We start from the raw sequence: 110,005 nt of genomic DNA on the forward strand, positions 1-110,005 counted from the left end.
ACGACATCCGGCCTGCCACTCGGCTTCCAGGACGTAGTCGAATCCTTCGCCGACCGGGGCGTCGCCGAGGTGGTCGGTGAAGACCCGCACCCCGTACCACTCGGAGGTCGTCACACCGGCGTCCCCGAGGATCGTCTCGACTGCGGCGAGAGTGTCGGCCCTGCTGCTCACCCCGAGGTTGCCCTCAACGGAACCGGCCCCCATCACCGCGGCCGCATCCGCCCACCGGCCTTCCAATCCGGGGCGCATCGCCAATGCGTCCGCGTTCTTGGTCAGCAGCGATAGCAGGCCGCCCGGCCGCACCGCCGACGCGAGGTCGGTCAGAAAGGTGTGGGGGTCCTCGGCGTACATCAGCACGCCGTGGCAACAGACGAGGTCGAAGCCGTTCTCGGCCAGGTCTCTGGCCTGATCGGCGGTGCCTTCGACCAGCATGACCCGAGTACGGACCTGATCGCTTTCCGCCGTCAGCCGGTCGGTAGCCCGCTTGTGCATGCCAGGATCGGGGTCTAGCAGTGTCACTCGATGTCCGGCCCGTGCGAGCAGGACGGCCTGGTGGCCATCGCCGCCGCCGACGTCCAGGACCTGCTGAGGGTCGGCGGGCAGATGGATGCGCAGGGCGCGGGCGACCAGCGCGTGGCGGAGTGCGCCTCGCAACGTCCCGGCGTGACGGGCGTAACCGGCCGACAGGTCGGCTCCGGACGCCGATGTCCAGCTGTTGCTCACGGGTGTGTCTCCTTCGGCGAGAGCAGCGAATCGAACAGGTCCTGGTGCTGAAGCACCAGGCGGATCGACAGGTAGCGGGTCCGCAGCAGCTCGCGGAGCACGCGGACGCCCGGCGTGTCGGGGAGGGTGCCCTCGCGCGCGGCGCGGCGCAGCGCGATCAGCTGGGGTATGCGCGCTTCGACCTGCTGCAGGTCGATCGGGAGGTCGCGGTCCAGCCACGAGCGGAGCCTCTCGACGGTCATGACCTCCCACACCACGGCATCGCCCCAGACTCCGTCCGGGCCTGCGGCGGTGACCAGGTGCGGGATGCGGCACAGCCGTGATTTGGGCAGTGGCGGCGGTACCGGGCTGGTCACACATGCGGCCTCCCCACTGCGACGGCCCCGGATCTGGCTCAGGTGCCTGGAGAAGGCCAGCGCCAGACCGGTCTGTGCCAAAGCGATTCCGGTCGGGGCGATGGCCACGGCTTCGACCCACGAGCGCTGGGCCGAGGTCAGCGCGAGGCGTACGGCGGCGAGGGGATCGTGTTCCTCGTGCCAGACCCGCCGTCGTGCCCCGCAGGTGACGACCCCCGGACTGAGCAGGAGGCCGGCGTCTTGGGCGGTAAAGAGCCGCTCACCCTGGGCGGTGATCACCGGGTCGCCTCCGGGCCGAACCGCGCGTAGTAGCGCTCAAGCAACCCGCAGGACTCCAGGACCCGGTTGGAGGCTTCCACGTTGTGCCCCGCGATGAAGCCGTGATCTGGCGCCGCGAGGGTGGACGCGGCCACCAGGAGGCTGGCGAGGATCAGGTCGGAGTACATGTTCGGCAGGGACTCGGCGTGGTGGAAATTGATGGGGAAGCCGTCGCCCACGAGCGTCACCTGTACACCCGATGGAAGATGCAGCCGCGTTCCCAGCACACCTTCGTCGGTGACCAGCCGCGCCTCTTCTTCCAGCTCCGCGACCGCGAACTCCCGGTTACGAGAGGTCGTGGAGACCAGGTAGCAGTTCCGGCCGATCGCGGCGGCATGTTCGCCGCGTAACCCGGTCCGGCCGGTGCAGCCGATGACCAGCAGCGGCCGGTGGTCGCGCAGGAGGGTGCTGAGGCACCGGTTGGTGAGGTATCCGCGTTCGTGCGCTGCGATCAGGCGAACCAGCTGCCGGTCATGGACGGCCACGCGCATGCGGCGTGATCTCAGGACGTCGGCGATGTGTTCGCCGATCCGCCCGAACCCGACCACGAGGGCAGGCCGGCCTTCGAGTTTCTCCTCCGGGAGAAGGCGCAACAGGTTGCGGACCGCGGCGTCGGCGATGCCGTAGCACTCTACCGTCGCCTTCAGCCGCGACTCGGCGACCGAGAAGATCGGCAGTGGAAGCCGCCCTTCCCAGGGTTCCAGCCGGGTGATGCCCGAGATCGTCTGCTCGACGAGGCCGATGAAGTGCGGAAGCAAGTCGGGGCGCTGCGCCAGCAGGACTGGAAGTGTGTAGCCACCGTCGTCGATCAGCAGTCCTCGCAGGCCGAGGGCGGCGGCACGCCGGGTGTGATCGTCCAAGGCGTCCGTCGCGTTCGTCCACGGCCATACCGCGATGCCTTGCCTGGTCAAGTGGGCGTCTACCCGGTCGGTGTGCTGGTAGGGGTACCCCTTGTCCAACACAGTGATCGCCTGCGCGGGCACCCCCATCGCCAGGACCGATTCCACCATCACCAGGAAATCGGTCATGTGATGAACCGTCAGCACCGGAGCCAGCGAGGACAGAGTTCCCGGCGGAAGAAAGGCGGGCAGTTCGCCCGTCAACGGCATCTGACCGCGCAGCGCCTTCATCTCGGTCGTGGTGAACGGAATCCGTCGTACGGCGGTCTGAAGCGTCTGCACCTGGTCGGGAGACAGGCCTTCCGTCTCCTCCATGATCAGGGTCGCGATGTGGGTGTCCGAGGAGGTCGCCTTGGGTCGGGACGGCGTGCTGACAAATAGGCGGACGCATGCCTCGGTTCCCAGACGTAGGCGTGTGCCGGCGCCGTCGTGGGTTGCCTCTCCGATGTCAGTGACCTTGGCGATTGCCTCGATCACCGCATTACGCACCATCAACAAATCTGCAGCTTCACCACGGATCTCGGTGGTTACGACGCTCTCCATGGATATCAGGAACGCCCTTCCGCGGTCGGCCGCGTCGGGGCGGTGCGCCTGTCACCTGCACTGCTCGAAAAGTTGATCACTCGTGTGCTCCCTTGCTGACGTGACCGAGACTCGGCCGAACCGATGAAGACGGCAGGAGTTCGTACAGGTAAGGGGAGGTGGCGGCGTCGCATGGCGATAGGTCCGTGAGACGCCGCCGGAGGGCGAGGGCAATGGGCAACCCTCGCTCCTCATGTACGGCCGAACTGTCCCCTCCTTCACCAGCAGGGCCGTACGTCGGATGGCGCGATACGCCGCACCCGCATCGCGCCCCATGGTCAGCGGGGCGGCAGGACGCCGGTGCGGATGAGGCTCATTTCCGCATTGAGAACGGCTCGGCGAAGTTCCTTCGGCGTGGGCGCGGTGACGACGAGCGGCGTGTCGACCGGCCATTGGGCCATGGCGCAGAACTCGCGCTGCCAAGTCAGCCAGATGACCAGCCAGCCGGAGTGCTCACGGTTGAGTTCGTCGGCGAAGCGATGCCCGGCGTAGTGGTCGATGCGCCGGTCCCGGCGGGCGGTACGGGATGAGCCCGGGTGGTGGTCGCCCTTGGGGTGCTTGAAACGGTCGATAGCTCGACGGAGGACCATCACGACTGGTACTCCTCGTCGGCTCGCTGGGCGATCTGTTCCTGGCTGTTGATCGCTCGGGCCAAAGCGGCGAGGTCGTCCGCGTCGACGGCCGGAGTGGCGCCCGCCTCGCGTGCGGTCTTGCCGAAGTCCTCCTTCCGCCAGGCCCACAAGCGCCCGACGTCGCTGGTCAGGTATCTCCACGTGTCGGGAACCTCGGGCGTCGGGCTGGGCATGGCGCGGACCTCCGGTGCGTGGGAGGAAGAAGTAGAGGGACGAGGTGCCTTCGACGTGAGCGGACGGCTCGGAGGGCGGTTCGGCATCGGCCGGGTGCGGGAAACGACCGTGCTTCGGGGACGGTCGGTACGACGCCGCTGCGCCGGCACCAACGCGGGAGTCTCCTCCGAGGGGGTGACAGCTGCGGGAGCGGTCGGCCGGGGAAGAGTCTGAGGTCCGGTCGCGCGGCGGGCCGCGAGACGTCGGGCCGCCTGGTCTGAACTCGGGGGGACGTAATCGTGGTCGTGCTGGTCAGAGCATGCATGCGCGTACGGGGCATGGCCGCAGTCGCCACACCCCATGGGCATGGGCATCGATTGACCGAAGCAGACGCAGTTCTCTGAGTGCGCGATGCCTCGTTCGAGGGTCGCACTAGTGTTGGCCACGGGTCAGGGCTCCATCCTGATCAAGGGCTCGTCCGGTCGTTGCAGCGCCGGGCGGGCCCGCATTTGTGCCTACGGCTGTCCAGATTCGTGCGGAAGTGACTACTTAGAGTGACTGTCGAAGACGTGCGTCAACGCTGTCGACTGCCAAAGGGCTTGGGGAGTTATGTAGCCGCGCCGGAGAGGATTTTGCGCCACAGAGTGTCGGCTTCTTCGTGCCGGGTCGGCGGGCTTTCAAGCGGTACGGCGCCGGAGCCGTCGCTCTGGTTCGTGTGCCGGATCAGGTAGCTGCCGCCGACCATGAGCTTTTCGTAGACGATCGGCCAGCAGGCGCAGGTCCAGGCGATCACATGCGGTCTGCGGGCGAACCGTTTCGCTGATTGAGTCGGCCGCCAATGCACGTGTTTGGGCTCGGCGCGGAGAACCGGCAGGGGTAAGTGGTGGTCGCACGTGGACTGTTGCCCATTCATGGCCTTTCCTCTTGTTCGGCTGGACCTGCCGTCGCTCGTCAATGGCCGGGCGGGGGTGGGAAGACTAGGGTTCGACGGGTCAGAAATGCCTGCCTGGTCGAGGGTTGTCGCGGCGCTGGCTACGCCGAGCAAGCCTCCTGTCTGCGGGGGTGTGTCTCATGAGCCGACTGTCGTCAGTGCGAGCCCTGGTGGCTACTCCAGCGTTTCATGAGCAGATTGTCTTGGGACTATAGTCAGACCTCGCTGCCCTGCTGTCAATTATCCCAAGACAATTTCAGTGGAAGATAGGGTTGTGTGATGGCCGTGCACTCGCGTTACCTGGACCTCGCCGCTCAGATCCGAGCGCGAATCGAGGCCGGTGAGTGGGAACCGGGAGCCAAGCTCCCTCGCCTGGACGACTTCGCATCCGAGTACGGCGCCAACAGGGACACCGTCGGCCGGGCGATCGGTGTGCTGGAGTCTGAAGGGGTCGTCTGGGCCGTTCAGGGCCGGGGAATCATCGTCCGACACGGCATGATGCGGCTGCGCAGACCACGAGGGAACCTCGTGAAGCGAAACGTCGCCGCCGACGGTCCCGGCTACTCCTTCCCCTCGGCATCCGGCCAGGAGGTCTGGAAGCACCATGTTCCCGCCACTACGTCGATCGAGCCGCTGACGGATCCGAGGATCGCGAAACTCCTGGGAGTGCCAGCGGGCAGCTCGGTGATGCGCCGGTTCCGCGTGACCGGGCCGGAGTCCGAACCACCGTTCCAGATCAGCGTCTCGTGGATCCATCCGCGTGGGGTCGAGGACGTCTCGGACATCGATGCTGAGGCGACCAGCCCAAGCGAGTGGCTGTACCGGCTGGAGAAAGCCGGTCACTGGCCCATCACCTGGATGGAGATCCACAGAGCCCGCATGCCCACCAAGGACGAGGCGACCCTGCTGGAGATCCCCACCAGCCTGCCGGTATTGGAGATCGTCCGGGTGGGGACCTCGGGAGGTGACGGCAAGCCCATCGAGGTGACGGAGTACATCGTGGCCGGTGACCGCGTGGAGACCGTACATGTTCTCCACCGCGACGAGTCGGCCCAGTGTCCGTGGCCGGATGAGGCCGCACGATGAGCCTCACTGTCACAACCGCTGCCGGCACCCATGTCGGCCTGGTACGCCGCCGCAACGAAGACGCCTTCTACTGCGGTCAAGCCCTGTTCGCCGTCGCCGACGGGCTCGGTGGCCATGTATCGGGTGACATCGCGAGCAACACGGCCATCGACGCTCTGCGACCGTACGACAAGGAGACGGCGCCTGCGGATCTGCTCACCGCTCTGGGGCGGATGGTCTACGCAGCGAACCAGGCGCTGCGAGAGAAGGTCGAAGCCGAGCCCGAGTCCGCAGGGATGGGCACCACACTGGTGGCGATGTTGTGGGCCGGCTCGATGGTGGCATTCGCGAACATCGGAGACTCCCGCGCCTACCTGCTCCGCGATGGCGACACCGACCATGGCGAGGCTGAGCTGATCCCGCTCACCGAGGATCACACTTACGGCAACCTGGTCTCCGACGCCTCCACCGTGCCGAACCTGCCGCCGAAGATGTCCCGTTTCCTGGACGGACGGGTTGACGGTCGTTCCCCTGACCTAAATATCCGCGAGCTGGCGGATGGCGACCGCTTCCTCTTGTGTTCAGATGGGCTGAGTGCGGTGGTTCCTCCGCATCTCATACGCGAAGCTCTGCGTTCATCACCTGATCCAGGCGACGCAGTGGATCGGCTTGTGTCACTGGCGACCGACCGTGGTGGTCCCGACAACATCACAGTGATCGTTGTCGACATGCACAAAGGCTGACGCGGGACGCTTTCGCCGTCGTGGCCGAAGCCGGTGTACTGGAAGCTCAGGCACAGGTTAGAGGGTCACGAGTTGATGGGGAGAGCGCGCGCACGAGCTTTGGCGGTGGCACGGAGTCCGCTCAGGTAAGGGTGGAAGGTGTGGTTCCGGTTCTGGTCGAGATTGAGCGGGAGATCCAGACTGGAAAGAAGAGCAGTTTCGGCGATCCAGGGTTCTGGATGCAGAAGCCAGCACACGCGGGCATGTTCTGCCATCCAATCGCTGAGCTCTCGCTCACCAGCTCGGCCAAAAGTCAGACGCTTGCCGCTGCCGACGCGGCGTAGTTCGAGGCCGAGCAGACAACCAAGAGTGAGCCGCAGCGTGGAGCCTTCGGCGTTCCCGCGGAAGTGATAACGAACCCTGGTGCGTAAGTTCTGCCTGCTGGGGCGAGTTAGCATCCGGCGGGGAGCGATCCCGACGTAGAGAAGACGATCTTCAGGCAGTTGCGGATCGGGTGACTTATCGAAGTGCCAGCCGTAGACGCCGGGCGCAGCGGGCACGGGACTGTGGGGTACCAGGACCTCCGCTGCACTCCAGAGCTTGGCGGGCTTCAGGAGGTTAGTAGCGTTCATCGTGTCTCCCACAGGTCGAATAGAAGCCTGAGCATGCCGCCTCGCCAAGGGCAGCGCTCGATCCAGTTCGGGAGAGGGTAATCCTGGTCCCTTGGCGGACCTCAACTTCTACCCCGTCGGCTCTAAGCAACTGGCTGCTCCGAGGACGACGAGCAAGAGCTTAAGAGACATGCGCGCCCGTGGGTGGTGTCCAAACGGCCGGAAGTGATTCTGTTGCGCGTTGGTAGGCGAGCCTGAGGGTGGCGTGTCGGATGGCTGCGGTTGCGCCGGTCTGGACCATGAGCACTTCGCGTAGGGGATGGCGCGATTCGATGAGGTCGTTGTTGCGCTGTTCGAGCCAGGGCATCCACGTCTCGTGAGGCGCTCGATCCCATTTCGCCCGGTTACAGGGCTCGCATGACAGAACCAGGTTCCAGATGGCGTCGACGTCAGGGCCCTTCCAGCTGCGGGTGAGCAGCTTCCAGGGCAGCACATGCTCGACGATGGGCCCAGGCGTCGGCATGGGCTGATTGCAGTAGGCGCAGCGGCCGTCTTGGTATCCGCTGAGAGCGGCGACGACTCCGGTTACGTTCTTGCGGCGATGCTTGGTCTGGAGTACCAGGTGCTGGGTGTCAGAGTCGTAGACCAGCGAGGGGGTGAGTACGGCGTCGGATATACCGGTGGCCCAGGCAGTCTCCACCAGCCGCCAGCGGGCGGCGGTTTCGGCGTCGAGGTCCTGGGCGTGTGCCGACTGGGCGAGTTCGGATAGTTCGTCTCGCAGCAGCAGGCCAGGGTTGGCGGAGTTCTTGCGCTGGTCTTCGTAGTAGCGCACCGGTGCCTGGCTGCCGGCGAGCTGGGGGAAGGCGTCGATGACGTTGCTGAAGCCGAGCTGGACGGTTCGCCGGTGGAGTGTGTCGCGGTCCAGTTCGCCGGCGTTGAACCCGCGGCAGGCATCGAGGAACTTACTGCTGCTGGCGGTGCTCTGCCGGGGTTGGCGTTTGAGGGCTTGGCAGAGCAATTCGGCGTATCGCGGTGCCAGCTCTTCGAGTGTGACGTGGTGGCGGCCGGTGGCGGCGACTTCCAGCAGGGTCGCGCCGAAGGCGAATTTGTAGGTGGCCGAGTTGGCGCCGTACAGCACGATCGCGCGCCATATGCTCTCACCGGTGACCACGCCGCGTCGGTAATCCACATGCGCAGTATCGGGTAGGAGGGTGACATTTTGAGCCAGGAGCAGACGATCATCTACGGCAAGCTGGTTCGAGACCGCATCCCGGAGATCATCGAGACTGAGGGATCGAAGGCCAAGGTGCGAGTCCTCGACGAGTCGGAGCTGGTCTCCGCGCTGACGGCCAAGCTCGTCGAAGAGGCCGAGGAACTGCGCCAAGCCTCACCCGGCGATCGCTTGGGCGAGCTGGCCGACGTCTACGAGGTACTGGCTGCGCTGGTCGGGACGCTCGGACTCACCGACGAGCAGGTCCAGGAAGCGGCACGTCTCAAGCGGACTGAGCGGGGTGGATTCAGCCGCCGCCTGTGGCTTGAGGAAGTGTCATCAGTTCAGTAGGGCTTATCCGCCCTTCCCTCTCAGTTAGATGATCAGGGGTGGACCTCATAAACCTCAGTTTCTCCATTGCGATGGGGCGACCTGTAGCGGACGCCGGCATCGCCACTCGGGTGCGACCCATCTGCGACATGATTTTGTAAGTTTTGCAGGCCCACTAGCCGTAATGCCAGGTCAGAGCAAGCGTTGACAGCAATCAACGGTGGTCTTGAAAACCGCTAGGGGTGGTGACATTCCTCGTGGGTTCGAATCCCACGCTCTCCGCCTAGCTTGGGAAACGTGGTCTGACCTGGCCTTATGGGTGTCGGGTGGCCTCGTAGTCGTTGACCGCGGCGTATACGCGACATGATCTTGGTGGTGTTCTCCCAGGTCGTAAGGCGAATCCGAGCCACTTACGGCGGGAACCCTTCGGAAACTCGGCTTTGCTGGATCACACGAAAAGACCCCCGGCCGATGTGGCCGAGGGCGAGGTGGAGCTTTGCCGCTGGTCAGTTCGCCAGTGCGGCCCCGATCCGGCGGTCACGCCGGTCGTCATCTGGGGTTGCAACGGCGGGAACAACCAGAAGTGGACCATCAACGCCGACGGCAGCATCGCCGGCGTCCAGTCCGGCAGATGCCTGGACGCCAACGCCAACGGCACCCGGGTCATCCTGTGGAGCTGTCACGGCCGCGCCAACCAGAGGCGGACCCGGAGCTGACCCTGCGGGCGGAGCGGTCAGGGGAAGACGGTCATGCCCATGATCGTGACGAAGGCTCTGGGCGCGGCGCGCACGTGCACCTGGCGATCAGCCCGTGATGGGCTTCTTCCGCACCGCCGCGCCCAGCAGGATGAGCCCGATCAGGAAGGGATAGACGATGCCGCGCTCGACCAGGCCGATGAGGATCCCGGCGCCCGATTCGAGCAGCGCCAGGTAGCCCACCAGTGAGACCAGCCCGAGCACCCCGGCCGCCGCCAGCACCCTCCCCAGCCTCCGCGTGACCCCGAGCAACCGATACGCGCCACCAAGGAGGATGACGAGCACGTTGCCGCCGAGGAACCCCAGGAACGCGCCCACCGCGTGGAGGTCGGCCTCGCCCGATCCAGGGAAGAAGGCCAGCACGACGCCCCCGGCCGCGAGCATGACGGCCGTCGCGACCACCGGCCACCGGCGCCGGCCGGGCAGGCCCCTCAGCAGCGCGACGCCGGCCAGCGCGGCGAGCCCGAACAGGAAGAAGCCCGTGTTCATCACCCACGCGAGCGGCGAGTACATGAACTGCCCGAACGCGGTCACGGGGCCGCGCACGCCCAGGTTGCTGATGAAGTGGTGCGTGTAGCTGTAGGGCGGATCCGACCACGCCGCCGCGGCGACGAACTCGGCGGTGAAGTAGACGGCTCCGCTGGCGACGAGCGCCGCCCCCGCCACACGGTTCTGGACGTCGGACACGGTTTCCTCCTGCGGTTCGAATCGGCCTGCGAAGACTGCGGCCGGCCGCTCACACGGAGCTGTCACGGGGCTCGCATGGTCGCGACCGGATGAGGGAAGGCGCGAAGATTGACCGATGGACGAGGAAGCGCGGCTTCGCGTCATACTGCTCGGCGCACTGCAGGTGTCGCGCGGTACGGCCGTCGTGCCCGTGCCGGGCGCGAGGCTGCGAGGCCTGCTCGTCCGGCTGGCGCTCGCCGGTGGCCGCGCGGTCGAGCCGGACGTCCTGGCCGATGCGATCTGGGCGGCGGAGCCGCCGGCGGTCCCTGGCCACGCCCTGCAGACCCTCGTCTCCCGGCTGCGCCGCGCCGTCGATGTGGTGCTGGTGGCGGGCGGCTACCGGCTGGTCGTGGACGCGGACGACGTCGACGCACTGCGCTTCGAGCGGCTCTCCGCCGCCGGCCGGGACAGGTTGCGGGCCGGTGAGGCAGAGGCCGCCCGCGCCGTTCTCACTGAGGCCGTGAGGTTGTGGGGCGACCGTCCCGGCGCTGAGCCGCCCGTGGTCGCCGCGGTCGCGCCCGCAGTCGCGATCCGGCTGGCGCAGGTGTCGGTCGAGGCGGTCGCCGACCTCGCCGACGCCGAACTCTCCTTGGGGTGGGCCGACGAGGCCGCCGAGCGGCTGGCCCGGCTGCTGGCCGAGCAGCCGGCGCACGAACGGGCCGCCGCCTCGCTGATGGACGCGCTCGCCGCTCAGGGGCGGCAGGCCGAGGCGCTGACCGTCTACGAGCGGATCCGCCAGACCCTCGCCGAGGACCTCGGCGCCGACCCCGGCACCGCCCTGCGGGAGCGCCATCTTCGCCTGCTGCGCACCGATTACGCCGTCCCCACGGCGGACAGCCCGATCTGCCTGCCCGCGCCGCTGACCAGCTTCGTCGGTCGCGAAGACGACCTGGCCCTGGTCGACGCCCTGCTCGGCAGGGGACGCCTGGTCACGGTCGTGGGCCCGGGCGGCGCCGGGAAGACCCGGCTCGCGCTGGAGGCCGCCCGTCGCCGCGCACAGCCCTCCTGGCTCGTCGACCTCGCCTCCGTCACCGAACCCGCCGAGATCACCGGGGCCGTGCTGGCCGCGATCGGCGTGCGGGGCCCGACGTTCGACGCCCGCAAACAAGTCGAGGGCGACCAGCTCGACGTCCTCGTCGGTGAACTCGGCCGCCGCGACGGCCTGCTGCTGGTCGACAACTGCGAGCACCTGATCGACGCCGTGGCGCACCTGGTCGTGGCGCTGCTCACCCGCTGCCCGGGGCTGCGCGTGCTCGCCACCAGCCGCGAACCCCTCGCGGTCGACGGCGAGGCGCTCCTGCCGCTGGCCGAGCTCACGCTGCCGGGCCCGGACGACGGCGTCGAACAGGCTGGGAAGGCGGCCTCGGTACGCTTGTTCACCGAGCGGGCCGCCGCCGTGCGGCCGGGATTCCGCCTCGACGCGGCCACGCTGCCCGACGTCGTGCGCGTGGTGCGCGGCCTCGACGGCCTGCCGCTCGCCCTCGAACTGGCCGCCGCCCGGCTGCGCACGCTGTCACTGCCCGACCTGGCCGACGGCCTCGCCGACCGGTTCCGGCTCCTCACGGTCGGCAGCCGCACCGCACCGCCCCGGCACCGCACTCTGCGCGCGGTCATCGCGTGGAGCTGGGACCTGCTCGGCGACCACGAACGCACGGTCGCCGAACGGATCTCCGTCCTGCCCGGCGGCGTCACCCCCGTTTCCGCGGCCGCCGTCTGCGTCGGCACCGCCGTGCCCGCCGCCGAGATCCCCGCCCTGCTCGCCGCGCTCGTCGACCGGTCACTGCTGCAACTCGCCCCAGGCAGCCGTTATCGCATGCTCGAAACCCTCCGCGAGTACGGCGCCGACCGCCTGACCGCCGCCGGTGACCTCGGCGCCGCCAGCGACCTGGCCGCCGTCCACTTCACCGACCTGATGACCCGGCACGCACCTCGACTGCGCGGGCCCGGCCAGCTCACGGCCATGAAGGTCATCGGCGCCGACTACGACAACACCCTCGCCGCCCTGCGCCACCTGTGCGCCACCCGCGACCCCCACGGCGCGATCGGCCTCGCGCTCAGCCTGACCTGGTACTGGCAGATGTTCGCCCGCCACTCCGATGCCGCCCACTGGCTGGACGAGGCCCTCGCGGTGCCCGGCGGCGAGCCGACGCCCGAACGAGACTGCGCCCGAGCCGCCTCCCTGCTCAACCGCGCCGACACCCGGCCGGAGACCACCACCGCTGAAGACCGGGCCGAGGTCCGCGAACTGGCCGCCCGGTTGCTCGCGCATGCCGAACCTCCGGGCCACTACCGCGTGTTCGGCCCGATCCTGCTGTTCCTGTACGACAAGGAGGCCGCGCTCGCGGCTTTCGCCCGCCTGGCGGACGGCGACGACGTGTGGCTGGCCGGGCTGGCCCACATGTTCCTGGCCGAGATCACCGAGAACGCGGGCGCGCTCGACCGGACGCGTGTCCACGTAGAGGTGGCTCTGGCCCGCTTCCACCAGGCTGGTGACCGCTGGGGCCGGGCCGCGACCCTCCCGATGCGCGCCCGGTTGCGACGCTACGTCGACCTCGACGGCGCGCTGGCCGACCTGCGCGAGGCCGAGACCTTGGCCGGCGAGTTCGGCTCGCTCAGCCTCGGCGACCGGCTCTACGGCGACCTGCGCTGGATCGACCTGCACGTGCGGCGCGGCGACGTCGACCGGGCGCTGGAGCTTCTCGACGCCGCCAGAGAGCGGGCTGCGCACGCGTCGTCGGCGGAACTCCCGGCCCTGGTCGACGCGTGCGAGGCCGACCTCCGGATCCGGCTCGGCGACCTTGCGAGGGCGGTCGACCTGCTCGACCCCGCCAGGCCATTCCCCGACCACGCCAAGGTGCCGGTCGCGAGCGCCTGGGTCGCCCTCCGCCTCGCGAAGGGTGACCGAGCCGGCGCGCAGAAGGCGTTGCGAGAGGCGCACGCGTCGGCGCGGGCGACCGGGGAGCTGCCGATTCTGGCGCTGGTGGCGGTGCACGCGGCGGCGCTCGCCGAGGCACGCGAGTCGGCCGTGCTGCTCGGCGTCGCCGCCCGGCTACGGGGCGCCCACGACCATACCGACCCTCGGATCGGCGACCTCACCCGCCGTGGCCACGCCGCCCTGGGCGAAGCGGAGTTCGCCGCGGCCTACGCGCGCGGCTGGGAGATGGACGGGACGACCGCCGCCGCCCATCTCGGGCGGGCGGCATCAGGGGCGCGGGATGTGCCGGTCGGCCCTGGGCCGTGATGCGACAGGGGGCCGCGTCCGTGGGATGCGGCACCCCGTCATGGTCGGTGGTGATCGTCAGTTGGTGGCGCCGCTCACCGTCGTGCCGGTCTTGGTGACGTAGTAGGTGAGCTGTCTTCCACTCCAGAAGTGGAAGGTGAGCGTGATGCGGCCGTCGTTGGTCTCGGCGAAGAACTCAGGCTTCATGATGATCGTTCCGGCGTTGTAGTCGGGCTGGAAGTTGCTCCAGAACTCCTTGTAGGTGGTCCAGTTGGCCGGGCCGGCCGGGCTTCCGTTGGCGTACTTGGCCTCCATGGTGGCCAGTTGGTCACCGCGGAACTGCGTGGGGATGGCGAAGGAGCTCGTCGTCCCGGTGGCGGCGCTCTGGGTCGGCGGGTCGGAGGTGATGATGCTGATCTGCCACGGTGTTCCCTGGGAGAAGCGGGCGTTGATGGTGGCGTTCACTCCGTAGGCCCGGTTGCCGGCCAGACGCGTCAGGGCGGCCGAGGTCAGCGTCAGCGTGGTCCCGGACACCGTGTAGTCGGCGCCCTGGCTCAGCGCGGCGCCGCCCTGCGAGAGTCCCTGGAAGGTGGTGCCGTTCAGGTTGAGCGTGAGCGTCTTGCCGGGGATCGCGCCGGTGCGGGGGACGTAGACCTGATCGGAGGAGGCGGTGCCCGAGCGGGTGGTCCAGCTGGCCTTCTGCATGTCCAGCACTCCCTGGTCGCGCCAGGTGAGCGTGTTGCGGTTCAGGAACGAGCCGGCGTCCCACAACATGGTGGTCAGGTTGCGGATGCGGGCGTTGTATCCCACGGCCTCCAGGTACTTCAGGAGCTCGCCTCGCTCGATGATGCCCGGCCGGGTGTAGTCGTAGCTGAGCAGTGCCCATTCTCCGATGATCACCGGGATGCCGCGTGAGACGAACGTGGTGTGCGCCCGCTCGAAAGAGCTGACCAGGTCCTGCTCGACGGCGCTGTCGTACCTCGTGCCGCCGGCGATGTTCACGCTGAACGGCCAGTAGCCGTAGAAGTGGACGGTGGCGGCGATGTTGGGATCGCGCAGAGCGGCGATGGTGGAGCTCAGCGCGTCCAGCCGGACCTGCTCCCCGCTGGTGTGCAGGGTGGGCAGCACGAGAACGCGGGTGGCGTTGCCGCCGCCGGTCTGGCGGACCAGGCGGACGAACTCGGTGTTGAGGGTGTTGACGAGCTGGTCGCCCTGCTCGTCACTGGAGGTGCCGGCGAACTGCGGTTCGTTGATGCTCTCGAACAGCACCCGGGACGAGTAGTCGCGGAAGGTGCCGGCGAGCTGATGCCACAGGGCGGTGTAGCGGTTCATCACCGTTGTGGGGTCGGAAGGGTAGGTGTTGATCCATTGCCAGGAGTCGTGGTGCAGGTTGATGAGCACGTGCAGGTCCTCGGCCAGGGACCAGTCGACGATCTGGCGCACGCGGTTCAGCCATGCGGTGTCGATGGTGTAGTCGGGGGCCGGTCCGTGGTGGTTGCTCCAGGTGATCGGGATCCGGATGCTCTTGTATCCCTGCGCCCGGACCTGCCGCAGCATGGTCTGTGTGGTCAGCGGGTTGCCCCAGGCCGTCTCGTCGGGGATCGCGTCGAGCGTGTTGCCCAAATTCCAGCCGGGCTGCATCGCGGCCACGACGGCCATCGCGTTGCCGGGCGTCGGTGACGGGCTGGGCGAAGGGCTCGGTGACGGTGACGGGCTGGGTGATGGGCTGGGGGACGGGCTGGCCGTCGGGCCGTTGCAGGTGACGCCGTTCAGGGTGAAGGACGTCGGCGCGGCGTTGGCGTTCGTCCAGGTGCCGTTGAAGCCGAAGGAGACCGTCGCCCGGGTCGCGATGGCGGCGTTCCAGCTCAGGTTCGCCGCGGAGACCTGTGCCCCGGAGGTGGTGATGGTGGCGCTCCAGGCCTGGCTGATTCCCTGGCCGGACGGGAAGGTCCAGGCGAGTTTCCAGCCGTTGACCGGGTCGCCGAGGTTGGTGACGTTCACATTGGCGGTGAACCCGCCCGGCCACTGCGTGGAGACGGTGTAGGCGACGTTGCAGCCGGTCGCCGCCTGGGCGGGGGCGGCCGTCGTGGCCACGGCCGTGACCGTGGTCAACGCGATGGCCGCGCCGACGAGCGCGCTGACCCACCGGCGCGCTCTTGGTGGACTCTGCATTCGTTACTCCTTGGGGGGCGTCAGGCTCGGCCGCTCCCGATCGGCACTGGGCCGTGCCGAAGGGAGCAGATCTCCTGGATGTGGCGTGGCGCCTGGGCGCGCGCACGCCGAAGAACCGCGGCCTGGGCCTGACCACCGGACCGCCTCACCAAGAAAGTTTCTCCTCAAATGGCGAGAAACATAACTTAAGGAGAGCCTCGGAATACGTCCACCTGCCATCAAAAACGGAGGCATCGGTATGAAAGCGGCACGCTAGGCGAGGCGTGGCTACCTGGGAAAACCGCGCTCGTCGCGAAAGTATCCCGGCGTTCGTTCTGAACGTTTCAGGCGGGCGCGGTTATATGGCATGCGACGGGCTATTCTGACCGCCGGGAGCGGGACCGGTTCGGTTTCGACGGGAAGGGGCCGGAGTGTCGTACACCGAGCCGCACGAAGGGATCGACGACGCGGTCAGAGGTGACCCGTCCCGTCCCGTGACGATCTCCTACATCGCCGAGACGGCCGGGGTGTCGGTCCCCACCGTCTCCAAAGTGATCAACGGACGATCCGGTGTCTCGGCCGACACCCGTGCCCGGGTCGAGGCGCTCATCAGCGAGTTCGGCTATCGCCGGGCCAATCGCCGCAATCTCGTGGAGCTCGTTTTCAGCCGGCTTGAGGACCTCTGGGGCATGGAGATCATCCGGGGGGTGGAGCAGGTGGCCCGCGAACAGCGGGTCGGGGTCGTCCTGACCGAGTTCGGCCCCCGCCCGGACACCGTGGCGCCACCGATCGACGCCACGGTCGCTCGCCGGCCGGCCTGCGTGGTGACGGTCGCGCAGCTTTCCCAGGAGCAGCGTGACCAGTTGCGTGCCAAGGAGATTCCGTTCGTGGTCTTCGACCCCACGATCGAACTGCCCGATGGCGTGCCGTTCGTGGGCGCCACCAACTGGGCCGGGGGCCGCTCGGCCGCACGGCATTTGATCGAACTCGGGCACCGCCGGATCGGCATGGTCGCCGGTCCGGACCACGTGCTGTGCTGCCGGGCACGCCTGGACGGCTACCGCGCCGCCCTGGAGGCAGCCGGTCTGACTCCGCACCCCGACCTGGTCATACGGACGGAGCTGACCAGAGAGCACGGACGCGCGGCAGCCCTCACCCTGCTGACGGCGGACGACCCACCGACGGCGATCTTCGCGTGCAACGATCTCCAGGCCCTCGGCGTCTACCAGGCCGCACGCGAGGTGGGATCGCGCATCCCGCAGGATCTGAGCGTGGTCGGGTTCGACGATCTGCCCGTCGCCGCGCTGGTCGATCCTCCCCTGACGACAGTCCACCAGCCGCTCGCCGAGATGGCCGTCGCGGCCACGGAACTGGCGCTCGCCCTGGGTCGTGGCGAGGCGCCCGCCCGGGTCGGCATCGAACTCGCCACCACGTTGACGATCCGCGCCAGCACCGCACCGCCGAGCCGGGACCTCGGAGCCGTCGTTTCAGGATGAGGCCCGCTCAGCCCGGACTCGGTGATCGATCGGCGGTGCTGCTCCCGACCCTGGGCACCTTTCAAGCGGACTGAGCGGGGTGAATTCGGCCGTCGCCTGTGGCTTGAGGAAGTGTCGTCAGTCCAGCAAGGCTTATCCGCACTTCCGCCTCAGCTAGCTGATCAAGCTCCATTGCGATGGGGCGACCTGTGGCGGACGCCGGCATCGCAATTCGGGTGCGACCCATCCGCGACATGATCTTGTGGGTTGCGGGCCCTCTGGCCGTAATGCCAAGTCAGAGCAAGCGTTGACGGCAATCAACAGTATTCCTGGAAACCGCTGGGGGCGGTGACGTTCCTCGTGGGTTCGAATCCCACGCTCTCCGCCTACCTGGGAAAGGGTTCTGATGATCATTGCCTGGTTGTGCACCCTGATGCGTATTCACGACATGATCTCGGTGATGTTTTCCGAGCCATATGAGTGGGCCCGCTCCGGGAAACGTGGCCAGACCATGCGAAAGCTCCGTCTCGCACTACTCCGCTGAGAAGTCATTCGCCCCGACACGCTGATTCCCCTCGGCGGCCGAGCGTCGCCTTGGCGAAAGCGCGTAAGCGTGATCCGTTCCCTGCCCGACTCGTCGGGTAGCACCACCCCTTCGCAAGGTCCGAATATTCACGACTCTTGGTGGGCGCCGTGACGAGCCGCTTCACGCAGTGGACGCTCGACGTGATCGACAGCCGGAAGATGGCCGCGTTCTGGTCGCAGGCTCTCGGCTACGAGATCGAGCACGACGGGACGAGCCCGCACCTGTTCCCACCCTCCGACGCCCCACCCGGCTCGCTGACGGTCTGGCTCCAGGAGACCGGCGACCCCAAGAGCGGCAAGAACCGCAACCACCCCGACCTCCATGTCCCGGACGGCCAGGTGGACGAAGAGGTCGAGCGCCTGATCGCCTTGGGGGCCGAGCGAATCGACATCGGTCAGAAGGGCGACGAGGGGTTCGTCGTGCTGGCCGACCCCGAAGGCAACGAGTTCTGCCTCCTCTACCGAAGGCCTGAGTGAAGGCGCACAGCAGACAGCCGGCAGGTTCGTGGGTCGCCACACCCCGCACGCCGTCCACACGGGCGTGATCAGCTGGCGAAGCCCCATCGGCCGTGATCGCCAGACGGTCACGCCACTGTTCTGAGTGTCAAGGTGTGTCTGATCGCCTTGAGGTCAGGGGAGCCTTTTCGGCGGTTTCGGGAGGGCGCCATGGTCATCGTCCGGCGAGAGCTCACCACCACACCCACGGTCCTGCTCGCGGGGGTGGCACTTCTCTACCTCACCGCCCAGCTCCTCATCCCCACCCTCGGCATGGGGATCGGCTGGGACGAGGCCGTCTACGCCTCCCAGTACGCCGCGCACGCCCCGCCCGCCGTCTACTCCGCCCCCCGCGCCCAGGGGGTGCCGCTGCTCGTCGCGCCGATCGTGGCGATCACCGACAACCTGGTCGTGCTGCGGATCTGGCTGACCCTGGTCTCCTCGGCCGCCCTCTTCGGGGCTTTCGCCGTGTGGCTGCGGGTCAGGAACCACTGGGTCGTGCCGCTGGCGGCGCTGGTCCTGGCCGGATGCTGGCTGTCGCTCTTCTACGGCAACCAGGCGATGCCCAATCTCTACGTCGCGCTGGGCGCGGTCGCCGCCACCGGCTTCCTGCTGACCTCGACCCCGCTTGGCCTGGGCGCGTCCATGCTGCTCGTCTCCGTCATGAGGCCGACCGACGCGCTGGTGCTGGCGGTGCCGCTGGCCGCCTACGCCCTGTGGCAGCGGCGTTTCCGGGAACTGGCGGCGGTGGCCGTGGGGCTGGCGATCGGCTGGGGCCAGTGGGCGGCCGAGGCGGTCGTCCGGTTCGGCGGGGTCGCCGAGCGCCTCGGGGCGGCGGGGGAGCACAACGACACCGGGCTGACCAGCACCTGGGGTGAGCAGGCCCGGGCGCTCGACGGGCCGGCGCTGTGCCGGTTCGGGGTCGAGTGCGGCGGGGTGTCTCCGGTCATGCTGATCTGGTGGATCGCGCTTCCGCTGGCCGTGGGCGCGGGTCTGTGGGCGGCTCGGCACACCGAGTGGTTCCGTCCGCTCGTGCTGGCGACGGCGACGGCCGTGGCGATGGCGCTGCCCTACTTCTTCTACGTCGACTACGCCGCCCCTCGCTTCCTGCTTCCCGTGTACGCCCTGCTGGCCCTCCCCGTCGCGACCGCCGCCCTGCTGGCGCCCAAAACGGTTATGGCCGGTGTGGCGGCCCACCTCATCCTCCAGGGCGCCGTGGCCGTCGCCATGTCGTCGGACGCCCGCGCCGACCGCGACGTCATGAACGCCGCCGCCGGGGAGCTCAGGCCCCGGATCGACGGGCCGTGCGTGATCTACGGGCAGGGCGGGGCCCAGCTCGGCTACCTGCTGGGCTGCGAGTCGCAGGCGATCGCCCAGCGGTTCGACGAGACGATGCCCCAGCGGGTCGAGGGTTTCCGGGATCGCGGCTACGACGTCATCCTGACGCATCGGGGTGTCAGGGCCCCGTCGTACACCGACGACTGGGAACGGCAGGACCTCCCCGGTCCGTGGCGGGCCCGGTTCGCCCCGGCCTCCTGAGGCGCAGTGGCTTCGTGCTCACAAACGTCCGATGACCTGCTTTGTTAGCGTGAGGACATGGCCGGAACCTCGCGCGAGGCGTTCCGCGGGTGGGTGCGGAACCTGCTCGCACATGTCAGCGGATCAGGCGACGCCCGGCAGTCACGGGAGATCTATCAGACCTCCACCATGGGCGCGCTCCTCGAAGGCGTCTACGAGGGCGAGGTGACGATCGGCGAGTTGCTGAAGCACGGCGACTTCGGCCTCGGGACGTTCAACCGGCTCGACGGGGAGATGCTGATCCTCGACGGCGTCTGCCATCACCTGCGGGCCGACGGCAGCGCCCACGTCGCCGCCGACGACGAGAAGACGCCGTTCGCGGTGGTGACCCGCTTCCGGCCGGACACCGCCATCCCGGTCACGTCGGGCAGCGACCACGCGGCCGTCATCCGGCTCATCGACACGTCGGTCGGCAGCTTCAACGTGATCTACGCCATCCGCGTCACCGGGACGTTCCGCCAGGTCCGCACCCGGACGGTGATGGAGCAGTCGCCGCCCTACCCGCCGCTGACCGAGGCGACGAAGGGACAGCAGGAGAACACCTTCTCCGACATCACGGGGACGCTGGCCGGTTACCGTACGCCCGACTTCGAACAGGGCATCTCGGTGGCCGGCTACCACCTGCACTTCATCGACGAGAGCGGGCGGCGCGGCGGTCACGCCCTGGACTTCGAGCTGGAGCGCGGCACCGTCGAGCTCAGCGTCCGCTCGGAGATCCACCTCAGCCTGCCCCGGACCCGGCAGTTCCTCGACTCGAATCTGAGCAGTGGCGACATCGCCGCCCAGATCCGCCAGGCCGAAGGAGGATGAAGCGATGCGTGCCGCGCAGCGTGCGGTGGAGACCCTGGCGGCGTTCGGGGTCCGATACGTCTTCGGCGTGCCCGGAGCCAAGATCGACGAGCTGTACGACGCCCTCGTCGACGGCGGCCCGCAGCTGGTGGTCTGCCGCCACGAGCAGAACGCCGCGTTCATGGCGGCGGCCGTGGGCCGGTTGACCGGTGTGCCCGGCTGCGCGCTGGTCACGTCCGGGCCGGGCACGACCAATCTGGTGACCGGCCTGATCACCGCGAACACCGAGCAGTTCCCGATGATCGCGCTCTGCGGCGCCGTCGCCCGGCGTGACCGGCTCAAGCGCACCCACCAGACGATGGACGCCTCCGCCGCGCTCAAGCCCTTCACCAAATACGTCGGCGAGGTCGACGATCCCGGCAACGTCACCGAGGCCATCGCCAACGCCCTGCGCATCGCGGTCACCGAGCCGCGCGGCGCGACCGCGGTGATCCTCCCGATGGACGTCGCCGCCGCGCCGACCGACGCGGAGCTCAGCGGGCCGATGCCGGTGCCCGCGCTCGGCCCCGCCCCGGGCGAGCAGATCCGGCGTGCGGCGGAGATGATCCGCGACGCCGAACGGCCGGTGATCCTGGCGGGCCTGCGGTCGGGTGACCCGGACGCCTGCGCCGCTCTCCGCGAGCTCGTCGCCGGGACCGACCTGCCCGTGGTGGAGACCTTCCAGGCGGCCGGGGTGATCTCGCGAAAGCTGGAGGACCACTTCGTCGGCCGGGTCGGGCTGTTCCGCAACCAGCCGGGAGACGTCCTCGTCGCGCACGCCGACCTGCTCGTCACGGTCGGCTACGACCCCGTCGAATACGACCCGGGTCTGTGGAACCCCGACCCGGACCGCCCGGTCGTCCACATCGACTCGGTCAACGCCGACATCGACAACCACTACCGGCCGGCCGTCGAGCTGCGCGGCGACATCGCCGCCACCCTCACCGAGCTGGGCAGGCCGCTGGCCGGGCTGCGGCTGAGTCAGCAGGCCAACGCGGTGATCGCCGAACAGCGCCGGGCGCTGGCCCGGATCGACGAGCGGGCGAGGGCCGTCCCGGCGACGGAGCTGGGCCTGAACCCGGCGGCCGTCATCCTCAAGATCCGGGAGCTGGTGGACGACGACGCCACCGTCGTGGCCGACGTCGGCTCGAACTACATCTACACCGCCCGGCATTTCCGCAGCTACGAGCCCCGGCACCTGCTGTTCTCCAACGGCCAGCAGACGCTGGGCGTGGCCCTGCCCTGGGCCATGGCCGCGGCCATGCTCCGCCCGGCCACGCAGGTCGTCTCGATCTCCGGCGACGGAGGGTTCCTCTTCACCGCACAGGAGCTGGAGACGGCCACCCGCCTGGGGCTGCGGATGACCCACGTGATCCTGCGTGACAACAGCTACGACATGGTCGCCTTCCAGGAGAGGCTGAAATACGGCCGGACCTCCGGAATCCGGCTCGGCGACTACGACATCGTCCAGTACGCCGGAGCCTTCGGGGCCCGGGGGATCAGGGTCACGACGATGGAGGCGTTCGAGACAGAGCTCCGCCAGGCCCTCAGCCGGGAAACCCTGCCCATGCCGGGCGTGACCGTCATCGACGTGGACGTCGACTACAGCCACAACACCGACCTGTTCGCCCAGCTCCACGAAGGCGTCCTCGAATGAGGCCGGCGGCTATCACCACAGGTGATGAAGCGAGCTCGGATCGCCTGTTTCCGTCCGGCCGTCCATCGCCTTGACTGATGACTGAGGGGGTCCTCGTGATCCTGAACGGTCAGGCCCCGAGTTGCCACCACGTCGACCAGCTTCCGGCCGCCCGGCCAGGGCCGGCCGTATGCGAGGAATGCCTGGCCCTCGGCCGGTCATGGTCACGCCTGCTGGTGTGCCTGACCTGCGGCCTGGTGGCCTGCTCCGATGATGCTCAGGGCGGTCACGCGCGCGCTCACTACCAGGAGACCGACCATCCGGTGGTGGCCTCCCTGGATCCACGTCTGACATGGCGGTGGTGCTATGTGCATCGCCGGACCGTATGAACGAGACGGAAGTTGACTTATGACCATCGACAACCTGGTGGCGGAACGCCGACGGGACTACGACGGCACATCGCCCTTCCCCGGTGCGGAGGAGCACATTCCGGCCGGGCGGCTCCAGATCGGGCTGACGGCGGCGATCGTGATCGTGCCGTTCGCCGCCCTCGCTGTCGCGATCTTCCTGGCGTGGGGGCAGGGATTCACGTTCACCGATCTTCTGCTCGCGACGGTTCTCTACGTCGTCACCGGGCTCGGGGTGACGGTCGGATTCCACCGGCTGCTCACCCACGGCTCCTTCACGGCCCGGCCCTGGCTGCGCGTGGCGCTGGCAGTCGCCGGATCGATGGGGTTCCAGGGGAACGTGATCGACTGGGTGGCGGTGCACCGCCGCCATCACGCCTTCACCGACCGGCCGGGCGACCCGCACTCGCCCTACCGGTACGGCACCGATCTGCGTGGGCAACTGCGCGGGCTCGCCCACGCGCACCTGGGCTGGCTGTTCGCCAAGGACACGACCCCGGCCGAGCGTTACGCTCCGGACATGGTGGCCGATCCGGCCATGAACAAGGTCGCCCGCGCCTTCCCCGCGCTGTGCGCGCTGTCGCTGGCGCTGCCGTTCGCGGCGGGGTGGGCGATCACCGGCACCCTGTTCGGCGGGTTCACCGCCTTCCTGTGGGCCGGGCTGATCCGCGTCGCGCTGTTGCAGCACGTCACCTGGAGTGTCAACTCCCTGTGCCATGTGATCGGCGAGAGACCGTTCAAGACCCGCCGCCACGACCGTTCGACCAATCTGTGGCCGCTGGCCCTGTTGTCCTTCGGTGAGAGCTGGCACAACGGTCACCACAGTGAGCCCGCCTGCGCCCGGCACGGCGTGGATCGCCTTCAGATCGACCCGTCCGCTGGAGTGATTCGCCTGTTCGAGCGGTTCGGCTGGGTGAGCAACGTGCACTGGCCCGAAAGTGAACGCCTTCAGCGTCGCCGTGCCGTTTGACCGCGTGAGTACCGCTTGGGCGGGCAGTATGCCGATATGGAGCTACGCCAGCTGCGCTATTTCGTGACGCTGGCCGAAGAGCTGCATTTCGGCCGGGCGGCCGCTCGGGAGCACATCGTCCAGTCAGCGCTGAGCCAGCAGATCCAGCGGCTGGAGCGGGAGCTGGGGGTGCGGCTGCTGAATCGCACCTCTCACCACGTCGGCCTGACCACGGCGGGCGACGCCTTCCTCGTCGAGGCGCGGCAGATTCTCGACCACGTCGGCAGAGCCGGGCAGGCCGCGCGCGGCGCCGTCGCCCCGGCGCCCACCCTGCGCGTCGGCATCATCGACGCCGGTTACGACTCCATGCCGCAGATCCTGCGGGAGCTCAAGCAGCGCCGTCCCGACATCACGATCCACCAGGTCGAGGCGGGCACCCCCGAGCAGTACCGGCAACTGGCCGACGGCCGGCTTGACATCGCCATCGGGCCCGCCTCCCATACTCCGCCCGGGGTGAGATCCGAGCTCGTGAGGCACGATCCGCTCGGTGTGCTGGTGCCCGACGACCACCGTTTCGCCGGTCTCGACGCCGTGCCCGTCTCCTCCCTTATCGGGGAATCCCTGCTGATCGGCGAGGAGGCGCAGACTCCGGAGCTCAATCACTTCGTCGTCGCGCTGTGCCGTTCGGCCGGGTTCGAGCCCACCATCTACGAGGGCACTGTCGAGAGTTCCCGCGCCGCCGCCGACCTGGTCCTCCAACGCCGCTGTCTCTACTGCGTGCCCTCGTCCTTCCGCACGTCCAACCGGCCGGGCACGAGCTGGCGGCCACTGACCGAACCCGCGACGCACTATTCCTGGTCACTGCTGTGGCATGACGCGAGCGCCTCTCCCCACATCGCCACGGTCATCGAGAGCGCCCGGCGGCTGGCCGATCGGCTCGGCTGGCTGGAGCCCGGCGTCTCCGCCGGAGACGCCGGAAAGCCCATGACCGGCAGTCGGTGAGACCCCGGTCACGGCCGGCAGGGGTGCCCGGCCGGCCGTGGGTTGCGCGGATCAGGAGCGTTCGGGGCAGACGTCGATCAGGTGGCCTTCGGGGTCGGCGATGACCGTCCAGTTCTCGCCGCCCGGCTGGAAGCCGGGCTTGGTCGCGCCCAGCGCCAGGTACTCCTCGACCGCCTTGTCGACGTCGGGGACGCGGACGTCGAAGTGGAACTGCTTGCCCGGCCCCGGCCACGCCGCCGGGGTGCGCTCGGGGATGCGCTGGAAGTACAGGCTCGTGGTGCCGTCGCCGACGGCGGCGTAGTCGTCTTCGACGTGCTGGACCTCGAAGCCGAGGATCTTCGCGTAGAACTCCGCCATGGCCTTGGGGTCCGCGCAGTCGATGGTCACTGCGATCAGTTTCGCGATCGTGGTCATGAGACCGATCCTGCTGGTGATACCTGCCAGATCGTGTCAGGTATCGCGGCCCGGTTTGACCGTCCAGTAGTGGACGAGAAGTCCGGCGCCCCAGAAGACGATCGACCAGAGCGGCCAGAAGAAATGGTCGGAGTCCCAATACCACCAGACCCCGACCTGGACGAGGTTGGCCAGGACGTAGCAGAGGGCGTGGATCCGCAGGCCCAATCGACTGGCGGCCGGGCTTTTCGCTCGAAGGTTCATGTCCGCACCGTAAAACGGCCCACTTCACGTGGAGTGAATCGCCGGTTCAGTGCCCGTCAAGTGCCCGCGATCTACATTTGCGGCGCTGAAACGACACGTGGAAAGGCACATAATCATGACGACGACTCGCCGAGCGGTGCTGGCCGGATCCGCCGCGGTCGCGACGAGCGCCCTCCTGGGCACGTCCGAGGCGCAGGCCCAGTCCCGCCCCAAACCGACCGTGGTGCTCGTGCACGGCGCGTTCGCCGACGCGTCGGGCTGGAACGCCGTGGCCACCAAGCTGATCCGCGACGGCTATCCCGTCATCGCGCCGGCCAACCCGCTGCGCGGCGTGGCCTCCGACTCCGCCTACCTGGCCAGCATCCTCGCCACGCTCGGCGGCCCGATCGTGCTCGCCGCCCACTCCTACGGCGGGATCGTGATCACCAACGCCGCGACCGGAAACCCCAACGTCAAGGCGCTCGTGTACGTCGCCGCCTTCGCCCCCGACCAGGACGAGTCGCTCCTCCAGCTCCAGACCCAGTTCCCCGGCAGCAAGCTGAACGAGGCGGCGCTCGATTTCCGCCCCTACGCCGAGGGCCTGGTCGACGGCTACATCAAGAAGGAGTTCTTCCGCCCCGTCTTCGCGGGCGACGTGTCGAAGTCGGAGGCCGAGGTGATGCAGGCGAGCCAGCGCCCCGCCGACGCCCGCACGCTCGGCGAGCCCTCGGCCGCGCCGGCCTGGAAGACCATCCCCTCCTACTACCTGGTCGCCAAGAACGACCAGGTGCTGCCCGCCGCGGCGCAGCGGTTCATGGCCAAGCGGGCCGGCTCGCGCGTCGACGAGGTCGGCGCCTCCCACGTCGCGATGGTCTCCCAGCCGAGCGCGGCGGCCGATCTCATCCGGCGGGCCGCTTCATAACGGTCCTTCCGGCTGACCTGGACGCACCTTAAGATCCGCTAGCCTGGCCGCTCCCCCACTTGAACAGAGGAAGGTGCGGTCGTGATCGGTTGGTTCGAAGCGGTCATTCTCGGGCTGATCCAAGGGCTCACCGAGTTCCTGCCGATCTCGTCCAGCGCGCATATCCGGGTGGTGTCGGCCTTCGCGGGCTGGCCCGACCCGGGAGCGGCGTTCACGGCGGTCATCCAGCTCGGCACGGAGGCCGCCGTCCTGATCTACTTCAGGAGAGAGCTCTGGGAGATCATCTCGACCTGGACCCGCTCCCTGTTCAAAAGGGACCTGCGCGACACCTTCCCGGCGCGCATGGGGTGGTACATCATCGCCGGCACCCTGCCCATCGCCGTTCTGGGCCTGGCGCTGAAAGACCAGATCGAGGGGGTCTTCCGCGACCTGCGCATCGTGGGCGTCACCCTGATCGTGTTCGCGCTCATCCTCTGGTGGGCCGACCACACCGCGCGCAACACCCTGTCGCTGCAGAACCACCTGAACTTCCGCCACGCCCTCGGCTACGGCTTCGCCCAGTCGCTGGCCCTGATCCCCGGCGTCTCCCGCTCGGGCGGCACGGTGACCGCCGGTCTGCTGCTCGGATATCGGCGTGAGGACGCCGCGAGGTACTCGTTCCTGCTGGCCATCCCGGCCGTGCTCGCCTCAGGCGGGCTGGAGCTGTTCGAGATCGGCGAGGGCCAGGCCCCGGCGTGGGGGCCGACGATCCTGGCCACGGTGATCTCGTTCTTCGTGGGTTACGCGGCGGTGGCGTGGTTCCTGCGCTACATCAGCACCCACAAGTTCACCCCGTTCGTGATCTACCGGATCGTCCTCGGGGTGTTCGTCATCCTGGCGGTCAGCATGGGGTGGATCCCCGCCCAGGGCTGATCAGCTCTCCATCGCCATCACGATGACGAGCCCGACGAGGTGGATCAGCACCACGAACACCATGAAGGCGACGAAGAGCCACTTCGCCGGCCCGTGTTCGAAGGTGCTGTCCTGCTTCAGCGGGGGGCGCTTCGCCTGGCGGTCGGCGATCCGCTCTTCCACGGGCTTCCGCATCATGACCATCCTTCGACTTTTGTAGCCCACTAATAGTTAGTGCACTAACTATTAGTGTAGCATAAGGGTCATGGAAGACGTCGACCCGCTGTCCCTGGAGAACCAGGTCTGCTTCGCCCTGGCCGTCGCCTCGCGGTCGGTGATCGCCCTCTATCGGCCGGTGCTGGAGCCGATGGGCCTGACCCATCCCCAATACCTGGTCATGCTGGCGCTGTGGGAGAGCGCGCCGCTGTCGGTCAAAGACCTCAGCGGCCTGCTGCAACTGGAGCCCGCCACGCTGTCGCCGCTGCTCAAGAGGCTGGAGGCGGCCGGCCTCATCGAGCGCAGGCGGGTCGCCACCGACGAACGCTCCCTCGCGGTCACCCTCACCGACACCGGCCGCGCGCTCCGCGCCGAGGCCGAGAAGATCCCCGCCACGATCGTCGAACGCCTCGGCATGGACGTGTCCGAGCTGCAGGACCTGCACAAGGCGCTGACCCGCGTGATCGCCGCCGCGACCCGATGACAGACTTTCCTGCGTGAAACGCCTCCTCCTCATCGGGATCGGCGCCGGCGACCCGGACCATCTCACTCTCCAGGCCGTCAAGGCCCTCGCCGCCACCGACGTCTTCTTCATCGTCGACAAGGGCGAGGAGAAGCGCGACCTGACGGACCTGCGCCACCGGATGATCGAGGACCACGCGCGGCCCGGCCACAGGATCGTCACCGCTGCCGACCCCGAGCGCGACCGCACCGCGACCGCCTACGCCGAGGCCGTCGAGGACTGGCGCGAACGCCGCGGCGTCCTCTACCACCGGATGATCGACGACGCCCTGGGCGAGGGCCAGACCGGCGCCTTCCTGATCTGGGGAGATCCGGGCGTGTACGACAGCACTCTGGCCGCCCTCGAACAGCTCCCGGCCGAGTTCGAGATCGAGGTCGTCCCCGGCATCAGCTCCGTGGCCGCGCTGACCGCCCGCCACCGCATCGGCCTGACGCGCGTGGCCCGCCCCGTCCACCTCACCACCGGCCGCCGCCTCGCCGACGAGGGCCCGACCGCCGACGACATGGTCGTCATGCTCGACGCCCGCCTGGCCTTCGAGGGCCTCGACGACTTCGACATCTACTGGGGCGCCTACCTGGGCACCCCCGACGAGATCCTGGTCGCGGGCCCCGTGGCCGAGGCCGGCCCCCGGATCAGGGAGCTGCGGGCCGAGGCCAGGGAGCGCAAGGGCTGGATCATGGACACCTACCTGCTGCGCAGGCGCTGAGCCTGCTCCCTGATCTCCTCGGGCACCAGCTCCAGCAGCTGGTCGGGCCGCAGCGGCAGATCGAGCAGGCTGAGTTTCACCCGGTTCCGCCGGGCGTGCGTGGCGGCGTCGAACCGTACCAGGTTCACCGCGTCCAGATGCAGCCGCACCCCGAGCCCGGCGGCCGGATCGAGGTCACGGGTGTGCACGCCGTCGAGCAGCACCCGGGCGGGCTCGGGTGACCGGTTGGTCAGCGCGACCTCGTCGTCGGCGCCGTAGACGACCGTCCGGTCGATCCCCGTCATGGGCGCGACCGCCGTTAGCGCCAGCACCGGGACGGAGGGCGACAGCACCGGCCCGCCCGCCGCGTAGTTGTAGGCGGTCGACCCGGTCGGCGTGCAGGCCACGACGGCGTCGCACCGGTAGTAGCCGTACTGCACGCCGTTGACCGACAGGTCGACGTTGACGGCCGCCCACTGACGCGCCCCCGTGATCACCGCGTCGTTGAACGCCGCCGCGCCGTCGACCATCAGGCAACTGTGCGGCTCCAGCACGAAGTCGCCTTTGGTCAGCCGATCGAGCGCGACCGGCAGCTCGGCCGGCGACACCTCGACGAGAAACCCGAGATTGCCGTGGTTGACCCCCAGCACGGGCGTCGCCCGCCCGACCACGAGCCGCATCGCCCCCAGCATCGTCCCGTCCCCGCCGAGACTCACCACCGCGGTCGCCCGCTCGGCGAACTCCTCAGCGGTCACGCCCCGCACGTCAGCCCCCAACCGGGCGGCATCCCCCTCGCCCGCGATCAGCGTCGCCCCCTTGGCCGCCGCGAACTCCCTGATCAGGGCGACGGAACCGGCGACGGGGTTACGGGGATGAGCCACCAGCCCGATGACATGCTCCTGCCCGGAATCGAGTCCCATGCCGGAGTCCGTACCCAGCGACCTCAGAGGGCCAGCGCGTGTCTCAGGCCTTGGCCGACCCGCATCATGGTCTGGAGGGTCAGGCCGCCGAGATCTCGCTGGAGATCCTCCTCGAAAAGGATCACGATGTCGTCGCAGAGCGCGCGGCCCGTCAGGGGATCTTCCGGCGTCAGCTCGACGATGCTCGGCAACGGCGGTTTGGCTGACGTGGTGATCCGGACGGCCAGATAGCTCGGCAGCGCCCTGTTGCGGGCGTTGTTGCTCACGATCACGTAGGGCTTCTCGCCGTAGTCTTCGCCGAGGTCGGCCATGAAGACTCTGCCCCGCAGGGGATAGGTCGTCATCAGTCGCGGGAGACCTCGGCGGTACGCCGGCGGGCGGCGCGTCGTTGCGAGTGGTCTTCTTCGGTCTGGGCCGCGGCCAGAGCCGCGTAGCCGGTCACCATCACCTCGTTGAGCACCGCTTTCCTGGCCACGTCGACGAGGGTGTGAAGCGCCGCCGAAGTGGACGTCTCAGGCCCGAGCGTGGCCCCCGCCAACTGCTGGACGGCCAGGTTCTCCGGACTCCCGGGAGTGCGGATCGCCTCCAGGAACTGCCTGTCCAGCTCGGACAGGGGAACAGGTGATCGAGTGTTCGTCACACCTCATGGTGCATCGGATGTCGCATCTTCTGCAACTGGATCTGTCGCAGCTATGAGGCGCTGCGCCAGGGCGCGTACCGCCGCCCTGATCTCCGGGCCCCTCACCACCCGGAAGGCGCCCGGGGTCGCCGTGAGTTGTTCGGCGTACCAATAAGGGTTCGAGGTGCTTCCCGTCAGCAGGGTCGTCCGGTCGTCCACCGGTGACAGGCGGCCCAGGGCCCGGGGGAGATGGGAGCTCACGCGGTCCAGTGGGGCCTCGATCAGGATCTCGGCCTCGTACGCCCAGCCCGTGGCCAGGTGTTCCTCCAGTGTCGCCACCGGATCGAGGTCGGTGGGCGGATCGAAGACGTCGTCCAGGATCTCCACATCCACCACCCGGTCCACCCGGTAGGCGCGGATCGCGTCGCGTTCGGGCACGCGGCACAGCAGGTACCAGCGGCCGTGGCGGATCACCACGGCCCACGGTTCGGCCTCGCGGGTCCACTCTGTCGAGGTCCGGTAGGTGATCCGCACCCTCCGCCGCTCGGCGCACGCGCTGACCAGGGTCGTCGTGGTCGCCGGGTTGGGGCGGGCGGCGGCGCGGTCGGGGGCGGGGGCGGCGTTGCGGCGGACCGTCTCGGCCTGGGCCGCGATGCCCTCAGGGAGCGCTCGCATGATCTTCGTGAGGGCGCTCCCGACCGGGTCGGACGGGTCGGCGGCCGCGTGGTGCCCGTCGAGGACGGCCATGACCAGGCCGAGCGCCTCGGTTCCGGTGAACACGAGCGGGGGCAGCCGGACGCCTCGTCCCAGCCGGTAGCCGCCGTAAGGGCCGCGTACGGACTCGACGGGTATTTCCGCCTCGCGAAGGATCGCCACATATCGGCGCACGGCGCGCTCGGAGACGCCGAGCTTGTCGGCCAGGCGCTCGGCGGTGATCCCCGGTGAGGACTGCAGCAGTTCGAGGGTCTGCAAGGCGCGGGCGGTCGGGCTCTTCTCCACAGCGACCTCGTTCCGGAAGCCGATCGTCCGGAATCGTACCTAGCATGCGGAGGCATGGACGAACCCAAGTGGGACGCGAGCGAGGCCGAGATCCTCGTCTTCGCGCTCGAGAGATCCCGGGCCACCTTCGGCTGGAAGACCGGCGGTCTCGACGCCGACGCCCTGAACAGGCGGTTCCCGCCGTCGGAGATGACCATCGGCGGGCTGATCAAGCACCTGACGACGGTGGAGGACAAGTACACCTATGTCTTCTTCACCAGCGGCCACGGAGAGCCGCGAGAGCTCGACTGGGGCTGGGAGAGCGCCCGCCACGACACGCCCGGCCAGCTCTACTCGCGCTGGCGGGAGGCCGTCGAGACCAACCGGGAGGCGCTGGGCCGCCTGCTGGAGAACGGCGATCCCGGGCAGCTCACCCCGCGCGGCCCGAACCTGCGCCGGGCCCTGATGGACCTGCACGACGAGTACGCGCGCCACGTCGGCCACGCCGACCTGTTCCGCGAGGCCGTCGACGGGCTGGTGGGAGAGGATCCGCCGAACTGAGCGAGGGCGGCGTTGCATGTTCATGCACGACTATGTATAGTTCTGCTTGTGTCCAAGGTGCTGAATTCCCTCCCTGTCGGTGAACGAGTCGGGATCGCCTTCTCCGGTGGCCTCGACACCTCCGTCGCGGTCGCGTGGATGCGCGAGCGAGGGGCCATCCCGTGCACGTACACAGCGGAACTGGGGCAATACGACGAGCCGGACATCGCGTCCGTGCCCGGCCGGGCCCAGGAATACGGCGCGGAGATCGCCCGGCTCGTCGACTGCCGCGCGACCCTGGTCGAAGAAGGGCTCGCGGCGCTGGCCTGCGGGGCCTTCCACATCCGGTCCGGTGGCCGCACCTACTTCAACACCACGCCGCTGGGCCGCGCCGTGACCGGCACTCTCCTCGTCCGCGCGATGCTCGAAGACGGCGTCCTGATCTGGGGCGACGGCTCGACCTACAAGGGCAACGACATCGAGCGGTTCTACCGCTACGGCCTGCTGGCCAACCCGTCGCTGCGCGTCTACAAGCCGTGGCTCGACGCCGACTTCGTCCACGAGCTCGGTGGGCGCAAGGAGATGTCCGAGTGGCTCCAGCAGCGTGACCTGCCCTACCGTCACAGCACGGAGAAGGCCTACTCGACCGACGCCAACATCTGGGGCGCCACCCACGAGGCCAAGTCGCTGGAACACCTCGACACCGGCATCGAGATCGTCGACCCCATCATGGGCGTCCGGTTCTGGGACCCGAAGGTCGAGATCGCGCCCGAAGACGTGACCATCCGCTACGAGCAGGGCCGCCCGGTCGCGATCAACGGCAAGGAGTTCGACTCGCCGGTCGACCTGGTGCTGGAGGCCAACGCCATCGGCGGCCGCCACGGCATGGGCATGTCCGACCAGATCGAGAACCGCGTCATCGAGGCCAAGTCGCGCGGCATCTACGAGGCCCCCGGCATGGCCCTGCTCCACGCCGCCTACGAGCGCCTGGTCAACGCCATCCACAACGAAGACACGCTGGTCAGCTACCACAACGAGGGCCGCCGCCTCGGCCGTCTCATGTACGAGGGCCGCTGGCTCGACCCCCAGGCGCTCATGCTCCGCGAGGCGCTGCAGCGCTGGGTCGGCACCGCCGTCACGGGCGAGGTCACGCTGCGGCTGCGCCGGGGTGAGGACTACTCGATCATCGACACGTCCGGCCCCTCGTTCAGCTACCACCCCGACAAGCTGTCGATGGAGCGCACCGAAGACTCCGCTTTCGGCCCGCTCGACCGCATCGGCCAGCTCACCATGCGCAACCTCGACATCGCCGACTCCCGCGCCAAGCTGGAGCAGTACGCCGGGCTCGGTCTGGTCGGCAGCGCCCACGGCGACCTGATCGCCCTCCAGGCGGCGCCGACCGAGCTGATCGGCGCGATGCCCGAAGGCGGCGCCAACGTGATCGCCTCACGCGGCGCGGTCTCGGGGGACGACGAGTTCCTCGACGCCGCCGCCATGGAGAGCGGCACCGACTAAGACCTCACGTCACCCCGAATCCCTGGTCGGCGCACGTCGCTGACCAGGGATTCGTGTTTCCGGCCCCTCACGGCATGGATGACCTTGGTCACTCCGGGTATCCGAGAACGGCACCGATCATCGACTGGGGGAGATGCCTTGAGGACCCTGAAACTGATCGCTCCACTGGTGCTGCTGCTCGGCGGCTGCGCCACGGCCGAACAGGCGGCGCCGGCGAACACCCCGAAAGCCGCCACGTCGGGAGCGTCCACGGGGGTGGCCATCCCCGACAGCGCCGTCGGCAGGAAGCTGACCTGGTATCTCGGCGCCCTGGCGGCGCTGCCCATCCCCGAAGAGCAGATCAACCAGCACTTCGCGCCGTCGTTCCTCAAGCAGGTCCCCGCCGCCCAGATCAACGAGGTCAGCGCCACCCTCCAGGGCCTGAAGGTCGTCGAGATCCAGCGCGCCACCGAGACCGACCTGGTCACGGTCGTCCAGTCGGGCGCGAACAAGGCCAAACTGACCATCGCCGTCGACCCCACCGGCAAGATCGCCGGTCTGTTCGTCGCGCCGTCCGACACCCCGACCCCGGCGAGCTGGGGCGAGATCGACAACCGCCTCGCCGTCCTCCCGCCGTCGAGCTTCCTCGCCGCCGGCGAGGACTGCGAACCCGTCCATGGCGTCGCCGCCGACGAGGTCCGCCCCCTGGGTTCGATGTTCAAGCTGTACGTTCTGGGCGCCGTCGCCCAGGAGGTCAAAGCCGGCCGCCTCGCCTGGGACGACGAGCTGACCGTCACCGACGAGAAGAAGAGCCTCCCCAGCGGCGAGCTGCAGGACCGCCCCGACGGGACGAAGGTCCCGGTCAAGGAGGCCGCCAAGCTGATGATCTCGATCAGCGACAACACCGCGACCGACCTGCTGATCGACCGCGTCGGCAAACCGGCGGTCGAAGGGGTCATCCGCGCCTGGTCCTCCCACGCCGACCGGAACATCCCCCTGCTGACGACCCGGGAGCTGTTCGTCCTGAAGGGCGCCGACTATCCCAAGTACGCCGAGGCGTATCTCCGGGCCTCCGACAAGCGCGCCTACCTGGAGGACACCGTGGACAGGGTCCCGGCCGGCCAGGTCAAGCCGTGGGACACCCCGCGCGAGGTGAACACGATCGAGTGGTTCGGCAGCCCGACGGACATGTGCCGGGCCCTGGTCAGCCTGAACGGCCTCGGCGGCGCCGAACTGAACGAGATCATGGGCGCCAACGACGCCGGCCTCGGCCTCAACCAGCAGCAGTGGCCCACGGTGTGGTTCAAGGGCGGTTCCGAGCCCGGCGTGCTGACGCTCGGCTACCTGGCCAAGTCCGACCAGGGCAAGACCTCGGTCGTGGTGGTCGAGGCCACGGACGCGAAGAAGGCCATCCCCGAGATGGCCGCCGCGACCGAATACCTGGCGCTCATCAGAGGAGCCTTCGGCCTGCTGCGCGGATGAGTTTTGTCGGTGGCGCTCGATAGCGTGTTCGTATGAGTTACGCGATCAGCTTCCTGCGCCGCGAGCCCGGCCAGACGTGGGACGACGCCCGGGTGGCGCTGGAGAGCCGGGCTCCGGAGACGGCCGACTACGCGATCTGGTCGATCGTGGCGGTCGCGGCCCGCGAGGTGCTGGGCGTGGTGTCCGAAGACCTGCTGAACTGTGAGGTGACCCAGCTGTCCACCGGCCTCCAGGTGGAGTGCGACCTGGGCCGGTGGAGCGTGTCGGTGCCTCACTGGGCCTCCGGCGAGGGCGCGGAGCTTGAGGCCCAAGTGCGGGCGGTCGCCGCGATCGTCGAGGGGGCGACGGGGCTGACGGCCTACGACCCGCAGATCGGGGCCGTCCTGTCGGACATCGACGATCTCGCGGGGTCGGCGGCGGCCTTCGACCTGGCTGCGGCCCAGTGCGGCCGATAGTGGCCGGGCGGGCGTCGGGCTGGTGATCGCCGGGCGGTCCGGGCGCGTGGCAGCCGAATGGCTGGTGCGCGTGCGATGATTGCGGGGCTATGTCTGCGGCGCTGCCCTTTCGTCTCGCCCGTGCCACGGTGTTCGCCGTGGTCTGTTCGGGGCTTGCCGCCGTGGCCCACACCTTCGCCGGTGGATACGTCACCGCTCCGGGGCTGAGCGCCGCCTTTCTCCTGGCTCTGGTCGCCGCGTTCCCGCTGAGCGCGCGGGAGCGCACCGGGCCCCAGATCGTGCCGGTGCTCGCCGCGATGCAGGTCGTGCTGCACCTGCTCTTCTCGGTGCTGCACGTCTCCTCGCCCGAGCGGCTCGCCGGGCATCTGCACATGCCGAGCCTGAGCATGATCGTCCTGCACGTCTGGGCGGTCGCCGTCACCGCCTGGTGGCTGGGGCGGGGCGAGGAACTGTTCTGGACGCTGCTGCGCCGGTTGGCCGGTCGCATTGTCCGCGTTCTGTCGCTGCCGCGACCTCTTTCGGTGACAGGCGTTCCCGTACTGGTCACGTCGGTTGTCGTGAAGAGCACCTGTCGTCATTCTGTCGAAGGGCGTGGCCCGCCTCTGTGAGGCCGCACGCACCTTCCACTCTTGACGATGAGGAACCACGTTCAATGTCCGATGCCGACTTTCCGCTTGTGCAATTCCTGCGCGACCGGATGGATCCCATAGCCGAGCTGTCCCAGATCCGCGCCGAACGCGCCGTTCACCCGCTGCCCATTCCGGGCGGCTCGACGGTGTGGCTGGTGACCCGGTACGAAGACGTACGGGCCGTGCTGGGTGACACCGCGCGGTTCAGCAACGACTTCGGCAACATCACCGGCATGGGGTCGAATCAGGACGACCCGGGTGGCCTGGGTTTCCGTGACCCGCCCGAGCACACGCGGCTGCGCCGCATGCTCACGCCCGAGTTCACGATGCACCGGCTGCGGCGGCTCGAACCCCGCATCACCGCGATCGTCAACGAGCAGCTGGACCTGGTCCAGAAGGAGGGCGCGCCGGCCGACCTCGTGGCGTCGTTCGCGCTGCCGATCCCGTCGCTCGTCGTCTGCGAACTCCTCGGCGTCCCCTACGAGGACCGGGCCGACTTCCTGCGCTTCTCGACCGACCGGTTCGACTTCTCGGCCGGGCCGGAGGCCTCGCTCCAGTCCATCAACGACTCGATGGCCTACCTGACCGAGCTCGTCGCGCGGGAACGCCGCGCGCCCGGCGAAGGTCTCCTCGGGGCGCTGCTGCGGGACCACGGCGACGACGTCAGCGACCGTGAGCTGGCCAGTCTCGCCGACGGCCTGCTGACCGGCGGCCACGACACGACCACGAGCATGCTCGCGCTCGGCACTCTCTGGCTCCTGGAGAACCCCGAGTTCCTCGCTCTCGTACGCGACAGCGACGACCACATCGACAAGGTCGTCGAGGAACTGCTGCGTTACATGACCGTCGTCCAGGTCGCGTTCCCGCGTTTCGCGCGCGAGGATCTCGAACTCGCCGGCCAGCCGATCGCGAAGGGCGAGATGGTGCTCTGCTCGCTGTCGGCGGCCAACCGCGACGCGATCCTCGGCGAGGACATGGACACCGCCGACCCGAACCGCCGGGAACTCAAATCCCATCTCGCCTTCGGCCACGGCGTTCATCGATGCATCGGCGCCCCTTTGGCGCGGATGGAAATGCGCGTCGCCTATCCCGCCCTGCTGCGGCGTTTCCCGGGCCTGCGACTCGCGGGCGAACCGACGTATCGCCAGGTCGCGATCGTCTACGGCCTCGATTCGCTGCCGGTCGAATGGTGACCTGACTCCATCGGACGGAGTTTTTCATGCTGCTTCGTAAAACGGCGGCCGTCATTCTGCTGGCGGCCGCGTCGCTCCTGCCCGCTTCTGCGGCGCAGGCGCATGACGTACTGAAATCCAGCACCCCGAAAGAGAACGCCAAGGTCGAGAACCTGACCGAGGTGGTCCTGGACTTCAGCAACAAGGTGAGTTTCCCGAAGGTCGTCGTCAACGGCCCCGACGACAAGAACTACGCGACGGGCGAGGCGAAGCGCGACGGCCACAAGGTGATCCAGGCGGTCTCCGGGCCGCTGCCAGCCGGGAAATACGTCATCGCCTACCGCATCGTGTCGTCGGACGGCCACCCGAAGACGGGCGAGGTCCCGTTCACGGTGCTCGCGGCGGAGACCCCGTCGGAATCCCCGTCGGAGTCCCCGTCGCCTGAGCCGTCGGAAACGGCCGCCGCCTCCGCTCCCGCCACCCCGGAACCGACGCCGGTGGCGCCGCAGACGGTGGACGCCGCTCCGCAGAGCGGTGCCGAGGACTCCGGTGGCGGCAGCGGGTTCCTCATCCTGGCGATCGGGGTGGGCCTGGTCGCGGTGGCGGCCGTGGTCACCGCGACGAGACGGAAACCGAAGAAGGGCGACTGACCCTGGGCCGCCTGGTCACCTTCTCGCGGGTGATCAGGCGGTGCCTCCCCAGGCGCCACGTGGAGCGCGGCCCACCGCCTCGGAGTCGACTCGACCCCAGTGGTCACCGCGAGGGCGCGGTCGCTGGATGGGTGGTGATCCGTTGTCGAAGACGGGTCCATCCATGTCTCAGCGTTCGTGCCTGAAGTAAAGCGTCGCTTTCATCCCATATGCACCATTGCTAGCGTCACCCCAGAAAGTGCTTCGCCCCTGAAGTGCTCTCACCGGCTTTACCCCCGGAAGGCTGGATATGAGGTTCCCCCCACGTGCCCAGGTGGCCGTCACCGTCGTCGCGGCGGTCGCGGTCCTGTTCGCGGTCCTCTGGTATGGCGGCGGGCGTCCCGCGGCACTCGTCGAAGGGCTGCCCTCACCGGGCCTGCTGACCGAATGGGGGCTCCCGTTCGTCCGGCTGGTGCACGACATCTGCGCCGTGGCGACGGTCGGACTCCTGCTGACATCGGTCGCTTTCACCCGTGACGAGGAGATCCGCACCCAGGCGCGCCGCCAGGTCGTGTGGTGGGCCTCGGGATGGGCGCTGACCGCGCTGGCCACGATCGCGCTGACGCTGTCGGACTTCCTCGGCCTGCCCGTCACCGAAGCCCTGGGCGCGGGGGTGCTGCAGACGTTCGTCCTCTACATCCCGCAAGGCCAGGCGTTCCTGCTCGTGGCCATGATCGCGATCGTGATCGCGGTCTGCGCCATGCTCCGGGGAGCCGAGCTGGTCCTGCTGGGCGCCGCTGTCTTCGCCGCGCTGCCGCCCGCGTATGTCGGGCATTCGGCCTCGGCCGCCGACCACAACCTCGCGGTCTCCAGCCTGATGCTGCACATCGCCGCCGCCGCCATCTGGGTCGGCGGCCTCTACGGAGTGCTGACCCTGGTGCGCAAGGACCGTGACCTGGTCCGGGGCGTGCGCCGCTTCAGCACCGTGGCCCTCTGCGCCTACGCGGCGGTCGGCGCGTCCGGGCTGATCAACGCCTGGGTCCGGCTGGGCGGCCTGACCACCCTGTTCGATTCCCGCTACGGCCTGCTGGTGCTCGCCAAGGTGGCGGCCCTGGCCCTGCTCGGCTGGTTCGGCTGGCGCCACCGATCGGTCACGATCGCCCGCCTGGAAGCCGACGCTCTGTCTCAAGCGCCAGACAAGCGCACGGCCCGGGGAGAGCCGGATGGCGATCCGGTGCCGTCGAAGACCGCCTCCGAGCCGGGGCCGGATGGATCAGCCGAAGGCGAGCCGCAAACCGGTGGATCTGTGCGCAAGTTGGATGCACCAGCCGAGGGTGAGCCGCAAGCGGACGGGTCAGCTCTAGGCGAGCCGCAGGCTGACGGCTCCGCGCGCGAGCCGGATGGACCAGTGGAGGGTGAGCCACTGGCTGGCTCCGTGCGCCGGCCAGATGGATCGGCCGAGGGTGAGCCGCGGGCTGACGGATCCGGGCGGGAGCCGGTTGTGGCCGGGGCGTCCGGCGGGCAGCCTGTGGCGGTCGCCGACTCGGGTGTGGATCGGGGGGATCGGGGGGATCGGCGTCCCTTCCTGCGGCTTGCCGCTGTGGAGGTGGCGATCATGAGTGCGACCGTGGCGCTCGCCGTCGGGCTGTCGCGGACCGCGCCGCCGCCCACGGAGGAGGTGCCCAACGTCAACCAGGCGCTCGGTTACCCCCTGCCGCCCATCTCGCTCGAACGGCTCTTCTCGGAGTCCCGGCTCGACCCGATCCTCCTGCTCGGCATCGCCGGGCTCGCGATCGCCTACCTGGTCGGCCTGCGCCGTCAGGTCTGGCCCGTCGGGCGCACGCTGGTCTGGTTCCTGGGCCTCCTGGTCCTCCTCTACGCCTCCACGGGCGGCCTGGCCGCCTACGGCCCGGCGATCTTCTCGGTCGTGTCGGTCGAATACGCCCTGATCGGAACGCTCGCTCCCGCGTTGATGGCGTTCGGCGCGCCGCTCAGCCTCGCCCAGGGGCGGGAACTGCTGCCGAGGTTGCTCGCCAACCCCGCCGTCGCGCTCGGGTTCTATGTCGCCTCGCCCGTCTTCCTCTACGTCCTCGGGTTCTTCGAACTGGCCCAGTCGAGCCACGCGCTGCACCTGACCATGGTCGTGGTCCAGGTCCTGGCCGGACTCGTGTTCTTCGTCGTGGTCGCGGGCGTGGATCCGCTGCCTCGGGCGGTGCACACGTACACGAGGATTCAGCTCGTCGGGATCGCGGTCGCGGTGCAGATCGCGGTCGTGGTGCTGCTGACGCTCGGTCCTCTGTACGCCGAGGGCTGGTATGGCCTGGTCGGCTTCGACATGGTGCCCAACCGGGCCGACGACCAGCAGTGGGGCGCGCTGTTCGGGGCCGGGATCGCGCTGGTGGCGTTGCTGGGGGTGCTGGTGACTCTGGCGGTACGGGTCGTCGCGGCCCGGCGGCGAGTTTCGATTCTCAACATACAAAAGGTGGACGATCTTCGGCAGAAGAAGTAACGTCGCCCCATGGCCGTCAAGGTAAGCCGCCGGCCGGTTCCCCCGCCGGCCCCCGCTCCGCGCAAGCCGTATCTCATCGTGGTCCTGCTCATCGTCGTGCTGGCCGCGGGTGTGGGCATCGGTTATCTGGTCGGGACCCCCGACGAGGTGGAGAAGATGCAGATCTCCGACCTCAAGCGGGACGCCGAGCAGATCAAGACGCTGACCGACCAGGCCCGCCAGACGGTCGAGGAACTGGACAAGATCCTCCCCGCCATGGCCGAGGCCGGCCCGCCCGACGTCGCGGTGTGGCAGGAGACCATTCGCAAAGCGGTCGAACGCCACGCCGACGCGCCCAGCGGGATGACCGAGACCAACGTCGCCCGAGGCGGCTTCCGCAGTGCGGTGAACGCCCTGTCGATCTCCGTCGACCTGCTCGCCGCCGCCCAGAAGCTCCCCGAGGCCGACCGCGCCGCCTACGTGGAACTGGCCACCCGCCAGCGCACCCTCGGCATCACGATCTGGTCGGTCGCCGCGACCCAGCTCGACCAGCTCAACGTCGAGGCGGGATACGGCCACCAGCACGCCTACCTGTCGGGCGCTCCCGGCGAGGGCGGCATGCACGCGGACGAGGTGCCGGAAGGCTCGGAGTGACGTTGGTCCTCCCTCTGGCTCCGGCGGGTGCGGTCACGCCCACCCGCCGGTCCAGAACGTTTCACCGGCCCGCGATGCGATGAATCGTGCTATTCGGGGCTGCACCACTCCGCGACCGCGGCGACGAAACCCTCCGCCGTCGGGGCCGCCACCGAGAGCTGCTCGGCGGCGAAGGCAGAGAACTGCATGGGGTCCTCAGGTGAGGAGAGGATCTTCTCGCAGACCTGGGAGCCGACCGTGAGGGCCTGCTCCTGGTTGGTCGCGAGGGCGGGGTCTAGGGAGGCCAGTGCGGTGAAGAAGGTCTTCTTCTGGGCTTCCGAGGGTTCGGGTGCGGCGGCGATCGTGATCTCCGTCGGGCTGGCCTGGACTGCTGCCGGGGGTGCCTCTGACGTCGCCGGGGTCGCCGTCTCCGCGTCTCCCGCGCATCCTGCGACGGCGATGACGGCGACAGCGAGGGTGGTAGCGAGTCGAATCATGAAAAATCACCCTAGCGCCCACCCTTCCCGTAGGAAGGGCGGGCGTGGATTGCCGTGCTATGGACAGCCCGCTCCCGCATGCCGTGGAATGTCGGCGAGTGCGGTTCGCAGGTGAGAAGCCATACGTTAACCGTCCCACCCGGACGGATCGGGAAGGATGTCTTACCGGTCCATAACGATCAGCCATCGGGCCCGTCACAACCAGCCGGTAGCAGTCCCGCTCAGGGTCAACTCATGTCGGCACCCCAGGTCAACGGTGGCAGTCGCGACAGGGAGAATCTAACGATGCAACAGTGGCACCGCTCGACCGCATTGCCGCAGGTGTGGCCGACTGACCGGTACGAAGTGAAGAGCACCAGACCAGCGCCCGATTTCACCTCTGTCGACCGATATCACTTCGCCGAGCTGGCGTTGGAGTCGGCCGAGAACCTGGTGTCGTCGGGATGGGTGACCAATGTGACCGTCGTCCGGATCGACGACGGAACCGTCCTTTTCGACAGCAAGGCGGTGGTCCCGCTGGAGTCCTGGTAGCCGATTATTGACCTCATGGCAGCCAAGGACGGGGACGGCTGGGCCGACTGCGAACGCGGTCACCGGCACTGGGGCGTCTACGGAGCGTCCGGCCTGCTCGCCGTGCACCACACGGAGCGGGGGCCCTTCGTCCTGATGCAGAAAAGAGCCTTGTGGAGCCACCACGGCGGAACGTGGGGGCTCCCCGGAGGCGCGACCGACAGTCACGAGGACGCGATCACCGGCGCGTTGCGTGAGGCACATGAAGAGACAGCCCTTCCTCGGGAGGCCCTGCAGGTGCGGGGCGTGTACCAAGACGACCACGGCGGCTGGACGTACCACACCGTCATCGCCACGGCTGTGGAGCAACTCCCCGTGCGCCTCGACATGGAGAGCACCGCTCTCAAATGGGTCTCCCTGGCTCAACTGCCCCACCGGCGTTTGCACCCCGGATTCGCGGAGACGTGGCCAGTGGTGAGCGAGATGCTGAAACCGCTGGTCGTGGTGGTCGACGCGGCCAACGTGATCGGCGCGCGGGCCGAACACGGATGGTGGCGCGACCGGGCCGGGGCCACGTCGCGGCTGCTGACCGACCTCGTCGACCTGGCCGTGTCCGGGGTGGTCGCTCCCCTTGAGGGGCTGCCGCTGCTGACCCGGCGTTTTCCACAGATGGTCGTGGTGGTGGAGGGCGCGGCGCGCGGCGCGCGGATTCCCGAGGGCCTGATCGACGTACGGGCCGCGGAGGGCAGCGGGGACGACGCGATCGTGGCGGTCGTCCGCGAGGCCCGGGTGTGGGAGACGGTGCTGGTGGTGACGGCCGACCGAGGGCTGCGCGACCGCGTCCAGGCCGAGGGCGCCCTGGTGACCGGGCCGAAGTGGCTGCTGCGGCAGCTTCCCTGACGGTTTTCCACAGGTGGGCGTTGCCGCCCCGGGAAGTCGCAGGTGATCTGGAAGCATCGGGCCCGTGGTCGAGCGTCTTGAGGTTCCCCCTGCCGAGGTCCCGCCCGCTGACGAGGGGCGACCCTCGTTCGGGCCGGGGGTGTTCATCGCCGTGCTCGGGCTGCTGCTGCTCGGGCAGTTCGTCTACGCGCCCTATCTGACCTCGCCGGCGCTGCAGACCTGGTCGACGGTGTTCGTGGCCATCTGCGTCCAGGCGCTGCCGTTCCTGGTGTTCGGGGTGCTGCTCTCGGCGGCGATCACGGCTTTCATCCCGGCCTCCTTCTGGACGCGGGCGCTGCCCGCACGGGGCGCTCTGGCCGTGCCGGTGGCAGGGGTGGCGGGGGCCGTGCTGCCCGGGTGTGAGTGCGCGTCGGTGCCGGTCGCGGCGGGGCTGATCTCGCGCGGCGTGACCCCGGCGGCGGCGCTGGCCTTCCTGCTGTCCTCACCGGCGATCAATCCGGTGGTCGTCGTGGCGACCGTGGTCGCGTTCCCCGGGCAGCCGATGATGGCGGTGGCCAGGTTCACGGCGTCGCTGGTGGTGGCCGTGCTGGTCGGGTGGGTCTGGCTGCGGTTCGGCAAGGGGGAGTGGCTGCGGGCGCGGCGGGTCCACGACCACGCGGGGTTCGGCGAGGCGATGCGCCACGACCTGCTGCACGCCGGAGGCTTCCTGGTCGTCGGCGCGATGGCGGCGGCGACGATGAACGTGATCGTGCCGCGTGAGTGGCTCGACGCGCTGGCCGGAAACCTCTGGGTGTCGGTGCTCGCGCTGGCGCTGCTGGCGGTGATCCTGTCGATCTGCTCGGAGGCCGACGCGTTCGTGGCGGCCTCGCTGACCGCCTTCTCGCCGACCGCGCGGCTGGCGTTCCTGGTCGTCGGGCCGATGGTCGACCTGAAGCTGATCGCGCTGCAGGCCGGGACGTTCGGCCGCCGGTTCGCCGTCCGGTTCGTGCCGCTCACGTTCTCGCTGGCCGTGCTGGTCAGCGTCGTCACCGGGACGGTGCTGCTGTGAACCGGCTGACCCAGAACCTGCTGCTCGTCCTGCTCGGCGGGGCGGTGCTGAGGATCACCACGGTGTCGACCGAATACCTCAACTACGTGAAGCCGGGCTTCCGCTACCTCCTGATCGCCGCCGGGGCGGTCGTGCTGGTCCTCGGCCTGGCCGGGCTCTTCAAGAAAGAAGACGGCCATCGCGGACCCGGGGTGGCCTGGCTGCTCACGCTGCCGGTCTTCGCGATCTTCCTGATCGCTCCGCCGCCGCTGGGGAGTTACGCCGCCCGGTCGGAAGACGTCCCGGCGCGGCCGGTGTCGACGGCGCTGACGGCCTACCCGCCGCTGACCCAGCCGGTCACCCCGATGACCATGGAGGAGTTCCTCGGGCGGGCCTGGGGCGACCCGACGAAGTCGCTGGCGGGAAAGCAGGTGAGGCTGACCGGGTTCGTGGTGCCGTCCGCGAAGAAGGGGCGGTGGTATGTCGCGCGCATGCAGATCGCCTGCTGCGCGGCCGACGCCGTGGCGCTGAAGGTGGCGGTGCTCGGGGCCCCGGCACCGGTGGAGAACCAGTGGATCGAGGTCACCGGCACCTGGGTGCCGCCGAAGGCCGGCGGGCCCGAACCGGGCACGACCGCCCCGGAACTGGAGACGACCGGCGTGACGGAGATCCCGCAGCCGGTCGAACCCTATGAGTGAAAGACGAGCGGGGCGGACGCCGGGCAGGGGAATCCCGGCGTCCGCCCCGTTCGAGGGTGGGTCAGCGTTTGCCGCACGCGACCCAGTGGGAGATGAGCTTCCTGAGCCCGCCGCTCTTCTTGGCGGCGGCCAGACCGACCGCGACCGGCAGCAGCAGGGCGCCGGCGGCCAGCGGCTCGGGGGCGCCGGCCGGCATGCCGTCGACGTCGTGGGCGCCGACCTTCTGCGCGGTCATCGACTGCGTGGTCTCGGCGGCGGGCTGCCTGACGGTCACCGTCTCGGGGGCGCCGGTCAGCATGCCGTTCACGTCGGCCGACTTGGCCTGCTTGGCGGTGGCCGACAGCGCCGTCTCGGCGGCGGTCTTCCTGGCGGCGGCCAGCTGGATCGTCTTCTCCTTGGCCTGGTCCTTCTCCCGGATCTTCTCCGGGTAGCCATAGCCGACGATCGTGCTGTCGGTGCGGATCTTGGAGACGACCATGTTGCTGATGTTGCCCTCGATCGTCTGGATGGTGTGGTCGTTGATGACCTTCTTCACCAGTCCGACGTGGTCGATGGCGCTGATGTTCTTGGAGTGTCCCCAGTCGAAGAAGACGACCGCTCCGGGGACGGGCTTGGTGCCCCAGGCGCCCTGGTCCTTGAACCACTGGGCGTGCTCGGGGGTGTAGCTGAACTGGCCGACATCCTGTGCCTGGCCGGTCTGGTGCGCGGCCCAAGACACGAACATGTCGCACCAGGCGGCGTCCTTGTAGCCCGGCTTCTTGACGATGTTCTGGCCGAACCACTCTCCGAACTTGGATGAACCGTTGACCTCGGCGTAACCCATCTGGGAACCGGCCATGTTGATCAGCGCGTCAGCGTAGTTCGTCATGAGAATCCTGAGCGTTTCCGACCCGGTGAATCGACCGCGGCCGCAGGGCGGTAGATCGGATTCGCTCTCTGTAGACAGTGGGGCAGTTCTCGCTTTACCGGCATGGGCACCGGAGAGGGGCGATCATTGCGGCAACTTTGGTCACGGATTACCGCGACAGGTCCCAATCTATCCACGCCAAAGCCGAGGTCAAACGGTTCGTGCCGTTCTTTACTCTTTACCTGGTTTATTGCTTTCGATGAGGCGCTTTTACTTTTGGCGTATTCCCCGGAGAACACGGGGGTCGCGCGCCCTGGAGGGTGTCGGAGGGGCCTGGTAGCGTCTGCGGATGCTTTACCCAAGGAAGCCCAAGCAGGGTGATCGAATTGCCGTCGTGTCACCTTCGGGAGGTTTACCCGAGGTGTTCCCGATCCCCTTCGATCATGGTCTGAGCCGCCTCAGAGACGTGTTCGGCCTGGTCCCGGTCGAGTTGCCGACCACCCGGAGGATGGACGCGACGCCACAGGAGAGGGCCGCCGACATCACCGCGGCGTTCGCCGACCCGTCGATCAAGGCGGTCGTCGCGGCCATCGGGGGCGACGACCAGATCACCGTCGTCCCTCATCTCGACGACGAGGTGATCAGAGCCAATCCCAAGCCGTTCTTCGGCTACAGCGACAACACCAACCTGCTCGCCCACCTGTGGCGGCTGGGTGTCGTGAGCTATCACGGGGGTTCGGTGATGGTGCAATTCGGCCGCGGCGGCGCCATGCATCCGATCACCGAGGCGTCTTTGCGTGCCGCATTCTTTACCTCCGGTCCTTACGAACTCGGCGAGTCCCCGGAATACGGAGACGTCGAGCAGGACTGGGAGGATCCGTTATTCGTCAATGGCGAACCGGAGATGCGGGAATGCGCCGGGTGGATATGGCACAACGCCGATCGCGTGGTCGAGGGCGCCACGTGGGGCGGCAATCTGGAGATCCTCAGCTGGTTGCTCGCGGCCGACCGGGACATCGCCGCGCCGGAGGCGTACACGGGGATGATCCTCTTCATCGAGACCAGCGAGGAGATGCCCTCGGCCGAGGAGGTGTTCCGGATGCTGCGCAACCTCGGGGAGCGCGGGATCCTCGGGCGGTTCGCGGGAGTGGTGTGCGGGCGGGCCAAGGCGTGGTCCTTCCAGCACCGCAACGGGCCCGAGGAGAAGGCGCTCTACGCGCGGGAGCAGCGGGAGGCGATCCTCAGGGCGCTGGCCGCCTACGCGCCGGAGGCACTGGTGGTCTTCGACGTCGACCTCGGGCACACCGATCCGCAGGTGGTCATCCCCTATGGCGGGCAGATGCGGATCGACGGGCCGGCCCGGAGGATCACCGTCGTCTACTGAGGGCGGCACGCTTCAGGCAGACCCGTACACAGACATAGCTCGTTCTCGATATAGGGTCGGGGTGGAGGTACCCATGACTTCGCCGCCACCGAAGATCCGGATGACCACACCCACCCGGCTCGTGCTTGACCTGCTCTTGGCGACCGACCCCGACGATCCGCCGTGGGGCTATCGCATCACCGAGGAGACCGGCCTCGGGCCCGGTACGGTCTATCCGATCCTGGAACGGCTCGAACAGGCCGGATGGATCACCGGGGCGTGGGAGGACGGCATACCGGAAGGCCGTCCCCGGCGTCGCTTCTACAGCCTTTCCGGCACCGGCCGAGTGGAATACGCGGCCGCGCGAGCGAGTCGCCGGAAAGGCTGGGTGCCGACGCTCGGCCACATCACGCGGAGGTCGAATTGACGCCGGCAGGACGACGCGGCTCGATCTCGACCACCAACTCGACCACCAAGTGGCGTGCTTCTCTGCGTCGCCGGACGGCGACGGCCAGCATGATCGCCTTCTCCGGAGGCGCTGTCGTGGTCTCCTTGAGGTCGGCCGACCCCGCCAGTGGCGCCTCCGGCATCTTTGACGATCCCTTCGTGACGGGCGCAGCCGTCTTCATCGGTCTGCTGGGCAGCTTCGTCATTGGGATCTTGAGCGGGATGAGGTCGAGAGGGCAGAAAACCTACGTCCACCACATCGCCATCTCCGCCCTCACCGGCCTCGCGGGCTTGATCAACGGTCGGGAACGGTCGTGGCGCGCGGATGAGTGGATGGCGGACCTGGAGCAGAGCGCGACCCCGATCCGGTACGCCGCCGGGGTGGTCGGTGCCGCTCTCCGGATGCGCCTGTCGGACCTGGCGCAGCTCGGGGTTCGCCCCATGTGCTGGGTGTTGGCCTCCGACCTGCGTACGTGGGGGATGCTCGGGCCGGTCATGGCCATCGCGATCGCCAACGTGCATGCGGAGCAGGGCTGGGGGTCGGCGTTCTTCACCCTGCCGGGCGTGGTGGCCTTCTACGCCGGCGTCGAGTGGCTGAGGCACCGATGGGGCATCGAGGTCAAGCGCGGGCGTCGCCCGGAGGGTGAGTAGGCACCTCACCCGAGGCGGAAATGAGCGTTTCCCCAGCTCTTACCGCCCTGACTTCGAGAAGTGCTGGTAGTCCTTCGTGCCGGTCCAGTTGCCGCCCCAGCCCCATCCGATGCTCGCGAAGGCCTTCACCACCCGGTCGCCCGCGTTGATCACGCCGGGCTTCTTCAGCGGCCGCTCCACGTAGTTGTCGGCGTTGGAGTGCGCGTGCGCGCCGTCGGCCTCCACGTAGGGGTTCTCCAGCGGGTTCAGGTCGACCGCGAACCCGTAGGCGTGCTGCGACCAGTTCGTCGAACCGGTCGCGGCGCGGCAGTTGAAGGCGGAGGTGTTGTCGGCGTCGATCGAGGCGTAGTCGTCGGCCTTGTACTTGTCGACCGGTTCCATGCGCTTGATCGGATATCTGAAGTCGTACAGCTTCTTGAAGACCGAGGCGACCGGCTCGGCCACCGAGGCGTTGACGACGAGTTCCCCGGTGTGGGGCCGGTCGTCGAATCCCCAGTAGGTCATCGTGATCATCCGCAGGTCTTCGTAGCTGACCGGGCAGCCGGGGCGCCAGGAGTACTTGACCTGGTCCCGGGTCACTTTGCTGATCTTGTACGTGAACTCCGGCGGCGCCGTCGGAGTCGGCGACGCGCTCGCCGTGGGACTGGCCACGGAGGTCGCCGACGTCGTGACGATTGGGGCGGACGAGACGGCGCCGGTGTTGGTCTCGGCGCCGCACGCGACGGCGCCCAGGCTCACCGTCAGCCCTACTGCCAGCGCTGACCTGCGGATTGACATGCTTCGAGCGTACCCAGGCGAGTGTCGGACTTTCCGGCACACGTCAGGGTTTTACGGAGAAACACTCGCGCGCATGTTCGATCCCGCGCTACAGTCGAACACGTCGGATCGAACAGATGTTCCCTGAGAAAGCCCTGGTAGGTGGTGTGCGATGGCGGTCGGCCTGATGGCGCGGACGCGTGCCGCGACACGCAGTAGGTCTTTCTACGGAAATCTACGACGGCCGCTATATCCGGTCATAAAGTCCGACACCGTGGATCCTGTACGCAACCCCTACGCCCCCGGTGCCGGGCAGCGTCCCCCCGAGCTGGCCGGGCGCGATCGTGAGCTGCAGCAGTTCGAGGTCGTGCTGGAGCGGGTGGCCCGTGGGCGGCCCGAGCGGAGCATGGTGATCACCGGGCTGCGCGGCGTCGGCAAGACCGTGCTGCTCAACACGTTCAAGTCGATGGCGATCCAGCGGCTGTGGGGAACGGGCAAGATCGAGGCCCGGCCCGACCAGTCGATCCGGCGGCCCGTCGCGGCGGCGCTCCACATGGCCGTGCGCGAGCTGGCGCCCCGCCATCGGGCTCCCGAGCGGATCGACGAGTTCCTGGGCGTGCTCAAGGCCTTCGCGATGCGCGATCCGTCGGCCGCCAAGGGCACGACCCACTGGTCTCCGGGCATCGACGTGCCGGCGGCGAGGGGGCGGGCCGACTCCGGCGACCTGGAGATCGACCTGACCGAGCTGCTCAGCGACGCCGCCGGGGTGGCGACCGATCTCGGGGTCGGGATCGCGCTGTTCATCGACGAGATGCAGGACGTGCCGGCCGCCGACATCTCGGCGCTCTGCGCCGCCTGTCACGAGCTGTCGCAGATCGGCGGGCCGCTGATCGTGGTGGGTGCGGGGCTGCCGCATCTGCCGTCGGTGCTGTCGGCGTCCAAGAGCTATTCGGAACGGCTTTTCCGATACGCCAGGATCGACCGTCTCGACCGCGACGCCGCCGACCTGGCGCTGATCGTCCCGGCCGAGGAAGAAGGCGTGGAGTTCACCAGCGACGCCCTCGACGCCCTCTACGAGGCGGCCGACGGCTACCCCTACTTCGTCCAGGCCTACGGCAAGGTCGCCTGGGACCTGGCCCCGCGCAGCCCGATCACCGCCGAGGACATCAAGGTGTCGGCGCCGGAGGCCGAGGAGGAGCTCGCCGTCGGGTTCTTCGGGAGCCGCTACGAACGGGCGACCCCGGCCGAGCGCGACTACATGCACGCCATGGCGCAGCTCGGCGACGACCCCGTGGCCACCGCCGAGGTCGCCGAGGCGCTGGGGCGAAAACCGTCCAGCCTGTCCCCGGCGCGCGACAGCCTCATCAAGAAAGGCCTGATCTACAGCGCCGAACGCGGCCTGATCGCGTTCACCGTCCCCCACTTCGGCCGGTTCCTGCGAGCGCAGCCCGTCTGATCCCCTTGACCTCTCTACGGCTTTCTAGAGGGGAAGCTAGAGAGCCGTAGAGAGCTATACCCACCTGTCTCTAAGCGTGTCTAGAGTGAGGCCGAGACAGGGATAGATTCCTGGATGGGCGTGTGCCCGCCGACGACCGCGACGCGGACCGGCGGGCGCCGCCCGCTCAGGTAGACCGCGAAGACCACCTCGGCCCCGTTGAGCGCCTCGAAGACGAAGAAACGCCAGCAGAGTTCGCGCCAGGAGTCGCTCGGCATCTCGCTGCCGAGCAGGTGGGCGTGGTTGCGCCAGGCGGTGCTCGCCCGGAGCCGGGCCGCCGCCCGCTCGGGCGGGAACGGGCGCAGCTCGCAGGGCGCCCGGTATTTCAGCCGCGCGTACGTCTCCTCGATCTCCGGCGACAGCGCCAGCAGGACCGCCACGAACCCGCCCAGCCAGGCCATGACCGGCCAGGTCACCACCGGCCAGCCGGCCGCGCCGTCGAGCGCGACGATCACGGCCATGGCGGTGAGGACGACCGTGCGGCTGATCGACCGCAGGCCCACCGGCGTCGCGCTCACGTCCCCGAAACAGCCACACCCGGCGTCGGGACGGCGACGCCGCAGGTCCCACAGGACATAGGTGGCGACCGTGAAGAACGCCACGGTCATCCACCGCGGCGCCGGGTGGTCGACCAGAAGCAGGCCCACGGCCAGGCCGAACTCGCCGATCGCGCAGCCGATGAGGGCGTTCTTGCGCCAGGACACCGGGGCCAGGACGGCCGGGCCGAGCCTTCCGAGAGCGCCCGGCTCCGCCTCGCGCCCGGCAGTGACGAGCTTGGCCACGCCGCCGAGCACCAGCATGACCAGCAGAATGGGTTGCGCCGCCGCCGCTACCATCCCGTTCACCCCAATCCCACGCGGACGTTGAAGCAGCCGTTGGTCAGGTCGCCGCCGAGTTCGACGAAGGACATGGCCGACAGTTCCACCACTCGCCCCCGGGGCGAGGTGCCGCACTCCACGCATCGGTCGCAGAACTTGCCCGCCATGCAGCCGCAGGCCACCACGGGAAGCACGGTCGCGCGACCGGCGCAGACGTTCCGTACGTGAACGCTCGAACCGAGCGCGAGATAAGGGAGGGCGGCGCACGAGACGCCCGCCTCGCCGCAGCCGGTGTCCGACTGCTCCAGCATCGGGTAGGCCACACCCGGTTCGATGTGGTCCGACCAGACCGCCGTACCGGAGATCTTCGCCTGTACGCCGCCGAAAGCCGCCGGAGGCTCCGGAACATGGGCCGCGTGGTAGGCGGGCTGCGAGGTGGCCGGGATCTGCGCCAGCACGCTGGTGCCCTCGACCGTGCCGATCGCGTCGAACAGGTAGCCGGGTTCGAGCCGGGGGTAACGCACCCGGACCCGGCCCGACGAGCGGTAGGGGATGACGATCGACCGGCGTCCGCGATGGGGCCCGCAGTCGAGCACCATGGAGATGTCGTCACGGCCGGAGACGGACAGGATGATCCCCGTCATCCTGGTCACATCAGCCCAGATGCGGTCGACGACCTTGCCCTGCCGCAGCGCCCGGATGATCACCCGGGCGCCCACCGGCAGGTCGGCCGGGGCCACGAACGCCCCCCGCCAGGCCTTCGCCCAGTGGGCGATGACCAGGCGCTCCTCGTGGCCCTCGTCGTTCTCGATGATGATCAGGTGGGGACTCACGTCGATGATCGTGCCGCTGACCGCGTCGAGCAGCACCCCGTTCTCGGCGCTCGTGCGCTGCGGCTCGATCTCACGGCCGAGCACGGCCGATGCCAAGGCTCTCCGGCGTTTCGCTGGTATCCCCACGCTCTGTAGCCTCACATGTCGTCTGCCCTAATAGAGGCATAATTCAGGCGTTGGGCCCGGAGCGGGATCAGAATCCTCGTACTGGATGGAATCCCATGTCCCCCGTGTCGGGGCATATCACCACCTCTACGGCTTGTCCCTTTTATGTGACAGGTTCGATTTCCTCCGCACCGGCGGTGGCGCAGGGCCGCACGACGTCCCGGATGAGACGCAGGCTGCTCAGGAAATGATCGAGCTCGGCCGGGGGCAGCAGGCCGGTGAACCAGTGTTCGATGTCCTCCAGGTGCCGGGGCAGCACCTGCATGAGCCGGGCGCGGCCGGCCTCGGTGATGCGGGGGTAGAAGGCGCGGCGGTCGGTCGCGCAGGCCTCACGGGTGACGAGGCCCTCGCGCTCCAGCCGGTCGATGGCGCGGGTGATGCCGCTGGTGGATAGGTTGGTCTGGGCGGCGAGGTCGCTCATGCGCAGCCCCTCACCAGGGGATCGGGCCAGTCGGATCAGCGTCTCGAAGTCGACGTCGGAAAGGCCGGCCTCCGCGAAGGCCCGCCGGTTTTTGTCGGCGATGCCCGTGTAGACCTCGGCGAACAGCCCCATCGCGGTCAGCCGAGGGTCGTCGAATGGATCCATGAGTCCACTCTACGCCACGATGGTTGACGGAAGGAATATCTCTCGTGTAGACATTTGTTGGAGCAAACATCCGCAGGACAACTACCGCCTCTCCTGGAGTTATGGATCATGAGCACTCGCGAGTGGAACGGCCAGACCATCCCCGTAGCCGGCACCTTCACCCTTGACGTCGCGCACACCCGCGTCGGGTTCGTCGCCAAGCACATGATGGTCAGCAAGGTCCGGGGCAACTTCGAGAAGTTCGAGGGCACCATCACCGTCGCCGAGGACCCGCTCCAGTCCAGCGCGGACGTGACCCTCGACGCCGCCTCGATCACCACCCACGTGGGCGACCGCGACGCCCACCTCCGCAGCGACGACTTCCTCGCCGCCGACAAGTTCCCCCAGATCACCTTCAAGAGCCTCCGCGTCGAGGACGTCAAGGGCGACGAGTTCACCCTCGTCGGCGAGCTGACGATCCGCGACGTCACCAAGGAGGTCCCCCTCCGGGTCGAGTTCGGCGGCGCCGCGACCAACCCGTGGGGCCAGGAGATCTTCGGCTACTCGGCCGAGACCGAAATCGACCGCGAGGCCTTCGGCCTGACCTGGAACCAGGCGCTCGAGACCGGTGGCGTGCTGGTCAGCAAGAAGATCAAGATCGAGATCGAGGGCGAAGCCGTCCGGCAGGCCTGACCCCTTCCGGCAGTGCGCACAGACCTTATCCACAGCCTGTGGATAAGGTCTGTGCGACGCGCACGGCATCCACTTTGCCGCGTCGGCGGATCGCCGGTACTCTGTCGGGAGCCGATATGGCTACTGGAGGTTTCGCCTAGTCCGGTCTATGGCGCCGCACTGCTAATGCGGTTTGGGTCTCAAGCCCATCCGGGGTTCAAATCCCCGAACCTCCGCAGTTCAGAGGCCCTCTCCCGAATACGGGAAGAGGGCCTTTTCTGTGCTTCTGAAGTTTGTCGGTCCTCCTGTTTATCGTCGGTCCTCCCATGGGCTTGCACTCGTCGGGAGGACGACCGGTGGCAGAGTTGCTGCGGAGGATGGACTTTGAGGACGACATCGAATACGGACAGTTCTCCCTAGGAGACTGCGGGCCCCACCTGGACGCGTCCGTGATCTCCCATCCCCATCTGAAGGTGTGGAACGAGCTGGACATCGAATGCGACGTCACTCGCGGCAGAGCTGACGTACGCACGGAGATATGGGACGCCGAACCGTCACCGCCTGCCTCTTCATGGGTGTTGAGCGGGGAGATCGCCTACCTGAGCGGTTCGGGCATCCTGACCGTGGGAAGCGAAGCCTGGCCCGACCAACTCCTGCTGGGCCCTTCGTACTTCCTCTACGGCCTTCGCGCCTACCGGGTCCCGGCCGCTTGGGGCAAGGACCACGAGTTCTACGCGGATCCGTCGACCGAACATGTGCTGCTGCGGTTCTGGCCGATCAGAGACGTCTTCGACCCTGTCCTGCATGCCCGGCCGGCGGGGACCACGAGGGCGCCCCGGCCGTCTGTATACGTTCCCGCCACGGACTGGCCGGCCCTGCGGCCTCAGCCCGATCTGCCGGAGCCCGACACCGCCGATGATTCTGACGGCGAGGACTGGGAGGCCGCCCTGCTCAGTAGGGCTCGTGCTCGGATCGCCAGGCAGCTCAATCCCGACGCCGCGCGCACCTTCACCGTCTTTCGGCACCACGTGGGTGAAAGCCCCTTGACGGTCGCCACCGGCTCGACGTGCCGGGTCCGGCTCTGGCGGCCGTATGGGGAGGACGAACCCGGTCTGCCCGGCGTCGACCGTCGGGCCGAGAGCGAGGCAGGCTCCCCCGGTGAGGTGCTGGTCTCCGCCATTGTGACCGTGCTCGATGACGATGGTGACTCGCTGACGGTGCGTGACGCGAGTGAGGCCGAGGCGGCGCGTGTGCTTGCCGTGGAGCGGACCTGGCGGTGACGGCCTGAGGACGCGGGCCGACTCCGTGGATGTCGTGGCGGGCGTCCGGGCGCTCGTGGGTCAGCGCGAGATCGGCGAGCAGAGATGTCGCGTCATGGCTGATCCGCGTCCCGCCAGCTCCGGTACGTCGCGGCCTGGCCCACCAGCCGTCCGCCCTCGATCAGGTTCCACATCGTCACGTCCTCGATCCAGAACCGGCGCCCCGACTTGGCGATGCGCAGGCCCCGGTAGCCCGTGGCGAAGCCGTTCCGGTGCACCGCGTCGATGAGGAGCTGCCGGTCCTCCCGCCTGTCCGGCTCCGCCGAGAGCCGGGAGGGCATGCCGACGAGTTCGTCCCAGTCGTATTCGAAGCAGCGCTGGGCTGTGAGGTTCGCGTAGGTGAAGCGCGGGTCGTCCGTCGCGTCGTGGGCGAGCACGCAGAAGGGCGCGTCCTCGTGCAGCCATCTCGCCGTGACCTCCGGGCCTCCGAGTGGAGTGCCGACGAGGCGGAGGTGGTTGCTGGTCAGCAGGTCGAAGAACTCTGGTTTCACGCGGAAGGCCGTTCTCTGTCGCCGGTTGTCCGTCAGGAAGGGTAGGGCATCCGCTGGAGGTGACTTCTCCGACATTTGTTGGCGAAGTGGCGGTTTTGGGGCTAGCTTGGGGGCATGTCCTCTCGTCCCCGTACCGCCGACCCGCGTGCCGCTCGCACGCGGCTGAGGCTGGCGCAGGCGTTCACCGCCCTCACCGGCAGGGACTCCGTGCCGGTGTCGGTCAGCGCCATCGTCGCCGAGGCGGGGCTGAACCGGTCGTCGTTCTACGCCCACTTCGACACCACGAGTGAGCTGGCCCTTTACGTTCTGGAGCAGGCTCTCGTCGAGATCTCCCTCGACGACATCCGGGCCCGTGCCACCGGCGAGTTCTCCGGCCGGGAGGCCTCGCGCCTGGTGCTCGGGCGGATCGTCGACCAGGTCGACGCCCAGCGGCCCGACCTGGTCGCCGTGTTCACCTCGGCTGCCGGAGGTGACGCCCGGGTGCTGTTCGCCGAACGGGTGAGGGCCAACCTGACCGGCTATCTCGCCCGCACCGCCCCCGAGCGGGCCGAGGCCGAGCGGGAGATCACCGCGGTGATGCTCGGCTCGGGGGTGGCGGCCGTGGTGGTGGCCTGGATGCTGGGTGAGCTCGACTCCTCGCGCGACGAACTGCTCACCAGGCTCGTCGATCTCGTTCCTGACTGGGTGCACGGCTTAGGTCGTCCCGACTGAGCCCGAGAAGAACCGACTCACCCAAGGAAGAGACATCGATGGACCTCAATCTCCAAGGCCGCCGCGCCCTCGTCACCGGATCGACCGCCGGGCTCGGGGCGGCCATCGCCCGCCTCCTCGCCGAGGAGGGGGCCGACGTCATCGTGAACGGCCGGGACGCCGGGCGCGCGAAGGCGGTGGCGGACTCTATTCGTACAGACGGGGGAAGCGCCACCGTCGCGGTCGGTGACCTCGGCACCGACGAGGGGGCGGACGCGGTCGCCCGGGCGGCCGGGCCGGTCGACATCCTCGTCAACAACGCCGGTGTGTACGACCATCTCTCCTGGCCCGAGGCCACTCCTGACGTGTGGGCGGAGAACTACAACGTCAACGTCCTGTCCGCGGTGCGCATGATCCGGCGCCTGGTGCCGGGCATGCGGGAGCGGGGCTGGGGGCGGGTGGTGCAGATCGGCGGGGGGCTGGCCTCGCAGCCGATGGACACCCAGCCCCACTACAACGCGGGGCTCGCCGCGCGGCACAACCTCGCGGTGTCGCTGGCCCGGGAGCTGAAGGAGACCGGCGTGACCTCGAACGTCGTGTCTCCCGGCGCGATCCTGGTCGATTCGGTGCAGGATCTCGTCACCCGCGTCGCGCCCGCGCGCGGCTGGTCGGGCACCTGGGAGGAGATCGAGAGGGCCGCCTCGCGCGACTGGGTGCCCAACGACGTGGGCCGCTTCGGCCGGCCGGCGGAGATCGCGGGGGCGGTCGCCTATCTGTGCAGCGGATACGCCGACTACGTCAGCGGGGCCACCATCCGCGTCGACGGGGGCACCGTCCGGTCCGCCTTCTAGAAGGCGGGCAGCCTGAACCGGGCGTCGGGGCGCTCGCCGGTCAGCGCGAGATCGGCGAGCACCCGGCCCACCGCCGGGACGAACTTGAACCCGTGCCCCGAGAAACCCGCCGCCACCACGATCGGACCGACCCGGTCGAGCGCGAAATCCGAGGTTGGCGTGGTCGTGTAGGTGCAACTGATCGGGGTGTACGCATCGGGGTCGACCCCCGGCAGCCACTCGCGCGCGTAGTCGCGCAGGGTCTCCAACTGGCGCGGTTCGGGCCGGAAGTCGCGTTCGTCGGGGTCGACCACCGGGCCGATGCCGTGGAAGCCGATCTTGATCCCCTCGCCGGGGGTGGCCAGGCCGTACACGCCGAACTCGCCGTCACGATGGTGGGCGAAGCTGGGCCACGCGTCGTCGGCGCGCAGTGGGGTGAAATGGGCGGGCTGTTCCTGGGTGACCCGCAGCGGGGGCAGGGTCATCAGGCCGCCGAGCAGTTTCTCGGTCCACGCGCCGGCCGCGACCACGACGCGTCTGGCGTGGTAGACGTCGTCGCCGGTGTGGACGTCCACCGCATCGTCGCCTTTGACGGTGATCGAGACGACCGGCGTGCGGTGCCGGACCACGGCCCCCAGCGCGGCGGCGCGCTCCTGGAGCGCGGCGACGGCGTGGTCGGCGTGCAGCCGGCCGCTCGCCGGGTGGAAGAAGACCTTGCCCTCGTAGCGCAGACCGGGCCAGCGTTCGGCGGCCTCCTCGGCGGCCAGCCACTGGCCCGGCACCCCGGCCGCCTCGACGGCGTCGGCGAGGACGTCCAGGTCGGGGGTTCGGCCGTGGTTGACGCTGCCGGTGACGGTGAGCAGCGGAACGCCCGATTCGGCCTCCAGCTCCCGCCACAGTCCGTGGGCCTCCTGGGCGAGCCGGATGTAGACGGGCTCGCCGTAGGAGACCCGGAAGATCCGGGAGGCGCCGTGGGAGGCGCCGCGCACATGGCCAGGCTCGAACCGCTCCAGCAGCACCACGTCCGCGCCGCGCCCGGCCAGCCGCCACGCCGCGGCCGACCCCATGCCGCCGCCACCCACGACGACGACATCCACTTCATGGCCGGCCACGGCGACTCCCTTTATTGCCTACCTTAATTGTATGGATTATCGTACGTCCCGCTGCTCTTGGTCCGCATCATGTACTGGCCGTTGGACGCGAACCAACCACCCGTCACGTCGAAGCGCACGTTCCGGACAGTGCTGCCGAAATTGACGTCAGCGCTGTAGTTGTAGACGAACTGACAGCCGGGAGCGGAGCTCATCCCCGTGTAGACGGGCGACTGGGTCGTCGTCCCGTTGACGTTGATGAGGAAGGAGGGCTGCGGGTACGCGCCGCTCTGCCAGCACAGGCTGAGCGTGTAGCGGTAGTTCGTGTTGCCGTCGTCGAACGCGACCGTGCCCTGAAGCAGGGCCAGGTACTGACCGGTGCCGGTCGCGGTCAGCTGGACCCAGACCGGCTGGTCGGGGCCGTAGGTGGCGTGGGCGGGGGAGGCCGGCAGGACGATGAGCGCCAGCGCGGCGACGACGGCGGCGATCGATGACCGCCATTTCGAGTGCGTGATCAATTCACACCTCATCCGGGTCGGAATTGCCGAGGCCCGGAGGGTAGATTTCGGCCGCCACGCCGTCCAGGCAACCGGCTGTCCGACCGGGCAAAAGCCGTTCTCGCGCGTGTACGTTTCACATCATGCTGACGGGTTGGTGGGGCGTCGTCCTGGACGCCCCGGACGCGCGAGAGCTCGCCCGCTTCTACGCCGCCCTCCTCGGCTGGGAACTGGTCAACGACGGCGAGGCCGTCCACCCGGGGGAGGGCACGTCGTACATCGCCTTCCAGACCTCCCCCGACTACCAGCCTCCGACCTGGCCTGACACGCCCGGAGCCCAGCAGATGATGCTCCACGTGGACGTGGGCGTCACCGGCCTGGACGAGGAGTTGGCCAGGGCGACGTCAGGGTCATGCTCGACCCGGCCGGGCATCCCTTCTGCCTCTACCTCGACACCTGAGTGGGGCCAGAATAAAGTTCGAATCATGCGGATCTTCTCGAACCTCTCCGAGCTCAAAGCCGCTCACGGCACGCATCTCGGCTTCACCGAGTGGCGGGCCGTCACCCAGGAACAGGTCGACCTGTTCGCCGACGCCACCGGCGACCACCAGTGGATCCACGTCGACGCCGAGCGCGCCGCGACGGGCCCCTTCGGCGGGACGATCGCCCACGGGTTCCTGTCCCTGTCGATGCTGCCGGTGATGATGGGCGAGCTCATCAGGGTCGACGGGCTGGCCATGGGGATCAACTACGGGCTCAACAAGGTCCGGTTCCCCGCGCCGGTCCCGGTGGGGGCGCGCATCCGGGCCGGGGGCGAGATCGCCGATCTCACCGACACCGCCCAGGGCGTGCTGGGCACCCTCAAGATGACCATCGAGGTCGACGGCGTGGCGAAACCGGCCTGCGTCGCCGAGCAGCTCATCCTCTACATCCCGGCGTAGTAGGCGGCGGCCTGGGCCCTGCTCTGCAGGCCGAGTTTGGCCAGCACCCGGCTGACGTGGGTCTTCGCGGTCGGTTCCGCGATGTCGAGTTCCCGGGCGATCTCCGCGTTCGACAGCCCCCGGCCGAGGCAGTGGAGGACGTCCCGTTCGCGGGCGGTGAGGTTGTCGGGGGCGGTGGCGGTCCTCGTCCGGGCGAAGGCCGAGATGAGCTTCCTGGTCACCTGCGGGGAGATCAGCCCGTCGCCGGCCGCGACCAGCCGGACCGCCTGCACGAGCGTGGCGGCGTCTGTGTTCTTCAGCAGGAACCCGGCGGCGCCCGCCCGCAGCGCGCCGAAGACATATTCGTCCAGGTCGAACGTGGTGAGGATGAGGATCTCCGTCTGCCCGGCGAGCTGCCGGGTGGCGGCGATGCCGTCGAGTCTCGGCATCCGGATGTCCATGATCACCACGTCGGGGCGCAGCTCCTGGGCCAGGGCCACCGCCGCCCGGCCGTCCCCGGCCTCGCCGACGATCCGCAGGTCGCTGGCGCCTTCCAGGACCAGGCGGATGCCCGCGCGCACCGCCGCGTGGTCGTCGGCGATCAAGACCGTGATCATGTCGCCAGGACGGCGCTGACCCGCCAGCCGCGCTCACACGGCCCCGCCTCGAACGTGCCGCCGAGCAGTCCGGCCCGCTCCCGCATGCCGATCAGCCCGGCCCGCGCGCCCGGCAGCTCCCGGGGCCGGTCGGTGACCGGATTGTCGATGGTCAGGGCCAGTTCGTCCGGACGATAGTCGATCGCGATGGAGACGGGCGCGGCGCCGTGTTTGAGCGCGTTCGTCAGCGACTCCTGGACGATGCGGTAGGCGGCCAGGTCGACCGCCGGCGGGAGATCCCTCGGCGTGCCCCGGACGTCGACCTTCGCGGTCATGCCCGACCGTTTCACCAGGTCGCCGACCTCCGACAGGCTCGGTCGGAGCGTCTCGGCCTCGCCTTCGGCCCGGAGCAGCCCGATCATGCCGCGCATCTCCGCCATGCCCTGGACGCTGTTCTCCCGGATCGACGCCATGATCTCCTGGACGGATCTCGCGTCCAGATCGGTTCTCGACAGCACGGCGCTCGACTGGATGGCGATCGCGCTGAAATGGTTCGCGACCAGATCGTGGAGTTCCCTGGCCATCCGGGTGCGTTCGGCGGTGATCGCGGCCTTCCGGTCGAGTTCGGCCATCAGCGTGGCCTGCCGGGCGTGGTCGCGGTGGTTGCGGATAATCGCGGCGGTGGTGACCGGCATGACGATGATCAGTCCGCCCTGGAAGGCGATGACCGCCCCCCACCCCCAATCGTGGTTGTGCAGCCCCGCCGCGACGCCCATGGCCAGCGCCCACACCGGGCCGACGCGCAGCAGGACGGTCAGCAGCTTCCGGGGCCCGTAGAGGCAGGCGGCGTAGATGTTGTCGGTGAACACGACGGCCGTGCCGAGCGAGGGCCCGATCGTCGCGTCGGCCGCCAGCGCCGCCACCCCGATGACGAACGCCGTCACCGGCCTCCTCCGGCGGATCGCCACACCGGTACAGGTGACCGCGAGCGGAACGAGGAACAGCTCCAGCGGCACGCCCGGCTTGACCTCACGGGCCCCCGCGACGAGCAGGACGACCCCGACCCCGAAGGCCGCCAAAGCCATGAGAGCGTCCTGCCGGGTGGGGGTCATGGGTTTCATCTCACCACGGGCCACCTGAAATGGGCATACATCGTTCGATGTACTGAACTTCGTTCCCAGCGGGGAGGTCCGCGCCTCCCGCCGCCACCAGCATGGATCTCATGCTGTGGTTGATCATCGCGGTCGAGGCCGGCTTCTGGATCCTGCTCGCCGCCGGTCTCTCCGTCCGGTACGGCTTGCGCCTGCGCCGCACCAGCTGGGCTCTCCTGGCCCTGACCCCGGTCCTCGACGTCGTGCTGCTCGTCGCCGCCGTGATCGACATGCGCTCGGGCACCGTCGCGACCTGGCAGCACGGCCTGGCCGGCGCGTACATCGCCTATTCGGTCGTCTTCGGCCACCGGACCATCAAATGGGCCGACGAGTTCGTCGCCCGCGGCTTCAAGAAGCCGCCGAAGTCGCTCGGCGAGTGGGCGCTGTGGTTCAGGATCGCCGGGGCGTACACGATCATGTGCCTGCTGCTCTTCGCGGCCGTCGTCATGGTCGGCGACCCGTCGAGGACCGCCGCCCTCACCGGTTTCATGCTCAACGCCCTGAAAGTCCCCCTGATCGCCCTGATCTGGCCGGTCGCCGACTCAGTGGGGCGTCAGTTCGGTAGGAAGCCGGACGCTGACCCGCCATCCCCCCATGTGCGGACCGGCGTGGACGCTCCCGCCCAGAGGAGTGGCCCGAGCCCGCATGAGCCGGACCCCGGACCGCCGGGACGGCCGGACCCCGATCGGACTGTCGATGGTCAGCGTGATCGCTGACGGCAGATAGGAGATGATGACGGTGGCCGAGGTGGTGCCGTGTTCGAGTGCGCTGGTCAGCGCCTCCTGGACGATCCGGTAACCGGCCAGATCGACCTCCCGGGGCAGGTCACGCGCGGGCCCCTGGATGTGCAGCCGCGTGGTCAGCCCCGCCTGCTTGCTCCGCTGGAGCAGATCCATGGGATCGGCCAGACTGCGGTGGTCGGCCCCCAGCACGCCGTTGATCCGTTCGACCAGCAGATGCTCCGCCTCCTCGGCGCGTCTCCGTTTTCTGCGATGCATGATCGTTGTCGTGGCGAGCAGGATGACGATGGCGAGGATGCCCAGGTTCAGCACATTAGGCCCCTGATCTGTGCGGTTATGTCGGTTCCTAACCGGCGGTGATGAGGGGTATGCGGGGGGTGGGGAACCTTGCCCGGGAGTTGGAGGAGGTGTGTCTTGGGGTAACCGGTTCGGAGTAGGGCCCGGGACCCGCTATGCTTATCTCTGCAAGCAGCCGTAGCTCAATGGATAGAGCATCTGACTACGGATCAGAAGGTTGGGGTTTCGAGTACCTCCGGCTGCACTGCACGAAGGCCCAGGTCATCACGCCGATGACCTGGGCCTTTTGCATGATCGATCAAGTGTTGGTGTCCGGCTGGCCCTGGCTGTCGACGAGGCGCGGCGGCTCGTCGTCCCCAATGCGTCCCCACGCTTCGGAGCCCAAGACGCGCCCGGTTCTCCGCTTGGCGGCCTCGCCGTCGCCCACGAGGCACTTCTCGTACGTTCGGTGGAGGACTTCCACGCTGTTGCCTGCCCACTCGGCGACCTTCTTAGGAGGGACGGCGGCGTTGAGCCAGGTGGACAGGCAGGCATGCCGCAGGTTGTAGCGACGCTGCGCCAGAGGGGAAGCGTGTTCTTCCGCACTCAGGGCCGTCTCGCCGTGCTCGCCTTCAGACTCGCAGGACCGTGCTCTTGGCGAGCACGTCGCCCTGTGCGCCATGGAAGATCCGGCCATCAGGGCCGGTGCCATTCTCCTTGAGGTGCTGCCGGAGAATGGCCATAAGCTCGGGCGGAATCGGTACTGGTCGCGTTTCCTCCTCGGGACGGTGCTTGAATCCGCGTTTATCGTGCTGATCGCCGGGATCCGTCCACTCTCTTCCGGCTTACCGCGTGGCGCCAGTCAGATAGAACTCTCCCCATCTGTCGTCGCCTCGGGAAGGGTAGTTTCGCTTTCTCGAAGATTAACAGCTTCCTCGGGACGGAGGCCGGCGAAATAGAGCGTGGCAAAGAACGGCATCAACAGTCTGCCGCTCGGCCTTTGAGAACCATCGGCAGCGAGCAGCATACCGAGCTGTTTCACTTCGCCATAAGTGACGGACCGGATTCCGTCGGTGCGCTATTCGTGCAGTAGTCGGCCTCATGGTTCGACGCTGTGTTGGACGATGTAGCACGTGAGACTGGGTAATGGAAAATTTGGCTGCTAAATCCTTGTAGGCCGTGATGAGTAAGGTGAAATATCTCCTACTCGACTTGACGGCCCGATTTGCGAAATATTCGTAGGACTGACGGCGCCCGAAGTTGCGGCAAGAATCCGAGTTGCGCTGGAAGAATCGGGCGCAGAACTTCCGAGAGAAGTCCATGACATGGATGAGCCGCTGGAAGTGTTCAAGTTCGGCGCCTCACTCGGCGACAGATTAAATGTGCTCGCGTTGGAAACCCTTGCTCAGGTAGTGGGCGAAGCAAGCTAGACGGCACGTTTGACGCCCGGTGCATCTGACCTCATGCGGAACGCGCGCCGCCACGGGATGTCCATACGATCGTCAGCAATAACTCGGTGGCTGCTGTGACTGCATTCCTGGAGCGAGAAGACCTCACCGGCCACGTGAGCTACATCTCGGCGCGCTCAGCGGCGGACCCTTCACTCATGAAACCCAGTCCGCACCTTCTCGATCAGGCGCTCAGCTACCTTGGCGCTGACCCTTCTTCCAAGATGCTGGTTGGAGACCATGGATGTGGCCCCTTGGGAGTCGTTGCAGTCGGCTTCGCCAATAGGCCGGAGAAGGTCAAGCGTTTGGCCGGCGCAGGGGCCGACTACATCGTGACCGACATGCGGGAGTTGGCGGCTTCCCTGGCGTAGTCCGACGCACACCTTTCTTTGCACATCAGAAGTGGAGAGAGTGAGTGACGAACTGCGTGACAATCGCTACGGACGTTGGCGTACTCTCGTGGACGTCCATATTTCTATGGACGTCCATGGAAATACGTCATAATCCGATCATCCTGGATCTGCGCAACTAGTAAGATGGCGCACTTTACTAGGTCTATCCAAAGCAATGCCATCGCGAGGCATCGCTAACTCCGGCGGGTTTTTGGGCATCCTGTAGGGGCGGCTGTTCCAGCTATCGATCTTCCAGGCATCGGAGTCATTAGATACGAACCACTCGAACGATGCTCCGAGTGAGGTGACCCGGTCTAGCTGCTTCCGAGTCAAATGTAGCAACAACGGAATCTCCCATTCTTGGCAGGCCCCAATTAAGATATCGTAAGTCAATGATATGCTGTAATCGGGCGCTCCTTCTTGCCCAATTTCCCAGCCGTAATTCGCGGAGAATAATGCAGGAATTCCGTTTGAATTGCGCACCACTAACTTCTTTCCTATTACAAGTTGGTGGTAAGACCAGGAGAGGCCGGGGATTTTGTAGGGAGTTAGCGCTTCATCTGTTTCGATTTCCATAACGCTGATGCGGCGAGCGAATGCCTCAGCCTCCCGCTCGCTTTCGGTTTTGCGCTCCTCTGTGCGCGCTCTGCGCTCATCGGCGAGTTGGCTCCGAGCTAGGTTTGCTTGCTGATTAGCGATTATCACCGCAGCGATAGTCCCGATCCCGGCAAGAAAGGTGCCAACGGCTACAAATAAGAATTTGATGCCCGATTGGATGCGTTTCTTGCCCGTTGTGAATTTTGTTGCTGAATGTCTGACTCGTTGGCTCGAACTTCGCTTGACTGCGGACGCCATTGGGCGCGGGTCGGCCTTTCGGATCGCCCGTGCCTTGCGAGGTTGTGGCGGTCTCACAATCATCATCCCTGCCAATCTCTTGGACATACTCACTGCGAAGCCTCTCGTAGGCGCATAACGCCTACGGTCTTACAGGACGTTCCAGTAGGGATGAAACTTCTCAGATACTTAGAGCTTGGGACTGCTGCTCGCAGGTCACAGCTTGATCGTTTATGTGTAGCGGAGCGCTGGTCCGCCAAAACATATTTTGCTGGCCGCCGGTGCGGAGCCGGTTGCCTCCGGTTGCCACCTTTCAGCAACATGATCGATCCTTCAATGCGTCCCCATGGCGGCGTCGAAAGGGTCCGATGCGAGCATTCTGGGCTGGTTACTGCGGTAGCTCTCTCCCTGCGGATCAGAAGGTTGGGGTTTCGAGTACCTCCGGCTGCACTGCGTAGAAGCCCAGGCAGGCATCAGCCGACTTGGGCTTCTGTGTTGTCTAACGACAAAGTTGTCTGGCGACCGGCTGGTACCGGCTGTGTCCCCATCCGACGCCAGGACCAGAGAACCGGCGACGAGCGTGGCGGACCCCTCGAGAAGCCGACCACGCCGGCCGAGGCGTGAACCTGTCCCTTTCCGCCGTCCATCGGTCTTCAGGCCCCATATGTGCGGCCGTCCAAGAAAGCGGTTCTGACCTCTGAACATCTGCTCATGTGTTTGACTGTCCGTCACGCGGAGATGACGCTCCGTAATAATCGGTGAAGGGAACACCCATGAGCAAGCAACACCAGCATCCCGAAGACGACGACTGCGTCGAGCCGGAGCACCCGGCCGACACGGAGTGTCACGACGACGACCACCCCCACGAGCACTAGTCCCCCACGGCTTGATCGACCGAGGAACACGCTTCGCGAAAGGGCCGCGACATGCTCTCTTTCCAGATCGCCCACGCCACCGGCGGTCCGCAGGACTGGACGGTGTGGGTGGCCGTCCCGCTCGTCGCGCTGAGCACGGTGGCGGGGGCGTGGGCGGCGCGGCGGAACGCCGGGCGGATCAGTGTCGTGCTCGGGGTGGCCTCGGCTCTCATGTTGGTGACCGCCCTGGCCGACCTCCTGCCCGACGCCTACGAGGAGGCCCTGGAGTCGGGGGTTCCCCTCTGGTGGGTGGCCGGGGCCGGGCTCTTCGGGTTTCTGGTGATCGCCTACTTCACCCGGAACGGGTGCGGGCACGGCCACGGCCACGAGGTGGGGCTCCGGCACGCGCCGGGGTTCCACCGGCCACGGGTGGGTGCGGCGCTGGCCGGTGGGGTCGGGACGGCTGTCGCCCTGTCGGCGCACCGGGTGGTCGAGGGGGCCACCCTGGCGCTCGCCGCGTCCCTGGTCGTGATCGTCGCGCTGATGGTGCACTCCGCGAGTGAGGGGATGGCGCTGGCGGCGATGATCGACGTGGCGGGACGGCCGCTGATGCCGTGGCTGGCGCTGTCGTGCCTCAGTCCGGTCGCGGGGGTGCTCACCGCCGAGGTCGTGGCCCTGCCCGAGCAGGCGGTGCCGCTGCTGCTCGGGCTGATCGCGGGGATCCTGCTCCGGACGGCGATCGTCGGGGTCAGGCTGGCCCGTTCGACCCGGAGGCTGACGCCGCGTGAGTGGCTGGGGGGCGCCGCCGTGGTCGCGGTGGCCGTCGGCCTCGTCTTCGGGGTGCCGCGTCTGGTGGAGCCCGGGGAGCGTCCCGCGCCGCCCGTGGTGGCGAAACCCACGCCGACGCCGTTCGTGCCGGCCACGCGGGGCGATCTGCGGAGCGCGTTCGCCGAGGGCCGGATCAGGTTCCGGCAGATCCTCGACGGGACCGACGTCGTGACGGTCAGCACGCACATCGGCTGGCTGCTCCAGGCCCTGCCCGGTTACGAGCCGCAGGCGGTCGTGGCCCTGCTGCGGCGTGGCCGCATCGGCGGGGGCACGCACATCGGCGACCTCGACACCGAGCAACGGCGGTACCTGCTCACCCGGCTCGATCCGATCAGAAGGTGATGACGTTCATGGGACACGACCACGAGGTGATCCCGCACCTCGGCCCCGGCATGTTCGAAGGGGGCGCTCTCACCCCGGCGGAGATCCATCACACGATCTTCACGACGGTCCGGTTCAGGGTCGGCTACAACCCGCGTGAGGTCGACGACTTCATGGCCAGGGCCGAAGCCGCGGTCGGCGCGCTCCTGCGGGAGAACGGGGAGCTGCGCGCCCGGCTGGCCCGACCCGGCGGAGAGCCGGACGCCGACCTGCGGGAGGCTCACCAGGAACTCCAGCGGGCGGTCGACCGGCATCGGGACCGCGTGCAGGCGATCCTCAGCTCTCGGTGAGGTCGCGCTCGGGGTGGATGGCGTCGGTGTGCTCGGTGTGGGCGACGGCCAGGTCGAGGAGCATGCGGACGTGGGCGTCGTCGAGCCGGTAGTAGGCCATGCGGCCGGTGCGGCGCACGGACACGACCCGGTGGGCGCGCAGCAGCCGCAGCGCGTGTGAGGTGGCCGACTCGCTGAGCCCGCTGACGACGGCGAGGTCGCACACGCACATCTCGCCCTCCACCAGGGCGAGCAGGAGGCTGAGACGGCGGGGGTCGCCCAGGAGGCTGAAGATGTCGGCCGTGTCGACCAGGTCGGCCTCCGACGGCATGCGCGACCGGACGGCGGCGACCCGCTCGGGATCCACGACCCTCGCCGCGCAACTGTCGAGATCCGTCGGCTGCACAGGTGAGGAGCTTTGCATACGCCCGACCTTACGTCGTGAAGGCCGGGCGTCCTTCCCCGTCACGCATTTGACCAGAAACAGGAGCCATGCCCCACACCCACTCTTCCGATCACGGTCACGGTCACGGTCACGGTCATGGCCACGGGCACGGCGTCGCCCCGGGGGCCGATCGGCGGTATCTGACGCTGGCGCTGGTCCTGCTCGTCGTCTTCATGGCGGGCGAGGTGGTGGTCGGGCTGATGGCCAACTCGCTGGCCCTGATCTCCGACGCCGGGCACATGCTGACCGACGCCAGCTCGATCGTCCTGGCGCTGATCGCGATGCGGCTCGCCGCCCGGCCCGCACGGGGGGCGTACACCTTCGGGTGGAAGCGGGCCGAGATCCTCTCGGCCCAGCTCAACGGTGCCACCTTCCTCGTCCTGGTGGCCTATTTCCTGTACGAGGGGGTCCGCCGGCTCGTCGACCCGCAGCCGGTCGAGGGGCCGCTCGTCCTCTACACCGCGCTGGCCGGGATCGCCGTCAACGCCGTCTGCACGTGGCTGCTGTCGAAGGCCAACCGGCAGAGCCTCAACGTCGAGGGCGCCTACCAGCACATCCTCAACGACATGTTCGCCTTCGTCGCCACCGCCGTGGCCGGGGTGGTCGTCTGGCTGACCGGCTGGCAGCGCGCCGACGCGGTGGCCGCCCTGGTCGTGGCCCTGCTCATGGCCAAGGCCGCCGTCGGCCTGCTGCGCGAGTCGGGACGCATCTTCCTCCAGGCCGCCCCCAAGGGCCTGAACCCCGACGCCATCGGCTCCGCCCTGGCCGCGCAGGACCACGTCGTCGAGGTCCACGACCTCCACGTCTGGACGGTGACCAGCGGCTACCCCTCCCTGTCCGCCCATGTACTCGTCGAGGCCGGTGCCCACATGCGTGACGTCCGCGGCGACCTGAGCCGCCTCCTGCGGGAACGCTTCGGGATCGAGCACGTCACCCTCGACCTCGATCTGGCCGACGAGTCGGAGCACTGCGACGAGGCCCACGGCCCCAGCTATCCGGCGGCCCGTGAGGGCGGCATGGACCGCCTGGGCCGCGCCCTGCTCGTGCCGGAGCGACGCCGCATCCTCATCGCCCTGGTCACCGGCTCGCGCAGCCTGGGCGAACTGGCCGAACGGCTGACGACCACGCCGGCGGAGGTGGCCTCGCACCTGGCCTGCCTCGAAGGGTGCGGGCTGGTGCGCGGGAGAGTGACCGGTTACGAGCTCACCGACGAGCGGCTGGCGCACGCGCTGTCCGATCTCCTGAGCTTCGGCCTGGTGGTGAAGCGCGAGGCGGCGTGCCTGGAACCGGCGTGAACTTTATGCCGTCCACACCTGGGATCCGGCTATCTTCTACATTAGGTAGAAATTAGAGCGGGAGGACAGCTGTGGCGACGTCACAGAAACGGGCCGAGGCGCGGCGGGCGAAGATCGAGTCCATGCGGGCGCACAACCGGCGGCGGGACGCGCGCCGGCGCAACGTCAAGGCCACCCTCGCCGTGGTCGCGGCCTTCGCGGTCATCGCGGTGGCCTTCGTGCTGATCAACCGGGCCACGACCGACCCGGGCACCACGCTCGCGACGGGGGAGACCCAGTACGTCCGCGCGGACAGTCACCGGCTCCAGACGGCCGCCGACGGGAAGGTCACCCTGGTCGAGTTCCTCGACTTCGAGTGCGAGGCCTGCCGCGCGTACTTCCCGCTGGTGGAGAGCCTTCGGAAGCAGTACGAGGGCAAGGTGACCTTCGTCGCCCGCTACTTCCCGATCCCCAGCCACTTCAACGCCGAACGCGCGGCGCGGGCGGTCGAGGCCTCGGCGCAGCAGGGCAGGTTCGACGACATGTACAAGAAGATGTACGAGACCCAGCAGACCTGGGGCGAGAAGCAGGTCCCCGCCGACCCGCTCTTCCGCGGGTTCGCCGAGGAGATGGGCCTCGACATGGCGAAGTGGGACCAGGCCTACGACGACCCGGCCACGCTGGCGCGGGTCAAGAAGGACGTCGCCGACGGCCAGGCGGTGGGAGTGAGCGGCACCCCGACCTTCTTCCTGAACGAGAAGAAGATCCAGCCGCAGTCCGAGGAAGAGTTCAAGGCGGCCATCGATGCAGCTCTCGCAGGCTGAGCCCTTCGCCTCGCACGACGGCGACGACGAGGAGCCCTATCCCCGGCTCCTCCCCCGGCTGCTGGCGGCCGGAGGCCTGTTCGGCCTGGTGGCCGCCTTCGTCCTCGCTGTCGAGAAGATCGCGCTGCTCAAGGATCCCTCGTACGTGCCGAGTTGCAGCATCAACCCGGTGCTGTCGTGCGGCTCGGTGATGACCACGGCGCAGGCCGAGGCGTTCGGGTTCCCCAATCCCTTGCTGGGCATCGCGGCGTTCGCCGTCGTCACCACGGTCGGGGTGGTGCTGCTGGCCGGCGCGGTTCTGCCGCGCTGGGTCTGGCTCGGGTTGCAGGCGGGGGTGACGTTCGGTGTCGTCTTCGTGCACTGGCTCGTCTACCAGAGCCTGTACGTCATCGGCGCGCTGTGCCCCTACTGCATGGTGGTCTGGGCGGTCACCATCCCGCTCTTCCTGTACGTCACCCTGCACAACCTGCGCCGCCGCCCGCTGGCGTGGCTGCTCTCGGGCTACCACCTGGCCGTCCTGGCGACCTGGTACCTGGCGATCGTCGCGCTGATCGGCGTGCGGTTCTGGTCGTACTGGAGCACTTTGATCTAGTAACGGACATTTGGCATCTTTCGTCTATCTATGTCCTGTTCAGCCAGTCGCTGGAGGCTCGTCTGTCGCACCCTTCTCGTAAGTGAGCGGAAGGCTCAGACGTGACAGACAAGCACCACGAAGAGGCAGCGGGCGAGGCCATCTCACGCCGTCAGCTGGTCAGGTACGCGGGGATCGGCGCCACCCTGGTGGCCGCCAGCGGGGTGGCCGCCACGGGCACGGCCGCCGCCGACGACAAGCACGACCACGACAAGCCCTCGTCGTCCAAGGGCCGGATGTGGCGCGCGGGCGACCACCACGTGCACTCGGAGTACAGCGGGGCGTTCGACACCTCCGTGAACCCGCCCAAGTTCACCAAGGGCGCGGACGCGGTCTACCCGATCGTGACCAACGCGATCATGGCGAAGCACTTCGGCCTCACTTGGGCCATGTGCACCGACCACGGTGGGCCGAACCACTCGAAGGTGAACCTGGAGCAGGCCTACCCCGACCTGCTGCGCTCGCGCATTCTCGTACCGGATGTCCTGCAGTTCTGGGGCATGGAGTTCGACGCGCCCGCGCTCGACCACCACACCCTGATGATCCCGCACCACAGCGGCGAGGCCCAGCAGCTGTTCGAGCTGGAGCAGAAGTACGCCAAGCTGGAGGCCTTCCCGCTCGACCCGGGCCGCGACACCGAGGCCAAGATGGTCGAGTTCCTCAAGGCCGCCAAGGGCATGAGCCACAAGCCGCTGGTGATCGCCCACCACGCGTCGCGCTCGGCCCCGGGCCTGGGCGTCTACGGCCAGGACACCCCCAAGGAGTTCCGCAACGGCAACAACGCCGCCCCCGACGTCTACGTCGGCTTCGAAGGCGCCCCCGGCCACCAGGCCGGACCGCTGAACGGCGGCGCGCGCGGCGGTTACGGCAACCATCCGACCTACGGCGGCTTCGACCAGATGACCGCCCGCGTCGGCGGCCTGTGGGACTCGCTGCTCGGCGAGGGTCGCCGCTGGTGGATCACCGCGACCTCCGACTCGCACGTCCACTGGACCCGCGGCGGCTCCGACTTCTGGCCGGGCGAGTACAGCAAGACCTACGTGTACGCCCGCCAGGACTACGCCGACATCATGGACGGCCTGCGCAACGGCCGCATCTGGGTCACCACCGGCGACCTGATCACCAGCCTCGACCTGACCGCGAGCAGCCAGAACCGCACCGCGGCCTCGGGCGAGACCGTCACGCTCAGCCGCCGCAACAGGAGCGACGTCGAGATCGAGATCCGGTTCCGCCCGCGCACGGTCGTCAACGGCAACGGCGTCCGCCCGCAGGTCCGCCGCGTCGACCTGATCACCGGCCAGATCACCGGCCCCAGCGCCGACCCGAACGCCGACACCAACCCCACCACCAAGGTCGTGGCCCGCTTCGGCCCCCGCGACTGGCACCAGCAGGGCGGCGAGTACGTCATCCGCCACACCCTGCGGGGCGTCGAGTCCGACATGTACGCCCGGGTGCGCGGCACCAGCACCGACGAGGCCGAGCCGCTGGCCGACGGCAAGGAGAACCCCTGGGACGACCTGTGGTTCTACTCCAACCCGGTCTTCGTCCAGTTCCGGTAGCCCCTTGAGCGGACGGCCTCTCCCGAGTCCCCGGGAGGGGCCGTTCCATTCGTGCCAGGTTCGGGCCGGAACGGTGTCCGGACAGAGTCGATCTTGTAGCTTCGGGCGGGTGATCCCCTTATGGCGAACAGCCACCGCCCTCGTGACCGCTGCCACTCTGATGACGACGGCGTCTCCTGCCGCCGCGGCCGTGACCCCGCCCGGCCGCCACGACGGCGGCCCGGCCACCACGGTCCGCACCGACACCGGCTGGCTGCGCGGCACCTCGGCGAAGGATCACCGGATCTTCCGGGGCGTCCCGTACGCCGCTCCTCCGGTCGGTGAGCTGCGGTGGCGTTCGCCGCAGCCGGCCGCACCGTGGCAGGGCGTGCGCGCGGCGACGGTTTCCGGCGACCGATGCGCCCAGGTTCCCGGCAGCGACAGCGAGGACTGCCTGTATCTCGACGTGGTCGTGCCGGCTTCCGCCTCGCCCGCGCGGCGCAAGCCGGTCGTGGTCTGGCTGCACGGCGGTGGCCTGATGACCGGGGCGGGCAGCGACAACGACGCCCGCCGGCTCGCCGTCCGGGGCGACGTGGTCGTGGTGACCGTCAACTACCGGCTGGGGATCCTCGGCTTCTACGGCCATCCGGGGCTGGAGAACAGCGGCGCGTACGGCACCGAGGACCAGCAGGCCGCCCTGCGCTGGGTGGCGCGCAACGCCGCCGCCTTCGGCGGCGACCCGGGCAACGTGACACTCGCGGGGGAGTCGGCCGGCTCCCACTCGGTGTGCGCGCAGCTCGCCTCGCCCTCCGCCGCGGGCCTCTTCCACCGGGCGATCATGCAGAGCAGCGCCTGCCGGATGGGCGACTTCGCCGCCGCCGGCGTCACGTCCTTCCTCGGCGCGCCGCTGTGGATCCCGCGTGAGGCGTACGAGGGCTACGGCCAGGTGATCGCCGCCGGGCTCGGGTGTGCCGACCCGGCCACCGCTGTGGCCTGCCTGCGCGGCAAGCCGGTTGCCGAGCTGCTCGCCCAGACGCCGCTGCCGCTGCCGGGCTACGGCAACGCCGTCCTGCCGGATGACCCCGCGAAGGTCTTCGCGGAGGGACGCTTCCACCGGGTGCCCGTGCTGGCCGGGACCACCCGGGACGAGGGCACGCTGTTCGCCTCGCTGCTCTTCCCCGACCCCGGACAGGAGGCGTACGAGGCCGCCATCCGGCAGCACTTCGGCGACAAGGCCGCCGCCGTCCTGGCGAAGTATCCGCCGAGCGCGCACGGTTCGCCGCTCCAGGCCCTGGCCGCCGTCATGAGCGACTTCGAGTGGACGTGGGTGGCCCGCGACAACACCAAGATGTTCGCCCGGCACGTGCCCACCTACGCCTACGAGTTCGCCGACCGCACCGCACCTCCGCTCTTCCCGCTGTCCAACGGCGTCCAGCCCCTCGCCTTCCACAGCGGGGACCTGTCCTACCTGTTCGACACCTCGTCGGTCGCCGCCCCGCTGAACCGGCAGCAGCGCCGCCTGAGCGACACGATCATGGACTACTGGACGCGCTTCGCCGCCACCGGCAACCCCAACGGTCCCGGCCTGCCGCGCTGGCAGCCGGTCCGCCCCGGCGACCCCACGCCCTACGTCCAGGGCCTGGACCTCGGCCCCGGCGGCGTCGGCCCGTGGGACCAGGCCGCCGCCCACCACCTGGCCTTCTGGGACGAGCTGACCGCGGGCTCCTGACCGGCGCGGCTCAGGTCGTGATCGTGGCCCCTACCGGCAGGTGGTCGCTGCCGGTGGCGGGCAGCACCCACGAGCGCTCCGGTTCCACGCCGCGCACCAGGACGTGGTCGATCCGGGTCACCGGGAACATCGCGGGGAAGGTGAAGCCGAAGCCGTTCCCCGCCACCTCCTGGGCCGAGACCAGGCCCGAGGTGAGGCCGGCGAACGCCCGGTCGTCCATGGTCCCGTTCAGGTCGCCGAGCACGACCAGCCGCTCGCTCTCGTCGGCGGCGACGGCCTCGGCGAGCGCCCGCGCGCCGCGGTCGCGGCTGTCGGTCCAGAAGCCGTTGCGGGGGAGGACCCGGACCGACCCCAGGTGGGCCACGTACACCGTCAGCGGGCCCCGGCCGGTGGTCACGGTGGCGCGCAGCGCCCGCTGGTAGGACGCCTTGTCGGCCGCCGGGATGGTGCCCGCCAGCGGTCCGGCGTCCAGGTCGATGTCGACCGGCCGGGTGTCGGCCAGGGGGAGTCTGCTCCAGAGTCCGACCGTGCCCTGCACCGTGTGGTGGGGGTAGGCCCTGGCCAGGGCCTTCTCGTAGACCGGCTTCGCTGTCGGGGTGATCTCCTCCAGGGCCAGCACGTCGGCGCCGGAGGCGGCCAGGGCGACGGCGGTGCCGGCCGGGTCGGGGTTGGCCGCGCCGACGTTGTGGCTGATCAGGGTGAGGTCGCCGCCCGGGCCGGACTTGTCGAGGAGCAGCCCGCCGAACAGGCTCAGCCACACCCCGGCCGGCAGCAGCAGCGCGACCAGCGCGGCGGCCGAGCGGCGGCACAGCGCGCCGGTCAGCAGCACCGGGATGCCCAGGCCGAGCCACGGCAGGAAGTTCTCCACCAGGTTGCCGACGCCGCCGCGACCGGTGATCCGCGCGTGCAGCAGCAGGAGCAGGCCGAGCAGCAGCGCCGGCGCCACGCGCACCGGCCAGGGGAGTCGAGGCATGCGGCCCAGTCAAGGCGGCGGGGCGTTGCCGCCGCGTATGCGCTTTTCGATACGTGGACGATATGCGCCCGTTCGTAGCATGAAGCCCGTGCGCGTGCTGATCGTCGAGGACGAACCCTTTCTGGCGGAGGCCGTCCGCGACGGGCTCCGCCTGGACGCGATCGCCGCCGACATCGCGGGTGACGGCCATGCGGCCCTGGACCTGCTGAGCGTCAACCGGTACGACATCGCCGTCCTCGACCGTGACATCCCCGGGCCGTCGGGTGACGACGTCGCCAGGCACATCGTCGACTCCGGCAGCGGGATGCCGATCCTCATGCTGACCGCGGCCGAGCGGCTCGACGACAAGGCCTCCGGCTTCGCCCTCGGCGCGGACGACTACCTCACCAAGCCGTTCGAGATGCGGGAGCTCGTCATGCGGCTGCGGGCGCTCGACCGCAGGCGGGGGCACAGCAGGCCGCCGGTGCGGGAGATCGCGGGGCTGCGGCTGGACCCGTTCCGCCGGGAGGTCTACCGGGACGGCCGCTACGTCGCGCTGACCAGGAAGCAGTTCGCCGTGCTGGAGGTCCTCGTCGCCGCCGAAGGCGGGGTGGTGAGCGCCGAGGAGCTGCTGGAACGGGCCTGGGACGAGAACGCCGACCCCTTCACCAACGCCGTGCGGATCACCGTCTCGGCGCTGCGCAAACGGCTCGGCGAACCCGGGATCATCGCCACCGTGCCCGGTGTCGGCTACCGCGTCGAGGGCGGCGGCGATGGATAGGGCGCCCGGGTTGAGCGCCCGCCTCAGGCTCACCCTCAGCTACGCCGGGTTCCTCATGGTGGCCGGCGCGCTGCTGCTCGGGGCGGTGTGGTTCTTCACCCTGCGCCACCTGCCCGAGTACACGACAGTCTCCGGGGGCGTGCTGCCCCGCTCGATCCTGCTGCGCGATCTCGCGTCGGCCGAGGCCGGGGCGCTGCTGTTCCTGCTGGTGTTCGGGCTGGCGGGAGGGTGGATCCTGGCCGGGCGGATGCTCGCCCCGCTGACCCGCATCACCGACGCCACCCGGCTGGCCGCGACGGGCTCGCTGTCCCACCGGATCCGGCTGCCGGGCCGCCACGACGAGTTCCGGGAACTCGCCGACGGGTTCGACGGGATGCTGGAGCGGCTCGAAGCCCACGTCGCGGAGCAGCGGAGGTTCGCCGCCAACGCCTCCCACGAGCTGCGCACCCCGCTGGCGATCTCCAAGGCGCTGATCGACGTGGCCCGCACCGACCCCGGCCACGACACCGGCGAGGTCTTCGAACGGCTCCACGCCGTCAACACCCGGGCGATCGACCTCACCGAGGCGCTGCTCGCGCTCAGCCGTGCCGAGCAGCGGTCGTTCACCCGGGAGCGGGTCGACCTGTCGCTCCTGGCGGAGGAGGCCGCCGAGACACTCCTTCCCCTGGCGGAGAGGCTCGGCGTCACCGTCGAGACCTGCGGTGACATCACTCCTACGGCCGGATCGCCGACCCTGCTGCTGCAACTGACCACGAACCTCGTCCAGAACGCGATCGTCCACAACCGGCCCGGGGGCAGGGTGCGGGTGGAGACCAGGGTCCGCCCGGCGACCGTCGTGCTCGTGGTGGAGAACACCGGCGAGAGGCTCACCCCACGGCTGGTGGCGACCCTCACCGAGCCGTTCCGGCGCGGCACCGAGCGGATCAACACCGGCCACGCGGGCGTCGGCCTCGGCCTGGCCCTGGTCAAGACCATCACCCACGCGCACGACGGCACGCTCACCCTCACCCCGCGCCCGGCCGGGGGGATCCGCGTCACCGTGGCGCTTCCCGCGACGTAACCGCAGATGTTCACGGTGCGTTCGACGTCTGGTTCTGCGCTGGCGGGCTGAGGGGACTTCGCTCTTCCCCAGCGGGTTGTTCACCCCGCAACGAAGAGATCTCGGAGGTACTTGTGCCCAGCACAAGGTGGCCCGCTCCCGCCCTTGCCGCCGCGGCGGTCGTCGCCATGTTCGGCGTGACCGTTCCGGCCGCGGGCGCGGCGGCGTCTGACGATGTACACCTCGGCGCGCCCTGCTCGGCCGACGTGGGCCTGCGCGGCTTCACCGACAGCCTGGACAAGAAGACGTTCGAGGGCACCCCGGTCGGTGCTCTGTCCGCGATCGGGCGGCTGCGCGACGACCGGATGCTGGCGCTCTCGGACAACACCGGCACCGTTCCCGCCCGCGTCTACGAGCTCGCCCTGTCCGGGGACGACGCCCAGGTCGTCGACATGACGACGCTGAAGCGGCCGAACGGGACGCCGTACAACGGCACCGACTTCGACGGCGAGGGGCTCGTCGTCGAGCCGCACGGGAAGACCGTCATCGCGAGCTCCGAGACCGAGCCGGCGATCCGCCGGTTCCGCCTCTCCGACGGGCTGCAGACCGCCTCCTTCGAGGTGCCGGCCCGGTTCCGGATCACCCCCGCGGGCGAGTCGCCGGTCAACCTCGCCTTCGAGGCGCTGACCAGCACGTCCGACGGCAAGGTTCTGTACGCCGGCATGGAGGGCCCCCTCTCCGGCGACGGCCGTGAGGCCAACGGCGCCGGCCGGCAGCGAATCCTGCGCTACGAAGGCACGCCCGGCGGCGACTACAAGCCGGTCGCGCAGTACGCGTACCGGACCGACCCCAGCCTCGGGCTGGTCGAACTGGTGGCGCTCGGAAGCGACCAGTTCCTCTCGATGGAGCGCGGCTTCACCGTCGGCGTGGGCAACACGGTGCGGATCTACCGCGTCACCGCCACCGGCGCGCCCGACGTCTCGGGCGTCGCCTCGCTGGCCACGCTGACCGACCCGCGTGGATGGCTGGGCAAGACGCTGCTGGCCGACCTGGTCAACTGTCCGTCCCTGGGCGCGACCAACAAGTCGCCGCAGCCGAACCCGCTGCTGGACAACATCGAGGGCATGGCGCTCGGCGACCGTCTCGACGACGACACCCGCGTGCTCCACCTGATCTCCGACGACAACAACGCCGCTTCGCAGATCACCCGCCTGTACGACCTGAGCGTCCACATCCCCGACGAGGCGCGGCTGCGCGACCGGGCGATCCTGTCGGCGACCGACTACCAGCCCGGCCCCGTCTCCGGCACGCTGCTGCCGAAGACCCCGGTCAACGGGATCACCCCGCCGTTCCCCGGCCAGCCGGTCCCCGGCTTCTCGGCGGTCATCCCGAACACGCGCGGCTCCAAGAACGCCAACCGCCTGCTCGCCATGCCCGACAACGGCTTCGGCGCGAAGGACAACTCGGCCGACTTCCTGCTCCGCGCGTACTACATCGAGCCCGACTACAAGACCGGCCAGATCGGGATCAAGAGCCACATCAGCTTCCGCGACCCCGACCGCAAGGTCCCGTTCCCGATCGTGAACGGCAACACCGCCGAGCGGCTGCTGACCGGCGCCGACTTCGACATCGAGTCGCTCCAGTGGGACGCCGACGGCACCCTGTGGATCGGCGACGAGTTCGGCCCCTACCTGGTGAACGTCGACAGGACCGGCAAGGTGCTGCGCGCCCCGATCCCGCTGGCCGACGGCACCAAGTCGCCCCAGTCGAACGAGCTCGCCCCCGGTGAGGCCCCGTCGCTGCCCGGCAGCGGCGGCTTCGAGGCCATGGCCGCCAGCGAGGACGGCTACACCCTCTACCCGATCCTCGAACGCGCCAAGACCGCCGACCCCGACCAGCGCCGCCGCGTCGTGTACGAGTTCGACGTCCGCACCGCCGCCTACACCGGCAGGACCTGGACCTTCCGGGTCGACGAGCCGGGCCTGTTCGTGGGCGACGCCCAGCTGCTCGACGGCAACCGGCTGCTGCTGATCGAGCGCGACAACGGCATGGGCCAGACGTCGCTGGTCAAGAAGCTGATCGTCACCGACCTCGACAAGGCCGACGCCAACGGCGTGCTGCCCCGCCGCACCGCCGTGGACCTGATGCGCCTCGCCGACCCGAAGGGCGTCTCCACCCCGGCCCGCCCCAACGAGTACGGCGTCGGGGACCTGTTCTCCTTCCCGCTCCAGTCGGTCGAGTCGGTCCTGCCGCTGTCGGGTGACCGCGTCGTCGTGGCCAACGACAACAACTTCCCCGGCAACGACGGCCGCATCCCCGGCCGCGCCGACGACACCGAAGTGATCGTCATCGACGTCCCGGGCCTGCGCCACTGATCCCGCACGTGCTGGACGAAGCCCAGGTCATCACTGCGATGGCCTGGGCTTCTCCGTGGATCAGGAGAGGCCGCACCGGTCCGCGTCCTCGGTCTCGACCCAGCAGGCGACGTCGAACGCCTGGGACACGCCGGGCATGTCTCTCGCCGCGACGGCCACCGTGCCGGCGTCGGCGTCCGGCTTGATCCTGGCCCGGTAGGACATCGGCAAGTCCCCTGGCCGGATGAAGTCCGCCAAGGTTCTGTCCGACTCCTGTGCGACGAAGTCCTCGTAGGCCTCCTGCTGGCTTCTGAACGTCACCGACTCCACCTCCGGGCGTGCCGTCAGCATCCGCAGGAGCTCCTCCCGCTCGCCTTCGGTGATCTCCTGTCCGGCGCAGCTCGGGAAGGGGCTCTCCGGCATGCAGAAGAACGCGATGACCTCGGGAGAGCCCGAATCGACCACGCCGGTCAGGGCCATCGCCATGATCTGCTCCCTGGGGACTTCGGCGGGCCTGAACAGCCCGATCGTCAGGCCGGTGGCCGCCAGCGTCACCGCGGCGATCTCGGTGTCGGACAGGTCGAGGTAGTAGCGCAGCACCAGCGCCTCCCGCTGCCTGCGGGGCAGCCGGGCCAGCGCGGCCAGCATCTTCCGGCGGGACTCGCCGATCAGCACGGCCACCTCGGCCGACTGGACGTCGGAGACCCGGTCGGCGCGGCGCGGTGTCAGCGCCCGGCGGCGTAACACCGACCGGGAGCCGTTGAGCACGCACGTCCTGACGTAGGGGAGCGTGGCGGTGCCGGGGCGGGCCAGGCCGTGGAGCCGGGTGAACACGTCCTGCACGACGTCTTCGGCCGTCTCCTGGTCGCCGACCAGCAGCACCGCCAGGCGCACCAGGCCGGGCCGGTGGTCGCGGTAGAGGGCGGCCAGGTCGGCCTCGTGGGCCGGCACGTCGCGGGCGCGCCGCAGCAGCCGGAGGGTTTCACCATCCATGCCCAAGGAACGCGCCGCGCTCCCCATCTGCTGCCTCCGGTCAGACCGGGTCATGTTTGCCCAAGTCATCGCGGGTAGGGACGAAGGATCAAGGCGACGAGAGGATGTTGACATGCAATCCGATCCCGTTCACGAGCCCGGCTCGCCCGAAGGGATGTCGGCGCACGAGGTGAACAGCCGCAGCGAGCTGGCCAAGTGGATCAGTGGTACGCACGTGTTCCCCGCCGATCGCGACGCCCTGCTGAAGCAGGCGCAGTCCGAGGGGGCGCCTGAGGTCGTCCTCGCGCTGCTCCGGTCCGTCCCGGACCGCTCGTACGACAACCTTCAGGACGTCGCCGACGAACTGGGCCTGACGAGCGAGGGGCCGCACGACTAGAAGCTCCGGAGAGGAGCGGCTCCCCGCAAGGGGCGCCTGTTTCCAGGGGGTGGCGTCGGGTAAGCGGGTGGGCGAGCACACACCTCTGGGGTGAACATGACCAGACCTGAGGATTCCCCCGCCGACTCGGCGGGGCTGGAGCGGATGCTGGTCGGCCTCATCGAGAGCAGCCATACGGCCACCATCGACGACCTGCCCGCGCTTCTCGGCGCGTTCGCGCCACACGCTGGTATCACCCAGACGCTGATCTACGTGGCCGACCTCCAGCAGCAGGTGCTGCGCCTGCTCACCGGGCGCGGCCCGGACGGCGGCGACGACGCGGGCGGCGTGCCGTCCGAGCTGGCCGTCGACACGACCCTGGCCGGGCTGGCCTTCCAGGAGGTCCGCACGCTGCCGCAGCCCGGCGCCGACGGCAAGCCCGAACACTGGTGGGTGCCCCTGCTCAACGGCACCGCCCGGCTGGGCGTGCTCCGGGTGACCGCCGCCGGGCCGTCGTTCGATCCGAAGGTCGCCCGTCACCTGTCCTCGCTGGTCGCGCTTCTGGTGACGAGCATGCACGCCTACAGCGACTCCTATCCCCGGCTGGTCCGCAGCCGTCCGATGAACGTGGCCGCCGAGATGCAGTGGCGGCTCATCCCGCCCCTCACGTTCGCCAACCCCCGGGCGACGGTCTCGGCGGTGCTCGAACCGGCCTACGAGGTCGGCGGCGACACCTTCGACTACGCCGTCGCCGACGACATGCTCCACGTCGCCATCTACGACGCGATGGGCCACGACGTGTCGGCCGGGCTGACGGCCGGCCTCGCCATCGCCGCCTGCCGCAACAACCGCCGCCAGGGCGCGTCGCTGGCGGAGACCAGCGAGGCGATCGAGCGCGTCCTCATCACCGAGTTCGGCCGCGCGCAGCGGTTCATCACGGCGATCATGGGCGACCTCGACCTGAACACCGGCGTGTTCACCTGGGTCAACCGGGGGCACCACCCGCCGATCCTGATCCGCGACGGCCGCTGGGTGACGACGCTGGAATGCCCGCCGGCCCACCCTATGGGGCTCGACCTCGGCCTGCCGGTCCACACCCGCCAGGAGCAGCTGCGGCCGGGGGACCGGCTGCTGCTCTACACCGACGGCATCACGGAGAACCGCGACGCGTCCAACCGGGAGTTCGGCCTGCACCGCTTCGCCGACTTCGTCATCCGGCACCACTCCAGCGGGCTCCCGGTCCCGGAGACCCTGCGCCGGTTGATCCGCGCCGTTCTCAGCCACCACGAGGGGCGGCTGCGCGACGACGCGACGGTCGTCATGGTCGAGTGGAACGGGCCGGGCGACGACTTCGAGGCCGCCCACTCCGAATGGCCGATGCCGCGGGTGTGACGCCCACCAGACATTTCGGGAAAGTTCGGTTAGCCCTCCGTTCCGAGGGCAGTCGGCCGGAATCAGCCCAACAGAGCGCTGTGATGGCCCGCCCTTCCGGCGGCACTCGATGTTCCCGCGGCCCTGACCTCTGCTGCTGATCTTCCTCTGCGCGTCTCCACGTGATCTTTCCGGGCCGCCACGCCCTCTCATCGGCATGCGGCTTTTCCTTTTCGCCACCCACCCACGAAGGCAGGAGCCCTCATGAGTGACCAACCCATGTCCAATACCGTCGACCGCGCGAAGGAAGCGACCGCGGACACCGCCCGGACGGCCAGGGAGCAGGCCCGTCAGGTCGGCGGCGAGATCAGGACCCAGGCGGGTCAGGCCGCGCACCAGCTGCGGGGACGGGTCCGTGACGAGGCGGACTCGCAGTCGCGCCGGGCCGCGCAGAGCCTGCGGCAGTGGGCCGACGACCTGTCCGGGATGACCGAGAGCGGCAAGCCCGACAGCCCCGTCCAGGGAGTGCTCCAGCAGGTGGCGGGCACCGGCCACCGCGCCGCCGACTACCTGGAGGACCGCGGCCTGGCCGGCGCGGCCGGCGACCTGCAGGACTTCGCCCGCCGCCGCCCCGGCCTGTTCCTGGCGGGCGCCCTGGCGGCCGGCTTCCTCATCGGCCGCGTCGCCAAGGCCGGCACCGCCGCCACCACGGAAAGCGACTCGTCGGGCCCCGCGACCACCTACCCGGCCGCATCGGGGACGTCATACCCGACCACCTCCGGCACGCCCTACCAGGCCGGCTCGAACCCCTCCTACCCGAGCGGTACCGGCACGCCCTACCCGGCCGACCCCGCGACCTCCTATCCCAGCGGTACCGGCACGCCCTATCCGGCCGACCCGGCGACGCCCTACCAGCCCGGCTCGGGGCCCTCCTCTCCGGCCGACCCTGGCACGACTCCCCAGGCCGACCCGCCGACGTCGTACCCGAGCGGTCCCGGCACGACCTACCCGGCCGACCCCGCGTCGCGTCCCGGAACCACCTACCCGGGTGCCGCGAGGCCGGATGAGGACCTGCGATGACCAGTCCCAGTCGGCCCGAGCCCACCCTCGGGGAGCTGGTGGGGCAGCTCGGCGGTGACCTGTCGACCCTGTTCCGGCAGGAGGTCGAGCTGGCCAAGACGGAGATCAGGGCCGAGGCGACCAAGGCGGGCAAGGCCGCCGGCATGTTCGGCGGCGCGGGACTGGCCGGGTGGATGACCGCGATCTTCCTGAGCCTGGCCCTGGTCTGGGCTCTCGACGCGGTGATCGACGCCGGGTGGGCCGCCCTCATCGTCGCGGTGCTGTGGGGCGCGGCCGCGGCCGCGATGTACGCCAAGGCCCGCCAGCAGGCGCGGGAGGTCAACCCCGTGCCGGAGAAGACCGTTCAGACCCTGAAGGAGGACGCCCAGTGGTTACGCGATCGGACGAGCTGAAGCAGGAGATCGAGCAGACCCGCGCCGAGATCGCCCGGGACGTCGACCGCCTCAGCGACCACGCGAGTCCCCGGCAGATCGTGCGCCGGCGCACCGAAGGACTCCGGAACACCACCCGAACGATCAAGGAGCGCGTGATGGGCACCACCGGGCACGCCACCGACCGTCTCCAGGACACGGCCGGATCCATGAAGGAGAGCCTTGCCGGGGCGGGCGAGACGATCAAGAACACCCCGCAGCAGGCGATGCGGGGGACCCGGGGCAACCCGCTGGCCGCCGGGCTGGTCGCCTTCGGCGTCGGCGCGCTGGCCGCCGCCCTGATCCCGGAGAGCCGCGCGGAGAAGCGCGCCATGGCCCAGGCCGGCGAGTACGTGCAGCCGGTCGTCGACCAGGTCAAGGAGAGCGCGCAGTCGCTCGGCCAGGAGGCCAGGGAGACCGCCCAGCAGGCCGCCGAGAAGGTCAGGCAGGCCGCCGGCGAAGCGGCGCACACCACCGCGGAGCAGGCCAAGGACCGGGCGGCCGAAGTCCGCGACCAGCACTGAGCCGGGCGAGGCGGGCCGGATGACATGGTCATCCGGCCCGTCCCCGATCAGGCGTGCCGGTACCGGCGTGTTCGCAGAGAACGCAGGGAAGTGGAAGTGGGCGCATGAGGCGACTGGCCGTTCCGTTGGCGCTGTTCCTGGCCGCGATCTCCGCCTGTGGCGGGGTGGGGGGTTCCTCCGGCGGCGGCGCGGCCGCCGGGAGCACTCTCACCACGATGGGCTTCGGCCTGCCCGACGAGATCGCCACCACCCGGGTGGACGCCTTCACCAAGGCCCACCCGGACATCCGCCTGACCATCAATCAGGGACAGTTCGACGAACAGGCGTTCCTGTCGTCGGTCGCCTCCGGCAACGCGCCCGACCTCGTCTACCTCCCCCGCGACAAGATCGGCGGTTACGCCGCCCGCGGCGCCCTCCAGCCGATCACCGGCTGCGTCGCCGACCATGCGATCCCGACCGGCGACTACTATCCGGCGGCGGCCCGACAGGTCCAGCTCGGCGGGCAGTGGTACGGCATCCCCGAGTTCTACAACTCCGTCGTGCTGATCGTGAACGACAAGGCCGCCGAGGACGCCGGCGTCGACCCGGCCGAGATCGACACCCGTGACTGGGACGCCCTGGCCGCGCTGGCCCGCAAGATGACCAAGAGCTCCGGCGGCACGATCGAACGCCTCGGCTTCCATCCCAAGCTGCCCGAGTTCCTCCCGCTGTGGGCGAAGGCCAACGGCGCCGACCTGCTCAGCGCCGACGGCCTCACCCCGCACCTGGACGACCCCAAGGTCGCCGAGGCGCTGGCGTACGCGGCGAAGCTGGTCGAGGAGCAGGGCGGGTGGACGCGGGTCAAGGCCTTCGCCGACACCTTCGACTACTTCGGCGCGGGCAACCCGTTCGCCAAGGACCAGCTCGGCATGCTGCTGACCGAACAGTTCGTGGTCAGCGCGATGGCGGGCGCCGACCCGGACGCCGCCGTCACGGTGCTGCCGTTCCTGGGCCGCGACGGCGCCCCGGTGAACAGCGTCGGCGGCAACGCCTGGGCGGTGCCGAAGGGGGCGAAGAACCCCGGCGGGGCGTGCACGTGGATGAAGGAGATGACCGCCGCCGACACGTGGATCGCCGCCGCCAGGGCCCGCCAGGCCAAGCGCGCCGCCGAGGGCAAGGTCGACATCGGAACCTACACCGGCAACCAGAAGGCCGACGCGGTCATCTTCGGCGAGATGCGCAAGCCGTCGGGGCGCGAGGCGTACGACGACGCGGTCGAGGTGATCAGGTCGGTGCAGCAGGCCGGTTTCACCGTGCCGCCGTCGAAGGCCGCCGCCGAGTTCACCACGGCCTACCAGCAGGCGGGCACGCGGGTGCTCCAGGGTGAGCAGACGGCGGAGGAGGCGCTGGGCCAGGCCCAGGCGGAGGCGGTCAAGGCGCTGGGGTCATGAGGACCGGCGAGACCCGCTGGGCGTACATCTTCCTGATCCCCTGGATCGTCGGCCTGGTGCTGTTCCAGGCCGGGCCGATGATCGCCAGCGCGGTGCTGTCGTTCACCGACTACGACCTGATCGGCAGCTCCGAGTTCGTCGGGGTGGAGAACTACGCGACGATGGCGGCAGATCCCCGGCTGGCACGGGCGATCGGGAACACGCTGCTCTACACGGTCGTCCACGTGCCGCTGGCCTGCCTGCTGGCGCTGGGCCTGGCGCTGCTGCTCAACCGGATCACCGGCCGGGCCGCCGGGGTGTTCCGGACGATCTTCTACCTGCCGTCGATGACGCCCTACGTCGCCGTCGGGGTGCTGTTCCTGTTCCTGCTGAACGGCCAGGCGGGGGTGCTGAACGAGGCGCTCGCGATCGTGGGGATCGAGGGGCCGCAGTGGACCACCGACCCCGGCTGGATGCTGGCCGGGGTGGTGATCATGTCGCTGTGGAACCTCGGCGCGAGCACGATCGTGCTGTTCGCGGCGCTGCGCAACGTCCCGCGCGAGCTGACCGAGGCCGCCATGATCGACGGCGCGGGCGCCTGGCAGCGCTTCCGCCACGTCACCCTGCCGCTCATCAGCGCCGCGCTGTTCTTCGTGGTCGTCGTCGACACGATCGCCGCGCTCCAGATGTTCGACCAGGTCTACACGATGTACTTCGGCACCTCGCAGGCCCAGCAGACCAGCGGCGACGCCGCCCTCTTCTACGTCGTCTACCTGTTCCAGCAGGGCTTCCAGTTCCTGCACATGGGCTACGCCTCCGCGCTGGCCTGGCTGCTGTTCGCGGTCATCGCGGTGATCACCTTCATCCAGGTCAAGGTGGGCAACCGCCTGGTCCACTACGAGGACCCCGCCGCATGACCGCCCGCCGGTTCTTCCCCCTGATGCTGCTGGCCGCCGCGTCGGCGATCTTCCTGTATCCGTTCCTCTGGCTGGTCTTCGCCTCGCTGCGGCCGCGCGACCGGACGTTCGGTGGGCAGTTGCCGATCCCGTTCCGGCCGCAGAGCTACCTCGACGTGTGGGACGCCGCGCCGATGCTGACGTGGCTGCTCAACTCGGTCGTCGTCGGGGTCGCGGCGGCGCTGGCGGTGACGGTGTCGAGCGCGCTCGTGGCGTTCGGGTTCGCCTATTTCCGCTTCCCGGGCCGGAACCTGATGTTCGCCAGTGTCCTGGGGACCATGATGCTGCCGGCGGCGGTGACGCTCGTGCCGACGTACCTGATCTGGAACTCCGTGGGGCTGACCGGCACGCAGGTGCCGTTGTGGGCGGGCAACCTGTTCGGGTCGGCGTTCTACATCTTCCTGCTGCGGCAGTTCATGCTCGGCCTGCCCCGCTACGTCTTCGAGGCGGCGCGGGTGGACGGGGCGTCGTACCTGACGCTGTTCTGGCGGATCGCGGTGCCGCTGTCGCGGCCGGCGCTGATCATCGCCTTCATCTTCGAGCTCAAGGCGAGCTGGTTCGACCTGATGAAGCCGCTCATCTACCTGCAGGACACGGAGCTGTTCACGCTGCCGCGCGGGCTGAAGGCCGTGGTCGACCGGTTCTACCAGGGCGGGGATCCCAAATGGGAGATCGTCCTGGCGGCCAGTGTGGTGACCACCCTGCCGCTGATCGCGATCTTCTTCTTCGGTCAGCGCTATTTCCTGCAGGGCATCGCCACGACCGGCCGCCGGTGACGGTTCAGCCGCCGAGGGCGGCGAGCAGCTCTTCCTTGGTCATCGAGCTGTAGCCCTCGACGCCCTTCTCCTTGGCCTGCTCGACCAGTTCCTCCTTGGTGCGGCCCTTCGGCTTCGGGGGCTTGGCCAGCTCCTCGGCCTTGGCCTGGCTGAAGACGCGGCCCATCGTGACCAGCTTGTCGGCGGGGATCGCCTTGGCCATGGCGGGGAGGATGTCGCTCTCCTCCTCCTCGACGTGGTGCGTCACCGCCTTGACCATCTGCTCCAGCGCGGTCAGGAACTCGGGGCGGTCGGGGTCGGCGGCCATCAGGGTGGCCAGCAGTTCCTCGGCCTCGTGGTGCTCCTCGACGCCGTGGTGGACCTCGCCGCGTTCGCTGGGCGCGGCCTTGGCGAGCTCGGGGTAGACCTTGGTCTCCTCGGCGCGGGCGTGCGCGACGAACTTCGCCGCCAGCTCGGCGACCAGGGCCGGGCGGTTCTCCTGCTCCTTCTTCAGCTTCTCGAAGATCATCTCGACGTCACGGTGGTCAGCCATGATCAGGTCGATGACGTTCTGCGGCATGTGATTCCCTTCTCAGGACCGGGCCTTGGCCGACGCGCGGCGGTTGGCCTTCTTGATGGCCTCCACCAGTTCGGCCTTGCTCATGGAGGATCTTCCGGGGACGTCCAGGCGCTTGGCGAGGTCGTAGAGGTGCTGCTTGGAGGCGTTGGCGTCGACGCCCTCGGCGGTCTTGCCGGCCTTCGGGGTGCTCTTGGCGGCCTGCGCGTCGGAGGGGCCCTTCTCGGCCTTCGGCTCCCAGTGGTCGCCGACCTTCTCGAAGGAGTGCTTGAGCGCGGAGTTCGCCGTCCGGTGGGCCCGTTCGCCCTCGCCGTACTGCTCGACCGCCGAGTCGTGGGCCTTGATCCACGTCTCCTGGGCCTTCTTGGGGGAGCGCTTCAGGGTTCCCGGGAGCTCCTGACGAGCCGGCATGATCGTCACCTCTCCTCTGGTGCTGAATGAGCCTGTGTTCGGCTCCTACCCGCCGCCACCTCTCGAAACGTGGTCTCCGGCGCCGGTGTCCGGTAGAGCGGAAGGGGTACCCCAGGCACTATGACCAAAAAGGACGAACCATCCAAAGGTGACAAGGTCACCTGGAAGAGCCATGGTCAGACCGTCCACGGAAAGGTCGAGAAGAAGATCACGAAGCGGACCGAGGACTCCGGGCGGGAGGTCGACGCCTCCCCGGAGGAGCCCCAGTACCGGGTCCGGAGCGACAAGAGCGGCCGGACGGCCGTCCACAAGCCGGAGGCGCTCGATGACGACGGGTGACCACGACTTCGACGAGGCCGTCAACATGACGGCCGGTGAGCTGGAGAAGTGGCTCGGCAGCGACGAGTCACGCCGGGTCGGCCAGAAGTCGCGGGGCGGGGAGTCGACCGGCCACGAGTCGGGGCGCAAGATCGTCGCGATCCTGCGCAAGCGCAAGGGCGAGCTCACCGACGACGACCGGGCGCACATGCGCAAGGTGACCGGCTATGTGCACCGCCACCTGGCCCAGCGCCCCGAAGGCGACGTCAGCGGGACGCCCTGGCGGTTCTCGCTGATGAACTGGGGACACGACCCGCAGAAGTAGCGGCCGGTCAGGCGCGGGGCACCGGCCAGTCGGCCGTCCGGAGCTCCACGTCGACGTCGGGGCCCCGCCACTCCACCAGCATGACGGTGGCGTCGTCGCGCAGCACGCCCTTGTGATAGGTCAGCACGGCATCGATCAGCCGCCGCAGGATCTCGGGGACCGGCAGGCCGCTGGCGTTGTAGCGCATCACGAAGTCGACGAAGCGGTGGACGCCGAACTCCCGGTTCGACGCGTCGCGGATCTCGGTGATGCCGTCGGTGTAGAGGATCAGCCGGTCGCCGGGTTCGAGCTGTTCACGGCAGGTCGCGACCGAGAGCCCCAGGTCGAGGCCCATCGGATGGGCCGGCAGGCACTCCAGGGTGGTGATCCAGCGCCCGCCCCGGATCAGGATCGGCGGCGGGTGGCCCCGGTTGACCCAGGTGAACACGCCCGTGCGCAGGTCGAGGTCGCCCATGATCGCCGTGACGAACCGCTGGGCGCGGCCGAACTCGGCGATCAGGACCGCTTCGATGTCCTCGCTGTTGCGGGCCAGCGAGTAGTCCTGGCGGCGGTTGTTGCGGCAGGCCGCCATCGCCAGGTTGGCGGTCAGCCCGGCCGAGACGTCGTGTCCCATCGCGTCGAACACCGAGACGTGCAGGACGTCGCCCGCGATGGCGTAGTCGAAGGCGTCGCCGCCCACCTCGTAGGCCGGTTCGAGCACCGCCGAGACCGTCGCGCGGTCGTTGGCGAAGGTCAGCGGCGGGATGAGCCGCCACTGCATCTCGGCGGCGACGTTCATCTCGCGGGTGCGGACGGTCCGGGCCCAGGTGTCGCTGCAGGTACGCATGCTGGTCAGCAGCAGGGCGACCATGGACGACAGATGGCGGGCGGTGGTGTGGTCGAGGGTGGCCTCGCCGGTCTGGACCCGCAGCACGCCGAGGCGGCTGGTGCCGTTGAGGATCGGCACCCACCAGGAGCCGGGCCGGCCCTCGTCGCCGGTCTGCGCGAGAGTGCGGATCTGCTGGAAGGCCAGGCCCGCGAGGCTTTTGTCGACCGACAGCTCCGCCGGTTCGCCCTCGGTCCACGGGCCCCGCAGCAGCCGCAGGACCTGCTGCTGGAGGTCGCACAGGTAGACGAGGACCTGGGTGAAACCGGCCTGCGGAGTGTGGGCGGCCAGAAGCGCCGGCAGGTCGTCGACGGTGCGCAGATGACTGCTCTCGACCAGGCCGACCAGCATGCGCTCGGTGCCGCCAGGAGACATGATGTCTCGGGCCTACCCGGTCCCTGATCAGCGGAAACGGAACCCTCACCGTTGGAGGAGCTCGTGCAGGGGCAGCAGCCGGGCGGCCGGGACGGCCAGCTCGACGGGGTCGCCCAGGGTGGCGATCTGGTCCCACGCGACGAACACGCTGCCCCGGTGGAGCCGCCGGATCACCGCCCTGACGAGGGCCGGGCTGCTGCCGCCTGGGCCGCGTTCGTAGCCGAAGAGCTGGCCGGTGTGCCGGGGCACGACGATGAGGCCGCTCAGCCGCAGCGCCTGCCCGTTGTCGGCCAGGAGCGGGCCGTCCTGGGTGAGCTGCACGTCGGCCACCTGCCCGACCGGCTCGCCGACGACGTCGACCACCCTCCGGGCGACGAGGGAGCTCAGCCGCTCGCGGTCGGGGATCTCGGTGAGCCTGACCGGCCGCGGATCGGGGGTGTCCGGCTCGCCGCCGCCGCTGCCGGGGAGGCGGTCGATCACGTGGTCGCGGACCCAGCGCTCCAGCGAGGCCTCGGGCAGGTCGCCGACCTTGATCGCGCTGCCGATCTCGGCCACCGAGCCCATCGGGATCCGCTGTGGCGCGGGGTGCTCCTCCATGCGGAACAGCCGGGTCACGCCGGTCATCACCCGGCCGATCACCCCGCCGACACGCGGGCCGAGGGCCAGCGGGCCCGACAGGATCGCGGTCACGTAGCCGTCGTCGATCTCCAGGTCGTCGACCTTGCACAGCAACCGGCCGTCGCCGCGGACCACCTGGCGGTCGAGCAGGTGCAGGTGGGCGTGCAGGACCCGGGCCTTCACCGGCCGGCCTTGGTGAGGAGCATCAGCGGGACCGCCGCCACGGCGACCACCAGGAGCAGGATCATGTACGCCGTCCCGAGGGTGTTGGAGAAGCGCCCGTTGACCTTCTCGCCCATGTAGTCGGGGTCGTTGGCGATCATCAGCACCGGCAGGTAGGTGAGCGGCAGCGCCGCCGCCGAGAACACCAGCGAATATTCGGTGACGGTGATCGGGTTGATCGTGGTGAGGATCAGCGCGATGGCCACCATGGTGGAGACCAGCAGCACCGCGTGGAACCGCGCGGCCTCGCGGGGGCGCACGTACTTGCCCCACTGCCAGCCGAAATACTGGCTGATCGAGTAGCCCGACGACAGCGCCGTCTCCAGCGTCGCGCCGAACGTGGCGGCGAAGACGCCGAAGATGACCAGGGCCAGCCCGATCTGGCCGAAGGCGAGGCCGGCCGGGAGCACCATCTGGCCGAGGCTGTCGACCTCGATCATCCTCGGCAGAAACACCGTGGCGGCGCATCCGGCGATGGCGATCGACAGCAGCCCGCCGAGCGGGAACCCGACGAACACGTTGGCCCGCATGACGTTCAGGTCGCGCCGGGTCCAGCGCTCCTCGACGCCGCCCGAGGAGAAGAAGAACACCTCGTAGGGCGTCATCGCCGCGCCGAGCAGGGCGATGGCATAGAACCAGTAGGCGGCCGCGCCGTCGTCGGAGGGGTTGTGGACGAGCTGGTGGGACAGCTCCCCCCAGTCCGGGCCCAGGGCGAAGAAGGCGACCAGGAAGACCACCAGCGCCAGCCCGGCCAGGCCGAAGACGCGCTCCATCGTCTCGAACTTGACCCGCCACATCACCAGCCAGGCCACCAGCCCGACGCCGGGCACCCAGAGCAGGTAGTCGATGCCGGTCGCCAGCTCCAGGGCCAGGGCGGCGCCGCCGATCTCGGCGGCCAGGGTCAGCAGGTTGATCCCGAAGGACGCCCCCAGGTTGAGCAGGCCGGCGCGGGGGCCGAGCCGTTCGCGTACGAGATCGAAAACGGGCCGGCCGGACACGGCCGCCACCCGGCCCGCCATCTCGGCGAACAGGCAGATCCCGACGACCCCGACCACCACCACCCACGCCAGCGACATCCCGAACCGCGAGCCGACCAGCGCGTTGGCGACCAGGTCGCCGATGTCGACGAACCCGCCGATGGCGGTGAGGATGCCGAGCGTGACGGCGAAGAACTTCTTCACTCGGCCGCCGCTCTCAGCTCGTCGCTCAGTTCGCGCAGGTCGCCGGCCGCCTGTGCGGGGTTCTCGACACCGCCGAGCCGGACCTCGTTGAGCAGCGTCTGCACCTGGTCGGCGGCCTCGCCGGTCAGCGCGGTGAGCTCCGCGCGCGCCGACACCGCCGCCCGCGTCGGGGGCTGGACGGCGGAGAACTGCGAGTCCACGCTGCCCAGCGCCGTGACGGCCTCCGTCAGGACCGTCTGCAAGTACGGCCTGGTCAGCCGCGCCTCGTTCTCGACCACGAGCCGCACCAGGTCGACCGACGACGCGGCGGCCTCGGCGGTGGTCACGACCTGCTGGTGGTAGCCGGAGTCGGTCCACGCCGGGGACGCGCACCCCGCCACGAGCAGCAGGGAGACCATCAGCGTCCGTCTCATGGCCGGACCCGCAGCAGGAAGTACGCCAGCACGCCCAGCAGCACGGCGTACTGGCCCCAGGCGCCCAGCAGCACCAGGCCCTCGTCCATCACGTGCCCCGACTGCCCCTGCCAGGGGCTGCTAACCGTGGCCGGGTTCCTGGGGGTCGGTCGGGGCCGAGACGGTGTCCTCCATGACGCCGATCAGCCGGCCCACGGGGAGCAGCACGACCAGCAGCCCGAGACAGATCCAGAACATGAGCATCGAGCCGATGACGAGGCCGATCCCGCCCAGGGTGAAGACGATCAGGAACACGCTGACGTAGATCCACGAGCGTGGACGGCCGTGACCGTGACGCTGCTTCTCCCGGGGCTCGCGCTGGGGGTCCATGGGGATTCACTCCTGCCGATGTCGTGTCTCAGGGCTCCTTCCCCGAGAAGGCGCCGACCGCGCACGCGTCGCCGCGTGGAACGCGGCCGATTCGGGGTAGCGGCTGGAGCACCCGATTGGGAGGAGTAGCGATGGCAGGACAGGCCAACTCACGCGACGTGGTGCGACACGAGGACGGACAGTGGGCCGTCACCAAGCCGGGCGGCAGCCGGGCCAGCGCCTTGTTCCCCACACAGGACGAGGCGATCAGGCGGGCGACCGAGATCCTCACCGCCGACGGCGGTGGCGAACTGCGCATCCACGGCACCGACGGCAAGGTGCGCGACCAGCGCACGATCGCGCCCGGCAACGACCCCCACCCGCCCGCCGGCTGATCACCCGACTACCGCTGGGCGCCTCGGGTAGCACGTGCCGGTATGAACAAATTAACGGTGAGAGGCGCGAGTGCGCTCAGCGGAATGATCGGCGGCGCGGTGGCCGGAATGATCTTCAAGCAGGTCTGGAAACTGGCGTCCGGCGAGGACGAGGCACCCCAGGCCAGCTCACCCGACTACGGCTGGACCGAGGTCCTGGTGGCCGCCGCGATCCAGGGCGCGATCTTCGCGACGGTGAAGGCGGCCATCGACCGGGCGGGTGTGCAGGCCTACCACCGCTCGACCGGCGAATGGGTCAAGGACTGATCCCGGACGTCTATCTACCTCACCGGCACGGACGAGTGACCGTTTGCCCCCTCCGTGCCGGGAAGTGGATCGGTATGACCGTGACACGATTCAAGGACCTGCCCCTCGCCGACCGTTCGCGGGAATGGGACGGCAGCGCCGCCGACAAGCGCGTCCGCGACTGGGCCGGGGCGGAGGACGAACCCGACGCCGCCTACCGCGACGCCCACGTCTGGTACGACGGCGACGCCCCCGGGAACTTCGGCAGCTACAAGCTCCTGATCGCCGACGTGATCGACGGGAAGCTCAAGGCCGTGCCGCGCGCCGTCATGGCCGCAGGCGGCGTCATGCAGGGCGCCCGCGGCGGCGTGAAGATCCCGGACGACGAGGTCGACCGGGTCAAGTCCCACCTCGCGAAGTACTACGAGAAGATGGGCGAGACCGCTCCCTGGCAACGGTGACATGTGGGTGACATGCGAAGGCCCGCATCAGGCGTTCGGGGCGACCCCTGTCACCGGACGCCTGATGCGGGCCGTTTCCGCGTTACGGAAGCTGGTTGTAGCCGGTGTAGTAGTTGCCGACCTGCTCCCGGTACGTCGGGTCCTTGTAGGTGTCCTGGTTGAACTCGGGCGCGTTCTTGATCTCTTCCTTCGTGCGGGCGAGGAAGACCTTGCGCTGCTGCGGGTCGATCTCGGTGATCGTGCTCGCGGGCATGATGACCTTCTTGCCGAAGATCCAGAAGCCCGTGTCGACGACGATGTAGGCGTCGCCCACGGCGTCACTCTGCTCGTCGACCTCGCCGATCTTGCCGTCGACGGCTTCCACGTCGAACCCGATCACGCTGACCCCGGCGCCGGACACGACGCCCTCCTGGTAGCTCCACGGCTCAGACATATTGGCCCCTTTCATTGGCTGCTGCTGACAGGGCCGCTACCCGTGACGGGACCGCCAAACGTGGGCCGAACCGATTGATCGTCACTTCCGTTTCAGGGGCATGTTGCGTCGCATCCTCGTCGTCCTCGCGCTGGCCGCGGGGACCCTCGTCTTCTCCTCCCTGCCCGCCTACGCCTGCAAGTGCGGCCTGCCCTCGGTCAAGGAGCGGGTGGCGAACTCGGCCGTCGTCTTCACCGGGCGGGTCACCGGCTACCGGCCCGCCGAGAGCGTCACCGGGCGACACGTCTACACCTTCCGGGCCGACCACTCGTACAAGGGCAGGCCGAAGGCCGTCGTCAAGGTCGGCACCAGCACCCACAGCGCCGCGTGCGGCGTGACGTTCGCGCGCGGCGCCCGGTATCTCGTCTTCACCTACAAGTCGGACGGCCGCCTGACGACCGGGAGCTGCGCGGGCAACATCCGGGTCGCCAAGGGCACCAAGGCGTTGACGGCCGCCGACCTGCCGGAGGGGTCCGATCCGGCGACGATCAGGCAGCTCGGCCGGGCCAAGCCCGTCCGCTAACCGCCGCAGGCGGCGTAGGTGTAGGTGTCCTTCAGGATGTCGTACCGGTCGCGGACCTTCGTCGCGCCGGTCTTCGTGTCGTGCTGGAAGACGGTCATCCGGGTCGGGACCTTGGCCAGGTTCTGCGACACGTGCAGGGTGACCTGGTGGGGGCCGGTCCAGTCGAGCATCTCGACGGTGCCGCCCTTGGGGAGCTTGATCGGCGTGCGGCCGTCGACCTGGCCGGTCTCCACGTCGGAGACGATGATCTCGCGGTCGGACTTCAGGGTGGCCAGGGTCCGGCCGTCGGCGTGGAGGGCGTGCTGGCCCCACTCGGCGATGGCGTCGGCCCCGGCGCCCTGGCGCAGGAGGCGGGCCGAGCGGTCGTACACGCGGAAGCCGTCTTCCGAGGTGGTCAGGACCTCCTCGCCGTCGCCGCTGAAGCCGAGGTAGTCGCGCTTGGCGGGCAGCAGGCCGAGACGCTTCCCGGTGGCGGTGTCGTAGATCGCCGTCCGGGTGTGGCCCACCGCGAGCTCGCCGCCGTCGTCGGAGAGGCTGAGCCAGACGTTGTACTGAATCGGGTTCCTGGGCAGCGCGTTCGCCGGCAGCAGGACGACGCCGCCCCCGAACGTGCGGACGGCGAGCCGGCCGTTGCGGTGGAAGTAGGCGATCTTCTGGCCGTTGCCGCTGATCGCGATCGGCGCGGTGGCGAAGCCGACCGGCTTGCGCTTGTGGTCGAGCGCGTCGACCTGCGCGTCCTTGAGCTGGACGATCTCGCCGTGGTGGGTGACCAGCCGCCAGTTCCCGCACGGGAAGACGGCCTTCTTCACCTTGCACGCCTTCGCCGAGGCGTAGCGGACGCCGTCGCCGTGGTGCGGCGTGGCCTGCGCGGTTCCCGGTGCGCCGAGCACGGCGGCCGTCGTCGCCGCCAGCGCGACCAGAATCCTGATCTTCATGGTTGACCCCCTGGTTGTGTTCCCCGTCACACCGTTGGATGCGAAGACCAGGCGGCTGGTTCACCTCACTTGTGGGTGACCTGAATACGGTCGAGAAGGGTGTCGGCGATCTCGGCGAGCGCGGCGACCTGCTCGGGCGTCAGGGAGTCCATGACGTAACGGCGGACCGCGTCGTCGTAGTGCCTCTTCGCCTCGCAGGCGAGCTCGCGGCCCCGCTCGGTCAGCCGGACGACGGAGCCCCTGCTGTCCTCCTCGCAGGTCTCCCGGGTGATCAGGCCGCGCTGCTCCATGCGGCGGAGCTGATGGGACAGGCGGCTCTTCTCCCATTCGAGGCCGCAGCGCAGCGAGAGCGCGCGGACGGTGTCGTCGGGGCGTTCGTGCACGGCGACCAGGACGTCGAAGTCGGCCTCCGACAGGCCGGTGGCGTGGGCGAGTTCGCGGCCGAGGACGCCGCTGAGCCGGACGCGCATGCGCTGGTAGCTGGTCCAGGCGGCGGCCTGGCGGTCTGTGAGGTCGGCCATATCGTCAAGGTTAGTTGATACGTCAACCTTGGCTGTATATTGGTTGACGTATCAACCTAGGGAGTCCCCCATGCACTATGGCCACGCGCTCCGGTTCGGCGCCCTCACCGACCGGACCGAACTGATCGAGGAGCTCGGCTACGACCTGGCGATGGTCCCCGAGTGGACCTCGCTGTCCTTCCTCGCCGGGCGCACCGGCCGGATCCAGCTGGCCGGCGGCGTGCTCGACGTCACCGAGCGGAACGCGGCGGTGATCGGGCGGTCGGCCGCCGGGCTCGACCTGCTGACCGGCGGCCGGGTGGCCCTCGTCCTCGGCACGTCGGGCGAGGCGGCCGGCCTGGCGGAAGCCGTCGACGTCATCCGGGCGATCTGGGACCCCTCGGCTCCCAGGGCCGACTACGAGGGCGTGCACCATCGGCTGTCGGCCGCCGAGACCGGGCCCGCGCCGGCGCACGCCGTGCCGATCTGGGTCGCGGGCGACGATCTCGCCGTGCTGGAGGTGGCCGGGCGGAAGGCCGACGGCTGGGTGGCGTCCTTCGATCCGGAGCGGGCGGAGTGCGTGCGGGTCGGGAACAAGATCGTGGACGAGGCCGCGGTGGCGGCCGGGCGGGATCCCCGGGAGATCCGCCGCGTCCTCGTGGTCACCGGCGAGGTCCCGGCGAGCGTGCTCGACGACGGGGTCAGCACGGTCGTCGTGCGCACCGACGACGCGGCGGCCCTGGAGAGGTTCGCGCGTGAGACCGTCCCCGCGCTGCGCGCCGCCGCCCCCGCCGGGCTGTCCGACCGGCCCGTCCGGCCCGCCTCGGCGCTGGCCCGGCGGCGCGGCGGCATCGACTACGACGGCGTGCCCGAGTCGCTGGCCGCCGACGCCATCGAACCGGGCGACCCGGCCTACCCCCGCGTCCGGTCGAACTACCTGCGCGGCGGCGCTCCCGGGCTGCTGCTGTTCCCGCGCGACCCCGCCCAGGTGGTGGACGCCCTCGCCTTCGCCCGCCGCCATCCCACGCTGCCGCTCGGGGTGCGCAGCGGCGGCCACGGCGTCAGCGGCCGGTCCACCAACGACGGCGGGATCGTCATCGACCTGCGCCACCTCAACGCCATTGAGGTCCTCGACGAGGCCACGCGCCGGGTGCGGATCGGGCCGGGCGCCCGCTGGAAGGAGGTCGCCGCCGCGTTGCGCCCCCACGGGTGGGCGATCGGCTCCGGCGACTACGGCGGCGTGGGCGTCGGCGGACTCGCCACCGCGGGCGGCATCGGCTTCCTGTCCCGCAAGCACGGGCTCACCATCGACAAGCTGCGCGCGGTGGAGATCGTCCTGGCCGACGGCTCGCTGGTCCGGGCCGACGACACCGAGAACCCCGACCTCTTCTGGGCGGTACGCGGCGCCGGAGCCAACTTCGGCATCGTGACCTCCTTCGAGTTCGAGGCCGACGAGGTCACCGACGTCGGCTGGGCCCAGCTCGTGCTGGACGCCTCCGACCAGGCGGGCTTCCTGCGGCGCTTCGGCGAGGTGGCCGCGCGGACGCCCCGCGACACCACGGCCTTCCTGATCATGGGGCCGCCCCGGCGGGGGCAGCCCGCCGTCGCGCAGATCATGGCCATGGTCGACTCCGCCGACCCCGACGTGATCATCGAGCAGCTCCAGCCGTTCGCCGGCGTCTCCGGGCTCTACCAGCAGCAGGTCGTCGTCACGGCCTACGCCGACGTCATGGCCAGCGCGCCGGACGGCGACCACCACGGGCAGGGCGAGCCGGTCGCGCGGTCGGCCTTCGTCCGGGAGATCACCCCGGCGTTCGCCCAGGCGGCGGCGGACATGCTGGCCAGCGGCGCGGTGTTCTTCTTCCAGATCCGCTCCGTGGGCGGCGCGGTCGCCGACGTCCCCGCAGGCGCGACGGCCTACGCCCACCGCGACGCCGTTTTCCAGGTCACCGCGATGGGGATCGACGACAAGCGGCTGGACCGGATCTGGGAGACCAACCGCGAGCACTTCGACGGCCTCTACCTCAGCTTCGAGACCGGCCTCGGCAAGCTCGCCGACGCCTTCCCGCCCGCCACCCTCGCCCGGCTGCGGGACCTGAAACGCCACTACGACCCGGCGAACGTCTTCCGCGACAACTTCAACATCAGGGACGCGAAATGAGCGACTACGGACACGACCTGCTCTTCGGCACCTTCGTCACCCCGGCCGTCCAGCCGGTGCGGCACGCCGTCGAGCACGCGCAGGCCGCCGAACGGGCCGGGCTCGACCTGGTCACCTTCCAGGACCACCCCTACCAGCCGCGCTTCCACGACACGTGGACGCTGATGTCCTACATCGCGGCGCAGACCTCGCGGATCCGCCTCAGCGCCAACGTGACCAACCTGCCGCTGCGGCAGCCCGCGGTGCTGGCGCGCAGCGTGGCCGGTCTCGACCAGCTCAGCGGCGGCCGGATCGAACTCGGCATCGGGGCCGGCGCGTTCTGGGACGCCGTCGAGGCGATGGGCGGCCGGCGGCTCACCCCCGGCCAGGCCATCGAGGCCTTGGAGGAGGCCATCGGCGTCATCCGCCAGATCTGGGACGTCTCCGCGCGGGGCGGCGTCCGCTCCGACGGCGTCTACTACCCGGTGAAGGGGGCCAAGCGCGGTCCCGCCCCGGCTCATGACGTGGGGATCTGGGTGGGGGCGTACAAGCCGAAGATGCTGGCACTCACGGGCCGGGCCGGGGACGGATGGCTGCCGTCGCTGGCTTACCTGCCCGGCGGCCCCGCCGACTTGACCGAGATGAACCGGCACATCGACGAGGCCGCCCTCGCCGCCGGACGGGACCCGCGCGCGGTCCGCCGCCTGCTCAACATCGGCGGCGAGTTCGCCGCCACGAACCGGGGTTTCCTTCAGGGCCCGCCGAAGCAGTGGGCGGAGCAGCTCGCCGGTCTGACCGCCGACCACGGCGTCAGCGGCTTCCTGCTGATGTCCGACGACCTCGCCAAGACGGAGACGTTCGCCCACGAGGTCGCCCCGGCGGTCCGCGAACTGGTCCGCCCCTGACCGGGCCGCTCCCGCGGCGTTCCGCCGGGCCAGTGGCGCTGGGCATCCCACGCCGCCGGTTGCTCCCATGGAGGGACTGTCACGACATTCATGGAGTTCCGCTATGAGACGCACCATCGGCCTGCTGGCCGCGCTGGCCCTGTGCCTGGTCCTGACGCCGCCCGTGGAGGCGGCGGCCACGGCCAAGTGCACCCTGAGCATCACCCCGAAGGACACCGAACACGACACCACCATCACTGTCCAGTGCACCGGCCGAGCGCCCGGCGACGTCCTGGACTACGTCACCATCAAGGGCGCCGACTGGCCGGACGGCGACGACACCCAGAAGGTCTGCAAGGCCGTGTCGAACCTGTGGACCCGGGTGATCGACTCCCAGCTCCTCAACGAGGACCCGCTGGGCGACGAGATCTACGTCGAGGCCCGCATGCGCACCCCCGACTACAAGCTCTACTACGTGAAGACCAACGAGGTCTCCGGCAAGTGGGGGGTCAACGTCTACGTCGGCGAACCTGACTGCGGCCACCTGCCCTGACGACGCCTCCAGCAGTGGTGGCCCCTCAGGGGTAGGGCCAGAAACCGAGTGAACGGGGTCGCGGTGTCGCGTACCGCGCCGTGACCACGGCCGCCGAGCTTCCGACGACGGTGGCCAGCACGACCGCCACGACCGAGGCCTGGTCGTAGGTGGGGATCAGGTCGGCGCTCCAGGCCTCGAACGGGGCCATGATCACCAGCCAGACCAGCCCGGTCGTGACGAGGCCGAACGGCCAGAGCCACACCGGAGGCCGGGCCATGATGGCGAAGAACACCATCAGCCCGAGGGCCGTCAGCGGCAGGAGGAACAGGGGCGCCAGGATCAGCGGATGCGGCCACAGCATGCCGTGGCCGTCGAACAGGAGGTCGTTGAACTCGCTCCGGGGAGCCAGCCAGTACCAGGCGCCCGCGCAGCCGACCGCGACACCGGCGGCGAACCCGAGTCTGCGCACCCCCGTACCGAGCGCGAGCAGTCCGGCGACGATGGCGATGAGCAGGGCGTTGTTGGGAAGCAGGGCGCTGTAGAGGCCGGGCGCCTCGACCGACACCGTCGCGGCCGCGTCGAGTTCGTAGTCGTCGATGCCGACCCGGCGCCAGGTCCCGGTGGCGCTGCCGACCGCGACCCCGTCGGCCCCGTTGGCGACCACGACCAGGCCGGGGACCGCCGAGACGCTGAGCGACTCGACCGGCTGGACGTCCTCGGGCCGGTCGGGCGGATAGGCCCTGAAGAGCCGGTCGTGCACTCGGGGGGAGACCTCCCACGCCGTCGTCCAGGCCCCGCCCGCCACCGACTCCTCGACCTTCAGCCGTCCGGGGACGACGCGGAAGCACCGGCCGTCCGCGCAGGACGAGGACGTCGGGAGGCCCACGACCGCGCCTTTCCACTCCTCCCAGGTGACCCCGTCGTGAGTCAGGTAAGAGTGGGACGGGCTGACGCCGTCGTTCTGGGCGAGATGGACGACGATCCCTCCGTCGCGCACCTCGGTGGCGAAGGCGATGGGCGGCACCCAGGGGATCTCCGGGCTGGTCGCCGTGATCGCGAGCACGGCGGCCGGGGTGAGCAGGATGGCGGCGGTCCGCCCGGCCGGGATCGGGTGCCTGGCGGCGTGCCACGCGGCGTACAGGGCGGGCAGGGCCAGCAGGTCGGTGAGGTCGGCGCGGATCAGGGACGGCCCCCAGGCCAGCGACCACGCCTCCGACGCCAGCCACGCGCCGCCCTCCGAGGCCTTGACCAGGGTGAACCCGATCCCGGTGATCGCGATCGCCGGAAGCGGCCGACCGACGACGAGGCCGAGCAGGGGCGGCAGGAGGACGAGCCCGGCGACGTCGCTGAGCTTGCCGGTGACGAACCCCGGCCAGGTGTACTTCAGCAGGTGGTCGTTGACGACGAGCACGACCAGGGCCAGCACGGTCAGGGGATGGCCGATCCACGAAGCACGGCTCAAACGGGCACTCGCGGGAGGCCAGGTTCGTCGCACTCCTTCAGGGAAGCCGACGAACCGCCGGAAGCCGAGACCTCGTGATCGTCCTGGGATCGGATCGTGTAACCATCGATGCTCCCGCTCGCGGGCGATCAGTTCATCGGACGGGCAGCAGGACGACCATGGTGAGGCCGCCGCCCGGGGTGTCCTCCGGCGTGAGGGTGCCGCCCATCGCCTCGGTGAGGCCTCTCGACAGGGCCAGGCCGAGGCCGACGCCCGTGTGGTTGTCGCGGTCGCCGAGGCGCTGGAAGGGCTGGAAGACGCGGTCGTGGGCGTCGGGCGGCAGGCCGGGGCCTCGGTCGATCACGCGGATCTCCACCTGGTCGCCGTGTTCGCTCGCGGTGACCAGGACCGTGGGGCTGTAGCGGACGGCGTTGGCGATCAGGTTGACCAGCACCCGCTCCAGCAGAGCCGCGTCGGCGACGATCTCCGGCAGGTCGGCGGGGATGGCCGTCTCCACGTGGACGCCGAGGTCGTCCATCGCCCGGGGGACGATCTCCTCCACGGCCAGGGGCTGCGGCGTCACCCCGAGGACGCCCGCCTGCAGGCGGCTCATGTCGAGCAGGTTGGCCACCAGGCGGTCGAGTTTCACGAGGGACTCGTCGGCGGTGGCCAGGAGTTCGCGCCGGTCCTCGGGGGACCAGGTGATCTCCTCGCTGCGGAGCGACTCGACCGCCGCCATCGCCGAGGCGAGCGGGGTGCGCAGGTCGTGGCTGACGGCGGCCAGCAGGGCGGTGCGCATCTTGTCGGCGGCGGCCAGCGGTTTCGCCTTCTCCGCCGCCTCGGCCAGGCGCTGCTGGCGCAGCGCCACCGCGATCTCGGCTGCGAAGGCCTCCAGGACGCGGCGGTCGGAGGCGTTGAGGAGCGCGCCCCGGGCCGCCAGGACCAGGTCGTCGTGGATGATCACGTCGGTGTCGCCGGTCGAGGGGGACACGCAGGGCGGGCCGCCCGTCGTGGCGACGATGTTCCAGGTCTTCGCCTCGGCGGCCCGCTCCAGCAGGGTCACGGACGTCAGGCCGAAGGTCTCCCGGAGTCTCGCCAGCAGCGACGGCAGGGCCGACTCGCCGCGCAGCACGTGGCCGGCCAGGGCCGACAGGATCTCGGCGTTCGCGCTGGCCTGGGCCGCCTGCCGGGTCCGCCGGGCCGCCAGGTCCACTATCGCGGCCACGGCCGCCGCGACCACCACGAAGACCACCAGGGCGAACAGGTTCTCGGGGTCGCTGATCGTGAACTCGTGCAGGGGAGGGGTGAAGAAGTAGTTGAGCAGGAGGGAGCCGCCCACGGCGGCGGTGATGGCGGGCCAGGTGCCGCCCACCAGGGCGACGCCGACGGTCAGCATCAGGAAGAACAGGATCTCGCTCGGCAGCGAGAGCTCCGCGCGGAACGGCAGGAGCACCCCGGCCAGCGCGGGCATGCCCGCCAGCGCCATGGTCCAGCCGGTGATCCGGCGGTGCCGGGCCAGGGCGGCGCCGGAGCGCTGACGGCGGGCGCGGCCCTGCTTCGCCTCCGCGTGGGTGATCATGTGGACGTCGATCGAGCCCGACTGCGCGGTCGTCTCCACCCCCACGCCCCGGGAGAGGATCTGGGCGAACCGGCCGCGCCTCGACGCGCCCAGCACCAGCTGGGTGGCGTTCACGCCACTGGCGAAGTCCAGCAGCGCTTTGGGGATGTCGTCGCCGACCACCTGGTGGTACGTCCCGCCGAGGGACTCGACGAGGGTCCGCTGCCCGGCCAGGTTCGCCGGGTCGCCGCCGGTCAGGCCGTCGGCGTTGACGACGTGCAGGGCGAGCAGGTCGGCGCCCTTGCTGCGGTCGGCGATCCTGGCCGCGCGCCTGATCAGGGTGTCGCCCTCCGGGCCGCCCGTGAGGGCCACGACCACCCGTTCCCTGGCCTCCCACGTGCTGCGGATCCCGTGCTCGTAGCGGTAGCGGTCGAGCTGTTCGTCGACCTTGCCCGCCACCCACAGCAGCGCCAGCTCGCGCAGCGCCGTCAGGTTGCCGACGCGGAAGTAGTTCGACAGCGCCGCGTCGACCTTCTCGGGCGCGTAGATGTTGCCGTGGGCCATCCTGCGCCGCAGCGCGTCGGGCGACATGTCGACCAGTTCGATCTGGTCGGCCTGGCGGACCATCTCGTCGGGCACGGTCTCCAGCTGGGGGACGCCGGTGATCTCGTGGACGACGTCGTTCAGCGACTCCAGGTGCTGGACGTTGACCGTGGTGATCACGTGGATGCCGGCGTCCAGGATGTCCTCGACGTCCTGCCAGCGCTTGGCGTGGCGGGAGCCCGGCACGTTCGTGTGGGCCAGCTCGTCGACCAGCACCACCCGGGGTGCGCGGGCCAGCACCGCGTCCACGTCGAGCTCGGTGAACTCGCCGCCCCGGTACTCCATGACCTTGCGGGGGAGGATCTCCAGGTCGTCCAGGAGGGCGGCGGTCTGGGCGCGGCCGTGGGTCTCCACGAGACCCACGACCACGTCGCGGCCGCGCTCCTTCGCCCTGCGGCCCTCGCCGAGCATCGCGAAGGTCTTGCCGACCCCGGGCGCCGCGCCCAGGTACACCCTCAGTCGGCCGCGCGGCACGTCCTCACCCCTTGTCGAGGGCCGTGTTCAGTTCCAGCACGTTCACCCCTGGCTCGCCCATGAACCCGAGCGGGCGGCCGGTCGTGTGCTGCTCGATGAGCGTGTTGACCTGGTCGACGGGGAGACCGCGCTCCCTGGCCACCCGTGGCGCCTGGAGTTCGGCGTAGGCGACCGAGATGTGCGGGTCGAGCCCCGAGCCGCTCGCCGTCACCGCGTCCGCCGGTACGACCGCCGTCGCGCCACCCCTGATCGGGACGGTGCGCCCGGCCGCGTAGTCCTCACCCGGCTTGCCGCACTCGACGGCGACGCCCTGGTAGGTCGCGACGAACGGCCGCGCGGGACAGGCCTGGTTGACGCTGACCGCCCGGGTCGGCTTTCCGAGGGCGGGGAAGACCTTCAGCACCGCGCCGACGCCGTCGGAGGTGCAGTAGGGCCGGGCGCCGCTGACACTCTCCAACCGGCCGACCGCCACCGACCGCGCGCAGACCTGGGTCAGCAGACTCGTTCGATCGGGAGTGTCGACGACGTCCTCCGGGCCGAGGTTGCTGGCCGCCGTCGCGAGCATGTCGTAACCGGCCGCCGACGGGCGGGACTGGAAGTACTTGGCGACCGGGTTCCCGTCGGCGTCGGTGAAACTCTGGCCGATCAGGCCGGGGTTCTCGTCGAACAGTGCCTGGGCCACGCCGGTGGTCGCCAAGGGATAGGCCACGCCCAGCACTGCGGTCAGCACGAGGACGGCGCGGAGGGCCGCCAGGTGTTGCCTGATCCAACTCGGTAGACGTTCCATCACACGATTCCCATGATCAGAAGGTCGATCAGTTTGATGCCGACGAAGGGGGCCACGATGCCGCCCAGGCCGTACACGAGGAGGTTGCGGCTGAGCAGTTTCGAGGCGCTGGACGGCCGGTATTTCACGCCCCGCAGCGCCAGCGGGATCAGCGCCACGATGATGATCGCGTTGAAGACGACCGCCGAGAGGATCGCCGACTGCGGCGAGCTCAGGCGCATGACGTTGAGCGCGTCGAGGCCCGGATAGACCGCCGCGAACATCGCCGGGATGATGGCGAAGTACTTGGCGATGTCGTTGGCGATGGAGAACGTCGTCAGGGCGCCCCTCGTGATGAGGAGCTGCTTGCCGATCTCGACGATCTCGATGAGCTTGGTCGGGTTGGAGTCGAGGTCGACCATGTTCCCGGCCTCTTTGGCCGCCGACGTGCCGGTGTTCATGGCGACGCCGACGTCCGACTGGGCGAGCGCGGGGGCGTCGTTGGTGCCGTCGCCGGTCATGGCGACCAGCCGGCCGCCCTCCTGCTCGCGCTTGATCAGGGCGAGCTTGTCCTCCGGCGTGGCCTCGGCGAGGAAGTCGTCGACGCCCGCCTCGTCGGCGATGGCCTTGGCCGTCAGCGGGTTGTCGCCGGTGATCATGACGGTCCGGATGCCCATGCGGCGCATCTCGTCGAAGCGTTCCCGCATGCCGGCCTTGACCACGTCCTTGAGGTGGACGACGCCGAGGACCCGGTCCTTCTCGGCCACCACCAGGGGGGTGCCGCCGCTGCCGGAGATGGCGTCCACGATGGCGCCGACCTGGCCGGTCGGGTGGCCGCCGTTGTCGCGGACCCACTTCATGACCGCCGTCGCCGCGCCCTTGCGGATCTCCCGGCCGCCGAAGTTCACGCCCGACATGCGGGTCTGCGCGGTGAACGGCACCCATTCGGCGTCGCGGACCTCGCGTTCGCGCAGGCCGTGGTGCTCCTTGGCGAAGACGACGATCGAGCGGCCCTCGGGCGTCTCGTCGGCCAGCGAGGAGAGCTGGGCGGCCTCGGCCAGCTCCGACTCGGCCACCCCGGCGACGGGCACGAACTCGGCCGCCTGCCGGTTGCCCAGCGTGATGGTGCCGGTCTTGTCGAGCAGCAGGGTCGACACGTCGCCCGCCGCCTCGACCGCGCGGCCCGACATCGCCAGGACGTTGCGCTGCACGAGCCGGTCCATCCCGGCGATGCCGATGGCCGACAGCAGGGCGCCGATTGTGGTCGGGATGAGGCAGACCAGCAGCGAGACGAGCACGATGCCGCTGACGCCGTCGCCGGTCAGGGCGAGCGAGTCGGGCAGGCCGGGGTTGGCGCCCTTGGCGTAGATGGCCATCGGCTGCATGGTGACCGTGGCGATCAGGAAGATGATCGTCAGCGCCGCCAGCAGGATGTTCAGCGCGATCTCGTTGGGGGTCTTCTGCCGGTTCGCGCCCTCGACCAGGGCGATCATCCGGTCGATGAAGCTCTCGCCGGGCTTCTGGGTGATCCTGACGACGATCCGGTCGGAGAGCACCTTCGTGCCGCCGGTGACCGCGCTGCGGTCGCCGCCCGACTCCCGGATGACCGGGGCCGACTCGCCGGTGATGGCCGACTCGTCGACCGAGGCGATGCCCTCGACGACGTCGCCGTCACCGGGAATGATCTCCCCGGCCACGACCACGACCTCGTCGCCCTGCTTCAGCTCGGTCGCCGAGACGACCTGGCCGTTGGTGAGCACAGCAGTCGTGTCGCGCTTGGTGGCGCGCAGCGTCGCCGCCTGGGCCTTGCCCCGGCCTTCCGCGACCGCCTCGGCCAGGTTGGCGAAGATCACGGTCAGCCAGAGCCAGACCACGATCGCCCAGGCGAAGAAGTTCGGTTCCAGGACGGCGAGGACGGTGGTGAACACCGCGCCGACCTCGACGATCAGCATGACCGGGTTGCGCCACAGCGTGACGGGGTTGAGCTTCTTGAACGCGTCTGGCAGCGATGTGATCATCTGCTGGGGATCGAACGCGGCCATCAGAACAGTCCTTCTGCGATGGGGCCCAGCGCGAGCGCGGGGAGGAAGGTCAGGGCGACCAGGACGATCGTCACGCCGACGACCAGGCCGACGAACTGCGGCCGGTGGGTGGGCAGGGTGCCCGCCGACTCCGGCACCGGCGTCTGCCGGGCCAGCGAACCCGCCAGGGCGAGCACGAAGATGATCGGCAGGAACCGGCCCAGCGCCATGCACAGGCCGAGCGCCACGTCGTACCAGGGCGTGTTGACCGTGACGCCGCCGAAGGCGGATCCGTTGTTGTTGGAGGCGCTGGTGAAGGCGTACAGGATCTCGGAGAAGCCGTGCGGGCCCGAGTTGAGCATCGCCGCGAGACCCGCTTCGTTGCCCATCGCGACCGCCGTGCCGATCAGGACCAGCGCTGGCGTGACCAGGAAGTACAGGGAGGCGAGCTTGATCTCGCGGGAGCCGATCTTCTTGCCGAGGTACTCGGGCGTGCGGCCGACCATCAGGCCCGCCACGAACACGGTGATGACGGCCAGGATCAGCATGCCGTAGAGGCCCGCGCCCACTCCGCCGGGCGCGACCTCGCCGAGCATCATGTTGAACAGCGTCATCATGCCGCCGAACGGCGTGAACGAGTCGTGGAAGGAGTTGACCGCGCCGGTCGAGGTCAGCGTGGTCGCCGCCGCGAACGTGGCCGAGTTGGCCACCCCGAACCTGACGTCCTTGCCCTCCATCGCCGCGCCCACGGCCTGCGGGACGGTCGCGTCCCCGGCCAGCTCGAACACGTTGGTCAGCACGACGCTGGCGATCGCGATGACGCCCATCACGGCGAGGATCGCGTAGCCCTGGCGGAGCTGGCCGACCATCCGGCCGAAGGTCCGGGTGAGGGCGATCGGGATGAGCAGGATCAGGAAGATCTCGAACCAGTTGGTCCAGGCGCTCGGGTTCTCGTACGGGTGCGCGGAGTTCGTGTTGTAGAAACCGCCCCCGTTGGTGCCCAGTTCCTTGATGACCTCCTGGCTGGCCACCGGCCCGCCGGTGACGTGCTGGACGTTGCCGGTCAGCGTGGTGATGTCGTGGGGGCCGGCGAAGTTCTGCACCACCCCGCCCGCCACCAGGACCAGCGCGCCGACGAAGGCGATGGGCAGCAGGACGCGCAGCGAGCCGCGCACCAGGTCGACCCAGAAGTTGCCGATCGTGTCGCTGCCCCGGCGGGCGAACCCGCGCACCAGCGCGATGGCCACCGCCATGCCGACCGCCGCCGACACGAAGTTCTGCACGGCCAGCGCGGCCATCTGGGTGAGATGGCTCATCGTGTTCTCACCCGAGTACGCCTGCCAGTTCGTGTTGGTCACGAAGCTGATGGCGGTGTTCCAGGCGATGTGGTCGGTCACCGGGGGGAACCCCAGCGACAGCCAGAGCTTGTCCTGGAGGCGCTGGAGGGCGTACACGAAGAGGATCGAGACGACCGAGAACGCGAGCAGGCTCCGCGCGTAGGCGCTCCAGCGCTGCTCGGTGTCGGGCCGGACGCCCAGCAGGCGGTAGGTCACCCGCTCGACCGCGTTGTGCCTGCCGCCGGTGTAGACGCGGTGCATGAAGTCGCCGAGGGGCTTGTAGACCACGGCCAGGGCGACGACCAGCGACAGGATGAAGGTCCAGCCCATGTCAGAACCGCTCCGGGAACAGCAGTGCGGCGACCATGAAGATCACCAAGCCGATGGCGACGACGAGGCCGGCGGCGTTGATCGCGCTCACAGGCGCTCCACCGCCTTGACCACGAACCCGAAGACCACGAAGATCGCGATCGTCAGGGCGACGAAGATGAGGTCACCCATCTCTGCTCACAGCTCCTCAGTTCCGATTTCCAGGCGGTACCGCTCCAGGAAAACGGCATTTCAGGGCTGTTCGGCCGGTCTATATGCCTTCGCTACGCGGGCGGAGGAATTCTTGACGGCTAACGCACGAGATCGCTCTCGTAGGCCGCGATGACGAGATGGGCGCGGTCGCGGGCGTGGAGTTTGCTCAGCAGATGGCCGATGTGCGTCTTGACGGTCTTGATCGAGATCATGAGCCGCGCGGCGATCTCGTCGTTGGACAGGCCGTGGCCGACCAGGGTGAGGACCTCGGTCTCCCGCTCGGTCAGGGTTCCGACCGTCCTCGCGGGCGCGGGGCGGCTGACGTAGGCCTCGATCAGGCGCTCCATGACGCTCGGGGCCAGCAGTGACTCGCCCTCGTGGACGCGGCGGACGGCGGCGAGCAGGCGGTCGGGGTGGGCGTCCTTGAGCAGGAACCCGGCGGCCCCGGCCTGGAGGGCGGCGCGGACGTACTCGTCGAGCTCGAACATCGTCAGCACGATGATCTTCATCGTGGGGTGCTCTCCGAGGATGGCGCGGGTGGCCGTGATGCCGTCCATGCCCGGCATCCGGATGTCCATCAGCACCACGTCGGGCGTCGCCGAGGCGCAGACGCGGATCGCCTCCTCCCCGGTTCCGGCCTCGCCCGCCATGGCCATGCCGGGGGCGGCGTCGATCACGGCGGCCAGGCTGTGGCGCAGCAGCGGCTGGTCGTCGGCGATGACGACGCGGATGGTCATGCGGCCTCGGGGATGCGGGCGGTGACCCGGAAACCGTCGCCGTCCGGCCCGGCCGTCAGCGCGGTGACGCGTTCGCGCAGGCCTTCGAGGCCGTGACCGGCGCCCCGGTGGGCGACCCAGCCGTCGACCGGGCCGTCGTCGCGGACCGTGACGGTGATCCAGTCGTCGTCCCGGCGGACCTCGACGGCGGCGGTCGTCGGGCCCGCGTGGCGGGCGGTGTTGTTGAGCGCCTCCCGGACGACCGCGCAGACCGCCAGTTGCGCGCCCGGCCCGGCGGTGTGGTCGGCGACGTCGAGCGTCACCGTCAGGCCCGCGCGTTCGGCCTCGGCGACGATCCCCGGCAGGTCGTCGAGCGACTCGGCCGGGCGCAGCGGCGCGGCGGCCTCGTTGTCGCGCAGGACCCTGAGCATGCGGCGCAGCTCCGTGGTGGTCTGGCGGCCGATGCGCTCGATGTCCTCCAGGGCGGCTTCCGGGTCGTCGCGCACGTAGCGGGCCGTGGTCGCCCGGACGGTGATCAGGCCGAGGCCGTGGGAGACGATGTCGTGCAGGTCGCGGGCGATGCGGAGCCTCTCGGCCTGGGCCGCGCGCTCGCCCGCCCACGCGGTGAGCTGGGCCTCGTAGGTGGCGCGCTGGCGGCGTCCGCGCACCAGCGCCCAGGCCGTCGTGGCCAGCGTGAGCGCCGCGATGACGGCGGGCACCACCACCACTCCGGGCCCCTCACCCCCGGCGGAGAGCAGCACCAGCAGCAGGAGGACGTAGACGGCGGCGATCGGAGGCCACACTCGCGGGCTCTTTTGCGGCAGATTCACAGCGCGAGCCACGGCCGGCCTTCGGCCGTCCGCGTCTCGCTTGCGCTTAGGAATCGCCACCATGCCCGAAGTCTAGGAACTCTTCTCGGTACGCCACATCGGACCAGGGTCTGACAAAGCGTCCCGGACCTCGGTCCGATGTGCCGTCCCGGCGACGCCGGTTCACTGAGCGGCGTGATTACCATCGACGGTCTCGTCAAGCGGCGGGGCGCCAAGGAGATCCTCTCGGGGGTCGGATTCGAGGCCCGGCCCGGACGGGTGACCGGCTTCCTCGGCCCGAACGGCGCGGGCAAGAGCTCCACGCTGCGCATCCTGCTGGGCCTCGACCGGGCCCAGGCGGGCACCGCCCTGATCGACGGCGTGCCCTTCGCCGCGCTGCCCGACCCGGTCAGGACGGTCGGCGCGGTGCTCGACGGATCGGGCGCCCACCGGTCGCGGACCGGCCGGGCCCACCTGCGCTGGGTGGCCCGCGCGGGCGGGCTGCCCCTCTCGCGGGTGGACGAGGTGCTGGAGCTCGTCGGGCTGGCCGACGCGGGCGCGAAGCGGGTCGGCGGCTACTCGCTGGGCATGGGACGGCGGCTCGCGCTGGCGACCGCGCTGCTCGGCGACCCCTCGGTCCTAGTCCTGGACGAGCCGATCAACGGGCTCGACCCGGAGGGCATCCGGTTCGTCCGGACCTTCCTCCGCGAGCGGGCGAGGGCGGGGCGTACCGTCCTGCTGTCCAGCCACCTCATGGGCGAGCTCGCGGAGACCGTCGACGACGTCGTGGTGATCGACCACGGGCGGATCGTCGCCCAGGGGAGCCTCGCCGAGGTCACCGGGGCCCACCGGAACCTGGAGGAGGCGTTCTTCGCGCTGGTGTCGCGATGAGGGCGGAGCTGTCGAAGCTCGCCTCGCTGTGGTCGGTGTGGCTGGCCTCGGCCGTGGCGGTGCTCGCGCCGAGCGGGATCGCCCTGCTCAACAGGGGCGTCCCCGGGCCCGACCGGGGCTACCAGGAGCTGGCGTTCGGGGTGATGGGGGTGATCATCCTCGGGGTCGTGGCGGTGAGCAGCGAGTACTTCACCGAGGGCGCGGAGTCCGGCGGCGGCCGGCAGATCACGACCAGCCTCACCGCCGTCCCGTCGCGGCTGAGGTTCCTGGCGGCGAAGGCGGCGGCGGTCGCGCTGGTGGCCGCGCTCCTCGCGGTGGTCGCCGCGACGGCCACGATGAGCTTCGCCGCGGGCTCGTCGTGGGAGCCCGCGCGGCTGGCCGGGGTGGTCTGCTACTGGACGTACACGGCGCTGCTGGCCTTCGGGGTCACCGTGCTGACCCGGCACGGGGTCGTGCCGCTGGTGGTGCTCCTGGTCAACACGTCGCTGGTGAGCGTGACCTATCTGCTCAGCAGGTTCTTCGCGGTGGCCGGCTACTTCCCGGACCTGGCCGGGGCGCGGAT

At 69.4% G+C, this 110,005-nt stretch carries 122 protein-coding genes and 2 tRNA genes (2 of these 124 only partly in view); 73 read left to right on the plus strand and 51 right to left on the minus strand.

Translation table 11 applies throughout. The features are described 5' to 3' along the window. The 6 genes from AW270_RS19315 to AW270_RS19340 form a co-directional block, all read right to left on the minus strand. Nucleotides 1–723, minus strand: the 5' portion of a protein-coding gene (locus AW270_RS19315; protein ID WP_061296278.1) for a methyltransferase domain-containing protein. Its footprint begins 54 nt before the window's first position; the window shows 723 of its 777 coding nt (coding positions 1–723); its start codon is at nt 721–723; the stop codon falls past the left edge of the window. Beyond that, on the minus strand, nt 720–1,358 hold the full coding sequence (locus tag AW270_RS39880) for a hypothetical protein (RefSeq protein ID WP_061296282.1): 639 nt from the start codon (nt 1,356–1,358) through the stop codon (nt 720–722). Before AW270_RS39880 ends, AW270_RS19315 begins: the two co-directional genes overlap by 4 nt. Next, on the minus strand, nt 1,355–2,839 hold the full coding sequence (locus tag AW270_RS19325) for a Rossmann-fold NAD(P)-binding domain-containing protein (RefSeq protein WP_061296284.1): 1,485 nt from the start codon (nt 2,837–2,839) through the stop codon (nt 1,355–1,357). The genes AW270_RS39880 and AW270_RS19325 overlap by 4 nt, the downstream gene beginning before the upstream one ends. 317 nt (nt 2,840–3,156) lie before the next feature. Beyond that, nucleotides 3,157–3,471 carry a hypothetical protein gene (locus tag AW270_RS19330; RefSeq protein ID WP_157522241.1) on the minus strand — a complete coding sequence of 105 codons (315 nt, stop codon included), beginning with the start codon at nt 3,469–3,471 and terminating at the stop codon, nt 3,157–3,159. Then, nucleotides 3,468–3,683, minus strand: a complete 216-nt coding sequence (locus AW270_RS19335; RefSeq protein WP_061296288.1) for a hypothetical protein — start codon at nt 3,681–3,683, stop codon at nt 3,468–3,470. Before AW270_RS19335 ends, AW270_RS19330 begins: the two co-directional genes overlap by 4 nt. A 587-nt stretch (nt 3,684–4,270) precedes the next feature. Then, entirely contained in the window at nt 4,271–4,456 is a 186-nt protein-coding gene (locus AW270_RS19340; RefSeq protein WP_061296291.1) for a hypothetical protein, read from the minus strand. 417 nt (nt 4,457–4,873) lie between these two features. Between AW270_RS19340 and AW270_RS19345 the strand changes: the two genes are divergently transcribed. Together AW270_RS19345 and AW270_RS19350 are read left to right on the plus strand one after the other, a co-directional pair. Beyond that, nucleotides 4,874–5,680 (plus strand): GntR family transcriptional regulator, encoded by an 807-nt coding sequence (locus AW270_RS19345; RefSeq protein ID WP_082801672.1) that lies wholly within the window; start codon nt 4,874–4,876, stop codon nt 5,678–5,680. Then, complete coding sequence (locus AW270_RS19350; protein ID WP_061296294.1) at nt 5,677–6,402, plus strand: PP2C family protein-serine/threonine phosphatase; 726 nt, start codon at nt 5,677–5,679, stop codon at nt 6,400–6,402. The genes AW270_RS19345 and AW270_RS19350 overlap by 4 nt, the downstream gene beginning before the upstream one ends. 65 nt (nt 6,403–6,467) lie before the next feature. Here the strand turns inward: AW270_RS19350 and AW270_RS37850 are convergent, their stop codons facing one another. Further along, nucleotides 6,468–7,013, minus strand: a complete 546-nt coding sequence (locus tag AW270_RS37850; RefSeq protein WP_082801673.1) for a GIY-YIG nuclease family protein — start codon at nt 7,011–7,013, stop codon at nt 6,468–6,470. A 160-nt stretch (nt 7,014–7,173) separates the two neighbouring features. Beyond that, nucleotides 7,174–8,181 (minus strand): HNH endonuclease, encoded by a 1,008-nt coding sequence (locus AW270_RS19360; protein WP_063819264.1) that lies wholly within the window; start codon nt 8,179–8,181, stop codon nt 7,174–7,176. Nucleotides 8,182–8,211: 30 nt separating this feature from the next. Between AW270_RS19360 and AW270_RS19365 the strand changes: the two genes are divergently transcribed. Together AW270_RS19365 and AW270_RS41295 are read left to right on the plus strand one after the other, a co-directional pair. After that, nucleotides 8,212–8,553, plus strand: coding sequence for a nucleoside triphosphate pyrophosphohydrolase (locus AW270_RS19365; RefSeq protein WP_061296300.1), 342 nt, complete (start codon nt 8,212–8,214; stop codon nt 8,551–8,553). Between the two features lie 452 nt (nt 8,554–9,005). Beyond that, nucleotides 9,006–9,248 (plus strand): ricin-type beta-trefoil lectin domain protein, encoded by a 243-nt coding sequence (locus tag AW270_RS41295; RefSeq protein WP_061296302.1) that lies wholly within the window; start codon nt 9,006–9,008, stop codon nt 9,246–9,248. Nucleotides 9,249–9,335: 87 nt separating this feature from the next. Here AW270_RS41295 and AW270_RS19375 read toward each other — a convergent pair whose 3' ends face one another. Then, nucleotides 9,336–9,974, minus strand: a complete 639-nt coding sequence (locus AW270_RS19375) for a DUF998 domain-containing protein (RefSeq protein ID WP_061296304.1) — start codon at nt 9,972–9,974, stop codon at nt 9,336–9,338. Between the two features lie 115 nt (nt 9,975–10,089). Between AW270_RS19375 and AW270_RS19380 the strand changes: the two genes are divergently transcribed. Continuing rightward, complete coding sequence (locus tag AW270_RS19380) at nt 10,090–13,254, plus strand: ATP-binding protein (RefSeq protein ID WP_061296307.1); 3,165 nt, start codon at nt 10,090–10,092, stop codon at nt 13,252–13,254. 57 nt (nt 13,255–13,311) lie between these two features. On the opposite strand, the gene AW270_RS19385 is transcribed toward AW270_RS19380, so the two are convergent. After that, nucleotides 13,312–15,405 carry a cellulase family glycosylhydrolase gene (locus tag AW270_RS19385; protein ID WP_061296309.1) on the minus strand — a complete coding sequence of 698 codons (2,094 nt, stop codon included), beginning with the start codon at nt 15,403–15,405 and terminating at the stop codon, nt 13,312–13,314. A gap of 473 nt (nt 15,406–15,878) precedes the next feature. Between AW270_RS19385 and AW270_RS19390 the strand changes: the two genes are divergently transcribed. The 8 genes from AW270_RS19390 (at nt 15,879) to AW270_RS19420 (ending at nt 24,339) form a co-directional block, all read left to right on the plus strand. Continuing rightward, on the plus strand, nt 15,879–16,880 hold the full coding sequence (locus AW270_RS19390) for a LacI family DNA-binding transcriptional regulator (protein WP_082801707.1): 1,002 nt from the start codon (nt 15,879–15,881) through the stop codon (nt 16,878–16,880). 672 nt (nt 16,881–17,552) lie between these two features. Beyond that, complete coding sequence (locus tag AW270_RS19395) at nt 17,553–17,921, plus strand: VOC family protein (RefSeq protein ID WP_082801708.1); 369 nt, start codon at nt 17,553–17,555, stop codon at nt 17,919–17,921. A gap of 189 nt (nt 17,922–18,110) precedes the next feature. Next, entirely contained in the window at nt 18,111–19,478 is a 1,368-nt protein-coding gene (locus AW270_RS19400; RefSeq protein ID WP_061296310.1) for a hypothetical protein, read from the plus strand. 57 nt (nt 19,479–19,535) lie between these two features. Next, nucleotides 19,536–20,327, plus strand: coding sequence for an acetolactate decarboxylase (gene budA / locus AW270_RS19405; protein WP_061296312.1), 792 nt, complete (start codon nt 19,536–19,538; stop codon nt 20,325–20,327). Between the two features lie 4 nt (nt 20,328–20,331). After that, nucleotides 20,332–22,002: an acetolactate synthase AlsS gene (alsS, locus tag AW270_RS19410; RefSeq protein ID WP_061296314.1), complete on the plus strand. Its 1,671-nt coding sequence runs from the start codon at nt 20,332–20,334 to the stop codon at nt 22,000–22,002. Nucleotides 22,003–22,079: 77 nt separating this feature from the next. Further along, on the plus strand, nt 22,080–22,370 hold the full coding sequence (locus AW270_RS37860; protein WP_082801675.1) for a UBP-type zinc finger domain-containing protein: 291 nt from the start codon (nt 22,080–22,082) through the stop codon (nt 22,368–22,370). Nucleotides 22,371–22,389: 19 nt separating this feature from the next. Next, on the plus strand, nt 22,390–23,358 hold the full coding sequence (locus AW270_RS19415) for an acyl-CoA desaturase (RefSeq protein ID WP_061296317.1): 969 nt from the start codon (nt 22,390–22,392) through the stop codon (nt 23,356–23,358). A 36-nt stretch (nt 23,359–23,394) separates the two neighbouring features. Next, complete coding sequence (locus AW270_RS19420; protein ID WP_061296319.1) at nt 23,395–24,339, plus strand: LysR family transcriptional regulator; 945 nt, start codon at nt 23,395–23,397, stop codon at nt 24,337–24,339. 51 nt (nt 24,340–24,390) lie between these two features. Here the strand turns inward: AW270_RS19420 and AW270_RS19425 are convergent, their stop codons facing one another. Together AW270_RS19425 and AW270_RS19430 are read right to left on the minus strand one after the other, a co-directional pair. Beyond that, complete coding sequence (locus tag AW270_RS19425) at nt 24,391–24,753, minus strand: VOC family protein (RefSeq protein ID WP_061296321.1); 363 nt, start codon at nt 24,751–24,753, stop codon at nt 24,391–24,393. A gap of 36 nt (nt 24,754–24,789) precedes the next feature. After that, complete coding sequence (locus AW270_RS19430; protein WP_061296323.1) at nt 24,790–24,996, minus strand: 2TM domain-containing protein; 207 nt, start codon at nt 24,994–24,996, stop codon at nt 24,790–24,792. Between the two features lie 115 nt (nt 24,997–25,111). On the opposite strand from AW270_RS19430, the gene AW270_RS19435 reads away from it, so the two are divergent. Next, nucleotides 25,112–25,897, plus strand: a complete 786-nt coding sequence (locus AW270_RS19435; RefSeq protein ID WP_061296325.1) for an alpha/beta fold hydrolase — start codon at nt 25,112–25,114, stop codon at nt 25,895–25,897. 81 nt (nt 25,898–25,978) lie between these two features. Beyond that, complete coding sequence (locus AW270_RS19440; RefSeq protein ID WP_218009283.1) at nt 25,979–26,809, plus strand: undecaprenyl-diphosphate phosphatase; 831 nt, start codon at nt 25,979–25,981, stop codon at nt 26,807–26,809. Here AW270_RS19440 and AW270_RS19445 read toward each other — a convergent pair whose 3' ends face one another. Beyond that, the gene (locus AW270_RS19445; RefSeq protein WP_245674772.1) at nt 26,810–26,983 is read right to left on the minus strand and encodes a hypothetical protein; all 174 of its coding nucleotides are present in this window, start codon (nt 26,981–26,983) and stop codon (nt 26,810–26,812) included. A gap of 70 nt (nt 26,984–27,053) precedes the next feature. Here AW270_RS19445 and AW270_RS19450 point away from each other — a divergent pair, with 70 nt between their 5' ends. Then, complete coding sequence (locus tag AW270_RS19450; protein ID WP_061296331.1) at nt 27,054–27,488, plus strand: MarR family winged helix-turn-helix transcriptional regulator; 435 nt, start codon at nt 27,054–27,056, stop codon at nt 27,486–27,488. Between the two features lie 13 nt (nt 27,489–27,501). Next, nucleotides 27,502–28,233 (plus strand): precorrin-6A synthase (deacetylating), encoded by a 732-nt coding sequence (gene cobF / locus AW270_RS19455; protein WP_061296333.1) that lies wholly within the window; start codon nt 27,502–27,504, stop codon nt 28,231–28,233. On the opposite strand, the gene AW270_RS19460 is transcribed toward cobF, so the two are convergent. Genes AW270_RS19460 through AW270_RS19475 form a run of 4 tightly spaced genes read right to left on the minus strand, consistent with a single transcriptional unit; the run spans nt 28,212 to nt 30,750 of the window. Beyond that, a complete protein-coding gene (locus tag AW270_RS19460; protein WP_061296335.1) occupies nt 28,212–29,132 on the minus strand; it encodes an NAD(+)/NADH kinase in 921 nt (306 codons plus the stop codon). The genes cobF and AW270_RS19460 overlap by 22 nt on opposite strands. 23 nt (nt 29,133–29,155) lie before the next feature. Then, on the minus strand, nt 29,156–29,476 hold the full coding sequence (locus tag AW270_RS19465) for a type II toxin-antitoxin system PemK/MazF family toxin (RefSeq protein WP_061296337.1): 321 nt from the start codon (nt 29,474–29,476) through the stop codon (nt 29,156–29,158). Next, nucleotides 29,476–29,772 carry a hypothetical protein gene (locus AW270_RS19470; protein ID WP_061296339.1) on the minus strand — a complete coding sequence of 99 codons (297 nt, stop codon included), beginning with the start codon at nt 29,770–29,772 and terminating at the stop codon, nt 29,476–29,478. The genes AW270_RS19465 and AW270_RS19470 overlap by 1 nt, the downstream gene beginning before the upstream one ends. A 3-nt stretch (nt 29,773–29,775) precedes the next feature. Then, the gene (locus AW270_RS19475; RefSeq protein ID WP_061296341.1) at nt 29,776–30,750 is read right to left on the minus strand and encodes a helix-turn-helix transcriptional regulator; all 975 of its coding nucleotides are present in this window, start codon (nt 30,748–30,750) and stop codon (nt 29,776–29,778) included. Between the two features lie 54 nt (nt 30,751–30,804). On the opposite strand from AW270_RS19475, the gene AW270_RS19480 reads away from it, so the two are divergent. The 9 genes from AW270_RS19480 (at nt 30,805) to AW270_RS19520 (ending at nt 40,272) form a co-directional block, all read left to right on the plus strand. Then, the gene (locus AW270_RS19480) at nt 30,805–31,290 is read left to right on the plus strand and encodes a mycothiol transferase (RefSeq protein ID WP_061296343.1); all 486 of its coding nucleotides are present in this window, start codon (nt 30,805–30,807) and stop codon (nt 31,288–31,290) included. A gap of 48 nt (nt 31,291–31,338) precedes the next feature. Further along, the gene (gene argG / locus AW270_RS19485; RefSeq protein WP_061296345.1) at nt 31,339–32,784 is read left to right on the plus strand and encodes an argininosuccinate synthase; all 1,446 of its coding nucleotides are present in this window, start codon (nt 31,339–31,341) and stop codon (nt 32,782–32,784) included. 138 nt (nt 32,785–32,922) lie between these two features. Continuing rightward, nucleotides 32,923–34,245, plus strand: a complete 1,323-nt coding sequence (locus AW270_RS19490) for a serine hydrolase (protein WP_061296346.1) — start codon at nt 32,923–32,925, stop codon at nt 34,243–34,245. A 32-nt stretch (nt 34,246–34,277) separates the two neighbouring features. Next, the gene (locus AW270_RS19495; protein WP_061296348.1) at nt 34,278–34,700 is read left to right on the plus strand and encodes a hypothetical protein; all 423 of its coding nucleotides are present in this window, start codon (nt 34,278–34,280) and stop codon (nt 34,698–34,700) included. A gap of 89 nt (nt 34,701–34,789) precedes the next feature. Further along, entirely contained in the window at nt 34,790–35,308 is a 519-nt protein-coding gene (locus AW270_RS19500; protein WP_061296350.1) for a hypothetical protein, read from the plus strand. A 68-nt stretch (nt 35,309–35,376) separates the two neighbouring features. Then, the gene (locus tag AW270_RS19505) at nt 35,377–36,522 is read left to right on the plus strand and encodes a cytochrome P450 (protein WP_245674773.1); all 1,146 of its coding nucleotides are present in this window, start codon (nt 35,377–35,379) and stop codon (nt 36,520–36,522) included. Nucleotides 36,523–36,548: 26 nt separating this feature from the next. Next, entirely contained in the window at nt 36,549–37,151 is a 603-nt protein-coding gene (locus AW270_RS19510; protein ID WP_061296355.1) for a copper resistance CopC family protein, read from the plus strand. A gap of 289 nt (nt 37,152–37,440) precedes the next feature. Beyond that, nucleotides 37,441–39,639, plus strand: coding sequence for a cytochrome c oxidase assembly protein (locus tag AW270_RS19515; protein ID WP_157522247.1), 2,199 nt, complete (start codon nt 37,441–37,443; stop codon nt 39,637–39,639). Nucleotides 39,640–39,648: 9 nt separating this feature from the next. Then, on the plus strand, nt 39,649–40,272 hold the full coding sequence (locus AW270_RS19520; protein ID WP_061296360.1) for a hypothetical protein: 624 nt from the start codon (nt 39,649–39,651) through the stop codon (nt 40,270–40,272). Nucleotides 40,273–40,361: 89 nt separating this feature from the next. On the opposite strand, the gene AW270_RS19525 is transcribed toward AW270_RS19520, so the two are convergent. After that, entirely contained in the window at nt 40,362–40,748 is a 387-nt protein-coding gene (locus tag AW270_RS19525; RefSeq protein ID WP_061296362.1) for a hypothetical protein, read from the minus strand. 285 nt (nt 40,749–41,033) lie between these two features. Here AW270_RS19525 and AW270_RS19530 point away from each other — a divergent pair, with 285 nt between their 5' ends. From AW270_RS19530 to AW270_RS19545, 4 genes are all read left to right on the plus strand, one after another. Then, nucleotides 41,034–41,279, plus strand: coding sequence for a hypothetical protein (locus tag AW270_RS19530; protein ID WP_157522250.1), 246 nt, complete (start codon nt 41,034–41,036; stop codon nt 41,277–41,279). Between the two features lie 15 nt (nt 41,280–41,294). Next, the gene (locus AW270_RS19535) at nt 41,295–42,158 is read left to right on the plus strand and encodes an NUDIX hydrolase (protein ID WP_061296367.1); all 864 of its coding nucleotides are present in this window, start codon (nt 41,295–41,297) and stop codon (nt 42,156–42,158) included. A gap of 64 nt (nt 42,159–42,222) precedes the next feature. Next, on the plus strand, nt 42,223–43,206 hold the full coding sequence (locus tag AW270_RS19540) for a permease (RefSeq protein ID WP_061296369.1): 984 nt from the start codon (nt 42,223–42,225) through the stop codon (nt 43,204–43,206). Continuing rightward, nucleotides 43,203–43,883 carry a TIGR03943 family putative permease subunit gene (locus AW270_RS19545; RefSeq protein WP_061296371.1) on the plus strand — a complete coding sequence of 227 codons (681 nt, stop codon included), beginning with the start codon at nt 43,203–43,205 and terminating at the stop codon, nt 43,881–43,883. The genes AW270_RS19540 and AW270_RS19545 overlap by 4 nt, the downstream gene beginning before the upstream one ends. A gap of 61 nt (nt 43,884–43,944) precedes the next feature. Here the strand turns inward: AW270_RS19545 and AW270_RS19550 are convergent, their stop codons facing one another. After that, nucleotides 43,945–44,751 carry a CHAP domain-containing protein gene (locus AW270_RS19550; RefSeq protein WP_061296373.1) on the minus strand — a complete coding sequence of 269 codons (807 nt, stop codon included), beginning with the start codon at nt 44,749–44,751 and terminating at the stop codon, nt 43,945–43,947. 328 nt (nt 44,752–45,079) lie between these two features. Between AW270_RS19550 and AW270_RS19555 the strand changes: the two genes are divergently transcribed. Both AW270_RS19555 and AW270_RS19560 read left to right on the plus strand, forming a co-directional pair. Further along, nucleotides 45,080–46,114, plus strand: coding sequence for a S66 family peptidase (locus AW270_RS19555; RefSeq protein WP_061296375.1), 1,035 nt, complete (start codon nt 45,080–45,082; stop codon nt 46,112–46,114). 73 nt (nt 46,115–46,187) lie between these two features. Beyond that, nucleotides 46,188–46,520, plus strand: a complete 333-nt coding sequence (locus tag AW270_RS19560; RefSeq protein ID WP_063819265.1) for a PadR family transcriptional regulator — start codon at nt 46,188–46,190, stop codon at nt 46,518–46,520. Here AW270_RS19560 and AW270_RS38880 read toward each other — a convergent pair. Beyond that, on the minus strand, nt 46,501–46,746 hold the full coding sequence (locus tag AW270_RS38880) for a hypothetical protein (protein WP_157522253.1): 246 nt from the start codon (nt 46,744–46,746) through the stop codon (nt 46,501–46,503). The two genes, AW270_RS19560 and AW270_RS38880, sit on opposite strands and share 20 nt — an antisense overlap. A 16-nt stretch (nt 46,747–46,762) precedes the next feature. Between AW270_RS38880 and AW270_RS19565 the strand changes: the two genes are divergently transcribed. Then, nucleotides 46,763–47,191 carry a hypothetical protein gene (locus AW270_RS19565; RefSeq protein ID WP_157522256.1) on the plus strand — a complete coding sequence of 143 codons (429 nt, stop codon included), beginning with the start codon at nt 46,763–46,765 and terminating at the stop codon, nt 47,189–47,191. A gap of 39 nt (nt 47,192–47,230) precedes the next feature. Here the strand turns inward: AW270_RS19565 and AW270_RS19570 are convergent, their stop codons facing one another. Next, on the minus strand, nt 47,231–47,968 hold the full coding sequence (locus AW270_RS19570; protein ID WP_061296379.1) for a M15 family metallopeptidase: 738 nt from the start codon (nt 47,966–47,968) through the stop codon (nt 47,231–47,233). A 253-nt stretch (nt 47,969–48,221) separates the two neighbouring features. On the opposite strand from AW270_RS19570, the gene AW270_RS19575 reads away from it, so the two are divergent. Next, nucleotides 48,222–49,403, plus strand: coding sequence for an ATP-binding protein (locus tag AW270_RS19575; protein ID WP_061296380.1), 1,182 nt, complete (start codon nt 48,222–48,224; stop codon nt 49,401–49,403). 80 nt (nt 49,404–49,483) lie between these two features. Here AW270_RS19575 and AW270_RS19580 read toward each other — a convergent pair whose 3' ends face one another. From AW270_RS19580 to AW270_RS19590, 3 genes are all read right to left on the minus strand, one after another. Continuing rightward, on the minus strand, nt 49,484–50,278 hold the full coding sequence (locus tag AW270_RS19580) for a MauE/DoxX family redox-associated membrane protein (protein WP_061296382.1): 795 nt from the start codon (nt 50,276–50,278) through the stop codon (nt 49,484–49,486). A 5-nt stretch (nt 50,279–50,283) separates the two neighbouring features. After that, the gene (locus tag AW270_RS19585; RefSeq protein WP_245674775.1) at nt 50,284–51,189 is read right to left on the minus strand and encodes a hypothetical protein; all 906 of its coding nucleotides are present in this window, start codon (nt 51,187–51,189) and stop codon (nt 50,284–50,286) included. Between the two features lie 172 nt (nt 51,190–51,361). Beyond that, entirely contained in the window at nt 51,362–51,844 is a 483-nt protein-coding gene (locus AW270_RS19590; RefSeq protein WP_061296386.1) for a MarR family winged helix-turn-helix transcriptional regulator, read from the minus strand. A 108-nt stretch (nt 51,845–51,952) separates the two neighbouring features. On the opposite strand from AW270_RS19590, the gene AW270_RS19595 reads away from it, so the two are divergent. The 3 genes from AW270_RS19595 to AW270_RS19605 all read left to right on the plus strand — a co-directional run bounded on the left by AW270_RS19595 (nt 51,953) and on the right by AW270_RS19605 (nt 53,775). Further along, the gene (locus AW270_RS19595) at nt 51,953–52,516 is read left to right on the plus strand and encodes a YceI family protein (RefSeq protein ID WP_061296388.1); all 564 of its coding nucleotides are present in this window, start codon (nt 51,953–51,955) and stop codon (nt 52,514–52,516) included. Between the two features lie 125 nt (nt 52,517–52,641). Continuing rightward, nucleotides 52,642–52,731 (plus strand) — tRNA-Ser (locus AW270_RS19600). Nucleotides 52,732–52,851: 120 nt separating this feature from the next. After that, nucleotides 52,852–53,775 carry a hypothetical protein gene (locus AW270_RS19605; RefSeq protein ID WP_061296390.1) on the plus strand — a complete coding sequence of 308 codons (924 nt, stop codon included), beginning with the start codon at nt 52,852–52,854 and terminating at the stop codon, nt 53,773–53,775. A 92-nt stretch (nt 53,776–53,867) separates the two neighbouring features. Here AW270_RS19605 and AW270_RS19610 read toward each other — a convergent pair whose 3' ends face one another. Beyond that, nucleotides 53,868–54,305 carry an MEKHLA domain-containing protein gene (locus AW270_RS19610; protein ID WP_061296392.1) on the minus strand — a complete coding sequence of 146 codons (438 nt, stop codon included), beginning with the start codon at nt 54,303–54,305 and terminating at the stop codon, nt 53,868–53,870. A gap of 114 nt (nt 54,306–54,419) precedes the next feature. Between AW270_RS19610 and AW270_RS19615 the strand changes: the two genes are divergently transcribed. Together AW270_RS19615 and AW270_RS19620 are read left to right on the plus strand one after the other, a co-directional pair. Continuing rightward, on the plus strand, nt 54,420–55,016 hold the full coding sequence (locus tag AW270_RS19615; RefSeq protein WP_061296394.1) for a TetR/AcrR family transcriptional regulator: 597 nt from the start codon (nt 54,420–54,422) through the stop codon (nt 55,014–55,016). A 38-nt stretch (nt 55,017–55,054) separates the two neighbouring features. Further along, on the plus strand, nt 55,055–55,846 hold the full coding sequence (locus AW270_RS19620; RefSeq protein ID WP_061296397.1) for an SDR family NAD(P)-dependent oxidoreductase: 792 nt from the start codon (nt 55,055–55,057) through the stop codon (nt 55,844–55,846). On the opposite strand, the gene solA is transcribed toward AW270_RS19620, so the two are convergent. Then, a complete protein-coding gene (solA, locus tag AW270_RS19625) occupies nt 55,843–56,937 on the minus strand; it encodes an N-methyl-L-tryptophan oxidase (protein ID WP_082801680.1) in 1,095 nt (364 codons plus the stop codon). The genes AW270_RS19620 and solA overlap by 4 nt on opposite strands. A gap of 23 nt (nt 56,938–56,960) precedes the next feature. Beyond that, on the minus strand, nt 56,961–57,434 hold the full coding sequence (locus AW270_RS19630; RefSeq protein WP_061296402.1) for a hypothetical protein: 474 nt from the start codon (nt 57,432–57,434) through the stop codon (nt 56,961–56,963). 122 nt (nt 57,435–57,556) lie between these two features. On the opposite strand from AW270_RS19630, the gene AW270_RS42155 reads away from it, so the two are divergent. After that, complete coding sequence (locus AW270_RS42155) at nt 57,557–58,354, plus strand: MaoC/PaaZ C-terminal domain-containing protein (protein ID WP_369408997.1); 798 nt, start codon at nt 57,557–57,559, stop codon at nt 58,352–58,354. Here the strand turns inward: AW270_RS42155 and AW270_RS19640 are convergent. Next, the gene (locus AW270_RS19640) at nt 58,339–58,950 is read right to left on the minus strand and encodes a response regulator (RefSeq protein ID WP_061296404.1); all 612 of its coding nucleotides are present in this window, start codon (nt 58,948–58,950) and stop codon (nt 58,339–58,341) included. The two genes, AW270_RS42155 and AW270_RS19640, sit on opposite strands and share 16 nt — an antisense overlap. After that, nucleotides 58,947–60,041 carry a sensor histidine kinase gene (locus AW270_RS19645; protein WP_245674776.1) on the minus strand — a complete coding sequence of 365 codons (1,095 nt, stop codon included), beginning with the start codon at nt 60,039–60,041 and terminating at the stop codon, nt 58,947–58,949. Before AW270_RS19645 ends, AW270_RS19640 begins: the two co-directional genes overlap by 4 nt. 110 nt (nt 60,042–60,151) lie before the next feature. Here AW270_RS19645 and AW270_RS19650 point away from each other — a divergent pair, with 110 nt between their 5' ends. The 4 genes from AW270_RS19650 (at nt 60,152) to AW270_RS38890 (ending at nt 62,915) form a co-directional block, all read left to right on the plus strand. Continuing rightward, a complete protein-coding gene (locus AW270_RS19650; RefSeq protein WP_157522259.1) occupies nt 60,152–60,796 on the plus strand; it encodes a hypothetical protein in 645 nt (214 codons plus the stop codon). A gap of 39 nt (nt 60,797–60,835) precedes the next feature. After that, complete coding sequence (locus AW270_RS19655; RefSeq protein ID WP_061296411.1) at nt 60,836–61,180, plus strand: hypothetical protein; 345 nt, start codon at nt 60,836–60,838, stop codon at nt 61,178–61,180. Nucleotides 61,181–61,288: 108 nt separating this feature from the next. After that, a tRNA-Arg gene (locus AW270_RS19660) sits at nt 61,289–61,361 on the plus strand. Nucleotides 61,362–62,621: 1,260 nt separating this feature from the next. Next, on the plus strand, nt 62,622–62,915 hold the full coding sequence (locus AW270_RS38890; RefSeq protein ID WP_157522265.1) for an HAD family hydrolase: 294 nt from the start codon (nt 62,622–62,624) through the stop codon (nt 62,913–62,915). A gap of 138 nt (nt 62,916–63,053) precedes the next feature. On the opposite strand, the gene AW270_RS38895 is transcribed toward AW270_RS38890, so the two are convergent. Beyond that, nucleotides 63,054–63,791, minus strand: coding sequence for a hypothetical protein (locus AW270_RS38895; protein WP_157522268.1), 738 nt, complete (start codon nt 63,789–63,791; stop codon nt 63,054–63,056). Nucleotides 63,792–64,696: 905 nt separating this feature from the next. On the opposite strand from AW270_RS38895, the gene AW270_RS19665 reads away from it, so the two are divergent. Both AW270_RS19665 and AW270_RS19670 read left to right on the plus strand, forming a co-directional pair. Next, on the plus strand, nt 64,697–65,794 hold the full coding sequence (locus tag AW270_RS19665) for a ZIP family metal transporter (RefSeq protein WP_061296413.1): 1,098 nt from the start codon (nt 64,697–64,699) through the stop codon (nt 65,792–65,794). Then, nucleotides 65,794–66,123 (plus strand): DivIVA domain-containing protein, encoded by a 330-nt coding sequence (locus tag AW270_RS19670; protein WP_061296415.1) that lies wholly within the window; start codon nt 65,794–65,796, stop codon nt 66,121–66,123. The genes AW270_RS19665 and AW270_RS19670 overlap by 1 nt, the downstream gene beginning before the upstream one ends. On the opposite strand, the gene AW270_RS19675 is transcribed toward AW270_RS19670, so the two are convergent. After that, on the minus strand, nt 66,110–66,508 hold the full coding sequence (locus AW270_RS19675; RefSeq protein WP_245674777.1) for an ArsR/SmtB family transcription factor: 399 nt from the start codon (nt 66,506–66,508) through the stop codon (nt 66,110–66,112). The genes AW270_RS19670 and AW270_RS19675 overlap by 14 nt on opposite strands. 86 nt (nt 66,509–66,594) lie before the next feature. On the opposite strand from AW270_RS19675, the gene AW270_RS19680 reads away from it, so the two are divergent. The 5 genes from AW270_RS19680 to AW270_RS19700 all read left to right on the plus strand — a co-directional run bounded on the left by AW270_RS19680 (nt 66,595) and on the right by AW270_RS19700 (nt 72,543). After that, nucleotides 66,595–67,842, plus strand: coding sequence for a cation diffusion facilitator family transporter (locus AW270_RS19680; protein ID WP_063819266.1), 1,248 nt, complete (start codon nt 66,595–66,597; stop codon nt 67,840–67,842). Between the two features lie 71 nt (nt 67,843–67,913). After that, nucleotides 67,914–68,645 (plus strand): DsbA family protein, encoded by a 732-nt coding sequence (locus tag AW270_RS19685; RefSeq protein WP_218009284.1) that lies wholly within the window; start codon nt 67,914–67,916, stop codon nt 68,643–68,645. After that, on the plus strand, nt 68,626–69,237 hold the full coding sequence (locus AW270_RS19690; RefSeq protein ID WP_061296419.1) for a vitamin K epoxide reductase family protein: 612 nt from the start codon (nt 68,626–68,628) through the stop codon (nt 69,235–69,237). Before AW270_RS19685 ends, AW270_RS19690 begins: the two co-directional genes overlap by 20 nt. A 101-nt stretch (nt 69,238–69,338) precedes the next feature. Further along, entirely contained in the window at nt 69,339–70,835 is a 1,497-nt protein-coding gene (locus AW270_RS19695) for a CehA/McbA family metallohydrolase domain-containing protein (protein WP_061296422.1), read from the plus strand. A gap of 142 nt (nt 70,836–70,977) precedes the next feature. Continuing rightward, on the plus strand, nt 70,978–72,543 hold the full coding sequence (locus tag AW270_RS19700; protein WP_218009285.1) for a carboxylesterase/lipase family protein: 1,566 nt from the start codon (nt 70,978–70,980) through the stop codon (nt 72,541–72,543). Between the two features lie 10 nt (nt 72,544–72,553). On the opposite strand, the gene AW270_RS19705 is transcribed toward AW270_RS19700, so the two are convergent. After that, the gene (locus AW270_RS19705; protein ID WP_061296427.1) at nt 72,554–73,516 is read right to left on the minus strand and encodes an endonuclease/exonuclease/phosphatase family protein; all 963 of its coding nucleotides are present in this window, start codon (nt 73,514–73,516) and stop codon (nt 72,554–72,556) included. Nucleotides 73,517–73,604: 88 nt separating this feature from the next. On the opposite strand from AW270_RS19705, the gene AW270_RS19710 reads away from it, so the two are divergent. From AW270_RS19710 to AW270_RS19720, 3 genes are all read left to right on the plus strand, one after another. Beyond that, nucleotides 73,605–74,276: a response regulator transcription factor gene (locus AW270_RS19710; RefSeq protein WP_061296429.1), complete on the plus strand. Its 672-nt coding sequence runs from the start codon at nt 73,605–73,607 to the stop codon at nt 74,274–74,276. Beyond that, nucleotides 74,269–75,336: a sensor histidine kinase gene (locus tag AW270_RS19715; RefSeq protein WP_061296431.1), complete on the plus strand. Its 1,068-nt coding sequence runs from the start codon at nt 74,269–74,271 to the stop codon at nt 75,334–75,336. The genes AW270_RS19710 and AW270_RS19715 overlap by 8 nt, the downstream gene beginning before the upstream one ends. A 113-nt stretch (nt 75,337–75,449) precedes the next feature. Continuing rightward, nucleotides 75,450–77,690, plus strand: coding sequence for an esterase-like activity of phytase family protein (locus AW270_RS19720; RefSeq protein ID WP_218009286.1), 2,241 nt, complete (start codon nt 75,450–75,452; stop codon nt 77,688–77,690). Nucleotides 77,691–77,750: 60 nt separating this feature from the next. Here AW270_RS19720 and AW270_RS37060 read toward each other — a convergent pair whose 3' ends face one another. Next, nucleotides 77,751–78,662, minus strand: coding sequence for a permease-like cell division protein FtsX (locus tag AW270_RS37060; protein ID WP_063819268.1), 912 nt, complete (start codon nt 78,660–78,662; stop codon nt 77,751–77,753). 112 nt (nt 78,663–78,774) lie between these two features. Between AW270_RS37060 and AW270_RS19730 the strand changes: the two genes are divergently transcribed. The 8 genes from AW270_RS19730 to AW270_RS19765 all read left to right on the plus strand — a co-directional run bounded on the left by AW270_RS19730 (nt 78,775) and on the right by AW270_RS19765 (nt 85,543). Next, nucleotides 78,775–79,038, plus strand: coding sequence for a DUF2795 domain-containing protein (locus tag AW270_RS19730; protein ID WP_061296436.1), 264 nt, complete (start codon nt 78,775–78,777; stop codon nt 79,036–79,038). A gap of 96 nt (nt 79,039–79,134) precedes the next feature. Next, nucleotides 79,135–80,409 (plus strand): PP2C family protein-serine/threonine phosphatase, encoded by a 1,275-nt coding sequence (locus AW270_RS19735; RefSeq protein WP_218009287.1) that lies wholly within the window; start codon nt 79,135–79,137, stop codon nt 80,407–80,409. Nucleotides 80,410–80,652: 243 nt separating this feature from the next. Beyond that, on the plus strand, nt 80,653–81,468 hold the full coding sequence (locus AW270_RS19740; RefSeq protein ID WP_157522274.1) for a hypothetical protein: 816 nt from the start codon (nt 80,653–80,655) through the stop codon (nt 81,466–81,468). Continuing rightward, nucleotides 81,465–81,860: a phage holin family protein gene (locus AW270_RS19745; protein WP_061296442.1), complete on the plus strand. Its 396-nt coding sequence runs from the start codon at nt 81,465–81,467 to the stop codon at nt 81,858–81,860. The genes AW270_RS19740 and AW270_RS19745 overlap by 4 nt, the downstream gene beginning before the upstream one ends. Then, the gene (locus AW270_RS19750) at nt 81,836–82,402 is read left to right on the plus strand and encodes a DUF3618 domain-containing protein (protein ID WP_061296444.1); all 567 of its coding nucleotides are present in this window, start codon (nt 81,836–81,838) and stop codon (nt 82,400–82,402) included. The genes AW270_RS19745 and AW270_RS19750 overlap by 25 nt, the downstream gene beginning before the upstream one ends. Before the next feature lie 104 nt (nt 82,403–82,506). Beyond that, a complete protein-coding gene (locus AW270_RS19755; RefSeq protein ID WP_061296447.1) occupies nt 82,507–83,832 on the plus strand; it encodes an ABC transporter substrate-binding protein in 1,326 nt (441 codons plus the stop codon). After that, on the plus strand, nt 83,829–84,728 hold the full coding sequence (locus tag AW270_RS19760; RefSeq protein WP_061296449.1) for a carbohydrate ABC transporter permease: 900 nt from the start codon (nt 83,829–83,831) through the stop codon (nt 84,726–84,728). The genes AW270_RS19755 and AW270_RS19760 overlap by 4 nt, the downstream gene beginning before the upstream one ends. Continuing rightward, a complete protein-coding gene (locus tag AW270_RS19765) occupies nt 84,725–85,543 on the plus strand; it encodes a carbohydrate ABC transporter permease (protein WP_061296451.1) in 819 nt (272 codons plus the stop codon). The genes AW270_RS19760 and AW270_RS19765 overlap by 4 nt, the downstream gene beginning before the upstream one ends. 4 nt (nt 85,544–85,547) lie before the next feature. Here the strand turns inward: AW270_RS19765 and AW270_RS19770 are convergent, their stop codons facing one another. Together AW270_RS19770 and AW270_RS19775 are read right to left on the minus strand one after the other, a co-directional pair. After that, nucleotides 85,548–86,102 (minus strand): hemerythrin domain-containing protein, encoded by a 555-nt coding sequence (locus tag AW270_RS19770; RefSeq protein WP_061296454.1) that lies wholly within the window; start codon nt 86,100–86,102, stop codon nt 85,548–85,550. A 12-nt stretch (nt 86,103–86,114) separates the two neighbouring features. Then, nucleotides 86,115–86,510, minus strand: a complete 396-nt coding sequence (locus tag AW270_RS19775) for a ChaB family protein (RefSeq protein ID WP_061296809.1) — start codon at nt 86,508–86,510, stop codon at nt 86,115–86,117. Nucleotides 86,511–86,630: 120 nt separating this feature from the next. On the opposite strand from AW270_RS19775, the gene AW270_RS19780 reads away from it, so the two are divergent. Both AW270_RS19780 and AW270_RS19785 read left to right on the plus strand, forming a co-directional pair. Further along, nucleotides 86,631–86,849, plus strand: coding sequence for a hypervirulence associated TUDOR domain-containing protein (locus tag AW270_RS19780; protein ID WP_061296456.1), 219 nt, complete (start codon nt 86,631–86,633; stop codon nt 86,847–86,849). Next, the gene (locus AW270_RS19785) at nt 86,836–87,153 is read left to right on the plus strand and encodes a DUF3140 domain-containing protein (RefSeq protein ID WP_061296458.1); all 318 of its coding nucleotides are present in this window, start codon (nt 86,836–86,838) and stop codon (nt 87,151–87,153) included. Before AW270_RS19780 ends, AW270_RS19785 begins: the two co-directional genes overlap by 14 nt. A 7-nt stretch (nt 87,154–87,160) precedes the next feature. Here AW270_RS19785 and AW270_RS19790 read toward each other — a convergent pair whose 3' ends face one another. The 5 genes from AW270_RS19790 to AW270_RS19810 all read right to left on the minus strand — a co-directional run bounded on the left by AW270_RS19790 (nt 87,161) and on the right by AW270_RS19810 (nt 91,196). Beyond that, nucleotides 87,161–88,393: a PP2C family protein-serine/threonine phosphatase gene (locus AW270_RS19790; RefSeq protein WP_218009288.1), complete on the minus strand. Its 1,233-nt coding sequence runs from the start codon at nt 88,391–88,393 to the stop codon at nt 87,161–87,163. A 45-nt stretch (nt 88,394–88,438) separates the two neighbouring features. Continuing rightward, nucleotides 88,439–89,194, minus strand: a complete 756-nt coding sequence (locus AW270_RS38900; protein WP_061296462.1) for a hypothetical protein — start codon at nt 89,192–89,194, stop codon at nt 88,439–88,441. Beyond that, nucleotides 89,191–90,414 carry an NRAMP family divalent metal transporter gene (locus tag AW270_RS19800; protein WP_061296465.1) on the minus strand — a complete coding sequence of 408 codons (1,224 nt, stop codon included), beginning with the start codon at nt 90,412–90,414 and terminating at the stop codon, nt 89,191–89,193. Before AW270_RS19800 ends, AW270_RS38900 begins: the two co-directional genes overlap by 4 nt. Next, the gene (locus tag AW270_RS19805; RefSeq protein WP_157522277.1) at nt 90,411–90,827 is read right to left on the minus strand and encodes a hypothetical protein; all 417 of its coding nucleotides are present in this window, start codon (nt 90,825–90,827) and stop codon (nt 90,411–90,413) included. Before AW270_RS19805 ends, AW270_RS19800 begins: the two co-directional genes overlap by 4 nt. A gap of 120 nt (nt 90,828–90,947) precedes the next feature. Then, nucleotides 90,948–91,196 carry an HGxxPAAW family protein gene (locus AW270_RS19810; RefSeq protein WP_061296470.1) on the minus strand — a complete coding sequence of 83 codons (249 nt, stop codon included), beginning with the start codon at nt 91,194–91,196 and terminating at the stop codon, nt 90,948–90,950. Between the two features lie 131 nt (nt 91,197–91,327). On the opposite strand from AW270_RS19810, the gene AW270_RS19815 reads away from it, so the two are divergent. The 3 genes from AW270_RS19815 to AW270_RS19825 all read left to right on the plus strand — a co-directional run bounded on the left by AW270_RS19815 (nt 91,328) and on the right by AW270_RS19825 (nt 92,316). Then, nucleotides 91,328–91,570, plus strand: coding sequence for a DUF2188 domain-containing protein (locus AW270_RS19815; protein WP_061296472.1), 243 nt, complete (start codon nt 91,328–91,330; stop codon nt 91,568–91,570). A 57-nt stretch (nt 91,571–91,627) separates the two neighbouring features. Beyond that, nucleotides 91,628–91,876, plus strand: a complete 249-nt coding sequence (locus AW270_RS19820; RefSeq protein WP_245674778.1) for a DUF4235 domain-containing protein — start codon at nt 91,628–91,630, stop codon at nt 91,874–91,876. A gap of 74 nt (nt 91,877–91,950) precedes the next feature. Next, a complete protein-coding gene (locus AW270_RS19825) occupies nt 91,951–92,316 on the plus strand; it encodes a hypothetical protein (RefSeq protein WP_061296477.1) in 366 nt (121 codons plus the stop codon). A gap of 82 nt (nt 92,317–92,398) precedes the next feature. On the opposite strand, the gene AW270_RS19830 is transcribed toward AW270_RS19825, so the two are convergent. Beyond that, complete coding sequence (locus AW270_RS19830; RefSeq protein ID WP_061296479.1) at nt 92,399–92,749, minus strand: hypothetical protein; 351 nt, start codon at nt 92,747–92,749, stop codon at nt 92,399–92,401. Between the two features lie 100 nt (nt 92,750–92,849). On the opposite strand from AW270_RS19830, the gene AW270_RS19835 reads away from it, so the two are divergent. Continuing rightward, nucleotides 92,850–93,311, plus strand: coding sequence for a hypothetical protein (locus AW270_RS19835; protein WP_061296481.1), 462 nt, complete (start codon nt 92,850–92,852; stop codon nt 93,309–93,311). Here AW270_RS19835 and AW270_RS19840 read toward each other — a convergent pair. Further along, complete coding sequence (locus AW270_RS19840) at nt 93,308–94,246, minus strand: WD40 repeat domain-containing protein (protein WP_061296483.1); 939 nt, start codon at nt 94,244–94,246, stop codon at nt 93,308–93,310. The two genes, AW270_RS19835 and AW270_RS19840, sit on opposite strands and share 4 nt — an antisense overlap. A gap of 65 nt (nt 94,247–94,311) precedes the next feature. Beyond that, complete coding sequence (locus tag AW270_RS19845) at nt 94,312–94,767, minus strand: MarR family winged helix-turn-helix transcriptional regulator (protein WP_061296486.1); 456 nt, start codon at nt 94,765–94,767, stop codon at nt 94,312–94,314. A 70-nt stretch (nt 94,768–94,837) separates the two neighbouring features. On the opposite strand from AW270_RS19845, the gene AW270_RS19850 reads away from it, so the two are divergent. The 3 genes from AW270_RS19850 to AW270_RS19860 all read left to right on the plus strand — a co-directional run bounded on the left by AW270_RS19850 (nt 94,838) and on the right by AW270_RS19860 (nt 98,323). Next, a complete protein-coding gene (locus tag AW270_RS19850) occupies nt 94,838–96,907 on the plus strand; it encodes an LLM class flavin-dependent oxidoreductase (RefSeq protein ID WP_061296488.1) in 2,070 nt (689 codons plus the stop codon). Next, on the plus strand, nt 96,904–97,791 hold the full coding sequence (locus AW270_RS19855; RefSeq protein ID WP_061296490.1) for an LLM class flavin-dependent oxidoreductase: 888 nt from the start codon (nt 96,904–96,906) through the stop codon (nt 97,789–97,791). Before AW270_RS19850 ends, AW270_RS19855 begins: the two co-directional genes overlap by 4 nt. A gap of 103 nt (nt 97,792–97,894) precedes the next feature. After that, a complete protein-coding gene (locus AW270_RS19860; RefSeq protein WP_061296492.1) occupies nt 97,895–98,323 on the plus strand; it encodes a hypothetical protein in 429 nt (142 codons plus the stop codon). Between the two features lie 25 nt (nt 98,324–98,348). On the opposite strand, the gene AW270_RS19865 is transcribed toward AW270_RS19860, so the two are convergent. The 8 genes from AW270_RS19865 to AW270_RS19900 all read right to left on the minus strand — a co-directional run bounded on the left by AW270_RS19865 (nt 98,349) and on the right by AW270_RS19900 (nt 108,546). Next, complete coding sequence (locus AW270_RS19865; RefSeq protein ID WP_061296495.1) at nt 98,349–99,767, minus strand: hypothetical protein; 1,419 nt, start codon at nt 99,765–99,767, stop codon at nt 98,349–98,351. Nucleotides 99,768–99,900: 133 nt separating this feature from the next. Next, complete coding sequence (locus AW270_RS19870; RefSeq protein WP_061296497.1) at nt 99,901–102,381, minus strand: DUF4118 domain-containing protein; 2,481 nt, start codon at nt 102,379–102,381, stop codon at nt 99,901–99,903. Between the two features lie 4 nt (nt 102,382–102,385). Then, on the minus strand, nt 102,386–103,168 hold the full coding sequence (locus AW270_RS19875) for a potassium-transporting ATPase subunit C (RefSeq protein ID WP_061296500.1): 783 nt from the start codon (nt 103,166–103,168) through the stop codon (nt 102,386–102,388). After that, nucleotides 103,168–105,189: a potassium-transporting ATPase subunit KdpB gene (gene kdpB, locus AW270_RS19880; RefSeq protein WP_061296503.1), complete on the minus strand. Its 2,022-nt coding sequence runs from the start codon at nt 105,187–105,189 to the stop codon at nt 103,168–103,170. The genes AW270_RS19875 and kdpB overlap by 1 nt, the downstream gene beginning before the upstream one ends. After that, a complete protein-coding gene (kdpA, locus tag AW270_RS19885; RefSeq protein ID WP_061296505.1) occupies nt 105,189–106,835 on the minus strand; it encodes a potassium-transporting ATPase subunit KdpA in 1,647 nt (548 codons plus the stop codon). The genes kdpB and kdpA overlap by 1 nt, the downstream gene beginning before the upstream one ends. Before the next feature lies 1 nt (nt 106,836). Further along, the gene (gene kdpF / locus AW270_RS19890) at nt 106,837–106,926 is read right to left on the minus strand and encodes a K(+)-transporting ATPase subunit F (RefSeq protein ID WP_034385538.1); all 90 of its coding nucleotides are present in this window, start codon (nt 106,924–106,926) and stop codon (nt 106,837–106,839) included. A 199-nt stretch (nt 106,927–107,125) separates the two neighbouring features. Beyond that, nucleotides 107,126–107,764: a response regulator transcription factor gene (locus tag AW270_RS19895; protein WP_061296507.1), complete on the minus strand. Its 639-nt coding sequence runs from the start codon at nt 107,762–107,764 to the stop codon at nt 107,126–107,128. After that, a complete protein-coding gene (locus AW270_RS19900; RefSeq protein ID WP_245674779.1) occupies nt 107,761–108,546 on the minus strand; it encodes a sensor histidine kinase in 786 nt (261 codons plus the stop codon). The genes AW270_RS19895 and AW270_RS19900 overlap by 4 nt, the downstream gene beginning before the upstream one ends. A 201-nt stretch (nt 108,547–108,747) precedes the next feature. Between AW270_RS19900 and AW270_RS19905 the strand changes: the two genes are divergently transcribed. Both AW270_RS19905 and AW270_RS19910 read left to right on the plus strand, forming a co-directional pair. Beyond that, complete coding sequence (locus AW270_RS19905) at nt 108,748–109,443, plus strand: ABC transporter ATP-binding protein (protein WP_061296810.1); 696 nt, start codon at nt 108,748–108,750, stop codon at nt 109,441–109,443. Continuing rightward, on the plus strand, nt 109,440–110,005 hold the 5' portion of the coding sequence (locus AW270_RS19910) for an ABC transporter permease (RefSeq protein ID WP_061296511.1). It continues 124 nt past the right edge of the window; only the first 566 of its 690 coding nucleotides appear in the window; the start codon lies at nt 109,440–109,442; its stop codon lies beyond the right edge, outside the window. Before AW270_RS19905 ends, AW270_RS19910 begins: the two co-directional genes overlap by 4 nt.

Source organism: Herbidospora cretacea, assembly GCF_001570605.1.
Lineage (GTDB): Bacteria > Actinomycetota > Actinomycetes > Streptosporangiales > Streptosporangiaceae > Herbidospora > Herbidospora cretacea.

Excerpts from the sequence above, each read along its gene's own strand:
- AW270_RS19745 (WP_061296442.1), top strand. The coding sequence starts at position 81,465 with ATGACCAGTCCCAGTCGGCCCGAGCCCACCCTCGGGGAGCTGGTGGGG.
- AW270_RS19735 (WP_218009287.1), top strand. The coding sequence starts at position 79,135 with ATGACCAGACCTGAGGATTCCCCCGCCGACTCGGCGGGGCTGGAGCGG.
- AW270_RS19665 (WP_061296413.1), top strand. The coding sequence starts at position 64,697 with ATGCTCTCTTTCCAGATCGCCCACGCCACCGGCGGTCCGCAGGACTGG.
- AW270_RS19530 (WP_157522250.1), top strand. The coding sequence starts at position 41,034 with ATGCAACAGTGGCACCGCTCGACCGCATTGCCGCAGGTGTGGCCGACT.
- AW270_RS19770 (WP_061296454.1), bottom strand. The coding sequence starts at position 86,102 with ATGCCGCAGAACGTCATCGACCTGATCATGGCTGACCACCGTGACGTC.
- AW270_RS19350 (WP_061296294.1), top strand. The coding sequence starts at position 5,677 with ATGAGCCTCACTGTCACAACCGCTGCCGGCACCCATGTCGGCCTGGTA.
- AW270_RS19805 (WP_157522277.1), bottom strand. The coding sequence starts at position 90,827 with ATGAGACGGACGCTGATGGTCTCCCTGCTGCTCGTGGCGGGGTGCGCG.
- AW270_RS19435 (WP_061296325.1), top strand. The coding sequence starts at position 25,112 with ATGACGACGACTCGCCGAGCGGTGCTGGCCGGATCCGCCGCGGTCGCG.
- AW270_RS19560 (WP_063819265.1), top strand. The coding sequence starts at position 46,188 with ATGACTTCGCCGCCACCGAAGATCCGGATGACCACACCCACCCGGCTC.
- AW270_RS19740 (WP_157522274.1), top strand. The coding sequence starts at position 80,653 with ATGAGTGACCAACCCATGTCCAATACCGTCGACCGCGCGAAGGAAGCG.
- AW270_RS19615 (WP_061296394.1), top strand. The coding sequence starts at position 54,420 with ATGTCCTCTCGTCCCCGTACCGCCGACCCGCGTGCCGCTCGCACGCGG.
- AW270_RS19595 (WP_061296388.1), top strand. The coding sequence starts at position 51,953 with ATGAGCACTCGCGAGTGGAACGGCCAGACCATCCCCGTAGCCGGCACC.
- AW270_RS19430 (WP_061296323.1), bottom strand. The coding sequence starts at position 24,996 with ATGAACCTTCGAGCGAAAAGCCCGGCCGCCAGTCGATTGGGCCTGCGG.
- AW270_RS19835 (WP_061296481.1), top strand. The coding sequence starts at position 92,850 with ATGTTGCGTCGCATCCTCGTCGTCCTCGCGCTGGCCGCGGGGACCCTC.
- AW270_RS19825 (WP_061296477.1), top strand. The coding sequence starts at position 91,951 with ATGACCGTGACACGATTCAAGGACCTGCCCCTCGCCGACCGTTCGCGG.
- AW270_RS19690 (WP_061296419.1), top strand. The coding sequence starts at position 68,626 with ATGCAGCTCTCGCAGGCTGAGCCCTTCGCCTCGCACGACGGCGACGAC.
- AW270_RS19535 (WP_061296367.1), top strand. The coding sequence starts at position 41,295 with ATGGCAGCCAAGGACGGGGACGGCTGGGCCGACTGCGAACGCGGTCAC.
- AW270_RS19465 (WP_061296337.1), bottom strand. The coding sequence starts at position 29,476 with ATGACGACCTATCCCCTGCGGGGCAGAGTCTTCATGGCCGACCTCGGC.
- AW270_RS19345 (WP_082801672.1), top strand. The coding sequence starts at position 4,874 with ATGGCCGTGCACTCGCGTTACCTGGACCTCGCCGCTCAGATCCGAGCG.
- budA (WP_061296312.1), top strand. The coding sequence starts at position 19,536 with ATGGCCGGAACCTCGCGCGAGGCGTTCCGCGGGTGGGTGCGGAACCTG.
- AW270_RS19895 (WP_061296507.1), bottom strand. The coding sequence starts at position 107,764 with ATGACCATCCGCGTCGTCATCGCCGACGACCAGCCGCTGCTGCGCCAC.
- AW270_RS19645 (WP_245674776.1), bottom strand. The coding sequence starts at position 60,041 with ATGACCCCCACCCGGCAGGACGCTCTCATGGCTTTGGCGGCCTTCGGG.
- kdpA (WP_061296505.1), bottom strand. The coding sequence starts at position 106,835 with ATGGGCTGGACCTTCATCCTGTCGCTGGTCGTCGCCCTGGCCGTGGTC.
- AW270_RS19760 (WP_061296449.1), top strand. The coding sequence starts at position 83,829 with ATGAGGACCGGCGAGACCCGCTGGGCGTACATCTTCCTGATCCCCTGG.
- AW270_RS19785 (WP_061296458.1), top strand. The coding sequence starts at position 86,836 with ATGACGACGGGTGACCACGACTTCGACGAGGCCGTCAACATGACGGCC.
- AW270_RS19790 (WP_218009288.1), bottom strand. The coding sequence starts at position 88,393 with ATGTCTCCTGGCGGCACCGAGCGCATGCTGGTCGGCCTGGTCGAGAGC.
- AW270_RS19650 (WP_157522259.1), top strand. The coding sequence starts at position 60,152 with ATGCTGTGGTTGATCATCGCGGTCGAGGCCGGCTTCTGGATCCTGCTC.
- AW270_RS38895 (WP_157522268.1), bottom strand. The coding sequence starts at position 63,791 with ATGGCGTCCGCAGTCAAGCGAAGTTCGAGCCAACGAGTCAGACATTCA.
- AW270_RS19850 (WP_061296488.1), top strand. The coding sequence starts at position 94,838 with ATGCACTATGGCCACGCGCTCCGGTTCGGCGCCCTCACCGACCGGACC.
- AW270_RS19810 (WP_061296470.1), bottom strand. The coding sequence starts at position 91,196 with ATGGACCCCCAGCGCGAGCCCCGGGAGAAGCAGCGTCACGGTCACGGC.
- AW270_RS19335 (WP_061296288.1), bottom strand. The coding sequence starts at position 3,683 with ATGCCCAGCCCGACGCCCGAGGTTCCCGACACGTGGAGATACCTGACC.
- AW270_RS19680 (WP_063819266.1), top strand. The coding sequence starts at position 66,595 with ATGCCCCACACCCACTCTTCCGATCACGGTCACGGTCACGGTCACGGT.
- AW270_RS37060 (WP_063819268.1), bottom strand. The coding sequence starts at position 78,662 with ATGGATGGTGAAACCCTCCGGCTGCTGCGGCGCGCCCGCGACGTGCCG.
- AW270_RS19400 (WP_061296310.1), top strand. The coding sequence starts at position 18,111 with ATGGTCATCGTCCGGCGAGAGCTCACCACCACACCCACGGTCCTGCTC.
- AW270_RS19855 (WP_061296490.1), top strand. The coding sequence starts at position 96,904 with ATGAGCGACTACGGACACGACCTGCTCTTCGGCACCTTCGTCACCCCG.
- AW270_RS19565 (WP_157522256.1), top strand. The coding sequence starts at position 46,763 with ATGAGGTCGAGAGGGCAGAAAACCTACGTCCACCACATCGCCATCTCC.
- AW270_RS37860 (WP_082801675.1), top strand. The coding sequence starts at position 22,080 with ATGACTGAGGGGGTCCTCGTGATCCTGAACGGTCAGGCCCCGAGTTGC.
- AW270_RS19520 (WP_061296360.1), top strand. The coding sequence starts at position 39,649 with ATGGCCGTCAAGGTAAGCCGCCGGCCGGTTCCCCCGCCGGCCCCCGCT.
- AW270_RS19705 (WP_061296427.1), bottom strand. The coding sequence starts at position 73,516 with ATGCCTCGACTCCCCTGGCCGGTGCGCGTGGCGCCGGCGCTGCTGCTC.
- AW270_RS19500 (WP_061296350.1), top strand. The coding sequence starts at position 34,790 with ATGTCTGCGGCGCTGCCCTTTCGTCTCGCCCGTGCCACGGTGTTCGCC.
- kdpB (WP_061296503.1), bottom strand. The coding sequence starts at position 105,189 with ATGGCCGCGTTCGATCCCCAGCAGATGATCACATCGCTGCCAGACGCG.
- AW270_RS19590 (WP_061296386.1), bottom strand. The coding sequence starts at position 51,844 with ATGGATCCATTCGACGACCCTCGGCTGACCGCGATGGGGCTGTTCGCC.
- AW270_RS19815 (WP_061296472.1), top strand. The coding sequence starts at position 91,328 with ATGGCAGGACAGGCCAACTCACGCGACGTGGTGCGACACGAGGACGGA.
- AW270_RS19325 (WP_061296284.1), bottom strand. The coding sequence starts at position 2,839 with ATGGAGAGCGTCGTAACCACCGAGATCCGTGGTGAAGCTGCAGATTTG.
- AW270_RS19715 (WP_061296431.1), top strand. The coding sequence starts at position 74,269 with ATGGATAGGGCGCCCGGGTTGAGCGCCCGCCTCAGGCTCACCCTCAGC.
- AW270_RS19450 (WP_061296331.1), top strand. The coding sequence starts at position 27,054 with ATGGAAGACGTCGACCCGCTGTCCCTGGAGAACCAGGTCTGCTTCGCC.
- AW270_RS19570 (WP_061296379.1), bottom strand. The coding sequence starts at position 47,968 with ATGTCAATCCGCAGGTCAGCGCTGGCAGTAGGGCTGACGGTGAGCCTG.
- AW270_RS19495 (WP_061296348.1), top strand. The coding sequence starts at position 34,278 with ATGAGTTACGCGATCAGCTTCCTGCGCCGCGAGCCCGGCCAGACGTGG.
- AW270_RS19755 (WP_061296447.1), top strand. The coding sequence starts at position 82,507 with ATGAGGCGACTGGCCGTTCCGTTGGCGCTGTTCCTGGCCGCGATCTCC.
- AW270_RS19580 (WP_061296382.1), bottom strand. The coding sequence starts at position 50,278 with ATGGTAGCGGCGGCGGCGCAACCCATTCTGCTGGTCATGCTGGTGCTC.
- AW270_RS19730 (WP_061296436.1), top strand. The coding sequence starts at position 78,775 with ATGCAATCCGATCCCGTTCACGAGCCCGGCTCGCCCGAAGGGATGTCG.
- AW270_RS19670 (WP_061296415.1), top strand. The coding sequence starts at position 65,794 with ATGACGTTCATGGGACACGACCACGAGGTGATCCCGCACCTCGGCCCC.
- AW270_RS19425 (WP_061296321.1), bottom strand. The coding sequence starts at position 24,753 with ATGACCACGATCGCGAAACTGATCGCAGTGACCATCGACTGCGCGGAC.
- alsS (WP_061296314.1), top strand. The coding sequence starts at position 20,332 with ATGCGTGCCGCGCAGCGTGCGGTGGAGACCCTGGCGGCGTTCGGGGTC.
- AW270_RS19845 (WP_061296486.1), bottom strand. The coding sequence starts at position 94,767 with ATGGCCGACCTCACAGACCGCCAGGCCGCCGCCTGGACCAGCTACCAG.
- AW270_RS19385 (WP_061296309.1), bottom strand. The coding sequence starts at position 15,405 with ATGCAGAGTCCACCAAGAGCGCGCCGGTGGGTCAGCGCGCTCGTCGGC.
- AW270_RS19510 (WP_061296355.1), top strand. The coding sequence starts at position 36,549 with ATGCTGCTTCGTAAAACGGCGGCCGTCATTCTGCTGGCGGCCGCGTCG.
- AW270_RS19380 (WP_061296307.1), top strand. The coding sequence starts at position 10,090 with ATGGACGAGGAAGCGCGGCTTCGCGTCATACTGCTCGGCGCACTGCAG.
- AW270_RS19620 (WP_061296397.1), top strand. The coding sequence starts at position 55,055 with ATGGACCTCAATCTCCAAGGCCGCCGCGCCCTCGTCACCGGATCGACC.
- AW270_RS19415 (WP_061296317.1), top strand. The coding sequence starts at position 22,390 with ATGACCATCGACAACCTGGTGGCGGAACGCCGACGGGACTACGACGGC.
- AW270_RS42155 (WP_369408997.1), top strand. The coding sequence starts at position 57,557 with ATGCTGACGGGTTGGTGGGGCGTCGTCCTGGACGCCCCGGACGCGCGA.
- AW270_RS19780 (WP_061296456.1), top strand. The coding sequence starts at position 86,631 with ATGACCAAAAAGGACGAACCATCCAAAGGTGACAAGGTCACCTGGAAG.
- AW270_RS19860 (WP_061296492.1), top strand. The coding sequence starts at position 97,895 with ATGAGACGCACCATCGGCCTGCTGGCCGCGCTGGCCCTGTGCCTGGTC.
- AW270_RS19765 (WP_061296451.1), top strand. The coding sequence starts at position 84,725 with ATGACCGCCCGCCGGTTCTTCCCCCTGATGCTGCTGGCCGCCGCGTCG.
- AW270_RS19840 (WP_061296483.1), bottom strand. The coding sequence starts at position 94,246 with ATGAAGATCAGGATTCTGGTCGCGCTGGCGGCGACGACGGCCGCCGTG.
- AW270_RS19830 (WP_061296479.1), bottom strand. The coding sequence starts at position 92,749 with ATGTCTGAGCCGTGGAGCTACCAGGAGGGCGTCGTGTCCGGCGCCGGG.
- AW270_RS19460 (WP_061296335.1), bottom strand. The coding sequence starts at position 29,132 with ATGGGACTCGATTCCGGGCAGGAGCATGTCATCGGGCTGGTGGCTCAT.
- AW270_RS19515 (WP_157522247.1), top strand. The coding sequence starts at position 37,441 with ATGAGGTTCCCCCCACGTGCCCAGGTGGCCGTCACCGTCGTCGCGGCG.
- AW270_RS38880 (WP_157522253.1), bottom strand. The coding sequence starts at position 46,746 with ATGACGAAGCTGCCCAGCAGACCGATGAAGACGGCTGCGCCCGTCACG.
- AW270_RS19525 (WP_061296362.1), bottom strand. The coding sequence starts at position 40,748 with ATGATTCGACTCGCTACCACCCTCGCTGTCGCCGTCATCGCCGTCGCA.
- AW270_RS19445 (WP_245674772.1), bottom strand. The coding sequence starts at position 26,983 with ATGCGGAAGCCCGTGGAAGAGCGGATCGCCGACCGCCAGGCGAAGCGC.
- AW270_RS19420 (WP_061296319.1), top strand. The coding sequence starts at position 23,395 with ATGGAGCTACGCCAGCTGCGCTATTTCGTGACGCTGGCCGAAGAGCTG.
- AW270_RS19550 (WP_061296373.1), bottom strand. The coding sequence starts at position 44,751 with ATGACGAACTACGCTGACGCGCTGATCAACATGGCCGGTTCCCAGATG.
- AW270_RS19775 (WP_061296809.1), bottom strand. The coding sequence starts at position 86,510 with ATGCCGGCTCGTCAGGAGCTCCCGGGAACCCTGAAGCGCTCCCCCAAG.
- AW270_RS19555 (WP_061296375.1), top strand. The coding sequence starts at position 45,080 with ATGCTTTACCCAAGGAAGCCCAAGCAGGGTGATCGAATTGCCGTCGTG.
- AW270_RS37850 (WP_082801673.1), bottom strand. The coding sequence starts at position 7,013 with ATGAACGCTACTAACCTCCTGAAGCCCGCCAAGCTCTGGAGTGCAGCG.
- AW270_RS19480 (WP_061296343.1), top strand. The coding sequence starts at position 30,805 with ATGGACGAACCCAAGTGGGACGCGAGCGAGGCCGAGATCCTCGTCTTC.
- AW270_RS19875 (WP_061296500.1), bottom strand. The coding sequence starts at position 103,168 with ATGGAACGTCTACCGAGTTGGATCAGGCAACACCTGGCGGCCCTCCGC.
- AW270_RS19640 (WP_061296404.1), bottom strand. The coding sequence starts at position 58,950 with ATGATCACGGTCTTGATCGCCGACGACCACGCGGCGGTGCGCGCGGGC.